A 115343-nucleotide genomic window follows, 5' to 3' on the forward strand; every position below is an offset into this window, starting at 1 on the left:
CGATGGGGAAACTATTGAAGTCGACGCTATTGGCCAACCGGCTATCGATCAGGTCAATAAACCCCTGCGCCTCGGGCCGGTTGAAATGCGCCTGCATCGCCGCTTCCGACTGCCAGCGGGCGCTGACCGTCCAGCGGTGGCTGTCCTCGGGGCAGCGGTCGACCAGGTAAGAATCGCAGCCCGGCGTTGCGCGCAGGGTTTCGACAATTCTCTGCAGTTGCCTGCCCAGTTCCTCCGAGCGGCCGGCGGCAGCCTGCACCTGAACCGTATTGATGACTTCGTTGGACATTGCTCACACTCCTGAATCAGGCCGGACGAATCCTGCTCACTGAGGGATAACGCCTGTGCAGAATAGGCCTGCACCCCCGGAACACCAATAACCAATCGGCGGTTAAATCCTGAGGCCAATGGCTCAGGCGATCTGCTGGAGGAGGTCGCGCAGGCGATCCAGGGCGATATCGATGTCCAGCGTGTCGATGGCGCCGAAACCGAAGTACAAACCGTCTTTCGCCGGCTGCTGATAATAGAAGCCGTTGATCGAGTACAAACCGACCTCGACCTTCTTCGCCAGCTCTATCAGCAGCGGCAAGTCGATGGGCACCTTGCAGAACACCGCCATGTGAAATCCGGCGCTCGCCGGTACGGCCTGCAGCCACGGTGAAAGATCGGTCGCCATCCGCTCGAGAATCCGTTCGCGGCGCTGCGCATAGATCGCGTGACAGCGGCGAATGTGCTTGAGCAGGCAACCCTCTGCGATGAACTTGGCCAGCGCCCACTGCGGCAGGGTCGAGGCGTGCAGATCGGTGAGCTGTTTGGCGCGAATCACCGCTTCAATGATCGCTGGCGGCAGGATGCCATAGCCCAGGCGCAGCTCGGGCAACAAGGTTTTGGAGAAGGTGCCGACGTAGGCGACGATGCCGCGCTGGTCGAGGTTATACAGCGAATCGGTCGGCCGGCCTTCGTAGCGGAATTCGCTGTCGTAATCGTCCTCGATGATGATCGCACCCAGCTCATGAGCGCGGGCCAGTAAGGCTTCGCGGCGAGCGTGGCTCATCGGCATGCCCAGCGGAAACTGGTGCGACGGCGTGACATAGATGAGGCGTGTGCCGTCGGGAATGTGCTCGACCTGAATACCCTCGGCATCCACCGGAATCCCGACCACTTCGGCGCCGTGGGTGCCGAACAACAAGCGTGCCGGCGGATAACCAGGGTCTTCCATCGCCACCAGACTGCCGGGGCGAAGCAGCACGCGGGCGATCAGGTCCAGCGCCTGTTGCGCGCCGTTGCACACGACGATGTCTTCGTCCTGACAGTTGATCCCGCGAGAAAACGCGATGTGCCGGGCTATCGCATTGCGCAGCGCTGGCAGTCCTTCGGCAACGCTGTAGAAGCCTTTCGATTGGGTCATCTGACGCATCGCGTGGGACACGCAGCGCCGCCAGTCATCCTGAGGAAACTGGCCCTTGCTGGTCGCGCCGCCGATAAAGTCGTAGCGCAGCGAGCCTTCCAGCGTCGGGTGACGCAGAAACACCGGCAGATTGCGCCAGCTCTCGATCACCTCGGCACCGGCCAGTTCAGTGTGGCTTTGCTTGCGCTGGATCTGCGCCGGACGCGCGTTGACGTAAGTGCCTTTGCCGATCACCCCGGTGAGGAAGTTTTCGTAGGTCAGTTGTGCGTAGGTATCGGAAATGGTCTTGCGCGAGATCCCCAGTTGCTCGGCGAGCAAACGGCTGGGCGGCAGTTGCGTGCCAGCGGCCAGACGCCCGGTTTCGATGGCCCCGCGCAGTTGTTGATACAACTGACCGGCGAGGTCCTTGCGGCCGTTGATCACGACATGAAGTTCCATACCGACGAGGCTCCCGAGGCTGTTTGGCGTGCCCGCCAGATTACCGCTGTTGGATGATCGGCAATAGTTGCGTGGAATAAATATCCGAAATTGGCGCAAACCCCCTGTGGGAGCTAGCAGGGCTCCACAGGGGGGTTGCGGTGTGATTGAGGCTGTTTTGATCGTTCCCACGCTCCGCGTGGTAACGCCTCCCGTGACGCTCTGCGTCACAGTGGACGCGGAGCGTCCATGGCTGCATTCCCACGCGGAGCGTGGGAACGATCAGTTCGCGGAGTTATTGGTGTGGCGGCTTTTCGTGAAATTGGGGCTGTAATGCGCCGGCGTCGGCGTTTACGGTGAACTCATTATTCCGTCTACCGAGAGCCGCCATGTCCCCGCGTCTGGATTACTACAACGCTTCGCCCAAGGCGATGAAAGCGATGATTGCCATGGAGGCGCTGACCAGCAATTTGAGCATCGAACAGCCGCTGCTGCAGCTGATCCGCATCCGCGCGTCGCAGCTCAACGGCTGCGCGTTTTGCACCGACATGCACTCGGTGGATGCACGGCGGGCCGGGGAGAGTGATCGGCGTTTGTATGCAATCGCGGTGTGGCGCGACAGCAACTTCTTCAATCCCCGCGAACGTGCAGCGTTGGGCTGGGCTGAGGCGGTGACGTTGTTGGCGGAAAGTCATGTGCCCGATGATGTTTATCAGCAGGCGCGTGAGCAATTCAGCGAGGGCGAACTGGTAGACCTGACCATGGCCGTCACCACCATCAACAGCTGGAATCGCCTCGCGGTGAGCTTCCGCCAAACGCCTAGCGATTGAGCCCCCCCATGATCGTTCCCACGCTCTGCGTGGGAATGCCTCAACGGACGCTCTGCGTTCGGCTCTGAAGGGGACGCAGAGCGTCCCGGGCTGCATTCCCACGCGGAGAGTGGGAACGATCGGTGGCGTGTCATTGCGGTGGGCGTTGCGGTTTCACCGAGGTGCCAAAGGTATTGCCCATCCGCGTGCTGGTAGCGGCTGGCGTCGCGAGGCCCACCTGATTCGGCGGTCGTTTGTTCACCGGCACATTCAACGCCTCCTGATTCTTCTCGGCAGCCGCTGCACCATCCGGGTTATTGCCCATCTGCTGACTCAAACAATCGTAATTCGGCGCCTTGTAACCGCCGACCGTCACGTCCACACAACCTAGCGGTTGCTCGGCGTGAGCGCTCGCGAACACGCTCAGCAGCATCGCGCCCCACGTCAATTTCCACAGTGTTTTCATGCAGGCCTCCTGGCCGGCCCGAAGGGGCCGCGCTATGCCATGAGTCTAGTGCAAGCCTCGCGCAATTCCCGTGATGGTTTTTTTGCACCGGCCGTCACACCAGAGTCATAAACAGCCCTCAGGATGACGGTTTTCAGGGGTACGTCAGCCGTGCAGCGAGGCAGTTCCAGGGACGGTCTTCAGCGTTCGACCACGCGTGTGCGCCAGATGTATCTGGGGCTGCTGCTTGGCTGGCTCGCAAGTCACGCGGCAGCGGAGCCGGTGCCGGCGGACTTGCGCATGACGCTGCACATTCCCGCGCAGGATCTGGCCCGGGCGCTGGATCAGTACAGCCGCGCCACGGGCGTTGCGGTGCTGGTCGACAGCCAACTGAGTCGCGGCAGACGCTCGCTCGCGGTAGACGGCGAGTTCACCGCCGCCGATGCCCTGCGCCGGTTGCTCGGTGGCAGCGGCTTGATGGCGCGGTATGCGCGCAATGACGCGTTCACCCTGCAAGTGGCGCAGGTGGAAGACGTGCCGACGCCGACGCCAAAGCAGTCGCCGGAAAGCGCCGCCGTCAGCCGCAGTTACGCCACCGCCGTGCAGGCGGCGATTGAGCAAAACCTGTGCCGCTCGGCGCTGACCCGTCCGGGCAGTTATCGCGCGGTGTTGCAGGTCTGGGTCGGCCGCGACGGCGTGGTGCAGCACAACCGGTTGGTCACTTCGACCGGTGATGTACGGCGTGACACCGCGCTGGTGGAAAGCTTTCGCAACCTCAAAATCGACCGGCCGACGCCCAGCGCCTTGCGTCAGCCGGTCACGCTGCTGTTGTTACCGGAGTCGTCAGGGAAACGCATGGAATGCACGAAATGGGAAGGAGTTTCCGGGGGATGAAAGACACCGGACAAGGCTCGATGAGCCAATTGTTCCTGACGTCCTACGAGGACTTTCGGGTGCGTTTGCGCAGGCGTCTGGGCTCGGAGGATCTGGCCAACGACGTGCTGCACGAAACCTGGCTGCGGGTCGACCGCATGGAGACGCCGCCCAATCTGCTGCGGCCCAACGCCTACCTGTATCGCATCGCCCTCAACATCGCCGCCGACCGGCGTCAGGCCGACGCGCGCCTGCTCACCGGCAGCGAGGTCGAAGAACTGCTGCAAATCAGCGACGAGGCGCAGGATCCGGCGCGAGTAGTCGGCGGGCAAAAGGAAATCCAGTCGTTGCTCAGCGCCCTCTACGAACTGCCCGCACGGCGGCGAAGGATCTTCATTGCTGCGCGCCTGGAAGAGGCGCCGCACCTGGAAATCTCCCAGCGTTTCGGCATCTCCACGCGCATGGTCGAAAAGGAAATCAAAGCCGCATTGAGCTATTGCGCCGCGAAACTGGAAAGAAAAGTGTTTCAGCGGTTCGGTCGCGGGGCCGGAAAACCGTCTTCAGAGTAGTGTCCCGATTAATCCGTTGAGAATCTGCGCGTTTGAACATCTTTCGACTGAGACCTGCCGAGCCATCGGCCAGCGAAAATCTGCACAGCGAAGCCCGCGACTGGCTGATCCTGCTGACGTCGGGCCGCGCCACCGTCGCCGACGCTCGTGCGCTGCGCGAGTGGTGCGCGCAGAGCAACGAACATGCGCAGGCATTCGAAGAAGCCAAGGTTCTGTGGCAGCACCTGAAGCCAGCGGCTGAGGCGTTGCAGGCACCGCGCGGCTTTGGTCGGCGCGCTTTTCTCGGCGGCGCGATTGCCGCGTCGGCAGCGTTCTTTGTGGTGCGCGGCACGATCCCCGGTGGCTTCGAAGGGCTGGGCGCCGATTACATCACCGAAGTCGGCCAGCAGCGGCGCATCGAGCCAGCCGATGGCGTGAGGCTGGAGCTCAACACCCAGACGCGGATCAACCAGCGTGCCGTCGACGACGGCGTGCAAGGCTTCGAACTGGTCAGCGGCGAAGTCGAAGTGCAGACCTCGCGCCTGCCCCTGGCGATGCAGGCGGGAGGAGGGTGGTTGCGCGCCAGTCAGGGGCGTTTCAACCTGCGCAATACCGATCAACAGGTGTGCGTGACCTGCCTTGATGGCGCCGTTGAAGTTGACGTCGAAGGGCGGAGTTTGCGCCTGCAACCGGGGCAGCAAGTGACCTACGACGCGCGACAGGTTGGCGCTATTCAATCTGTCGACACCGCTGCCGTCGTGAGCTGGCGTCAGCAAATCCTGGTGTTCAACGGCGCGACCCTCAGCCAGATGATCGACGAAATCAACCGCTACCGCCCCGGCATGTTGCTGCTGCTCAACCGCGAACTCGGCCAACGCCGAGTCCAGGCCCGCTTCAGCCTCGATCAACTTGCTGGCGTTGCACTGCTGATCCGCGATGCCTACGGCGTCAAGTTCACCGAGCTGCCTGGCGGGGTCGTCGTTCTTAGCTGATTTTACTGTTGGATGTACCGGCCCAATCGCCAGCAGGGCTAGCTCCCACCCTAATCCTGTGTTCACAAGCAATTCCCTGTGGCAGCCAGTCCTGCTAGCGATGACGGCCTGCCACTCAACCCATCCCTAACTGACTCCACCCAATCCAAATGCAGAACCCTTCGCCACAGATCAAACGAATCAAAACCTCACTCCAACAACCCAATCACCTGCCGATACCGCTCCACCCCCTGCGCCGTCTCCCGACTCAACCGAATCTCCAACCCCAACGGATCCTCCCGCCGATTCCCACTCAACTGCCGCCACCCCCGGTCCACCTCCCAAACCCGCACCTGCACATCACTCACCCCATCCAATACCGCCACCCCAGCCGTGGGCGCCGGCAGCGGATACCGACTCCGCGCCTCAGCCACCGCCCGATACAACGTGTCCCCCTTGACCCACCAGCGCACCCGTTGCAACGCCCCCGGCTGATCCGCCGCACTGCGAATCACATCCAGCCGAAACCCCTTGCTGTCACTGCTCCGCACAGTAACCGCCGGCGGCGCCGTCAGCGGCTCATCATCCACGCCAACCTTCTTCGGCTCCGTCAGCTCAATGCCCGCGCGCATCTCCACATCCCGCTGCAACTGATTCAACGCCCGCAATAAACTGTCACTCTGCTCACCACTCGCCTGCAAATGACCATCAGCCCGAGTCACACTGTCCAACCCCCGCCAGGCAATCACACTCACCACCGCCATCAGCAGAATCGCGACCATCACCTCAATCAAAGTAAAACCGTGCTGATTCTTCATTGGATACTGATCCGCCCAGCGCCGTCGCGCACCACGCTCAACCGATTCAACCCATCCGACAACGTCAACTGCAGCGGCGGATTGATCCACTCAGCATTCAGCACCACCCGCTGCTTCGGCTCCACCCGCACATCAATTTTCGGACTCTGCCAAGCACGCGGACGCAACTGCTGATCCTGCGCAAAATGATCAAACCCCTTGCCACCGTCCCCACGCCGACTAAACCGAAACCCCTTGGCATCGCTCAACCAGACAATCACCCGACCATCCGCCCGCGCCTCGGCCTGCGCCACCTGCAGCAACTGCGCCACGCGCTCGGCATCCTTGCGCAGCAACTGCAGCGGATCCGGTTTGATACTCAGACTGATCGCCGCGCTGGCGATCCCAATGATCACCAGCACCACCATCAGCTCAATCAGAGTGAAGCCCTGTTGCTTGCCCACGTTCATCGATTGCGCGCTCCTTTGCGTCAATTTCCAGAGTGCACGGCGAACATGTAAGGCGTGTGAAATAAAACGGAGAGAATTGCCGCGTAGGCTGAGCACAGGGATAAAAAGGAGATTCAGCCCATGACATTCGCCACACGCATTTCCCCACCGCAAATGGTCCAGGCCCTCGCCCTGCTCGCCGCACTGGTCGGCGTCGCGACATGGTCGTCGCTGCTACTGACCACCGCCGAATCCCAAACTCCGGCAGTGGCTCCGCAATTGCTGGCGGCGCGCAGTGATAGCCCGGCGTTGCAGTGGTTTTCCAATCAGATGGCGCCGGTGGATATCAAGGTGAGTGGAGTGATGGCGGGTGGTTCGGCGGCGGTGGCGATATTGAGTTTGAACGATGGACCGCCTAGGAGTTTTTTGCCGGGGGAGAGGGTTGGGCCTGGGGTGAAGTTGGTCGCGGTGGAGGGGGATGCGGTGGTGATTGAGCAGGGTGGGGAGAGGGTGAGGTTGGAGGTGGAGAGGTTGGCGGAGGGGGTGGTGTTGCCTAGGTTGGTGAGGCCGTGATTTTTAGGATTGAATTATTTATGTTTGAAGTTTAGTTGGATGCTAGTGTAATCGCCTTCAAAAAGAGAGAACAAGTCCGGAGTATGTGTCTTCTTTTGGCCAGTTTCGGATCGTCATGTATGTCCGCTACTGGCCAAAAGTAATAACTCGGATATCGCCACGAATGTGTGGTGACTCAATGATCGCCTAAAAGGAATTTAGTAATACCCTTGCGGAATGCATTTACGCGAATGAATGAACCTTCAACGCTGACAGAAGAAATAATCCTGCGGCGCTCTAGCTCTAGCACAAATATCATGTTTTTCTCATTGTTAGGTATCTTCTGGCGTGTGTTGGGCTTTACGAATTGACAATGCGGCTCTGGTGCTGCGTTTAATGCGTCAGCAATTTCTTCATTCGTAAGTATGTGAATGAAGTTGTAAAGTAAGTTTATTGCCACCCTCTGTGAAGAGGCATTCATTAAGCAGTGAAATGCAAGTTCTCGACTATAACCTTCAATGCTCAACCCTTCAGCAGATAAATATAGCGCGATTTTGTTTGTTGCGCCTGAGTTACCTTGTAGTTCCTCCAGTTTTATCCATTTCACAATTTCCGATTTTCTGCTGTCTGGAAACAGCGCAAAAAGCTCTAGTTTTACATCAAGGTCAATGGGGTATGTGTCCATCTGCTTGATGTAACTGGCAAAATTTGTTTTGATCAGTGTTGCTTTAAGTAGCGGTGACTCAGAGGCTTCTGTAAACGAATCTTTGTTTAGAGCGATCTTTCCAATGCGAGCCAAGATCAGCTTTCTGTCCAAGGCCATATCTGAAGGGAATCCGTTATAAAGATAACGAGAGCAAGCGCATAGTCTTTCAAAACTTGAAATCTCTATATCGGTATTATTGATAATGAATCGAGAAATCGCCTTTCCGCTCTCGTCGTCATCATCGGTCAAAGGAATTTGAATTCTCGCCAACTCATCGACCACCTCATTGTCGCTCAAAAAGACATTTAGACGAGTAAGGTCGACATCCACGGACCGGTGATACTCAGTAATGTTTTCCCATTCTATGCTAATCTTTTTATTGAAGAGTAGCTCTCCCCGCATGAAGTTAGGTATGTCGGTAAAGCGATGGAATATGCAGGTTTGCCGTAATACATATTGAGTTGCTAGCTCTTGATTTACCTCGGGGTGATTAATGATTTTTATCAGTGCCTCCCTCGATTCGCTAATGTTTTCTTCTGTTGTTAGTGCCACATCCTCAAGGAAGGTATTTATATTTTTCCAAATATACTCATTGATCGTCTGGTCGGGCGCGAGATTGATAGTTGTGTAGATTGCTTGGCGATAATCAAGTTGTGCGGTGTCGGTTGTAGTGTTGTTGTGAGAAATATTTAATAGCGCAAAATATATATTGTTTTCGGTTATTTTATATAGGGAGTTCTGGCATGCGTAGGCGGCCAATTCTTCCAGTTGGCGTAATTCTTGAAGGCTTTCAAGTTTCACAAACATCAACTTAAGTGATTGGTATCCATTAGCAAAAGAAATATTTTCGGCGAATACTGACGCGCTATTGTTTGATAGGTAATGGTTTAGTGCGTTATTGGTGTTCATTTTCTGTGCTATATAAGAGGGGTCTACATAGGATAAGATTTTAGCAATATGCCTATACGATTGATCGCTCTCTATAGATGCGACGCCATAACCACTCCATTGCGCTGATAGTTCTCTCGTGAACGCATCGACTACCCGCCCGGACAGCCAATACGCTTGGAAAAAGTCTTCTACGCCGGCAAAATTTTTTGCCACAAACTCAATCGCACCGCGGATTTTCGCGGAATTAGCCACACTTGTAGACAAAAGATAATCCATAAGTGCGACGTTTAGTACGTACTCTGCGCCGAAATCTTCATCACGCATCTCTGCGACAACCTCGCGAGGATTGTCGATTTGTGCATTTGGATCTACAGGTCTGAAGTCACGAATCATTTGGATGAAGTTCCAGTCATTTCGTGACATTCGACCTTCATGGAAAATTGAAATGTACAGATGGTAGGTTTCGTCTAAAAAACCGTTTTTGATTAAATATTTTAAAAGTCGCGAATCGCTAATTTCAGAATCTGCGATTGCAGCATCAATCTCTTCGTTCGCATGAATCAGTAATTGCCGTAAAGGCTGTCTGGCGAGCTCTGCTTTTTCTTCTTTGAGATTCGAAATTTCGACATTCAATTGATTGCGGCGCTTTGCGCTCTTGTTCTTGATTGCTTCATTTCTTGCCTCAAACTTTGATCCAGGTGTCGCCTTGTTCTCTATTTCGCGGAAAGAAACTCCAAGCGAGATATTTTGGTTCGGCTGGCCGTAGAAGTAACTATTCGGAACGAACATGCCATTTATGTAGATTGGATTTTCTTTAAATATTTTTTTAAAATTATCCCAGTCAAATAATTCTTCCATAGTCAAAATTTGGGAGTCTGCGTAGATGCCATTAATCTGATGAGCTGAATTGCTTCCACAGAGTTGTCCCCAGAAAATCCGAACGAGGTCCTCCTGCGCTGAGCATAATTCAGTCTCAGATTCTAAAATCGATGCTCTAAGATTATCAATTTTAATATCTGTGTCAGCAGCTGCTTTCGCGATTAATTCGGCTCGCAGACCAACAATGTTGTACAAGGCACCTTTGCCATGATGTAAAGCTTCGAAGTCCTTTGGATAGGTGTTTTTATATACAATGATTGCTAATAACTTATTTGGGTTCGGCACGCCACCAACTTTGTCTTGGTAGACCAAGAATTCGTTGCTGATATTCTTGATTAGTCGGTAGTCATCCAAGTACAAAGAGACTTCGCTCAAAAAACGGTTGTCAATATTGTTGCCCCTGGATGATATGCACTTGGCGAACATCTCTCTCGAGTTTGAATTGTTTATGATCGGAATAATTGGTGTAATGAAGTCGAAAAACTTTGCTCGATCTTTATTGAAGAATACATCGTCCTTAATCGCGTATATGAATTTCAGTGGTTGAGGTTGTCTTAAACGATCTAGCATCCATTTGCGTTTAGGCCGGTCATTGATGATCTTGTTGATTTCTCTTAATTTGATAAATATCTCAGGGCTACCGAATCGATCAAGATCTTCAAAAACTACAACGTCGTAATCATTCTCTTCGAAAAAGTATATGATCTCATCCAGATGCTTATTCAAGATTGAGCTTTCCGGTGTGCCGTCTAGCTCGACCTCACCGTTTTGCAGCGACAGTTTTTTAACCGAAAGTGAGTGTGAAGCTTTCAAAGAAAGGGAAATGAGCTGCGCGAAATACGAAAAAGCATATAAGCATGTAAAAAACCATAGAGGCTTTACATCATCTAATGTGGTGACGGTCAAGATGGTGTCGCGCTCGCGATAGATATATCCACATGCGACGATCCAGAAAGCGAACCCTAGAGCATTAAGACTTAGCCAACTTGGTTTGGTTATCCGCTTAAATCTTGAGTAGGGCAAGGTTCGAGTATCGGCACCATATAGCATCTGCTGCAGAATGCTTCGTTCGACTTTAACGGTGACTTCATCTGAAGTAGGAGCAGAATCCAACTCACTGCTGATATTAGGATCGCTAAAGGTTGCTAATGAGACATTTAGAAAACGAAATGGCGAATTCTTTTCATAAGTCTTGATCACGCTGGTTTTTCCTGACCCGTAAGGGCCTGTCAGCGCAACGTTCCGAATAGAGGGACTCCGCATAGCGAAATCCAGAGCTTTCCGATACAGCCCCTCGATGTCTGCGTTATCAACCGGTGTAAGGTCAAGGAACGTCTGGGGAGTCGCCTCATCACGAGAGAGTAACCACTGGGCGCGTCTGATTTTCTTGGTGTTGAGCACCTTTTCGAATAGCGACTTGAGCAATTTCAATTCAGTCATCCTTGAGAAATAACTGCAAACCTGTCCACCGATGAGAGTAGAAGGACCTCAATTTAAAACTGATGGCATTATGCTCGCGGATCGCACAACTGACTCGCTTTTTTTATGAGAAGAAATCAGCAAAAAATGGGGACTGATTTATTTACTGGCATCCGACCAGCCTCCTTTCAATGCTAGAGCCCTTCATCTCTCCCCGGCGCCAAAGGTATGAAAAAGCTTTCAATCGCAGCGATCCTCGTCGTAGTGACTATGCTCTACATCGGCTACTACGAAGCCCTTGAGGACGGTGACATCGAAACCATTGTCTTCATCAAGAGGCACTCCACGTTTCAGATGAAGTTTTACAACATCCACGCCAATGATGGAGAGATCAGGACGGTAGAACGGCTGACGGCGGAGCAGGGGTGGATTATTGATTACTGTAGGTACCGGTTGGGCATCGATACAGACCTGAGCACTCAGGATGACGTCGATATGTGCTGGAAGAAATAGCGCTGTTTATATGGCCGAGGTTGTCAGTTACGACTGGCAATCTCGGCCATTTTCTTTCGTCTGTTGGGGCAGGGGACGGATCTGTCGTGGGGCCGAGACGGAATGAGGTCTAGATAAACACCAACGTTTAAAAAGACATCTCCGGACACTCTCTCAGGCTACATATCCTTGCGCCTTTGCCTACAGCTACGCCAGAATCCGCCGGCTTGTGCGCCTTGAGGGCGGGTTCTATTGTGGTCCGGTCGCTGACGAATCAGCGATCGGGTTTGGTAGCCCGGTTTAGACTTGGCGCATAGCGTCACCCGATGCAGGCCTTTTTGAGGCTGTGTATTTATGGTGGCCATGCGCAGGGCGTCTTCGGGCGCGCCGGTTCTCCAAGTCACCGGTCTACCAACCTTCGTATGGCCACCACCCCTTCGTTTGGTAGCGAAAGATGATGGCTCCTTTTCTATGATTTGGAGATTCACTCATGATCAAACCAACACCCAACCCGCCTGAAACCGCCTCGGTTTCGCCCTACGAATCCATCGATTCCAAAAAACTCCACGAAGCCGCCGACCGCGCGCTCGACCATTACCTCTGTCCACCCGGTTCCACGCCGCCCCCACGTAAAAACCGTGGGATGTACGCCGTGACGGCGGACAATAAAACCGAAGAACTGCTGGTCGATGCCAGTGCAACACTCGCTTCGGCCAAAACCATCGCCCAGAACGTCTCCAGCCTGTTGCCGGCATCGCAGCGCCATGCGCTGGCGGGGATTGCGCAGCTGATCATGCTCGGGGAGTTGGCGGTGAATCGGGCGTTGGATAATTTGCAATTGCCCGATTGATGCGGGTGTCGTGATCACTTGCTGATTGATCGGGTGTTCATTCTGGCGCCTTCGCGAGCAAGCTCGCTCCCACAGGGTTTTATGTCAGTCACGGACATCGTGTTCGGCGCTGGAACCTGTGGGGGCGAGTTGGCTATAGTCCTGCGCCGTCTTGATTTGGTTATTGAGACGCCTCAGGACACTCACTAATCCATCGCGTCACCGCCATGTTATTGAACTGCTCACCAATCGTATCTACCCGCAGGCAAGCGCCTTTCTTCGAGTAATACAAGATGCAGCGCGAGCTATCGAAAGAGCAGGTATCCAGTTCGATGAACTTGCGTGCAGCCAACTCCCGCTCCACGCCGCTGTATTCATAGCCGTCGGTGGTATGCATCGGCGTTGGCTTCCAGCCTTGTTCGACTAGCTTGGACTTGGCCGCCACCAAACGTTCCCCGACGATAATGCCTGCTGGTCCGGGCTTTTCGTTTGGCGCTTGTGAACCATCAGCAAATGCTGTGCTGATACCCAAGCAGGTAAGTGCGACAAGCACGGAAAATAAATCCGTCCCTATTTTGCTGTTGAGCCTGGTCATGACAAACGAATACCCGAGCGGATCAGCCCCTTTGCCGTCAATTCTCGGAGCTTTTCCTGCCATGATGCGCGATCTGTCTTGGAGGTTACCGGATCGACGACGAGATATTGCCAGTCACACCACGCATCGATTTGGCCGAGCCAATACGTTTGCCCGGCCTGTCCTGTGTCGAGGCGTTCCAAGAAGTAACCGAGTTGTTGCCAAGTCGGGACCAAGCGAAAAATGGCGCTGCGTCGCTTTGACGTAAGCTCGTGCCACTCGCAATCAAGTTTCGCCATCAATCCGTTGCGCAATAGAGGCCACGTGACTTTGTCCAGTTGCGCAATCGCAACCGCAAATACTTTCTCCGATGGATCATCGAGCGCCTCGAACAGTTCAGGCAGTTGATCCTCGCGGAGCAGGCGCGTCGCGTCCTGACGCACGGTGACATACGCCGAGCGCAATGCGGGTGTGTGCCATCGTTCTGGCAACTCGACAGCCAGTTCTGTGGCGAGGCCGATCACGCCTAGCCAGTGTTGTTTAGCCGTGGGCAGAGGCTGACTTAATCGCTCGGTCAGGACGGCGTGCGCATCAACGTCGTTACGAAGCGCAGCCCAGATCGCCAGATTACGGACTCCCGGTGAAGCATCCAACAACGCTTCGCGCAGTACAGGTTTTGGGTCGGCGAGCAGCGGCAGCAGCGCATAAAGTACGCGTACGCGGATCTTGCCACCGTTGTGTGGCAAGGCTTCAAGGAGCAACGGCAGACTCTGGTCCGCCGGCAAGGTCTGACTCACCGTCACCGCCATCAACCGCACGGTTAACTCGCGATGAACCAATGCTCTGAGAAGCAGCGTTTCGGAATTCTCGGGGTTTTCGAGCAACAGCGTAAATAGGTAACGCGCGGCTTTGCCTTGGCGTTTTGAAAACTCGGCGTACACCTCATCCCGGCAATCCACCGATTGCAACATTGCACGAGCTGTCGACAGTGTCTGGCCGTGGTCGACTCTGCTTTGCGCTGCCAATGCCATCAAGGGTTCCAGTGCGAACAACCATGCCTGGGTATGTGCAGACGACAGGTAGTGTTTCAGCCCTTGCGCTGCCAAGTCGCGAACCTGAGGGACCCAATCGTTCAGACGTTCGATCAACACTGCGAGTGCTTCGGGGGACGGCTGGCTGCACAGTTCTCGCACAGCGACTTCCCGGACGAAGCCATTGGAGTGATTGCTCACGTCTGCCCATGTGCCGGTGTTGCCGAAGTGAGCGAGTACCTCCAGCGCTTCGTTGCGCCGGTAGTCTTCATAAGTGGAAGGCTGTCCTTGCTTGCGTGCCAAGCGAGCCAGCCAGTCTTGTGTCGAGTTCATGGGTTGTCCTGTGCGTCCTTGCGGGGGCATTGAGTTTGTGCAAAAGCAGGAGGCTACGCGATTTGCTCTTGCGGGGAAAATGCCGGGGATTGTGCTCGGAGAGTTGGCGGTGAATCGGGCGCTGGATAATTTGCAATTGCCGGAGTGATGCGGGTGTCGGGATCACCCGGTAATAGATCGGGTGTTCTTCTGACGCCTTCGCGAGCAAGCTCGCTCCCACCTTTGCGCGTGTTCCAAGGTGGGAGTGCGCTGGCATTTCAGCCGCGATAAATTTCAAGAAGCTGTTCGCGCCTCGGTTACCCGCGAATGGCGGGTCACTTTCTTTGCATCAATCGACTGCCAGATTATCCCGAGCCCACTGTTCAGCCGTAGTCACCTCAATCGACTGCCGTTCGTTGAACGTCCCCGCTTTAGGCCACGACACGCCTCTGCCTTGGGCAAATACGGCGCGGTATTTTTTGATGTGGTGGGTGGGGTCTTTTTCCAGTTCCTGCATCAGGTACGGAACCGTCCAGACGTTACGCTTGAACGGTCGCCCGAGCACTCGTTCAAGCAGGCTCGCCACCTGCCCATACGTCACCGTGTCGCCAGACAGGTAGACGATCTCGTTGCGAAAGCGCGGTTGGTAGAAAACGATGTCGGCTGTCAGCTTACCGATGTCCTCTGGTGTGGTGAGGGTCACGCTGGTTTCCAGGCTGCCCAAGGCGTTGACGGTGGAGTTCTCAAAATCGACGACCTCAAATATCGGCTCGAACAGAAAACTGGTGAACATGCCGGTCGAGATGATTACCCATTCGGTTTTATCTTGGGCGCGGAGCAACTCGCGCACGTCGAGTTGCGCATCGAACAGATCCTGCGGGCTGCCCCGGCCAATCACTTCGAAATCGACGCCAAACTGCCAAGGGAAATAGCGCCTTACGCCGGACTGGAGCGCGGCTGTCGCCAGTTTCATTGGCGTTTCGCGGCCGGCGACCATGCCTGCGCAGCCTATGACGGTGTCGAATGCTGCGAAGACTGTTGCCAGTTGATCGATGGAGTCGTTAACCAGGTCTGCAGCGACCAGGTGGATGCCCAGACTGCGCAGTTCATCGATTTCCAGTTTTTTCTCAGGGGCTTGCGTGTTGATGGTCGAACCTCTGAGCAGGACGCTGATGGTGTTGCCGGGCGAGCGCTTGGCTACCCGTGCAAGATTGCGCAGCACCGGCAGGCCGAGTTCTCCGGCGCCGAGTACGAGAATGGATTGTGGGGAAGGGTGGGTCGCTTGGGTCATGATGTCTCCTGAGATCCGTCGTCTGTATGATTTGGCGATGCTGGCACGATTGCGCAGCGCTCAGAAGAAGGCACACGCGTGATACCAGGGGGGAAAATGACCGATGAGGAAGCCCTTAGCCAGGCAGAAGCGATCTGCCAGACGCTAAGACGAGACGATGATGGCGTGCGGCGCGAAGTCCTGGCTCACGCCGGTAGCCGCTGGTCACTGGGTATCCTGCATGCCCTCGGTGTTTACGGCACGATGCGTCATGCCGAGATCAAGCGGCAGATGACGGGTGTGACTCAGCGCATGTTGACCAAGACGCTCCGAGCGCTGGAACGCGATGGTCTGCTGATACGGCGCGAGCTCGATCAAGTGCCGCCCCATGTCGAGTACGAGCTGACGCCGTTGGGTATGGAGTTGTTGGTCCGCATGTCGCCGATTTGGACTTGGGTTGTGGAGCACGTCGAGGACTTTCGCGAGGCGCGTCGGGCGTTTGATAGCCAGAGTGGTAAGAAACCCTCATGGCAAATTCCGGTAGTGGGTCTGGGCGATTCGGATGCGTCCGATTGAATAGTTGCTTCGGCGTAAATCATCGCGCAGGACTTCGCCGTCGGATCACTTGCTGATTGATCGGGTGTTCATGCTGGCGCCTTCTCGAGCAGGCTCGCTCCCACAGGGTTTTGTGGTGCTCATAGGTATCGTGTGGAGGCTGGAACTACATTGGGCGGCTTAGTAGCGTTTCTAGTTTGGCCAGTGGCGGGACGTCCTGGTTGCGGTCGAATACCTGGATGGCGATTTTGAGCAGGCGGCCATTTTCGGCTGCGGCAATCACTTGTTCGCAGCGCAACAACAAGCGGCCCTGATCGCAATCGATAGCCTTCATTCCCACCGGCAATTTCCCCTCCAGCCGCAACTCCGCCATCCGACTCTGCGCCGCGATCAGCGCCACCGACCGATCCCGTAAAACCCCGCTGCTCTGCGTCATCAACCCTGCCACACGCACAGCTGCGGACATGGCCACGGCGATAATCGCCAGGGCCACCAGCACTTCAATCAGGGTGAAACCTCGTTCTCGGGAACGCGCTCGCATAAGTGGCCCAACGCCAAAGCACAGCCCTCGACGCTAACCCGCGTCGTTGACGGCTTGACGACGAAAACTCCCGAGGATTTTCAACATCCCTGACATATCTTCTTGCAACACTGCGCGTCGAATCGAATCTAGCCAGGGAATGTCGAGATGGATATCGCACCGTGCACACCGCTTCAACCGTTGCCGCGCAAGCCCCGGGGTCAGCGGGGTTTTACCCTGATCGAGATCATGGTGGTCGTGGTGATTCTGGGGATTCTGGCGGCGATGGTGGTGCCGAAGGTGCTCGACCGGCCGGATCAGGCGCGGGCGACGGCGGCGAAGCAGGACATTGGTGGGTTGATGCAGGCGCTGAAATTGTATCGCCTCGATCACGGCACTTATCCGTCGATGAATCAGGGTTTGAAAGTGCTGGTCGAGCGTCCGGCGGATGCGAAGAACAGCAACTGGCGCTCGTATCTCGAGCGTTTGCCGAACGATCCGTGGGGTCGTCCATATCAGTACCTCAATCCGGGTGCCAACGGCGAGATCGACATCTTCAGTCTCGGTGCTGATGGTCAGCCAGACGGCGACGGCGTGAATGCCGATATCGGTTCCTGGCAGTTGTAAGGCCGGCCATGAACAGCCGTTCGCCGAACCGGGCGAAGGAAGAGGGCATGGCGATTATCAGTGCTTTGCTCATCGCTGCGGTGGTGGCGGTGATTGCGGCGGGCATGCTCACGCGCCAGAGTGTTTCGACGCGCAGTCTTGAGGCCGATCAGCAGCGTGTGCAGGGGCGTTGGGTAGCGTTTGGCGGCTTGGAGATCAGTCGGCAACTATTGTGGGACGCGCGCCAGCGTGATCCGTTGACTCGACTCGATCAGCCGTGGGCCCAGCGCTTGAGCGCGCAGGGTTTTGAAGGGCGGCTGGAGGACGAGCAGGGCAAGTTCAACTTGCGCACGCTGGTGGCCAATGAGCGCGTCGATGAGGCGCAGGTGCAGGCGTTTCAGCGCTTGTGCGAGTTGCTTGGGGTGAACGCCGGATTGGGGCAGCGCATCAGTCAGCGGGTCATCGCGTCTTATCCGCGATTGTTGAATCCGCAGATTGCCGAGGCCAGCAAACCCGGTTTCGACAGCGGCCGCGCGACGTCGCCGACTGCTTCGCACAAGCCGCAAAAGCCAACCTTGCCGATGCTGCGCAGTCTCGAAGATTTGCGCAGCGTTGACGGCGTGAATGACGCGCTCATCAACAAACTGGCGCCGTACCTGACGGTGATTCCGGCGATGACGTGGCTCAACGGCAACACCGCCACCGCGCCGGTGTTAGCGGCGTATGTGCCGGGGCTGTCGCTGGAGCGCGCGCAAGCGTTGATCAATGAGCGCGATGCCGGGCGCTGGTTTATCAATCGTGGCGATTTCGTTAACCGTTTGCGCATGCCGCAATTGGAGCTGACCAGCGTCAAGGTCGGCATCACCAGCGACTGGTTTCGTCTGCGTGGCGAGGCGCGGCGCGATCAGCGCCGGGTCAGTCTTGAGGCGTTGCTGCATCGCAGTGAAGATCGTTTGCCGCAGGTGATCTGGTCGCGGGTGGGCGTATGAGTCAGCTCAGAATTGCCTTGCCGCCCTTGGCCGAACTGGATTTGCACAGCGAACTGAATTGCGCGTGGCTGGATCGTCAGGGCCAGGTCAGCCGTGAAGCGCGGCAAAGTTTGAATCAACTGAGTCAAATACCGAAACAGCCGCCGCTGGTGTGCTTTCTGCACCCCAGCGACAGCCTGTTGGCGAGCCTCGACTTGCCACCGCTGCCCGCCAACAAAACGGCGGCGGCGGTGCAATGTGCGGCGCAGGCGTTGATGCTTGGTGACAGCAATGCGATGCACATCGCTCACAGTCCACGGGACGAAACCGGACAGGTGCAGATCGCCTGGGCGCCGCGCCAGGACTTGCAGCGACTCGGCCAGATGCTCAAGCAAAGCGGTCTGAACCTGCGCGGTTTGTTCCCGGCGGCGTACAGCTTGCCGGTGCTGCCGGGCACGGTAGCGTGCGTGCAGGATGGGCATCTGTTGTTGCGCGACAGTGTGCAAGCGGCGCGGGTGCAGCCGTTGTTCGAGGACGGCGTCGATAGCGTTGTGTGGCAACCCGGGACAACGTTGCACTGGATTGGCGATCAAGCGCCGTCCACCGCCGAATTGCCGATGGCTGACACGCAGCGCTGGACCGGGCCGTTGCCGGGCTGGGGCTTGCATGGCGCTGTTCAGCAGCCGCGCAGCGAGCATCGCGGTTGGGGCCGGGCGGTCGGTTTGTCGGCACTGGCCGTGGCGGTGTGGGTGATCGGTTTGAATCTGTATGCGGCCCGCGAAGCCAGCCAGGGCCAGCGGCTCAAGACACAGATGAACGTGCGGGTAAAACAGGCCTTCCCCGAATTGCCGGTGATCCTCAATCCGCTGCAACAGGCTCGCCAGCAATTGGCTGCGCGGCAGAAAGGCGCGGCGGATGATCCGACGCAAAACTTCAATCGCTTGGTGTTGCAGGCCGGCAGCGGCATGCCGTTTATGGCCGGCAGCGTTGAGCGGCTGTCGTTTGTTGGCGACACCTTGCAGTTGAATCTGCTCAGCGAGGCCCGTCGTACGGGTGGCGACAAGGAATGGCAAAACACTCTGGCCCAGGCCGGCATCAGCGTCACCGCCGAGGACGACGGCTGGACCTTGCGTCCGTCCGGTGAAACCGGCGCCACCGAGAGCGATGACAGCAGCGGAGCAGAAGATGAATAAGGCATCGCTGGCGGTTTATCGGGCCAAATGGCAGCGCTTTAACGCTCAGTTGCAGGCGCGCTGGCAGCCCTTGGCGCTGCGCGAAAAACGCATGGTCGCCGGCATGGCAATCGCGCTTGTGAGCCTGCTGATCTGGGTTGCACTGATCCAGCCACCGCTGAAAAAAATCGCTTACTGGCAGACCGAGACGCCAAAGCTGCGCGCGCAGACCGAAGCGCTGGAAGTGCTGCTGCGTGACGTCAGCGTGCGCCCCGCAGACCAAAGTGTCGGCCAAGCGCTGGAGCAAACCCTGCAGGCCAGTGGCTTGAGCGGGCATTACCAATTACAGGCTGCGGACGCCGGCGCATGGCAGTTGAGTTTCGATGCCGCGCCGGCCGATGCGCTGCTCGACTGGCTGTTGAGTCAGCCGTCGCAACTTTCTCTGCAAGTGGTCGAAGCGCAGTTGCAACGCAGCGAAAACGCTTCGACTGAAGTCACTGCCGGCACTTTGTCGGGCACCGTTCGCATGGATCAGGCGCTGGGCGCTAAGGAAGCTTCATGAAGGGGTCAGGATCCAAACCGGCACGTCTGGCATTGCCGATGTTGCTGATGGCGTTGAGCGCGTGCAGCAACACCAGCACACCACAGAATCAGCCGCCGTTGCTGGTCGACAGCGAGCTCGGTCGGCCACTGGCCAACACCCAGCGCAATGGCGACGCGGTGGCGGATCGCGAACGGGCGCAGGCCCAGGCGCGGCCGGTGCCGAAGCAACTGCACAACATTACGAAAAGTGCACGCAGCGGCGCGGCGGCGCCAAGCACTCCGGCGCTGGGTAATCCGTTGGGCACCCAACCGGTGACGCTGAATTTTGTCGATGCCGATATTCAAGCGGTGGTGCGCTCGTTGTCGCGCTCCAGTGGCCAGCAGTTTCTGGTCGATCCTCGGGTCAAGGGCACGTTGACGTTGGTCTCGGAAGGTCAAATCCCGGCGAACCAAGCCTACGACATGTTGCTGGCGTCGTTGCGCATGCAGGGTTTCAGCGTGGTCGATGTCGGCGGTGTGGCGCACGTGGTGCCGGAGGCTGATGCGAAGTTGCTCGGCGGCCCGCTCTACAGCCCCGGAAAACCGGCCGGCAACGGCATGCTCACGCGTACTTTTCGCCTGCAGTACGAGAACGCGGTGAACCTGATCCCGGTGCTGCGTCCGATCGTTTCGCCGAACAACCCGATCAACGCCTATCCGGGCAACAACACCATCGTTGTCACCGATTACGCCGAGAACCTCAATCGTGTGGCGCAGTTGATTGCCAGCATCGATACCCAGAGCGCAATCGACACCGATGTGGTGCAGATCCAGAACGGCATCGCCGCCGACATCGCGCCGATGGTCGCCGAATTGCTCGACGCGCCGGGCAATGATCCGACGCAGAAAATCGCCGTGATTGGCGACCCGCGTTCCAACACCATCATCATCCGCTCCGGCAGCCCGGAGCGCACTGAGCTGGCGCGCAATCTGATCTACAAACTCGACAACGCGCAGAGCAATCCGAGCAATCTGCACGTGGTTTATCTGCGCAACGCGCAAGCGGCAAAACTGGCCCAGGCGCTGCGTGGGTTGCTCACCGGCGAAAGCGACAGCGGCAGCAGCAGCAGCGACAGTGCGCGCTCGGTGCTCAGCGCGATGGGCAGCAGCACCAATTCCAATGGGCAAAGCGGCCAGAGCGGCAGCCAAACCAGCGGCACGACAACCACGAACAGCAGCGGCAGCACCGGCGGCAGCGACGCGCAGGGCAGCAGCGGTTCGACCGGCAGTGGCAGCGGCAGCACGCAGAACACTGAACAGAACGTCGCGTTCAGCGCGGGCGGCGTGACGATCCAGGCCGATGCGACCACCAACACCTTGCTGATTTCCGCGCCGGAGCCGGTCTATCGCAACCTGCGCGAGGTCATCGACTTGCTCGACCAGCGCCGTGCGCAAGTGGTGATCGAAAGCCTGATCGTCGAGGTTGGCGAGGACGACGCCAGTGAGTTTGGCGTGCAGTGGCAGACCGGCAACCTCGGCGGTAATGGCGTGATCGGTGGCGCCAATCTCGGTGGATCGGGGATCAACCTCAACGGCAAAACCAGCCTCGATGTGTTGCCGCAAGGGCTGAACCTCGGCTACGTCAACGGCACTGTCGATATCCCCGGGATCGGCAAGATTCTTGATCTGAAAGTGTTGGCCCGGGCCTTGAAGAGCAAGGGCGGCACCAACGTGTTGTCGACGCCGAACCTGCTGACCCTCGACAACGAAGCGGCGAGCATTTTCGTCGGGCAGACCATTCCGTTTGTCAGCGGCAGTTACGTGACTGGCGGTGGCGGCACCAGCAACAACCCGTTCCAGACCGTGACCCGCGAAGAGGTCGGTTTGAAGCTCAATGTGCGCCCGCAGATTTCCGAGGGCGGCACGGTGAAGCTGGATATCTATCAGGAAGTCAGCAGCATCGACGAGCGCGCCTCGAACAGTGCGGCGTCGGCGGGCATCGTCACCAATAAACGCGCAATCGACACCAGCATCCTCCTCGACGACGGGCAGATCATGGTGCTCGGCGGTTTGCTCCAGGACGGCTACAGCCAGAGCAACGACGCGGTGCCGTGGCTGGGCAGTCTGCCGGGGATCGGCGCACTGTTTCGCAACGAACGTCGGGCGATCACCAAGACCAACCTGATGGTGTTTCTGCGCCCGTACATCATCCGTGACAGCGAAGCCGGGCGCAGCATCACCCTGAATCGCTACGACTTCATGCGCCGCGCGCAGAGTGGTTTGCAGCCGGAACGCAGCTGGGCGATGCCCGATATGCAGGCGCCGCAGTTGCCGACCGCAGCGCAAGGTGTGCCGGCGGTATTACCGGCCTCTGGCCCGCGCGCAACCATCAAAGCGGTGCCCGTGCAATGAGTTCGCTGCCGTACGCCTGGGCCAAGGCGCAGCGCATTCTGTTGTGCGATGGCGTGTTGACCGTGTGCCCGTCGACGCCGGGTTGGTCGATCAGCGAAGTGCGCCGCCAGTTCGGCGCCACGCAGATTCAACGCGTGCGCGATGACCAACTCGACGGTTTGCTCGCCGCAGCCTACGCCGACACCGGCAGCGCAGCGGCGGTGGTTGGCGCGGCGGAAAACGAAGTCGACCTCGACCGCTTGATGCAGGACATGCCGGAAATCACCGACCTGCTCGACACTCAGGACGGCGCGCCGGTGATCCGCATGATCAACGCGTTGCTCACCCAAGCGGCGCGCGACGAGGCCAGCGACATTCACATCGAACCGTTCGAAACCCACTCGGTGGTGCGCTATCGCGTCGACGGCACCTTGCGAGATGTGGTTTCACCACGCAAGGCACTTCACGGTGCGCTGGTGTCGCGAATCAAGATCATGGCCCAGCTCGACATCGCTGAGAAACGCTTGCCGCAGGACGGTCGTATCGCCCTGCGCGTGGCCGGGCGTCCCATCGACATTCGTGTTTCGACGGTGCCGACCGGACACGGCGAGCGCGTGGTGATGCGTCTGCTCGATAAACAGGCCGGGCGGCTGCAGCTGGAAACCTTGGGCATGGATGCGCAGGTGTTGGCCAAACTCGATCATCTGATTCGCCAGCCCCACGGCATCGTTTTGGTCACCGGACCCACCGGCAGCGGCAAAACCACAAGTCTTTATGCGGCACTGGCGCGCCTGGATGCGAGCACCAGCAACATCCTCACCGTGGAAGATCCGGTGGAGTACGACTTGCCGGGGATCAGCCAGATTCAGGTCAACGCCAAGATCGACATGACTTTTGCCCTGGCGCTGCGGGCGATTCTGCGGCAAGACCCGGACATCATCATGATCGGCGAGATCCGTGATCTGGAAACCGCGCAAATCGCTGTGCAGGCGTCGCTGACCGGTCACCTGGTGTTGGCGACGTTGCACACCAACGATGCGGTGTCGGCGGTCAATCGTCTGATCGACATGGGCGTCGAGCCGTTTCTGCTGGCCTCGTCGATGCTCGGGGTGCTGGCGCAGCGGCTGGTGCGGCGCCTGTGCAATCAGTGCAAACAGGAAGACCCGGCGACGCCCGGCACCTGGCGCCCGGTCGGCTGCGCGGCGTGCAATCAAACCGGTTACAGCGGCCGCACCGGCATCCACGAATTGTTCTGCATCGACGACGACATCCGCACGCTGATTCACCAAGGGGCAGGGGAGCAGGCCTTACGCGCCTCCGCCGCCAAGGCCGGAATGTTCAGCCTGCGCGAGGACGGTGAGCGCTGGATCCGCAGCGGCGCCACCGCCCCTGAAGAAATCCTTCGTGTGACTCGGGACGCCTGATGAATCGCTATCGTTTTGAAGCCGCCGACGCCAGCGGCAAAATCGAATCCGGGCACCTTGAGGCGGACAGCCAAAGTGCCGCATTCAGCACTTTGCGCACACGCGGTTTGACCGCACTGTCGGTGAGCAAAGAAAGCAACGTCGCCAGTCACGGCGGCGGTGGATTGTTCAGCGCCAAACTCTCCGATAACGATCTGGCCTGGGCCACGCGGCAACTGGCGAGCCTGCTCGGCGCCAGTCTGCCGCTGGAGGCCGCGTTGAGTGCCACGGTGGAGCAAGCCGAGAAGAAACACATCGCCCACACCCTCAGCGCCGTGCGTGCCGATGTGCGCAGCGGCATGCGTCTGGCCGAATCGCTGGCGGCGCGGCCTCGGGACTTTCCCGAGATCTATCGCGCCTTGATTGCGGCGGGCGAGGAGTCCGGCGATCTGGCGCAAGTCATGGAACGGCTGGCCGATTACATCGAGGAGCGCAACAACCTGCGCGGCAAGATTCTCACCGCGTTTATCTATCCGGGCGTGGTTGGGCTGGTGTCGATCGGCATTGTGATTTTCCTGCTCAGTTACGTGGTGCCGCAGGTGGTCAGTGCGTTTTCCCAGGCGCGGCAGGATCTTCCGGGGCTGACCTTGGCGATGCTCACCGCCAGTGATTTCATTCGCGCGTGGGGCTGGTTGTGCGCGGCGATCATGGCGGGGGCGTTCTGGAGCTGGCGCTTGTATTTGCGCAATCCGGCGGCGCGCTTGCGTTGGCATCATCGGGTGCTGAAGTTGCCGTTGTTCGGGCGCTTCATCTTGGGTTTGAACACCGCGCGATTTGCCTCGACGCTGGCGATTCTTGGCGGTGCCGGCGTGCCGCTGCTGCGTGCGCTGGAGGCGGCGCGGCAAACGCTGTCCAACGACCGCTTGAGCCTGAGCGTCAACGAGGCCACGGCCAAGGTGCGTGAGGGCGTCAACCTGGCCGCCGCGTTGCGCGTCGAGAACGTGTTTCCGCCGGTGCTGATTCACTTGATCGCCAGCGGCGAGAAAACCGGCTCGCTGCCGCCGATGCTCGAGCGTGCGGCGCAAACCCTGTCGCGGGATATCGAACGCCGGGCGATGGGCATGACCGCGCTGCTGGAACCGCTGATGATTGTGGTGATGGGCGGGGTGGTGCTGGTGATTGTGATGGCGGTGTTGTTGCCGATCATTGAGATCAATCAGTTGGTGCACTAGCTGGTTTTGAGGGTGACTGGGCCGGCCTCTTCGCGAGCAAGCTCGCTCCCACACTTGAAATGCGTTCCCCCTGTGGGAGCGAGCCTGCTCGCGAAGGGGCCAGTCAGAGCAACAAATTACCCAAACTATTTTCAGAGACCTCAGCACCACCCGACCCGCGATTCCGCCATCCTCGGGTTCTCCTTTCTGTCATCTGCAACCACCCGCCAACGCCTCCAGCCCGATTCAGCCAAACCCCCGATCCAGACGCGCCGCCGGCCTGGGCAAACACCCGAGAAAATCCCTCGAAAATCACCGTTCAGCTCCCGAGGTTTTTTCCTTTATCTGTCACCGGAAGCTGCGAATTTCTCAGTGCGACTTCACCACGGCCAGCGCCAGCGAGGGCCGCGTGAGTCTTCCCAGTGTCATGCAAGCAACCCCGAAACCTGTGTTCACAACCCAGTTGAAAAGGAGATTCTTCATGTTCAAGCGCACTCTGATCGCCGCCTCCCTGACCGTTGCCGCTCTGGCTTCCGCGCAAGCCATGGCCGTTACCGGTGGTGGTGCAACCCTGCCAGCCGCTCTGTACAAAGGTTCTGCCGACAGCATTCTGCCAGCCAACTTCTCCTACGCGGCCATCGGTAGCGGTGGTGGCAAGACTGCCTTCCTGACCAACAACCCGGCTGGTCTCAGCACCACTGGCACCGTGCACTTCGCCGGTAGCGACTCGATCCTCAGCACTGCGGAACTCAACACCTACACCACCACTTACGGCGCTTCGTTCGGTCCGCTGATCCAACTGCCTTCGGTAGCCACTTCCGTTGCCATTCCGTACAAGAAAGCCGGCCAGACTGCTCTGAACCTGACCAGCGCTCAGCTGTGCGATGCCTTCTCCGGCGCTAAAACCACTTGGGGCGCTTTGCTGGGCACGGCTGACACCACCCCGATCCGCGTTGTTTATCGCAACGTTTCCAGCGGCACTTCGGAAATCCTCAGCCGTCACTTGAACTCGGTCTGCCCGACCCAGTTCGCCACCAACTCCACCTTCACCAATGCTCGTCTGCCAGCCGGTTCGGCACTGCCGTCGAACTGGGTCGGCGTCGCTAACACTTCCGACGTCGCCACTACCGTGAACGCGGTTGACGGTTCGATCGGTTATGTCGGTCCGGACGGTGTTGACGCTACCAGCAACGCTGTTGTTGCTCGCGTCAACGGTGTTCAGCCTACTTCGCTGAACGTGACTCTGGCACTGTCGTCGGTGTCGGCTCCTTCGACGCCAGCCCAAGCTGCCAACCCTGCCAACTGGTCACCAGTGGTGGCTAACCCGGCATTGGGTTACAAACTCGCTGCCTACACTAACTTCATCTTCGGTCAGTGCTACAAGGACGCAGCCGTGGCCGCTTCCGTGAAGGCCTTCCTGACCACTCACTACAGCATCCCGGGCAACAACACCGCGACGCAGGCGCACAAGTTCGTCGCCGTGCCTGATTCGTGGAAAAACGCTGTAACCGCCAACTTCATCACCAACACGTCGGGCAACAACCTGGACATCAACAACACCACCGTGTGCAACACCATCGGTCGTCCTTTGTAAGCTCGGACTGTCGTAACAAAAATGGCGGCAACCTTCGGGTTGCCGCCATTTTTTTGCCCGACTACTCCTCGAACATGAAGTTTGTGTGACATCCGTTCGGTCGTGGCCCTCGCCAACGGCCTATGTCGTAACAGCAGGTTTTTGCAGGCCTGCGGCAGCTTTGGCCACCAAAGTGTGGCAATCAAAAAAGGATCTCGTAGTGATGCTCGCTCGCCCATCCCGTCGTCGTAGCAACGTTCAGTCCGCCAAACGTGAAGTCGTGGAGCCGACGCTGTGGCTGCTCAAGCCGTTGGCGCACGCGGTGGCGTTGTGTCTGGTGGCGGGCAGTGCGCAGGCGCAGACGGCGTTCAGTTCGAGCTGGTTTGCCGCCAAGGGTGCGGCGCAGCAAGCCGCAGCAGTACGGCCGAGCATGGGCGGTTTGCCGGGCATGACCCCGCCACTGGCTCAGCAGCAGAAGGCCAATCAGCAGTTGCAGCGCTCGATCCAGACCTTGAACAACACCGTCGCCGCGATTGCCGCGCAGCAAGCCGCTCAAGCGGCCGGACGCGCGGCGGTGCTGGGCACGGTGCAGTTTGTGCCGGACGGTCTGGGTGAGGGCGGCTTGAAAGTCGATAACAGCCTCGCCCAGGGTTGGCAGAACGCCAAGGGCCCGCAGCAGACTCAGGCCGATGGCAAGACCACGGTGAAGATCGAGCAGACCGCCGACAAGGCGATCCTCAACTGGGAAACCTTTCACGTCGGGCGCAACACCACCGTTGAATTCGCCCAGCAGGCGAACTGGGCAGTGCTTAACCGGGTCAACGATCCGAGCGCGCGGGCCAGTCAGATTCAGGGTCAGATCAAGGGCGCCGGTACGGTGATGCTGGTCAACCGCAACGGCATCGTCTTCAGCGGCAGCAGTCAGGTCAATGTGCGCAACCTGGTGGCGGCGGCGGCGAATATCACCGATATCCAGTTCCGCGACCGTGGGCTGTACTTCGACAGCACCGGCACTCAGCCGACGTTCACCGATGCCGTTGGCAAGGTACTGGTGGAGCGCGGCGCGTCCATCGAGACGCACAAACCGGCGGTGTCCACCGATGCCGGTGGTTATGCCTTGCTGCTCGGCAACGAAGTGCAGAACGACGGCAGCATCAGCACGGCCAAAGGGCAGACGGTGTTGGCTGCTGGTGATCGCTTTTACATTCGCAAAGGCTCGGGCACCGAGGGCAATGGCTTTTCGACGACGTTCGGCAGCGAGGTTACGCCGGGCTTCAAGGCCGGTGCCGTCGCCGGCAAAGTCACTAACAACGGGCTGATTCAATCCGCCACCGGCGACATCACCCTGGCCGGTCATGAGGTGGTGCAGAACGGTGTTTTGCTCGCCAGCACCTCGGTGTCCACGCGCGGCACGATTCATTTGTCCAACCCGAGCACCGACAGCACCGGCAGCGTCACGCTGGGGCAGGGCAGCGCCACGGCGATCATGCTCGACAGCAGCGACCTCACGGCGCTCGACAGTCAGCGCGACGCTGCCCTGACCGGGGTCAACGCCAACAACCGCATCCGTGGCGATCAATCGCGCATCGAGATCCAGAGCGGCGGCAGCGTTGAGTTCCAGAACGGCTCGATTACCTTGGCCACCGGCGGCCAGGTCGCGGTCAGTGCGCAGCGTCGCAGCATCGTTCGCGACGGCGCGATGATCGATGTGTCCGGGGCGCTGGGCGTCAAGGTCGCGATGGAAAACAACAACATCAAGATCAACGTGCAGGGCAACGAACAGCGCGACGCGTCGATCAACCGCGAGAAGGGCGCGCTCAACAGCAATGACGTCTGGGTCGATGTGCGCGAATTGGTCTACGTGCCGGCCGGCACCAACGGCTATGCCACGGATCGCTGGTACACGGCGGGTGGTTTGCTCGAAGTCGGTGGCTATCTCGGCACCCAGGGCCACAGCGTCGGCGAGTGGATGGCCCAGGGCGGTATGGTGAGTTTCGCCGGTAACGACGTGGTCACCGAGAAGGGGTCGCTGATCAATCTGTCCGGCGGCACGCTGGATGTGCAGAGCGGCCAGATTCGTCAGAGCTGGCTGCGCGGAGCCGACGGTAAACTTTACGAAGTCTCGCGCGCGCCGGGGGATTTGCTCTACACCGGGTTGTACAAAGGCTATGAGGACAGCAGCGAACGCTGGGGCCAGACGAGCTATTTCTACAACCCGTTGATCGCGCCGCGCTCACGTTATGAGTCGGGCTACACCGTCGGTCGCGACGCCGGACAACTGGTGATTGCTACCGCCAACGCTGTGCTCGATGGGCAGATGATCGGCGAGGTCTATCAGGGCGAACGGCAGAATCAGGCACCGAAAGCGGCGCTGGATGGCTATGAACAAAGTCAGACAGCGGTGGCGCGGCGGGCGCAATTGATCGTCGGCAGTTACGACCCGAGCTACGTCGCGGCGGCGAGCGGCTTGTTGTACACGCTCAATCCGACGCTGGATCAGGTGCAGATTGGCGGCGAGCGTCCGCTTGCTGGCAGTGATCCGGACCTGGCCGGTGCGGTGTCCGATGCGCGCAAGGGCAAGTTGTTTCTCGATCACGATCAACTCAATGGTTTGCGCCTCGGTGCGCTCAAAGTGGCGGCAAAGGATCAGGTCGTCGTCGACGGCGCACTGACGGTCGATAACGGTGGCGACATCACCCTGTATGCCCCGGATGTGCAGATCGGCGCTGACCTGACTGCGCGTGGCGGTAGCCTGCGCTTGGGCAACGTGCTCAATCAATTTCTCTCCAGCGATACCGCCGACACTCGGCTCACGGCCAAGGCCGACAAGGCGACGCAGGTCAATGTGGCCGACGGTGTGCGACTCGATACGCGTGGCGTGTGGAGCAATTTGCGCACGAACCCGGACGATGGCGCGAACCTCGCGTACTTGAATGGCGGCCTGGTATCGGTCCGCAGCAGTGGCGATATCGATATCGGCGCGGGCAGTCTGCTCGATGTGTCCTCCGGCGGCGCTGTGCTGGCCAATGGCAAGACCCGTGGTGGCAAGGGCGGCGACTTGACGCTGGAATCCAGCGCGATTTCTGCGCCCGGTGAAACCCACCTCAACCCTGAAGGTGAACTGCGTGGTTACGGTGTCACTGGCGGCGGCACGCTGACGGTGCAGGCCAACAAGATCCTCGTTGGCCAGACCGACCAGGCATTGGCCGACCACACCCTGCAACTGTCCGGTGATCTGTTCAGCAGGGGTTTTTCCGCTTACAACCTGATCGGCCTGAGCGGGCTGGATGTTGCCGAAGGCACCACGATTGACGTCACCCTGCCGGTGTACCGTTTTGGTGATGCCGCGCCGAATCAGGTCAGTGGTGTCGATCCGCAAACGGCGATGGAGCTGTGGACGCCGACGCTGTTCCAGGAAAACCCGACCAAGGGCGTGCTGACCCAACGCGGCGGCGCCAGCCTGACGCTGCAAGGTGGCGCGGCTCTGGTCAGCCTGATTGACCCAGCCAACAGCACGTTGACGCTGGGCCGTGGTTCGCGCATCAGCGTAGACCCGGGGCAGAGCATCAAGCTGCGCGGGGCGGGGCAGATTACGGTCGAAGGTGAACTGAATGCCTGGGGCGGGACGATTGATATTCGTCAGCAACAGTTTGGCGCGATCAACCCGGGCACCTCCAATCAAGTGGCGGATTCGACTGCGCACAACCGTTCGATCTGGATCGGCGAGCAGGCCGTACTGGATGTCGCCGGACGCGCCAATACGGCCATTGATGTTCTGGGGCGCACGTACGGTCAGGTCGGCAAGGGCGGCAGCATCATCATTGGTGGCGAAATTGACACGAAACTGGCGACGGCCACGGCGGCCGATGCCTATGTCATCGTTCGTCAAGGGGCTCGACTCGATGCGTCCGGCACCGAAGCTGTTCTCGATATCGCCGATCAGGGGCCGACCCGCGTGGCAACGGATGGCGGGCGCATCAGCCTGAGCTCCTACAACGGCTTGTTCATGGAGGACAGCTTGCGTGCGGCGGCCGGAGGTGTCGGCGCTGCCGGTGGGCGTCTGGAGCTGGCGCTTGAGGTCCCGTTGTACTTGGATTCGGCAGGCAATGCGGTGCGCGCGCCGAGGGAAATCATTATCGGCCAAGGCTCTGGGGACCAGAAGCTGTCCGCCAACCTGCGGCCGGGCGATGGCGACGATAGTTTGCGCTACGGGCAGACGCGCCTGAGTGCGGATGAGTTGATGGCCGGCGGTTTCGACAACCTGAGTCTGCTGAGCAACGGCTTGCTGTCGTTTGACGGTGACGTCAATTTGCACATGAACCAGAGCCTCAATCTGTATGCCGGGGCGCTCGCGCTGGCAGAAAATTCCACTGATGCGGCACGTATCGATTTGCGCGCGCCGTACCTGCGCCTGTCCGGTGTCGGTACTTACTTTGAAGCGCCCACCATGACGCGGCCACGGGTGATCCTCAACCCGACGAACCGACTGTCGCAGGCAACCTTCAATGCCTCGGCGAACCTGCTGGATGTGGGCAACGGGCTGTCGTTCGGTACCCAGGGTGCGATCTTGCAACAGCAAGGACCTGCCGTTGCCTACAGCCGCCGGGCATTCGGCCTGGTGTCGCTCGACAGCAGCGGTGACCTGCGTTTCCTCGCGCCCAATGACCGTGCCGAAAAAACCCGCCTGTGGACCCCGGGAGACTTGAATCTCGGTGCGGCGCAAATCTACCCCGGCACGGGCGTGCAGGCCGACGTCCGCGCCGGCTATCAGGGCGCCGACCGGGCGAACGAACACACCCTGCGGATCAGCGGTCGCGGCGCGGCACCTGCGGCGGTGCCTTATTCGGTATTCGGCAGTTTGACCCTGACCGCAGGCACCATCGAGCAGGGCGGGGTCATCCGTGCACCGTTGGGCCTGATTACCCTGGGTGACGATGTTCTGACCGCCACACGTGAGGTGCGCCTGTTGCCGGGCAGCATGACGTCGGTCAGCGCCGCCGGGCTGGTCATGCCTTACGGTGGCACCACCGACGGCATCGACTATCGCTACAACGACAAGTCGGTCATCTTGAATGGCATCACTGGCCAAACCAATGGCGTGGTCGTCAACTCGCAATACATCGATGTCCAGAGTGGTGCGACCCTCGATCTGTCCGGTGGCGGTGATCTTCGCGGCGCCGGTTTCGTTTCCGGGCGTGGCGGCTCCACCGATGCCCGTCTCAATCCGTTGGTGCGCAATGCCGCCGACGGCACCTTCAGCTTGCCAGGGCTTGCGAGCAATCCGGTGTACGCCATCGTGCCGGGCAATCAGAGCGTCTATGCGCCGGTGTTGGCAGAGGCCGCTGCAGTGGATCCGCGTGTCGGCCAGCAGATCACCCTTGGCGCGGGCGTGCCCGGTCTGGCAGCCGGCACTTACACCTTGTTGCCCTCCAATTTTTCCCTGTTACCGGGGGCGTTCCGGGTTGAAGTCAACGGTCAGGCGACGCCGAGCGGGACGACGCGTGCGCTGCAACTGCGCAACGGTTCCTGGACCAGCAGCGGGCAGATGTCGATTGCCAATACCGGTTTGCGTGACAGCCTCGCCAGTCAGGTGATCCTGACGTCAGCCGATGTGTTGCGCCGCTACTCGCAATACAACGAAACCAGCTTGACTCAGTTCATTTACAGCGACGCCGCGCGACGGGGCGTACCCCGTGCGCTGGCACCCATGGACGGCAAGACGCTGGACTTGCGTCTGAACGCCGGTGGCGAACAAGACATTGCTTTGCAGTTCAACGGGCAGGCGCTGTTCAAGGCCGCCGAGGGTGGCTTTACCGGCACCGCCGTACTGCGCGGGGGCAATGCCGGCGCGAACTTTGAAATCCTTGGTGCAGGGCATGCGCCAACCGCTGACTTCGATGGCGTCTCGGTCTACGCGGACACGCTCAACAACCTCAATGCCGGACGCCTGAGCATCGGTGCGATGCCGAATGTCGTGTACGGCAACTCGGCCAACATCATCGGATTCCTTGGCACCAGCAAAGACATTGTTCTGCGTGAAGGGGCGATCCTGTCAGCGCCGGAAGTCTTGTTGCGCACCACGTCGACCCTTGGTGGCATCACGGTCGAGGCGGGGGCGGGGATCAATACCCTGGGACGCGGCGATGTGGCCTACGACTCAACGGCCGGCTATTTCTATCAGCCTGACCAATCCAGCCTGTTGCTCGCTTCCAACGGCTGGACCCACGTTCTGGCGCCGAAAGCGGCCCGCGGCATTTCCGGCGGCGGCAGCATCCGCATCGGTGTCTGCACCACGACTGTGTGCAGCAACCCGGCAATCCTTTATTCGGACGGCAGTCTGACGGCCGCCACGGATAATCAGTTCGAGCTCGACGAGGCGGTGCGTTTCGGCACGCGCCACCTGGCGCTTTCGGTCGGCTCGGTCAACGCCGGCAGCGCCGAAGCACTGGCAGCGGCAGGCAGTCGCGTACCGGCGGGGTTGATGCTCAACCAGAGTGTGCTCAATCGACTGTTGCGTGGCGATACGCAGTACGGCGCACCGGCGCTGGAAACCCTGAGCCTGACCACTCGCGATGCTTTCAATTTCTACGGCAGCGTGAGCCTCGACACCCTCGATCCGCAGACCGGCCAAAGCAAATTGCAGAATCTGCTGCTGGTCACCCCGGCGATTTATGGCTGGGGCGATGCCGGTGATGTGGCGAGCATCCGCACCGCCAACCTGATCTGGAACGGCGCCACGCAAAGCCCCGGCGCTGTTATCACCGACGGCGCCGGCACGGGCACTGGCACGCTGGACATTCAGGCGCAGCGTATCGAGTTGGGTTACGACCCGATGCCGCAAGCGAGCGGCCTGGACCAGAACAATCGTCTGGCGCTGGGCTTTGCCAATGTCAACCTGACGGCCAGCGACCGCATCACCGCCAATCACAAGGGCAGCCTGGCGGTGTATCAGGAGCAGGGCGCTTACGACCCGGTCAAGGGTTACAGCTACAGCGGCGGTAACCTGAATCTGCGTACGCCGTTGCTTACCGGCGAAGCGGCGTCGGTGAGTTTACTCAAGGCTGGCAACAATCTGACGCTCAGCGGTGGCGGGGCTGCCGGGGCGGCGGACGCGCTGGGTGCCGAGTTGAACCTTGAGGCACGCAATGTCGTGCTCGATAGCCGTATCGCCCTGGCCAGCGGCAAGCTGACGGTCAAGTCCGAAGGCGATTTGACTCTGGGCAGCGCTGCGGTGCTGGACATGGCCGGGCGTACGTTGCCGTTCAACGATGTGAACAAATACAGCTGGGGCGGCGACGTGTCGCTGTACAGCGCCAATGGCAATATCCGGCAGGCGGCGGGCTCGCGGATTGATCTGTCGGCGAAGAATAATCAGGCCGGCAACCTCACGGCCACCGCGCTGGCCGACGCGGCCGGGACAGTCGATTTGCAGGGTGAAATCCTCGGCAGCAGTAGTGGTTATTACGATGCCGGCGGCACGCTGGTGCCGTACAAGGCCGGGGGCGTGGACATCCGCGCGCAAAACCTCGGCGGGGATGCCACGGCGCAGTTCGCCGCGCTCAATCAACGCCTGAACGCCGGACAGGTGTTCGGCAGCCGCAGTTTGCAGCTCAAGCAAGGCAATCTTGTGATCGGCGATGGCCTCAAGGCTGGTGACATCAATGTCTCGGTGGACAACGGCAGCCTGACGGTGGCCGGTCTGATCGACGCCAGTGGCGAGCGCGTCGGCAACATTCGTCTATCGGCGAAAAACGGTCTGGCGCTGGCCGGCAACAGCGTGCTCGACGCCCATGGCCGCGTGTTGCGCGTCGACAGCTACGGCAAGATCATCGATGCGCCGAACCGCGCCACGGTGGAGCTCAATTCCGGCGAGGGCGTGCTCACGCTGGCGTCCGGCGCGCGGATCGACCTGCGTCACGGCACCGATGCCGTGCCCGGTTTCCTTGCCGGGCAACACGACGGCATGCTGCGCGGTACCCTGGAATTGAACGCGCCGCGTCTGGGCAGCAATGACATTGCCATCGACGCCAGCGGTGCGTTGACCATTCAGGGCGCTCGCTCCATTGGCCTCAACGCTACACGCCGCTACACCGATGCCCGCGATGGCGTCGATCAAGCGGTCAGTGGCCGACCGTATCAAGTCATCGATCAGGCCATGCTTGATAGCATCCATGGCGACAGCAACAGCTTCATCAATGCGGCGCTGGGCAACAACGATCTGCTGAAACGCAAACTCGCCGGTCTGAACAACGCTGCCTACGCCGATGCATTCCATTTGCGTCCGGGCGTGGAAATCGCCAGCAAAACCGCCGACGGCGACCTGGTGGTGGAGGGCGATCTGGACTTGTCCGGTTATCGTTACGCCAGTCTCAACCCGCACACGCGATTGAACCCGACGGTGTATGGCTCTGGTGAGGCCGGTAGCCTGGTCATCCGCGCGGGTGGCAATCTCGATATTTACGGCAGCATCAACGACGGTTTCGCGCCGCCGCCGGAAACTCAGGATGATGCCGGCTGGAAATTGATTGCCGGTGTGCAGCCGTTCGGCGGTGATCTGATCGTGCCGGGCAGCGGTGTTTCGTTGGCTGAAGGGACACAGTTCCCGGTCGGCGCCACGCTCAATTACGACGTGACAATTCAGGGCGCGGTGTTGGCCAGCGGCACGTTGCTGCCGACTCAGGCAGTGTTGGCTGAGGCGTATACCTTTAGCGCCGGCACGGTGTTGGCCGGGGCCATCCATGATGCGAGTGGCAACCTGCTGTACGCGGCGGGGACGTTGCTAAGTGACAGTGTGACGGTGCCGGCGAACAGCCGTTTGGGTGCCGGTATCCGTCTGAACAAGGCGACGAGCCTGCAAGCCATGAACTGGCCCAAAGGCGTGCCGTTGCCGGGGGTTTACAACGCCGACCTGCAAAGCGTTTCCGGGGTCAGGCTGAGTGGTTCGCTGGCATTGCTGCGCGGATCGCTGATTCCTTCCATGACCGACGTGAAACTGGCCGACGGCACGTCTTTGATCGAACTTCGTCCCTTCAATGGCACACAACAGGGTAAAAACTGGGCGGTGGCGAGCATGCTGCCCGCGGGCAGTGCCTCCTGGTCGATGCGCGCGGTGGCCGGCGCCGATCTTGGGGCGGCGGACAGCCGCGCGGTGAAGCCGGTATTGACCGATGGCAATCTGCGCCTGGCCGATGCTCATTACGGTGTGACCGTGACGACGGGTACCGGAACAATGGTCTGGGCGCCAGGCAATCCCTACGATCTGCCGGGGTATAACCCGGTGCCCGATGACCAGTTGTTCATGTGCGATTTGATTCCGGGACTTTGTCAGCCGATGGCGCGTTGGGTCTGGGCGCCAGGCAGCGGGTTGGGGGGTGATTACGAGCCGGTGCCTGAAGAGGCGCTGATCCTCTGTGACATCTACCCTAACCTGTGTATCGGCAATAATCCGGGCACAACCGCCAAAGCTCGTAGCCAGATGTTCAGCGTCCTGCGCACCGGCACGGGAGATCTCGACCTGATCGCCGCCGGCAACCTGAGCATGGACTCGCCGTTCGGCGTGTATACCGCAGGCACTCAGTCAGCCAACGTTGATCCGCTCTATAACCAGAAACGCGGGCATCTCTCGGACAGCGATTCGGTGCTGGGCACAGCGGGTGCTGACTATGAGAAATGGGTCAACGGTGGCGCGGACAGCTTGTATCAAGCCTGGTATCCGCAGATGGGCGGCAACCTGACGATCAACGCCGGGGGCTCGGTTTCCGCCGATTCAGTAGGCAAGAAGGCGCTATCGTCGGGTGGCGGTTTCCGTGAGCAGATTGCCAGCGCGTCAGTGGGTAACTGGCTGTGGCGCCAAGGCACAGGCAATCCGGATGTGCCCACCGCCTGGTGGATCAACTTCGGTAGTTACGCCACTCAGTTGATGACAGCCGACGGCAATACCGAACCGTATCTGATGGGCTTCACCGGTTTCGGCACCTTGGGCGGCGGTAACATCAGCCTGCGTGCCGGAGGTGACGCCGGTATGCTCAAACCGTTGGGCGATGCCATCAATTATCCGCGCAGCCAAGGGCTTATCGTTGCCGTGGGCAGCACAGGTCGTGTCGCCAGCGATGGCAGCGTGCAGATGACCGGCGGCGGCGATATGGATATTCGTATCGGCGGCGCACTCAACCCATCGCTGCAAGCGCGGGCCGGGGATAACGGGACTCGGCCGCCGAGGCACGATCTGCAAGGGACGCTGATCAATTTGCGCGGGGCGGCGCAATTGACGGGCGGGGCACTGGGCGGCATCAATCTGCAATACGGTGCCATTTCACAGTCGCATGATGTCCGTGAAACCCGACCGCTGGATCCTTTCACCTCGACCACCAGCAACGCGTCCGGTGGTCTGGTGCTGATTCCTGGTGACTCGGGCATGAGCCTCAACACCCGGGGTGATCTGGTGCTGGGCGGCGCGGCCGATCCCGGACGGGTGCGTCTGTTCAATGCCACGCCATTGTTCGATAACAGCGGCAATATGGGTGCCGGCGGCATCCTGAGCGGCTTCTCGCTCTGGACCGATCACACCGCCATCGATCTGTTTTCCGCCGGCGGCAATCTCACGCCGAGTACTCAATTGGCAGAGGTCGACAGCAATCTTTTCCCGGTGAGCGGCGCCAATACCTCGCCCACCGATGGGCGCTTTGTCTATCCGTCGATTCTTCGGGCTGTGGCGGCTCAGGGGTCGATTTATGCCGGTCCATCGGCGGCATACGGCGAGGGCAACGCAGCGCCAACTACCGCGTATTCACTGTTGTTGGCACCTTCGACAGCTGGACAACTCGAACTGTTGGCCGGCGATTCCATCTATGCCGGTGGCTATGCGATCAATCAATCCGGCGCTAGCCCACTGGCCATTGCCACGCCTTTCAAACCGGCATTCCAAGCCTTCGCCAGCAGTAGGGTCCAGACGCCCCTCAACAGCAACTACGCCAGCGACGGTGTTAAGCCTGAGGCCAATTCGCGTTATCCGTTGTTCGCTTTTGGCCCCAACAGCTATTCCGGATTGAATGACGTGCAGGGGCCGGCACGGTTCTATGCCTTGACCGGCGATCTGGTGGGGATACGCAGTGGCGAGACGTTGAACTTTGGTGTGTCCAAACGTACCTGGTATGAAGCGGCAGGCCCGGTCTGGATGATCGCCGGGCGCGACATCGTGGCGTCAGGGACCAACTTGGGCCAACCGACAACCGTGCAGCCTAATGAAATGGGCGTAGGTCAGGAGAACATCACCTCAAGCGGCAACCTGTTCGTGCATAACGACCCGCGAGACGTATCGCGAGTGTCCGCAGGCCGAGACATTCTCTACAGCAGCTTCGATATTGCCGGACCGGGCACGCTGGACATCAATGCCGGGCGCAACATCCTCATGGAGAACCGCGCCAGTATCACCAGCCTGGGTTCCTTGGTGGCCGGGGATCAGCGGCCGGGCGCCAGCGTGGTGTTGCAGGCGGGCGTGGGCGCGCAGGGGCCGGATTACTCGCGCTTCATCGCCCGTTACCTGAACCCGCAGAACACTGCCAACCCGAATGCCTCTCTCAATGGCCAGCCGGGCAAAGTGGTCAAAACGTACGTTGATGAATTGCAGAGCTGGCTGACCCTCGGCTATGGCTTCAGTGGTGATGCCGAGCAGGCCCAGGCGTTTTTCTCCGCGCTGCCAACCGCCGAGCAAGCGATCTTCGCCCGTCAGGTGTACTTCGCCGAACTGCGTGCTGGTGGCCTGGAATACAACGATGTCGATGGCCCGCGCAAAGGCAGTTACCTGCGTGGTCGCAACGCCATTGCTTCGCTGTTCCCGACCACTGATGTGGCGGGCAACGCGATCCGTTATGACGGCGATATCACGCTGTACGGCGGCGCCGGGGTCAAGACGCTGTTCGGCGGCGACATCCAGATGCTCACGCCGGGCGGCGGTCAGGTGTTCGGCATCGAAGGTGCGGCGCCGCCATCGACGGCGGGGATCATCACCCAGGGCTCGGGCAACATTCAGCTCTACTCGCAGGGCAGCATTCTGCTGGGTCAGAGCCGGATCATGACCACCTTCGGCGGCTCGATTCTCGGCTGGTCGGCCGAGGGCGATATCAACGCCGGTCGCGGTTCGAAAACCACCGTGGTCTACACCCCGCCGAAACGTGTTTACGACACTTGGGGCAACGTGACCCTGTCGCCGTCAGTGCCGAGCACCGGCGCCGGTATTGCCACGCTCAACCCGATTGCCGAAGTGAAGCCCGGCGACATCGACCTGATCGCGCCGCTGGGCACCATCGATGCCGGCGAAGCGGGGATTCGCGTCTCGGGCAACGTCAACATCGCCGCCCTGACGGTTGTCAACGCTGCGAACATTTCGGTGCAGGGCAAATCGACCGGCGTGCCAGTGGTATCGGCAGTCAACACCGGTGCGATCACCTCGGCCAGCTCCGCTGCATCCTCGGCCACGCAAGCGGCGGAAGACGTCGCGCGTCAGCAGCAAGCGGCCTCACGGCAGAACCAGGCCTCGGTGTTCACCGTGCAAGTGCTGAGCTTCGGCAACGAACAACTCGCCCCATCGCGCGATGGCGCCAGCCGCACCCCGGCCCCGGGTTACAACCCGAACAGCCCGGTGCAGGTGTTGGGGGCAGGGGCGCTGGATGAACAGGCGAAACAGCAGTTGACCGAGGAGGAACGCGGGCAACTGACCTTGTAAACGACTCTCGTGCAGTACGTTTGGGCGGCCACTTGGCCGCCCTTTTTTTATGTTGATGAGGTTCGTGGGTATTGTTGTCGAGTGTGGACTAACGTCAGTATTTTGATCCGCCCGTTCACTCGATAGACCATTACATAGTTTGGATTGACCACCATTTCCCGAGTGCCTGGCGCTCGACCGGGTCTGTAACCATAGGGAATTGATGAAAGCCTTTGCGTTGCTGCACCGACCTTGCGCTGCAAAGCCGCTGAAGCGTTGGAATTGTATTGTTCAACGTAATCGATAATGTCAGCCAGATCGTCCAGAGCCTGATTGCTCCATTCAAGCGGCAGCGCGTCGATTCTTGCGTTTCTCTTCTAATAGTTGGTCGAGCCGTACCATGGCTTCCTCCTGGGGAATGCCCGGGCGAGGATCATCCAGTGCAGCCTGCACCTTGGCACGAAACCATCGATCATAGCTCTCTGCCTCTTCTTCGGATTCGAACTCAGAATAAAACGGGGAAAGCAAAATGCTCATAGTGACCTCCGTGATCAATCTTAAGCAGTCTAAGGGGGGGATGGCCCATTGTCGTCACTGGCAGACGATGCATCCCATGAATTCTCGGGGAATCATGGGGTTGCGGAGCCCAGTATCTGTAAGTACCCCTTTTAAATCTGCCGGACGTTTCTCACAGTTGTCCGGCAAACTCGACCGCCTCTGTAGGCATATTCCACCACCCCGGTTTTCATATTTACAGCCTACAAAACCGGGTGTGTTTTCCTACAAATGCACTCATAAAGCATACGGAATACTGACTTTCGCCCAAAGCATTTCCCCCTCAGGCCGGTTCTCGACATCGAGTTCCTTGGCCCAGCGGATCTCCGCGCTGGCGTATTTGAGGAAGGTGAAGTGCAGCGCCGGGCCGATCGCGAACACCTTGCCGCGCACGCCATCATCGACGTCTTGCCCGGCGAACTGCACGGTGTGGCCGAACTGTTTGTCGTCGGTGGTTTGCTTGAGGTAGTAGCCGTTGATGCCGAGCATCAGGTCGTCGGTGATCTTGTAGCTGGCCGAATAATCGAAGTGGAAGATCTGCCCGGATTTGTAGTCGGTGTCTTTGTTCTTCTCGTTGAAGCTGTAAGTGGTCTTCATCGAGACTTCGGTTTTTTCGGTTGGCAGCCAGGTGAACGAGAACAACGGCTTGTAGGTGTAGAAATTGTTGCTGGTGTTGGCCAGCCGATCGACGCTGTATTCGCCGGTCGGCACGGTGATCTCCAGCGCGGCGCCGAGTGTCAGGTCCTTGCCCATGTCCCACAGAATGATCGGCGCGACGGTGGTATCGCCCATGCCTTCGCGGGTGTCGTCCAGACCGAACACCGAGACTTCCTGTTTCAACCACGGCTGGGCGATGTACCCGGCCAAGCGCCCGCCGAAGACGCGCACCGGGCTCAGGTAGTCGAGGCGCGGGATCACTGCCGTGGATTCGATTTCGACGTTCGGCACCTTGCCGCCGAGCGAGCTGATGTTGAGTTTCCGCGACTTGTAATGGTTGTAGTAGACGTTGAACGCGACCATGTTCTCCGGAAGGCTGTCGACTTCCAGCGGCAGCATGAAGAAACCGTCGGTGCCAGGGCCGATGTTGTCGACCCCGGCTTCGGTGGCCAGCGCCGGTAGGGTCGCGGCGCAGCCCAGCAAAGAAAGGGCCAGGTTCAGGGGCAAAGTCGCGCGGTTCGGGTGCATATCCGTCCTCATTATTATTGTGTTTGGGCGCAACGCCGGCATGCAGGACGTCCGGCACTATAGAAATAAGCGCTTGGCGCCCGGCGGGGCAGGGTTTTCGCGGCCATTGAGGGGGGCTTCTGCGGACAGTCGTCCAAGCCTGTGCTAACTTCTTTCGACATAACCGGTAACAAAAATAACAATCAAGCTTGATCCGGAATGTCATCCCCCATGAACGTAAAAGTCCAAGACCCGACCTTTGAACTGGCGCTGGTCTCGCCATTTCTCCTGCAAACCCTCGCCGATGTCGTGCAGAACAAGGGCATCGACCCCGAAAGCCTGTGCCGTGGCCTGGGTTTTACCCTCGAAGATCTGCAGGATCCGACGCAACGGATTTCCTATCGTCAGGCCGTGGCGATGATCCAGCGCGCGCTCAAAGTGCTGCCCAATCAGGGTCTGGGCCTGTGGGTTGGTGCGCAGAACGTACTCGGCACCCTCGGGCTGCTCGGCCATGTGCTGTCGCTGTGCAAAACCTTGCGCGACGCTTTTGCCTTGGGCATCCGTCATCAGCACACCTCGGGCGGGATTGTGGTGTCGAGCGTCGATGTGGTCGGCGGGCAGGTGCATCTGGACGCTGAATGTCGCTTGCCGTTTGCAGATGTGCAGGTGTTTGCGGTCGAGGAGTTTTTCGCCAGTTTGCTGGTGTATGGCCGCGCGTTGGTCGGGGAGTCATTCAAGGCCATTGCCATGGAGTTCGTGCATGCCGCGCCGGATTACCTGAGCGAATACCATCGCCTGCTGGGGCCGGAGGTGCGTTTCGGTTGCTTGCACAATCGCATGCTGATCGATGCGCAATGGCTGGACGTCAATCTGCCTACCCATCATTCACTGGCATTGCGTCAAGCCGTCGCGTTGCTGGAGTTGGAAGCCGCGCAGGTGCATCAGAAGCTTGATCTGATTCAGGCGGTGGAGCGGGCGATTGCCCGGGATCTGAGTCGCGGCAGCCATATCGAAAAGATTGCCGGTGATCTGAACATGAGCAGCCGCACCTTGCGCCGGCGTCTGACCGAGCATGCGCTGACGTTCGAGGCGCTGTTGGAGCAGGTGCGGCAGGCGCGGACCCTGAGTTTGCTGGCCAATCCGGATATGCCGATCGAGCGGATTACCGAGGAGGTCGGTTACAGCGATGTGCGCAGTTTTCGCCGGGCGTTCAAGCGCTGGACAGGGTTGAGCCCTAGCGCCTGGCGGCAGGAAAGCTCCGCCACTGTTTGAATGCTTCAACCCCACAAATCCTCCGGCCACAGGTAAACTCCGCGCACTTTTTCAAGGAGTTCACATGAGTTACTACCAGCCGGGCATTCTCGCCACCCCCGTTCCTGCGCAAGCACGTCACCTGTTTTTCGTCCTCGAGTCGGTTGAAGCACTGCCGCAGGCGTTCGACAACCTGATCAATCAGGTGGATGGCAAGTCAGCAGTGGTCGGTTTCGGTGAGTCCCTGGTCAAGGCGCTGAACGTTGAGATCGACGGCCTGCGCAGCTTCCCGGCCATGAGCGGCGTCGGTGTGGAAAACCCGTCGACCCAACACGCCTTGTGGGTGTGGCTGCACGGTGTCGACCGTGGGGAACTGCTCAACCGTTGCAACGCCCTCGAAGCCGCACTCGCGCCGGCCCTGCGCCTGGTCGAGATGCAGGAAGCCTTCCGCCACAAGGAAGGCCACGACCTCACCGGCTACGAAGACGGCACCGAAAACCCCCACGACGAAGCCGCCATCGCTGCGGCCCTGCAAAGTGCCGGCCCTGATGGCACGGTCGGTGGCAGCTTCGCCGCGATCCAGCAATGGCAGCACGACCTCAAGGGTTTTCACAAGCTCTCGTCTGACGACAAAGACAACATCATGGGGCGTCGCCTCAGCGACAACGAAGAGATCGACGACGCGCCAATCTCCGCCCACGTCAAACGCACCGCGCAGGAAAGCTTCGCGCCGGAAGCGTTCGTCGTGCGCCGTTCGATGCCGTGGATCGAAGGCGACCGCGCCGGCCTGATGTTTCTCGCGTTCGGCTTCTCGCTGGATGCCTTCGAAGCGCAACTGCGGCGTATGAGCGGTCTCGAAGACGGCATCACCGATGGCTTGTATCGCATGAGCCGGCCGATCACCGGCGGCTACTACTGGTGCCCGCCGCTGCAGGACGGTCACCTCGATCTGCGCGCCTTGCGCATCGGCTAAAGGAACCGACATGGACGTGGTGCGCTGGGGCATGATCGGTTGTGGCAGCGTCGCCGAACGCAAGAGCGGGCCGGCCTTCTACAAGGCACCCGGTTCGGCGCTGATGGCGGTGATGGGCCGACGTCTAGAGGCCGTGAGCGACTACGCCGCGCGCCACGGTATCGCCCGGGTCTACACCGACGTCGATGCGCTGATCAACGATCCCGAGGTGGACGCTGTGTACATCGCCACGCCGCCAGACAGCCACCACGCCTATAGCCTGAAAGTCGCCGCCGCCGGCAAACATTGCTGCGTCGAAAAACCGATGGCGCTGAATGCCGGGCAAAGTCGCGAGATGCAGCAGGTGTTCGCCGAGGCCGGTCTGCACCTGTTCGTTTCCTACTATCGCCGTTCGTTGCCGCGTTTTGCGCAGGTACGGCAATGGTTGGAGGAGGGGCGCATTGGCGAGGTCCGGCACCTCAGCTGGGCGTTGACCAAAGCGCCGTCTGCGGCGGATCTGCAGGGCGGCGAAAACTGGCGCACCGATCCGTCAGTCGCCGGTGGCGGTTACTTCGCCGACCTGGCGAGCCACGGTTTGGACCTGTTCCAGTATCTGCTCGGCGACATTGTCGAAGTGGCTGGATTCACGGCACGTCAGGCCGGTTTGTATGCGGCGGAAGATGCCGTCAGCGCCAGTTGGCGATTCGCCTCCGGGGCGCTGGGTATGGGCTGCTGGAGCTTTGTCGCGGATCGGCGCGAGGATCGCGTCGAGATCATCGGCAGCCTCGGACGGATCAGTTTTTCCGTGTTTGATGAGCATCCTGTGCAACTGCATGCGGATGAAGTCGTCAGCCTGGAAATCCCTCATCACGAACACATTCAGTGGCATCACGTGCTGGGTATGAATGCGCATATTCGGGGTGATTCACAACATCCCGCCGTCGCCGAGCAAGCGCTCAAGACTGACTGGGTCATGGATCAGATCCTCAAACGCCACTGACCTTACCGACCGACACAAACCCCTGTGGGAGCGAGCCTGCTCGCGAAAGCGGTGTGTCTGTTTCAAAAATACTGTCTGACGCACCGCCTTCGCGAGCAGGCTCGCTCCCACATTGGGCAGTGCGTCGTCGCGTCTAAGGTTATGCCCATTCGGTATTTCTCAACCTTGTCATAACAACTCTAAGATCACGTCATAACTCGTTATAACAAGTGATCCCGTGATGACCGATAACGTTCTCTCCCTCAGTAGCGTTCCTCTGCACACCCAATTACGCGACGTCCTCCGTGCGCGCATTCTCGACGGCGAATACCCGCAAGACAGCCAGATGCCGTCCGAAAGCGAGCTCGGTGCACTGTTCAAAGTCAGCCGCATCACCGTGCGCCAGGCCTTGGGCGATCTGCAAAAAGAAGGGCTGATCTTCAAGATCCACGGCAAAGGCACCTTCGTCGCCAAGCCGAAAACCTTTCAAAACGTCAGCAGCCTGCAAGGCCTTGCCGAGTCCATGACCGGGCGTGGCTACGAGGTGATCAACCGCCTGCGCAGCTTCAAGTTCATCCCCGCCGACAAGCGTGTCGCCGAGCGTTTGCAGGTCGCCGAGGGCGAGACCGTCGCGCAGATCAAGCGTGTACGGTTGATCAATCGCGAGCCGATTTCGCTGGAAATCACCTACCTGCCCAAAGCCGTCGGCGAGCGGTTGGAGAAGGCTGATCTGGTCACCCGCGACATCTTCCTGATCCTCGAAAACGACTGCGGCATCGCCCTCGGCCACGCTGATCTGGCCATCGACGCGGTGCTGGCCGACAGCGACCTGACTCAGGCGCTCAACGTCGAGGCTGGCTCGCCGATCATGCGCATCGAACGCCTGACTCATGACGCACAAGGCCAGCCACTGGATTTCGAACACCTTTACTACCGTGGCGATGCGTTCCAGTACCGCCTGCGGATCGACCGGCAAAAAGGGGAGCAGGCATGACCCGCAACGTTCTCGAACAGGAATACGACATCGTCGTCATCGGCGGCGGCACCGCAGGCCCGATGGCCGCGATCAAAGCCAAGGAAAAGAACCGCGACTTGCGCGTGTTGCTGGTCGACAAGGCCAACGTCAAACGCAGCGGCGCGATCAGCATGGGCATGGACGGCCTGAACAACGCGATCATTCCCGGCCACTCGACGCCAGAGCAGTACACCAAGGAAATCACCATCGCCAACGACGGCATCGTCAATCAAGCCGCTGTGTACGCCTATGCGACGCACAGCTTCGAAACCATCGAACAACTCGACCGCTGGGGCGTGAAGTTCGAAAAGGACGAAACCGGCGATTACGCGGTGAAAAAAGTCCACCACATGGGCGCCTACGTGCTGCCGATGCCGGAAGGGCACGACATCAAGAAAGTCCTTTATCGCCAGTTGAAACGTGCGCGGGTGAGCATCACCAATCGCCTGGTTTGCACGCGTCTGCTGACCGACGAGGAGGGCACGGTCAACGGTGTGATGGGCTTCGATTGCCGCACCGCCGACTTCCATGTGATCAAAGCCAAAGCGGTGATCCTCGCCTGCGGCGCTGCCGGACGTCTCGGTCTGCCGTCGTCGGGCTACCTGATGGGCACCTACGAAAACCCGACCAACGCCGGCGACGGCTACGCGATGGCGTATCACGCCGGCGCCGAACTGGCCAACCTCGAATGCTTCCAGATCAACCCGTTGATCAAGGATTACAACGGCCCGGCCTGCGCTTACGTCACCGGCCCGCTGGGCGGTTACACCGCCAACAACAAGGGCGAACGCTTTATCGAGTGCGACTACTGGAGCGGGCAGATGATGTGGGAGTTCCACCAGGAACTCGAAAGCGGTAACGGTCCGGTGTTCCTTAAACTCGATCACCTGGCCGAAGAAACCATCCAGAACATCGAAGAGATTCTGCACAGCAACGAGCGCCCGAGCCGTGGCCAGTTCCACGCCAATCGCGGCACCGATTACCGCACGCAGATGGTCGAAATGCACATCTCCGAAATCGGTTTTTGCAGCGGTCACTCGGCGTCTGGCGTGTGGGTCAACGAACGCGCCGAGACGTCGGTGAAAGGCTTGTACTCGGCGGGCGACATGGCCGCCGTGCCGCATAACTACATGCTTGGCGCGTTTACCTACGGCTGGTTTGCCGGGCACAACGCCGCCGATTTTGTCGCCGGCCGCGAGTTTTCCGCGCTGGATGGCGAGCAGATCGAAAAGGAAAAGGCTCGGGTCTACGCACCGCTGGATCGCGAGCACGGTCTGCCGCCGGCGCAGGTCGAGTACAAGCTGCGACGCTTCGTTAACGACTACCTGCAACCGCCGAAAGTGACCAAGAAAATGCAGATCGGCCTGCAACGCTTCAGCGACATCGAACGCGATCTCGATCAGATGAAGGCCAACAACGCCCATGAACTGATGCGCGCGATGGAAACCAGCGTGATCCGTGACTGCGCCGAAATGGCTGCGCGCGCCTCGTTGTTCCGCGCTGAAAGTCGTTGGGGCCTGTACCACTATCGCGTCGATCATCCGCAACGCAATGACAGCGAGTGGTTCTGCCACTGCCACCTGAAAAAGGGCGATGACGGGCAGATGACCAGTTTCAAGAAAGCCGTCGAGCCTTACATCATCCCGCTCGATGCTGAAGAAATGCAGGCCTACGACCGCTTGCGGGTCGGCGCTTTCGCCGCTTGATGCACTACTAAAAGAGAGTCCGGACCATGGCCTATCAAGCTCAGGAAATCTTCTTCCGCTCCAACGCCCCCGTCACCGTGGACGAGGACAAATGCATCGCCGAAAAGGGCTGCACCGTGTGTGTCGACGTTTGCCCGATGGACTTGCTGGCGATCAACCCGGCGACGCAGAAGGCTTACATGGCGTTCGATGAATGCTGGTACTGCATGCCGTGCGAGAAGGATTGCCCGACGGGCGCCGTCAAAGTCGACATTCCCTATTTATTGCGTTGATTGAAAGGGCTCATCGCTGGCAAGCCAGCTCCCACAGGTTTCTCGGCTGTTTGCACAATTTATGTCCCACCGCAAATCCCTGTGGGAGCTGGCTTGCCAGCGATGAGGCCCGCCTGGACAACATAAGAGCCATCCGGAAACACCCGGACGCTGGATTCACCGAAAACCCCTCGTTTCCCACCGCGCCCTGATCGCGGCGGAGACGAACTCAAATAAATGATTCGAGGGGAAACAACCATGTTGCGTGCAGCAATCGCCGGTCTGGTACTGGCTTCGTTTACGTTGTCGGCCTCGGCCGAAACCATCCGCATCGCCATCGGCACCCAGGACACCACCATCAACTGCGCCGCTGGCGGCCTGTTGATTCGTGAACTTGGCCTGCTCGACAAATACCTGCCCCACGACGGCGCCTACAAAGACGCCAAGTACGACGTGCAGTGGAAGAACTTCACCAGCGGCGCGCCGCTGACCAACGAGATGGTCGCCGGCAAACTCGACTTCGGCGCGATGGCCGATTTCCCCGGTGCGTTCAACGGTGTGGCGTTCGAAACCGCCGGCAAGCACAGCCTGTTTATCAGCGTGTTGTCGGGGAGCATCAAGGGCAGCGGCAACGGCATCGTCGTGCCGAGCGCCTCGGGCGTGCAGTCGCTAGCCGAGCTGAAAGGCAAGACAATTTCCGTGCCGTTCGCTTCCACTGCCCACGGCATGTTGCTGCGTGCCGTGGCGGCGCAGGGCTGGGATCCGCTTAAGGATGTGAACATCATCGCCCAGCCACCGGAGGTTGCCGGCTCCGCGCTGCAGGCCGGCAAGATCGACGCTCACGCCGACTTCGTACCGTTCGCCGAACTGTTCCCGAGCCGTGGTTTTGCTCGCAAGATCTACGACGGTGCCCAAGCCAATGCGCCAACGTTCCACGGTGCGTTGGTGGATCAGGCCTACGCCAAAAAATACCCGGAAATCGTCGTCGCTTACCTGCGCGCCAGCATCGAGGCCAATCAACTGCTGGCAGCTGAGCCGGAGAAGTACAGCGAGCTGATCGCCAAAGTCACCGGTGTTGATGCTGAAGTGAATTATCTGTTCCACGGCCCGCTCGGCGTGCAGACCCGTGACCTGAGCTGGAAGCCTGAATATCGCCAAGCGGTCGGCACTGCCATCGACACGTTGAAGCTGCTGAAGAAGGCTGATCGCGGGCTCGATCTGAATAATTTCATTGACGATCAATACATCCGCGCGGCGTTCAAGGCCTCGAATCTGGATTACACGGCGCAGTTGGCGAATTACGCGCAGACGCCGCTGAAAGCCACGGATGCGGCGACCGGTAAAGCGATCACTGACTTCAGCCACGTTGCCGAAATCTGGGTGCGCGGTGAGGACAAAGTGCGCCAATACGCCTCGGCGGAAGAGGCGTTTAGCGCGCTGGCGGCTTTGAAGCAGGAAGGTAAAAACGTTCGTGCGGTGTATGCGCAGGCCAGTGACAGTGGGATCAAGTTGCTTGCCGAACAAGCCTGGTTTGCCAGTGATGCGAAAGGGCGTCTGAGCGCGTTTTTGCTCAAGGGGCAGGCGCAGCAATATGCCTCGGCACAGGGCGGCAAAGTCCTCGACTTCACCGACGCCACCACCCAGGCCGTCGCCAGTCGTTAACTCAAACGTAGATCGTTCCCATGCTCTGCGTGGGAATGCCTCAATGGACGCTCTGCGTCCGCTTTGGATGTGACGCGGAGCGTCACGGGATGCATTCCCACGCAGAGCGTGGGAACGATCAGAGGTGATATATGTTTTCACGCTGGATCCCCCGAGCCGCATCCTTGCTGCTCTGCCTGCTGTTCTGGCAACTCGCCGCCAGCCATCACTGGAACCTCGGCCTCGTCACCTTCGCCAACGTGCCGACACCCATCGCCGTGATCGAAGCCGCGTTGGGCCTCGGCGACTCGGGCAAGCTCCTGCAACACCTGACCGCCAGCCTCAGCCGCGTCTTCGCCGGTTATCTCGCGGCATTGCTGATCGGCATCGCCCTCGGCCTGGCCATCGGCCGCTCGAAATGGGCCGAAGACCTGCTGCTGCCACCGCTGGAAGTCCTGCGCCCGATCCCCGCTGTCGCGTGGATTCCACTGGCGATCCTGATGTTCCCGTCCTCGGAACTGTCGATGGTCTTCATCACCTTCACCGGCGCACTGTTCCCGATCCTGCTCAACACCGTGCACGGCGTGGAAGGCGTCGACCCACGCCTGATCGCGTCGGCGAAAAGCCTCGGGGCAGGGCGCCGCGCAATCCTGTTGGAGGTGATTTTGCCGGGCGCTGCGCCGAGCATCGTCACCGGTCTGGCGATCGGCATGGGCACGTCGTGGTTCTGTCTGGTCACGGCAGAAATGATCTCCGGCCAGTTCGGCATCGGTTACTACACCTGGGAGTCCTACACCATCCAGAACTACGCCGACATCGTCGTCGGCATGCTGCTGATCGGTGTGCTGGGCATGGGCAGCAGTCTGCTGATCAAACGTCTGGGCGGGCTGTTCACGCCTTGGCATCGACCGCGAGGAAAAGCCTGATGAGCGTGATGCAAACCCCGGAAGGGCGGATCGATATTCGCCAATTGTCCATCGTCCTCGGCCAAGGAAGTGAAGCGTTCGAAGCGGTGCGGGAGCTTGATTGCCAGATCGAACCGGGCCAGTTCGTGTGCATTCTCGGCCCGTCCGGTTGTGGCAAATCGACCTTGCTCGGTGCCTTGGCCGGGCATTTGAGTGCGCACGCCGGCAGCCTCAAAGTCGATGGCGGCGAAGTGTCCGGGCCGTCACCGCAACGCGGCATGGTGTTCCAGCATCACACGCTGTTTCCGTGGCGCACGGTGCGCGACAACGTGGCCTTCGGCCTGAAGATGCGCGGCATCGGCAAGGCTGAACGGCATCGCGCCGCTGACGACATTCTCAAACTGGTCGGTCTCGAAGGCTTTGCCGAACGCTGGCCCGATCAGCTTTCTGGCGGCATGCAGCAACGCGTGGAAATCGCCCGGGTGCTGGTCAATCGCCCGCGCCTGTTGCTGATGGACGAGCCATTCGGCGCGCTGGATGCGCTGACCCGCCTGAACATGCAAGAGCTGTTGCTGGACATCTGGACGCGCATTCGCACCACCGTAGTGTTCGTCACCCACGACATCGACGAGGCGCTGTTTCTCGCTGACCGCTTGCTGGTGATGAGCGCGCGGCCGGGGCGGATCATCGAAGACTTGCGCCTCGATTTCGCCCGGCCACGCACCAGCGAACTGGTGACCAGCCCCGAATTCTCGCGCCTCAAACGCCACTGTCTCAATCTGCTGCGCCATGACGACGACCGACCGCTGCCGCGCCTCAATCCGCTCGGCCTGCCTCCTGAAAACCCTTTGCCGCGATTTGCCCTATGACCTCTATTTTTGCTCTGACCGATAACGATGACATCCTCGCCCTGCAACCGCGCCTGACGGCCGACGATGCCGGCGTGCGACGTATTGCGCTGATTGATCTGGCGGATCTCGAAGAGCCCGATGGTTTGCTCTGGCTGGTTGATCGCTTGGGGCAGGATCCCGCTGAAGAAGTCCGCGCGGAAGCCGCGCGATTGCTCGAGGCCTGGGAAGATGAGGAAGTCGTGCAGGCCTTGTGTGAAGCCTTGACCGACCCGTCGCCCGCCGTGCAATCCGCTGCCGCGCAGAGCCTGAGCCTGCTCAAGACTGAAGCGGCGGGGCGGGTGATTCTGCCGTGGACCGATCACGCCGGCGTCAGCGTGCGCATCGCCGCATTCCGCGCCTTGCGTGAACTGCGCTTCGCCGACGCCGCACCGGCTGCGGTTTCTGCGCTGAACGACGCCGACGCAAGCGTTCGCCGCGAAGCCGTCGGCGTGCTGGGTTGGCTCAAGCAACTCGACGCATTGCCTGCCTTGGCGCGTCTGGCCAGCGATGACCCGGACACCGAAGTCCGCCGCGCTGCCACCGGTGCGCTGGGCCTGGCCTCCAGCGCCGAAGTCCTGCCGGCCCTGCGCCGAGCATTACAAGACAACGCCTGGCAAGTGCGCGAAGAAGCCGCGACGACCTTGGGCAAAGTCGGCCATATTGACGCGGGCTCAGCGTTGGTTGAAGCCTTGAGCGACGACTATTGGCAAGTGCGCCTGCGCGCCACCCGCAGCCTCGGTCGCCTGCGTTTCGCCCCGGCGCTGGACGCCTTGATCGAAACCCTCGGCCATCGCATCAGCAACCTGCGCAAAGAGGCCGCGCTGGCCTTGGGTGAACTGAATGATCGCGGCGCCGTGGCCGCGTTGCAGGCCGCGCAGGATGACGGCGACCCGGAAGTGCGCAAAGCCGTACGCATCGCTTTGAGTCAGTTGTAATGAACCCGCTGTCGGTGGGGAATTCGCAAAGCGAAGGCACCTTGCGCTTGAGTTGGCCGGATGGGCGCGAATCCGTGTTCAAACACGCCGAACTGCGCCGCCAGTGCCCGTGCTCGCAGTGCCGCGCGTTTCGCCTGAAAGGCCTGACGCCGGTGGTGGATGACCGCGTGCGTCTGATCGAACTCAACCCCCAGGGCTACGGCGTTCAACTGATTTTCAGCGACGGCCATCAACGCGGCATTTACCCGTGGCAATACTTGGCAAACCTCAATCCTTAACCCCAACGAATATCCAATGTAGGAGCTAGCCCTGCTAGCGATTGCGGAGTGTCATTCAACAATGATGTTGGCTGGTCCACCGCTATCGCGAGCAGGCTCACTCCTACAGGGGGATTTTCAGGGTGTCAGAAAGATTTGCTGAGGCTGGCGACTAAAGTCGCGGTGCAGACGTCCTTAAACCCCCAGTTACTCAGGCACTGGCTCTGCGAAAGATCGGTGTCGATGTAGCTCAGGCCCAGCACCACACCGGCGAGATTGTGGGTGAGTTTCACCTCCCATTCGCGGTACGACTCTTCAGCGTTACCCGACGCCGAATACAAATGGGGATCCTTGAAATCCATATTGCCGTAACGCAGTTTCAGACCCGAATCGAACGGCAACTCGGTTTCATAGCCGAGGTAGGTGTACAGCGAGTTCTGTTTGCTATCGATCCCCGGCGCGTCGTTGGAGTAATACGCCGCCAGTTTCACCCCATACACCCCGAGAATCCCGTAAACCTCGCTCTGGTTGAACTGGCCTTCCTTGGGGTAGGCGTACTTGATGTAGCCCAGATCAAGGCTGACATCTTCGCTCGCCTGCCACAGCCAACCGGCGTAGTAATCGACTTCCTGGCGGGTTTTCAAGCCGCCGCCGAAATCGACGTTGGAACTCCAGGCGCCGAGGTATAGACCGCTGCTGTGGGCGAGGGTCAGACCGGCCTGCACGGCGGGATCGTTCTGGGTTTGCGAGATGCCACGGGTGCGGTAGTCGCTGGCCAGCGTCAGGTCGACCAACACGGCAAAGTCATCATTCAGGGGAATCGCAAAGCTGCTCAAGGGCAGCATGCTCAAGAAACTCAGGGCGAACAGGGGCAAGGCTTTCATGTGAAGTCCCGATGTTGTGATTATTGTTGGGCAGAAAGAGAGCTGCGGGGGTGAACACCCCCACAGGGGAACAGTGTTGTTATTTTGTGGCGGTGTAGACCTGACGGCCGCCAAACCAGGTCTGCAACACCTGGGTGTCATGCAGGGCCTTGTTGTCGACGCTGAACACATCGCGATCCAGCACGATAAAGTCCGCTTGCTTGCCCGGTGTCAGCGAGCCGATCTGTTTTTCCAGGCCAATCGTCCGCGCCGCATTGACGGTGTAGGCGTAAAACATGGTGTCGCGGTCCAGACGCTCATCGGCATTGAGCACGCCCAACGGACCGACGCGGGTGATCGCCTGGGCCATGGCGTTGAACGGGTTCGGCGACGACACCGGCCAGTCACTCGCGCCGGCAATTGTCGCGCCCTGTTTGAGCAGCGAATGCGCCGGGTACTGATAGCGGAAGGCGAGGGCGCTGACGTAGGGCTTGATCATGTCGGTGGTGTAATCGTCGGCGCTGGCCCACAGCAGTTGCATCGAGGCGATGACGTTGAGCGGTTTGAAACGGGCGAACTCTTTCGGGTTGACCATTTGCAGATGGGTGATCGAGTGGGTCACGCCGCTCTGGCGATCCTTGCGCGCCTGAGCGATGCCGTTCAGCGATTCACGCACCGCGCGGTCGCCGATCGCGTGGATATGCACCAACCAGCCGCGCTGATCGATGGCGCTGACCAGTTCGCCGAAATGTTGCGGATCGATCAACAGTTCGCCCTGTTTGTGCGAGTTGCTGTAGGGGTCGATCATCGCCGCGCTCTGCGCCGGAAATTCGATCACGCCGTCGGCGAAGATTTTGATCCCGGGCAGGGTCAGGTTGGGAATGCCCTGAAATTGCTGGCGCACCTTGTCCAGCGTATCGAGGTCGGCGGGCACACTTTTCGGGTTGGCCACCAGCAGCGCCGCGACGTGCACGCTCATGTCGCCGCTTTCCGACAGCGCTTTATAAGCCGGCAACACGCCGACGGTTTTCTCCGTAGGTTTGAGCGCGAACACCGCTTCGCCCGGTGCGGCGTTGGCGGCCGGGTCCATCCAAGCGGTGATGCCGAGGCTGTTGTTGTAGCGCACCGCGGATTTCGCAGCGTTCAACATGTCGGCGGGGCTTGGCACCGGCATTTTCGAAGCGACCCGGTCCCAACCGGCGTCGACCACAAAGCCATTCGGCTCACCGTTGGCCAGTTTGCCGATGGTGTCTTTTTCCGCGTCGGGCAGGGTTTTCAGCAGCGCCGCATCAATCCCGGCGCGTTTGAGCATCACATTATTGGCCCAAGCCGTGTGGTGGTCGCTGCCGATAAACACCACCGGCACATCGGCCCATTCGCCGCCGTTGAAGGTTTTGCCCAAGGCCTCGGCCTGCGCCCAGTAAACCGAACTCATGCCGGCAATGCTCAACACGTCGCCGTGCTTGGCCTTGCCGTCTGCACGCCAGTCGCGCAGGCGCTTTTGCAGTTCATTGAGGTCGACGACTTCGTCCTCCATGTTCGCCGAGACCATTTCCAGTCCACCGAAAATCGCGTGGGAATGGCTGTCGATCAGACCGGGCATCAGCGCTTTGCCCTTGAGGTCGATCACTTGCGTGCCCGGTTCGATCAACGCTTTGATCTGCGCGTCGCTGCCGACTTTCAGCACTTTGCCGTTCCCCACGGCCAAGGCTTGCACTTTGGGGTGCGCGCGGTCGGCGGTGAAAATCTTGCCGTTGAGCAGCACCAGATCAGTTGCGGCCATGGCTTCCATCGAGGCAAAACTTACAGCGGCTACCAACAGACTCGGGACGAATCTTTTCATTGAAGATTTCCTTGTTATTGCGTCTGATGGCGAGATTAGTGGCTGGCGACGGCTGACAGAACGCCTCCCTCACGAAAAACGTTTTTGCCTGAATGGAAAAAGCATGGACAAGTTGGGTGCTTTAAAAATGTTCGTGGTCACCGCGCAGCTCGGCAGTTTCAGCCGTGCCGCCGAACAGTTGGGCAAGACCCCGTCGGCCCTGACCAAAGCGGTTAATCACCTGGAATCGGAGCTGGGCGCGCGGCTGTTCGAGCGCAGCACGCGGCGGATTCTGCTGACGGAAATCGGCCGGGTGTACCTGGAAACCGCGCGGCTGGTGTTGCAGCGGCTCGACGAGGCCAGCGAGGAAATCGAGCAGTTGCAGCATGGCTTGCGCGGCAGCCTGAAAATCACCGCGCCGCTGGCCTATGGCCGGGCGTTTCTCGATCAGGTGTGTGACGGCTTTTTGCAGCAGTACCCACAGATCAGCCTGCAAGTGGACCTGTGCGATGCGTTCGTCAATTTGCTGGAAAGTGGTTATGACCTGGCGTTGCGCGAGGGCCACGATGATTTGCCGGGATTGATTGCGCGGGTGGTCGGCAGCAATCGCCTGGCCTTGTGCGGCAGCCCGGAGTACCTGGCGCGCAAGGGCTTGCCAGTGAATGCGCAGACGCTTGAGCAGCATGAGTGGCTGCTCTATCAGCACCCGTTGCTCAGCCGCGAATTTTGGTGGGCCGAGCGCGACGGGCAGCGTTTGAGTCTGGCGCAACCGACGGCGCCGCTGTTGCGCAGCGATAATTACGATTTGTTGCTAGCGAGTGCCTTGGCCGGACGCGGTTTGCTGCACACGCCGCTGTGGAGCGCCGCGCCGTACATTGCCGATGGGCGACTGGTGCGGGTGATGGCGGATTACGAGATCGACCCGGATACATTTGGGCCGCATATTCTGGCGGTGTATCCGAGCCATCGGCGGGCGACGGCCAAGGTCGTTGCCTTCATTGATTACATTGCAGCATTTCTCGCCGTGCGCGGCCTCGATTGACTGATCGTTCCCACGCTCTGCGTGGGAACGATCAACATGAGGTGGGCCGACCTGCGGCGCTTGTCAGGAAAAAGCCAAAAGAGTACAAATGTACTCCATGACGAACCTGACTCCCCGCCGTACCGCCATCCTGACCTTTATCCGCGATCGCATCGCCGAACACGGTCAGCCCCCAAGCCTCGCTGAAATCAGCGAGGCTTTTGGTTTTGCCTCGCGCAGCGTAGCGCGCAAGCATGTGCTCGCGCTGACTGAAGCCGGTTTTATCGAGGTCAACCCTAATCAGGCCCGAGGCATTCGTTTGCTCGGGCAACCGTCGCGCCCGGAACTGCTCGACATCCCCATACTCGGCCGCGTCGCTGCCGGTGCGCCGATTGGCGCCGATGCCGACGTTCATAGCCGCTTGCTGCTCGACCCGGCGCTGTTCTCGCGCACACCCGATTACATGTTGCGGGTGCAGGGCGATTCGATGATCGAGGACGGTATTCTCGACGGCGATCTGGTCGGCGTGCGGCGCAATCCCGAAGCGCTCAACGGCCAGATCGTGGTGGCGCGGCTCGACGGTGAAGTCACCATCAAACGTTTCGAACGGCTCGGCGATGAAGTGCGGTTGTTGCCGCGCAACCCGGCGTACCAGCCGATTGTCGTGCGCGACGATCAGGATCTGGCCATCGAAGGGGTGTTCTGTGGTCTGGTGAGGCAAGGCTGATGGGCGCCGTCGTTGCGTTGGATACGCTGTTCAATGGCGGCCAGGTCTGGAAGGGTCGGCCTGCGCCACCCGCTGCCAGTCCGCAACCGACCGGGCACGCCGCGCTGGACGCGGCCCTGCCCAGCGGTGGCTGGCCGGAAGCGGCGCTGAGCGAAATCCTGTTGGCCGGCCCCGGTGTCGGCGAGCTGCAACTGGTCTGGCCAACCCTGGCGCGATTGGCGGCGGCGGGGGAGCGCATTGTGCTGGTGGCGCCGCCGTTCGTGCCATATCCGCAGGCGTGGGAAAACGCCGGGGTCGATCTGCGCCAGTTGTCGGTGATCCAGGCCAGCGAGCGCGATGCCTTGTGGGCGGCCGAACAGTGTTTGCGTTCGGGCAGTTGCGGCGCGGTGCTGTGCTGGCCGCACAAGGCCGATGACCGTGCGCTGCGACGTTTGCAGGTGGCGGCAGAAACCGGTCAGACCTTGGCATTCGCATGGCGCCCGTTGAGCGAAGCGGTCAACCCGTCACCGGCGGCGCTGCGCATTGCCATCGATTCCAAACCTGCCCAATTGCGCGTCCTCAAGTGCCGTGGCGGATTGGCACGTACGGCGCCGATTGCCTTTACCGTGGGGCACTGAGGTCGCCATGCGCTGGGTCTGCATTCTGTTCCCGCAATTGGCCTTGGACGCGGTGCTGCGTCAGCGCGCTGATCCCGATGAGCCGTTGGTGTTGCTCAGCGGCCCGGCCCAGCGTCGGGTGCTGCAAGCAGTGAATCCGGCGGCACGCAAGCTCGGTTTGCGCGCCGGCCAGTCGATGACCGCCGCTCAGGCGATGAGCAAAGGTTTTGCCACCGCCGATTACGAGGCCGCCGAGGTCGAGCACTGGCAGCAGTTTCTCGCCGCCTGGGCCTACGGTTTCAGCGCGCAGGTCAGCGTGCATTATCCGCGCACCGTGGTCTTCGAGATCGAATCGAGTCTGGGCCTGTTCGGTTCGTGGGCACAGCTCGAAGCGCGTTTGCGCAAGGAACTGACCGACCTGGGTTTTCGTCATCGCATCGTCGCCGCGCCGAATCCTGTGGCGGCGCGGGTGCTGGCCAATGCTTACGACGGTTTGGTAGTGCCGGATGGCGAGGCGTTGCAGCATCACCTCGGGCAGTTGCCCGTCGACCGGGTCGGGCTGGAGCCGAATGTGGCGACGGCGCTGTCGCGCATGGGCCTGCGCAATCTCAATCAGGTGCAGAGCCTGCCGCGTCAGGCGCTGGCCCGGCGTTTCGAAGCGCAGATGCTCAAGCACCTCGACACCTTGTTCGGGGCGCGTCCGCTGGCGCTGGAGTTCTACCTGCCGCCGGATCGTTTTGACGTGCGCATCGAACTGAATTTCGACGTGCAATCCCATCAGGCATTGCTGTTCCCGTTACGTCGTTTGACCGGTGATCTGTCGGCATTCCTCTGTGGCCGCGACAGCGGCGTGCAGCGTTTCGATCTGCATCTGGAACATGCCGGGCTGCCGGACACCGTAATCAAAGTCGGCCTGCTCAGCGCCGAACGTGATCCGGCGATGCTTTTCGAACTGGCCCGTGGGCGCCTGGAGCAAGTGCAGGTCGAGGCACCGGTGCGCGGCTTTCGCTTACGCGCCGAGGATCTGCCGAGTTTCGTCCCGCAGTTTCAGGAGCTATTTGATGACCGCCCGCAACAGACCTTGCCGTGGGAGCAATTGCGCGAACGTCTGCGCGCCCGGCTGGGGGATGACGCGGTGCAGGGCCTGCGCTTTCAGGCCGATCATCGCCCCGAGTGCGCATGGCAGCATGGCGTCGATAAACAACGTTGCGCCGTGTTGCCCGGTGTTCATCGTCCGGGCTGGTTGCTCGGCGAGCCGCAAAGCGTGCCGCACGGTTCGGCGCAGATTCTCATGGGGCCGGAACGCATCGAATCGGGTTGGTGGGACGGCGACGACGTGCGCCGCGATTATTACCTGATCCAGAACCGCGCCGGCCAGCAAGGCTGGGCTTATCGTGCGGTGGGTGAGGACGGTCCGTTGTGGCTGCAAGGCTGGTTCGCATGAGCGACGGCTATGCCGAGCTGCACTGCCTGTCGAACTTCAGTTTCCAGCGCGGTGCGTCCAGCGCCCTTGAGCTGTTCCAACGGGCGAAAAACCACGGCTATCAGGCCTTGGCGATCACCGATGAATGCACGCTGGCCGGGATTGTCCGTGCTTGGCAGGCAGCGAAATCCGTTGAACTGCCGCTGATCATCGGCAGTGAAATTCGCATCGAAAACGGCCCGAAACTGGTGCTGCTGGTGGAGAACCTTGCGGGCTATCAGGCGCTGTGCGGTTTGATCACCCGCGCCCGGCGGCGTACGCAGAAAGGCCAGTATCAGGTGCTGCGCGAAGATTTCAGCGAACCGTTGAACGGGCTGCTGGTGTTGTGGGTGCCGGACTCGCTTGATGATCAGGAGGAGGGCCGCTGGCTGCAACAGACGTTCAGCGAGCGTCTGTGGCTGGCAGTGCAGCTGCATCGCGGCCAGGACGATCAGCAACGATTGGCGAGGTTGTTGAGTCTGGCCGGTGAACTGCAGATTCCCGCGGTGGCCAGCGGTGATGTGCACATGCACGCCCGTGGTCGACGCGCGCTGCAGGACACCATGACTGCAATCCGTCATCACGTACCGGTGGCCGAGGCGGGATTGCGCCTGCATCCCAATGGCGAACGGCATTTGCGCAGTGTTGAAGTGCTGCAGAGTTTGTATCCGCAGGCCTTGCTCGACGAGTCGGTAAAGCTGGCGCGGCGTTGCACTTTTGATCTCAGCGAGTTGCGTTATCAGTACCCGAAAGAACTGGTGCCCGAGGGACACAGCGCCAGTTCCTGGCTGCGGCATCTGACTGAAGAAGGCATCGCCTGGCGCTGGCCTAAAGGTCCGCAAGCCAAAGTGCTCAAGCAGATCGACGACGAACTGCAGTTGATTGCCGAACTCGGCTACGAAAGCTACTTCCTCACCGTGCACGACGTGGTGCGCTTCGCTCGCGGGGAGCAGATCCTTTGTCAGGGGCGCGGCTCGGCGGCCAACTCTGCGGTGTGTTTTGCCTTGGGCATCACCGAGATCGACCCGGATCGCACCACGTTGCTGTTCGAGCGTTTCATGTCGAAAGAGCGCAACGAACCGCCGGACATCGACGTTGATTTCGAGCACGAACGGCGCGAAGAAGTCCTGCAATACGTGTTTCGCCGTTACGGCCGCGGTCGCGCGGCGCTGACGGCGGTGGTCAGCACCTACCACGCCGCCGGTGCGGTTCGAGACGTGGCCAAGGCCTTGGGTTTGCCACCGGATCAGGTCAACGCACTGGCCGATTGTTGCGGTCACTGGAGCGATGAAACCCCGCCGCTGGATCGTTTGCTCGAGGGCGGCTTCGACCCGGAAAGCCCGGTGCTGCGCCGGGTGCTGAGTCTGACCGGGCAACTGATCGGCTTCCCCCGGCACCTGTCGCAACACCCCGGCGGCTTCGTGATTTCCGAACAGCCGCTGGACACGCTGGTGCCGGTGGAAAACGCGGCGATGGCCGATCGCACGATCATTCAGTGGGACAAGGACGACCTCGATGCCGTCGGCCTGCTCAAGGTGGATATCCTCGCCCTCGGCATGCTCAGCGCCATTCGCCGTTGCTTCGACTTGCTGCGTCGCCATCGTGATCTCGACCTGAGCCTGGCCACCATTCCGGCCGAAGACAAACCGACCTACGAGATGATCACGCGCGCCGACACCATCGGCGTGTTCCAGATCGAATCCCGCGCACAGATGTCGATGCTGCCACGCCTGAAACCGGCGACGTTCTACGACCTGGTGATTGAAGTGGCCATCGTCCGCCCAGGGCCGATTCAGGGCGGCATGGTCCATCCGTACCTGCGCCGTCGGAACAAGGAAGAAGAGGAAACCTACCCGTCGCCAGAACTCAAGGTCGTTCTGAAAAGAACCCTCGGCATACCGCTTTTTCAGGAACAGGTGATGCAGATCGCCATCGTCGCCGCCGATTACAGCCCCGGCGAGGCCGATCAATTGCGTCGCTCCATGGCTGCGTGGAAGCGCCACGGCGGACTCGAACCGCACAAGGAACGCCTCGCTGCAGGCATGAAGAAAAACGGCTACACGCCGGAATTCGCCGCGCAGATTTTCGAGCAGATCAAAGGCTTCGGCAGCTACGGGTTCCCCGAATCCCACGCCGCCAGTTTCGCCTTGCTGACCTACGCCAGCTGCTGGCTGAAGTGCCACGAACCGGCGGCGTTCGCCTGTGCGTTGATCAACAGTTGGCCGATGGGTTTCTACAGCCCCGATCAGATTCTGCAGGACGCACGCCGACACCAGTTGCAGATCCGCCCGGTGGATGTGCGCGCCAGTGACTGGGATTGCAGCCTGGAAACCACCACCGGCGCGCAACCAGCGATTCGCATGGGCCTGCGCATGATCAAGGGCTTTCGCGAGGACGACGCCCGGCGCATCGAAGCGGCGCGGACGCTTGGGGCGTTTGCCGATGTTGCCGATCTCGGCGAACGGGCCGGGCTCGATAGTCGGGCGCAGGCGCTACTGGCGGATTCCGGAGCGCTGCGCGGATTGGCCGGGCATCGGCATCGGGCGCGCTGGGAAGTCGCCGGGGTGCAGAAACAGCTTGGCCTGTTTGCCGGTTTGCCGAGCCAGGAGGAGGCCGAGGTGGTGCTGCCCAAACCGAGTGTCGGCGAGGAGTTGCATGCGGATTACACGACGATTGGCACGACATTGGGCCCGCATCCGCTGGCGCTGTTGCGTGGTGAGTTGAAAGCGTTGCGCTGTCGCAGTTCGCAGGAGTTGCTTGATGTCGAGCATGGCAGACCGGTGAGCATTGCCGGATTGGTGACCGGGCGCCAACGTCCGGGCACTGCCAGCGGCGTGACATTTGTGACGCTGGAAGATGAATTCGGCAACGTCAACGTGGTGGTCTGGCGCGATCTGGCCGAGCGCCAACGGCAAGTGCTGGTCGGGTCACAATTGCTCAAAGTCGATGGCCGCTGGGAGCGAGAGGGCGACGTGCGCCATTTGATTGCCGGACGCCTGAGCGACCTTAGTCCGCTGCTTAACGGTATTCGCGTGCAGAGCCGCGATTTCCACTGATTGCGCCGCCAGATCTGATCGTTCCCACGCTCCGCGTGGTAACGCCTCCCGTGACGCTCTGCGTCACGGTGGACGCGGAGCGTCCGTGGCTGCATTCCCACGCAGAGCGTGGGAACGATCAAGTCCAGAACAGCCAATTCACTGACGTCAAAAAAACCTGTCTTCAATGATGGCACTTTGTCATAATGCCGGCCCTTTTCAGCCCTCGTACCGAATCACGGTGCCAGGACACCCCCGTTTTTCTAAAGGAATACTCAGTGAGAATGATCTCTCGGATGCTGGTTTCGGGCGTGGCGATTGCCGTGCTTGGCACCCTTGCCACCACACTCTCCGGTTGCGCCACGGAAAGCTCCCGCGCCTTGCCGGTGGCCAAGGTTGAAAGCGCTTCGCAGGTCTGGACCGGCGTTCGCGTGCCAATGGCCGTGGGCAAGTTCGACAACCGCTCCAGTTACATGCGCGGGATCTTCTCCGACGGTGTCGACCGTCTCGGCGGTCAGGCCAAGACCATCCTCATCACCCATTTGCAGCAGACCAACCGCTTCAGCGTGCTGGATCGCGACAACATGGGCGAAATCCAGCAGGAAGCCGCGATCAAGGGCCAGGCCCAGCGTTTAAAAGGCGCTGATTACGTGGTGACCGGTGACGTCACCGAGTTCGGCCGCAAAGAGACTGGCGATCACCAGTTGTTCGGCATTCTTGGCCGTGGCAAGACTCAGGTCGCTTACGCCAAGGTCAACCTGAATATCGTCAACATCAGCACCTCCGAAGTGGTTTATTCAACCCAGGGCGCCGGCGAGTACGCCTTGTCCAACCGCGAAATCATCGGCTTCGGCGGCACCGCTGCCTACGACTCCACCCTCAACGGCAAAGTCCTGGATCTGGCCATGCGCGAGGCGATCAATCGTCTGGTCGATGGCATGAACGCCGGTGCCTGGAAACCGGGCAACTGATCGACGCCCATTGCAAGGAGCAACACCCATGAATCTGACTTTGTCGCGCTCGCTGATGGCGCTGACGCTGGCCGCCAGCGCCTTGCTGGCCGGTTGTGCGCCGGGCCCGCAAACCTTGTACCAGTGGGAAGGCTACGAGCCCCAGGTCTACGAGTATTTCAAAGGCGAAGAACCGAAAGAGGCCCAGGCCGAAGCGCTGGAACGTGATTTGCAAAAGATCCGCTCCACCGGCAAAGCCGTACCGCCGGGTTATCACGCCCACCTCGGTTTGCTCTACTTGAGCATGGGCAAGGACGATCAGATGGTGCAGCAGTTCAACACAGAGAAAAGCCTGTTCCCCGAGTCCGGCACGTACATGGATTTTCTGCTTAAAAACGCCAAGGCCGGGGTCCTGCAATGATCTCGCGTGCCTTGAAACTGCTGGTCGGCGCGCTGGCCCTGACCGTTCTGGGTGGCTGCGTCGCACCGAAGTCCGTGGACTATTCGGCGTACAAACAGGCGCGGCCCAAGACCATTCTGGTACTGCCACCGCTGAACACGTCGCCGGACGTGAAGGCGTCGTACAGCCTGTTGTCGCAAGTGACGTTCCCGCTGGCCGAGGCCGGTTATTACGTGTTGCCGATTGCTTTGGTGGACGAAACATTCCGCCAGAACGGCCTGACTACACCGGATGACATTCATCAGGCTCCGCCGAAAAAGCTCCAGGAAATCTTTGGCGCGGACGCGGCGCTGTACATCACTGTCAGCGAATACGGCACGCGCTACATGGTGATCAGCAGTGAAACCGCCGTGACCGCAACGGCGAAGCTGGTTGATCTGAAAAGCGGCACCACGCTGTGGACCGGCGCGGCGCGGGCGTCGAGCGAAGAGGGTGGCAACAACGGTGGCGGCGGTCTGATCGGCATGCTGATCACGGCGGCGGTGAAGCAGATCATCAACAGCTCCACCGATGCCGGTTACCCGATTGCCGGTGTGGCGAGCAATCGTCTGCTGTCAGCCGGGCATCCGGCGGGGCTGCTGTATGGCCCGCGCTCGCCGAAATACGGCACGGACTGAGCCCGGTAATGAACGTTCCCACGCGCTGCGTGGGAACGATCAGTCATCAACGCTCTGGCCAAAACCGCTCACCACCCCCCGGTGCGTCCGTCCACGCTTGCAACGAGCGGGTCGGCAGGTCGAAGTAATCGCGGGTTCGCGCGTAGCCATGGCCGCCCATCCGGCCAATGGCATCCAGGCCCAATTGATCGATGTACAGCGTCTTCGGATCGATCAGCTCATCGCGCACATGCGCCATCAACACCTCGCCAAAAATGATCTCCCGCGACTGACCGATGTTCAGCGCCATCATCCGTCGGCACTCCAGCGCCACCGGGGCTTCACCGATGCGCGGGCATTTCACCGTGGTGCCCGGAATCGCCGTCAGACCCGCAGCGGTCAACTCATCGAAACCCGGGGCAAACGGCACGGCGCAGACATTCATCGCCTCCACCAGTGCATCGCTGACAATGTTGACGGTGAACTCCTGATTCAACTGGATATTGCGTGTGGTGTCTTTCGGGCTCTGATCGCCGTAGTTTTCCACGCCCAGCGCCAGAATCGGTGGGTCCGCCGACAGGGCATTGAAGAAACTGAACGGCGCGGCATTCACCCGGCCCTCGCCATCGATGGTGGTCACCAGCGCAATTGGCCGAGGCACGACGCTGCCGATGAGGATCTTGTATTTTTCCCGTGGGCTGAGTTGGCTGAAATCAAAACTGTGCATGGCAAAAACCTCTAGGAAAGTGGATCGATTGCGCTCAACGGCGCTTCGGCGCTGTAGGCATCGGCGAACGGAATGGCGGGCTGAAACAGGGTTTTCCAGTCGGGGCGAGCAAAGGCGCGGTCGCTGTGGCTGCGCATGAGTTTTTCGTATTGGCGCTGCGCCTGCCGTTGCAGGGCCGGGTAGTCGACGCCGCAGACCTGAGCGTCGTGCATCACGCAGCGACCGTCGATGTAACTGGCGATGCAGTCATCGCCGCGCCCGGCCAGCAGCAGGTTTTTCAAAGGATCGAACAGCGGCCCCAGATGCAGGCCGCGCAAGCTGAACACGGTGATATCGGCCTTGGCGCCCGGGGCCAGACGGCCGAGGTCATCGCGACCCAACGCCCGCGCACCGCCGAGGGTGGCGGCGTTGTACAGATCGAGGCCGCTGGTCAGTGAGGAACCGCCCTCCATCAACCGTGCGATGTTCAAACCATGGCGCATGTTTTCCAGCAAATCCGCCGGCCAAGTGTCGGTGCCCAGCGCGAAGTTGATGCCTTTGGCGCGGTAACGACCAAACGAATTCAGCGCCTCGCCGTCGCGGGCGAACACCAACGGGCAATGCACCAGACTCGCACCGCCGTCGATCACTCGCTGCAAGTCATCGTCCCCGCTGGTGTAAATGCCGTGGGGCAACAGGCTGCGCGGCGTGAGCAAATCCAATTGCTGCAACCAGGCCAGCGGCGAAGTTCCGCGCAACTGTTCGACCATCGCCACTTCACTGAGCGCCTGACAGCAATGCAACCGCATCGGCGCGTTCAGTTCGCGGCTCAAAGCCGAGGTGCGTTGCAGCAATGCCGGGGTGCAGGTCTGAATGCGATCCGGCAACAGTGCGCCGCGAATCAAGCCGTCGTGAGCGCCGTCGAAATCCTTGAAAAAGCGCTCAGCCGCATCAAGCCCGGCCAGCCCCCGAGCCTCATCCCAGTGATGGGCGAGGCTGCCGTCAGCCTGCCAGTAGCTCATGCCGCTCATATAGCAAGGGCCGAGATAAGTGCGCAGTCCGAGTTCGCCTGCGACGTCTGCGACAGCGGCAAACTCGTCGTAGGTTTCCGCCCACTCGCGGTAGTACATCGAAGTGATGGGCATCGCGGTGGTGATGCCATTGCGGATCAACTGAGTGAAGGCGTAGCGGTATTTGAAAACTTCTTCTTCCGGGTTGTAAGTCTCACGCGGGCCGGCGGCCAGATAGTCGGACGACCACATGCGCCCCATGGCGCGCTCGTCGCCGTTGTCCAGCGTCAGCACGGTGGAGTCGAGATCGCCCAGTGCGTCGAGATCGATGAAACCGGGGCCGATCAACGCATTGCCGTAATCGATCCACTGATCCACCGGCCCCGGGTAACCGCGTCCGACAAACTCGACGCGCGACCCGGCGAACACCACTTCACCGTCGCGCCACAGCACATGTTGCGTGCCGTCGAAGCCGACCACGCAACTGGCGCGCAGACCGATGCGTTTCACAGACGGCTGCTCAGCAAGCGGCCACCTTCGGCGATCAATTCGCCGCCGCGATAGACCTGACGCAATGGCCGTGCGACAACAGCTTCACCCAGCGTTTCCACCGGCATCAACAAGAAGTCTGCACGCCGTCCGAGCGCGAATCCGTAATCCTCAATGCCCAAGGCCCGCGCGCCATTCAGCGTGGCGGCGTCAAACGCCGCCGCCAGTTCATCGTCCTTGGCCAGATCAAACCGAAACGCCAGCAGCATCGCGCGTTCGAGCATGTCGCCATTGCCCATCGGCGACCACGCATCACGAATACCGTCGGAACCCAGGCAGACATTCACGCCGGTTTCGCGCAGCGCGAGGAACGGCGGCACGGCGGTGTCGGCCGGCGCCGAACTCATCAGCGAAATTCCCGACGCCGCCAAACGCTCGGCGACCGGTTTGACCTGACTCCACGGCAGCATGCCGAGGCAGTACGCGTGGCTGATCATCACTCGCTTTTGCAGGCCAAAACGCTCGGTGTAATCGGCGATCAGCGCGATCTGCCACAGACCCAACTCGCCTTTGTCGTGCAGGTGAATGTCCACGCCACGGCCAAATTCAGCTGCCAGTTTGAAGACGAAATTCAGCTGCGCAATCGGGTCGTTGTCGATGCCGCACGGGTCGAGGCCACCAACGTTCTCTACGCCCAGCGCCATGGCTTCGCGCATCAGCTCGGCAGTGCCGGGGCGGCTGATCAAACCGGTTTGCGGGAACACCACCAGTTGCAGATCGATCAGGTCTTTGTAGCGCTCGCGCAGTTGCTGCATGGCTTCGACGTGGCGCAGACCGAATTCCGGGTCGATGTCGACGTGGCAGCGCATGGTCAGCGAGCCGCGGGCGATGCAGTTCTCCAGCAGCGCACCGGCGCGTTCGGCGATGGGCGCGGTGACTTCACGGAGAATGCGGCGCTCGTTGCTGATGTAGTCCATCAGCGTCGGCCCGGCGCTGTTCGGGCGCCAGGGTTGGCCGTAAAGGGTTTTGTCGAGGTGGACGTGGCTTTCGACCAAAGCAGCGGTGAGGAGCTGGTGTTGGCCGTCGATGTCGCTGGCGGCCAGCGGCGTGTTGCTGGCCGGGCGGCGCTGGGCGAATCGACCGTTTTCGATGAGCAGGTCTTCGGCAGCGGCGCCGTAGGGGCGCACGTTGCGGAGCCAGTGTGGCTGGGTCATACAAACCTCATTCAGGTCTCAGAAAGTTGTGGTGGCCGACCGGGCCTCATCGCTAGCCCTGCTAGCGATAGCCGCGCCCCGGTTCCAAGTCAGGCCCTCAGCCCTTGAGCTTCGACCAGATCCGATCCTGCAGCTCTCGCGCCTTGTTGCTGCATTCCTTCTCCGGACGCAGGCGCGAGGCGTATTCGTCGGGCATATTGATCGCGTCCATCACCTTCCACTTCGGATCGAGCAACGAATCGCTCTGAATCCCGTTGGCGTACGCAATGGCGTTGGACACAGCGGCGGCGTTCTCCGGCTTCATCATCCAGTCGATGAAAATCTTTGCGTTACCCGGATGCGGTGCGCTTTTCGGCACGGCGAAGTTGTCCTGGAACATCGCCAGGCCTTCACGCGGATAAACGTACTTGATCGTGCTCTTCTGCAATGTTGCCCGTGCTGTAGAACCGTTCCAGTTCTGCATCATGATCACCTCGCCCGAGGCCATGCGATCGACGGTATTGTCCGAGCTGTACATCTTCAAAAACGGCTTCTGCTTTTGCAGCAGTTCGAGGATGCGCTTGGCGTCCTGCGGGTTTTCGCTGCATTCGTCGACGTTCAGATAATGGCTGGCGGCGTTGATCACGCTGCTCGACGTATCGAGGGCGGCGAGCTGGCCTTGCAGCTCTTTGCGCGGTTCGAAGAATTCTTTCCATGAGTCATCCAGTTTGCCGCCCGGCACTCGCGCACTGTCATAGGAAAACCCGGTGGTGCCCCACAGATACGGCGCCGAGAACTTGCGGCCCGGGTCGAAACTCGGATCGCGGAACGGCCCTTTGACGTACTGGAAATTGCTCAGGCTCGGCGCGTCGATTTCCATCAGCAGATCCTGCTTGATCAGCGTCTGCATGATCGACTGCGACGGCACAATCACGTCATACGCGGCGCCGCCGGCCTGCAGTTTGGCCAGCAGGGTTTCGTTGCTGTCGTAACCGTCCATGGTCACTTTGATGCCGGTTTCCTTTTCGAATTTGGCCAGCAGATCGACGGGGTAGTAGTCGGTCCAGTTGTAGAAAAACAGCTCTTTCGGCTCGGCGGCGTGGGCGCTGAACGCAGTGAAACAACTCAGGGCCAGACCGGATACTGCCAAACGCATGCTTTTGATTTTCATGAGAGCGCTCCAGATTTATTGTTGTTTACCGCGTTGGCCCAGCCAGAAGGCCAGCACCACAAGGACGATGGAAATCAGCAGCATCAGCGTCGAGATCGCATTGATCTCCGGCGTCACGCCAGCCTTGATCGCCGAGAAGATGTACACCGGCAACGTCGTCGAACCGGGTCCGGCGACGAAGAAGGTCATGATGAAATCGTCGAGGCTGACCACAAACGCCAGCACCGCACCGGACAACACCGCCGGCCACAGCAACGGCAAGGTCACGCGGCGGAACACTTGCCACGGATTGGCATAGAGATCGTTCGCCGCTTCCAGCAGGCTTTTGTCCAGATCGTTGAGGCGCGCACGGATCGGCAAGTAAGCGAAGGGAATGCAGAAACCGATGTGCGCGACGATCACCGTGAGCAAACCGAGCTTGATGCCCAGTGCCATGAACAGCAGCAACGTCGCTACGGCGGTGACAATCTCCGGCAGAATCAGTGGCAGGTTGATCCCGCCCTCGACCATTTTCTGCCCGTAGAACGGCCGGTAAGTCGCCAGCGCTGCGAGCAGGGCAATCGCCGTCGCGCAGACCGTGGCGATGGTGGCGACGATGATCGAATTCAGCGCCGCCGTCTGGATCGACGGATTGGCCAGAATCCGCCCGTACCAGGCAAACGAAAACTCCGTCCACACCGTCGCCGAGCGATTGGCGTTGAAGCTGTAAGCGATCAACACGAAGATCGGCAGGTACAGATAGGCGAGGATCAGCAGGCTGATTTCGCGAGTCGCCGGGAGTTTTTTCAGGTGCAGGGAAATCATGCTTTCGCCCCCCGATTGATGGTCTTCGCCGCACGGCGGCTGTACAGCGCGTAAAGCACCAGCGACACCAGCAGAATCGCCAGCAACAGGAACGACAGCGAACTGCCCAGCGGCCAGTTGCGCGCGGTGCCGAACTGTTGCTGGATCAGGTTGCCGATCATCAAGGTTTTGCCGCCGCCAAGGATCGCCGGAGTGATAAACGCACCCAGACTCGGCACGAACACCAGCAACGCGCCGGCAATCACACCGGGCATCGACAGCGGCAGAATGATTCGCCGCAGCGCGTGCCAGCGATTGGCCCCGAGGTCGTAAGCGGCTTCGACCAGACGCCAGTCGAGTTTTTCCAGGGTCGAATAGATCGGCAGAATCATGAACGGCAGGAAGCTGTAGACCAGACCGACACTCACCGCGAAATCGTTGTAGAGCAGGGTGATGCCGCCGGCACTCGGGAACAGCGCGTTGAGGCTTTGCGCGACCCAGCCGTGTTCGCGCAGGATGATCAACCACGCGTAGTTGCGGATCAGCAGGTTGGTCCAGAACGGAATGGTGATGAGCAACACCATCAGGTTGCGCCGGCGCGGGCTCAGGCTCGACATCCACAACGCCACCGGAAAACCGAACAGAAAGCACAGCGCCGTGGTGCCGCCGGCCTGCAATACCGAGCGCAACAGCGCCTGGGCGTAGACCCAGTTCAATTCCAGTTCACCGTCAAAACCTTCCTGGAAAAACAGCTGCACGTAACTTTGCAGTTGCCATGGCGCTTGCCAGTCGACGCCGCCGTACGTGTTGCGTGGCAGCAGGCTGATGTAGCCCATGATCCCCAACGGAATGGCGATCAGGGCGAGCAGGGTCAACACCACCGGGCTGAGCAACAGCGCGCGGTTGAGGGCAGGGGAAGTGCTGCTGACGCTCATCTCAGGCCTCCATCAACAGGCAGGCGTGCGGCGGCAAATGCACGGCAACGCGTTCGCCGACCGCGCGGCTTTGGTTCAGGCCTTCGTTGTTTTCGCGCAGCATGACTTTGATGTCGTTGTTCAACCGGCACTGGTACAGCGTCGCCGTGCCAACGTAGAGCACGGCTTCGATGATCCCGCGCAGGTGATGCGGCTGGCTGGCGTCGACCAGTTGCGAGCGCTCCGGGCGGAATGCCAGTTGCACGCTGCTGCCAGTAAAGCTCTGTTGCTGGCAGGGAATTTCGATCGGCATGCCGTTGGGCACGAAGAGCTTTTCGTTTTGCTCGCCGTGCTTGAGTTGGCCAGGGAGGAAGTTGATGTCGCCGATAAACTGCGCGACGAAACGGTGTTTCGGGTGTTCGTAAATGTCGGTCGGCGTGCCGATCTGCAGAATCTTGCCGGCGGACATCACCGCAATGCGATCGGACAGGGTCAGCGCTTCTTCCTGATCGTGGGTGACGAAGATAAAGGTGATGCCGGCTTCTTTCTGTACGCGCTTGAGTTCGACCTGCATTTCCTTGCGCAGCTTGAGGTCGAGCGCCGACAGCGGTTCATCCAGCAGCAGGACTTTCGGTTTCGGCGCCAAGGCCCGGGCCAGAGCCACGCGCTGCTGTTGGCCGCCGGACAATTCCGCCGGTTTGCGCCCGGCCAGATGCTCCATTTGCACCAGCGCGAGCATTTCATTGACCCGATCTGGTATCAACTTGCGATCAAGACCCTGCATCTCGAGCCCGAAGGCGATATTCTGCGCGACACTCATGTGCGGAAACAGCGCGTAACTCTGGAACACCGTGTTGACCCGGCGCTTGAATGGCGGCAGATCGTTGACCGGTTCGCCCGCCAGACGAATCTCGCCTTCACTGACGTGTTCGAAGCCGGCGATGGTGCGCAGCAGAGTGGTTTTGCCGCAGCCCGAGGGGCCGAGCAGGGTGAAGAATTCGTTGTCGGCGATGTTCACCGAAACGTTGTCGAGGGCTGGCGCAAGGCCAGGATCGTCTGAATACCGCTTAGAGACGTTGCGCACTTCAATTGCTATTGGTTGACCCATAATGGTGCAATCCTCTATTTATTGTATGCAATATCTGAATGCAATTTAGAAATACCCGGATTAATCTGCGTGCGCAACCCCCTTTTTCCATGGCCAGCCATCGCCAGGGGTAGGTTGCCCGACGCTAAAGGAGTGTTCGAATGACCGAGAAGAAACTGGAAACTACGGTCGACCGCGTCTACCAAGGGGTTTACGAGGCGATCAGCAAGCGTTCGTTGCGCCCGGGGATGAAGTTGGGCGAGGCCTCATTGGCCGAATTATTTAATGTCAGCCGCACATCGGTTCGAGCCGCGCTCAAGCAATTGGAGGCTGATGGCCTGGTCACCACCGAGCCCAACAAAGGGGCATCGGTGTCGTTGCCAAGCAATGAAGAGATCCGTTCGCTGTTCGAAACCCGCCGGCTGATAGAGATCGGCATCGTCACCGAGCTGTGTCGCCGCAAGGACACGGCCGCGATGCAGGATTTGCGCGAACACTTGCTGCTGGAAGACGAAGCCCACGCTGCCGGCGACCACGAGCGGCTGATCCATCTGCTCGGCGAGTTCCACATCAAACTGGCGCGCAGCCTGAACAATCCGGTGTTGCTCGACTGGTTCCAGAAGCTGATCTCCCGCGCTTCGCTGTACGCCGCCGCCCTGGACGACGACAGCCATGAAGCCTGCCGCGACGATGAACACCTGCGCCTGATCGAGTACATCGAGGCCGGCAATCAGAGCGCCGCCATCGAACTGACCTGCATGCATTTGAACGGCATCGAAAAAGCCATTCTCGACGTCGCCGCGAAGATGAAAACTGGCTACCATCCGCTCAAGCATTTGATCGGCGTCTGAGCCCGGGCGAGGATGAAATCGGCTATACCTTTTATGAAACCAATACGACTCAAGACGCTCGAAACAGACGGGCGTCGCGTCGTGTTGGCGTCGCGATTTATCGGGCAATAACCACAGGACACTGAGTCAGTCGATGCAGTTTTTATCCGATAGCCACGGTTGTGACGGCTGGAAAGGCGAGATGGCCGGGCGCATTTGCGCCTTTGACTGGAGCCTCACTGAACTTGGCCCACTGGGCACCTGGCCAGCCAGCCTGTGTGCCTCGGTGCAATTGATGCTGGCTTCGCCGTTGCCGATGGTCATGCTCTGGGGTCGTGCCGGTTACATGATCTACAACGATGCCTATTCGATATTTGCCGGTGGTCGCCATCCTTACTTGCTGGGTGTGCCGGTTGAGCTGGGCTGGCCGGAAGTCGCCGAGTTCAACCGGGATGTGGTCGAGACCTGTCTGGCCGGCGGCACGCTATCGTTTCGCAACAAGGAACTGGTACTGCTGCGCGACGGCGTCCCCGAAGACGTCTGGATGGATTTGTATTACAGCCCGGTGGCCAACGATGACGGACAACCAGCGGGCGTCATGGCGATGGTGGTGGAAACCACGGAGTTCATGCGATCCGAGCGCCTGCGCCAGGCTGCCGAAGACGCCTACCGGGCCGACAACGAGCGGGTGCGACTGGCGTTGAATGCCGGGGCCTTGCTCGGTTCGTTCGTCTGGGACGTGAAAAACAACGTGCTGTCGGCTGACGAGCGTTTTGCCCGCACGTTCTCGTATCCGCCGGAGCAGGACCTGAGCAATCTGCCTCAGGACATCGCTGAGTCGCGCATCCACCCCGATGACGTCGCCTGGGTGCAGGAGCGGGTCACGTATTCCATGCAGACCGGCGAGCCTTACAACGCCGAATATCGCGTGCAGCGTAGCGATGGCAATTATATGTGGGTGCTGGCCAGCGGCGCTTGTGAGTTCGACACGAACGGCGAGGCGTTGCGCTTCCCGGGTGTGTTGATCGACATCCACGAGCGCAAGATCGCCGAAGAGTCCCTGCTCAAATTCACCCGCAACCTCGAACAGCGTGTGGCCGCTGAGGTAGAAGCGCGCCTGGCGGCGGAAGAGCAATTGCGCCAATCGCAGAAGCTCGAAGCGATTGGCGGGCTCACCGGAGGCGTGGCCCACGACTTCAATAATCTGCTGCAAGTGATCGCCGGCAACCTGCATTTGCTCTCGCGCCACGAACCCGATAACGCCAATGTGCAGCGCCGGGTCAGCGCCTCGCTGGCGGCGGTCGAGCGCGGCGCCAAGCTGTCTTCGCAATTGCTCGCGTTTGCCCGCCGCCAACCGTTGTCGCCGGCGGTGTGCAACCCGCAGCAGATCTTCGATGGTGTCGGCGAATTGCTGCAACGGGCGCTGGGCGAAACCATTCAGATCGACGTGCAGTTGCCGCAGGAACCGTGGCACATCAACGTCGACCGCAATCAACTGGAAAACGCGATTCTCAATCTGGCGATCAATGCCCGCGATGCCATGAAGGGTGACGGCACCATCGGCCTCAGCGCTGCCAATGTTCGACTCGACCGCGAGTTTTGCAGTGGCAAAGGCATCGTCCCCGGGGATTTTGTCCGGGTTGCGGTCAGCGATACCGGCGCGGGCATCCCGGCGCAGATTCTCGAGCAGGTGTTCGAACCGTTCTTCACTACCAAAGCCGACGGCCAAGGCACCGGGCTCGGTCTGAGTATGGTGTTCGGCTTCGTCAAACAGAGCGGCGGGCACGTCGATATCGCCAGTGAACTGGGTGCAGGCACCCAGGTGCAGTTGTACTTCCCGCGCAGCCTGCGGCCGATTCTGGATGAATCGCCAAATCTGCAGAAACAGCAGAGCGGCGGTCACGAGACGCTTCTGGTGGTCGAGGACAATGATGCGGTGCGCACCTCGGCGGTCGAGTTGCTCCGTGAGGAAGGCTATCGCGTGCTCACCGCCGGTAATGGCGATGTGGCCATGCAAATGCTCCTCGAAGGCGTCGACGTCGATCTGATCTTTACCGACGTGGTCATGCCCGGGCTGATCAAAAGCTCCGATCTGGCCGCCTGGGCCAAGGTGCAGACGCCGCCGGTGCCGGTGCTGTTCACCTCCGGGCATACCCGCGACATCATCTCGCGCAATCATCAACTGAGCCCCGAAACCCATTTGCTCGGCAAACCTTACAGCCCGGAAGCGTTGCTGCAGATGCTGCGCGCGGTGCTGAGTGCCTGAGCCCTCAAGCAAGGCCCGTCCATGACTTCCAAGCGAAACTCGAAAGCGCCGGCCGGCATGGTCCGGGTGCGTGGCGCCCGTGAACACAACCTGAAGAACGTCGACGTCGATATCCCTCGCGACGCGCTGGTGGTGTTCACCGGGGTGTCCGGTTCTGGCAAGTCGTCGCTGGCCTTTTCCACTTTGTATGCTGAGGCCCAGCGGCGTTACTTCGAATCCGTGGCGCCCTACGCGCGACGGCTGATCGATCAGGTCGGCGTGCCCGATGTCGATTCCATTGAAGGCTTGCCGCCGGCCGTGGCCCTGCAACAGCAGCGTGGCACGCCGAGCACGCGCTCGTCGGTGGGCAGCGTCACCACGTTGTCGAGCCTGATCCGCATGCTCTATTCCCGCGCCGGCAGTTATCCGCCGGGGCAGCCGATGCTCTACGCCGAAGACTTCTCGCCGAACACGCCGCAAGGCGCTTGCCCGGATTGTCATGGCCTCGGTCGGGTGTACGAAGTCACCGAGGCGCTGATGGTGCCGGACCCGAACCTGACCATCCGCCAGCGTGCCGTGGCGTCCTGGCCCTTGGCGTGGCAGGGGCAGAATCTGCGCGACATCCTTGTGACCATGGGCATCGACGTTGACATCCCGTGGAAGAAACTGCCGAAAAAGCAGCGCGACTGGATTCTGTTTACCGAAGAAACCCCGACCGTGCCGGTGTACGCCGGGCTGACCCCAGAGGAAACCCGCGTCGCCCTCAAGCGCAAGATGGAGCCGAGTTACCAAGGCACCTTCACCGGTGCGCGGCGCTACATCCTGCACACGTTTACTCATTCGCAAAGTGCGTTGATGAAGAAGCGCGTCTCGCGGTTCATGCTCGGCAGTCCTTGCCCGCTGTGTGATGGCAAGCGCCTCAAGCATGAGGCGTTGTCGGTGACGTTTGCCGGCTACGACATTGGCGAGTTGTCACAGATGCCGTTGCTGCAAGTGGCCGAAGTATTGAGGCCGGTCGCGGCAGCCACTTACCTCGAACACGCCGACGAAACCGGCGAGACCTTGAGCCATGCGCAAACCCGCGAGGCGCGTCAGCAGCGCGTCGCCCACGGCGCCAGTGGCCACGCCAGCGCGCCAGACGTGCGGCACACGCCGAACCTGTCGCTGGAAAAGCGTCTGGCGGCGCAGCGCATTGCCGAGGACCTGCTGGAGCGAGTAAGTACGCTGACTGATCTGGGCCTCGGTTATCTGGCGCTGGAGCGCAGTACGCCGACGCTGTCGTCCGGGGAGTTGCAGCGTTTGCGCCTGGCGACGCAGTTGGGTTCGCAGTTGTTTGGCGTGATCTATGTACTCGATGAGCCGTCCGCCGGGTTGCATCCGGCCGACGGTGAGGCGCTGTTCGAGGCCTTGCAGCGTTTGAAGGCTGACGGCAACACCCTGTTTGTGGTCGAGCATGACGTGGAAACCATGCGCCGTGCCGACTGGTTGATCGATGTCGGCCCGGCGGCGGGCGAGAAGGGCGGGCAGGTGTTGTACAGCGGCCCGCCAGCGGGACTGGCCGAGATTGAGTCCTCGCAGACGCGCGCCTACCTGTTTGATCAGTCCGGGCGTCAGGCGCGAACGGCGCGCAAACCAACCGCGTGGCTGAAACTCGACGGCATCACCCGCAACAACCTGAACAATCTCAGCGCTGAGTTCCCGTTGGGTTGCTTTACGTCGGTGACGGGTGTGTCCGGCTCCGGCAAATCGAGTCTGGTCAGTCAGGCGTTGCTGGAATTGGTCGGCGCGCAGTTGGGGCGTCCGGCGGTGGAGACTGAGCCTGAAGAAATCAGTCTCGAAGACGACGCCCCGCAGGTCAGCACCGGTCAGGTGACCTCAGGGCTGGAATCGATCAAGCGTCTGGTGCAGGTCGATCAGAAACCGATTGGCCGCACACCGCGCTCCAATCTGGCGACTTACACCGGGCTGTTCGATAACGTGCGCAAGCTGTTCGCCGCGACGCACGAAGCACGGGCGGAGGGCTACGACGCCGGGCAGTTTTCCTTCAACGTCGCCAAGGGCCGTTGCGACACCTGCGAGGGTGAGGGCTTTGTCAGCGTTGAGTTGCTGTTCATGCCCAGCGTGTACGCGCCGTGCCCGACCTGTCACGGCGCGCGGTACAACCCGCAGACCTTGGCGATTCTCTGGGAGGGTTTGAGCATCGCCCAGGTGCTGCAATTGACCGTCGATGAAGCGGTGACGGTATTTGCCGAGCAGCCGGGGATTCGTCGTTCGCTGGAAGTCTTGCGCGACATCGGCCTGGGCTATCTGCGCCTCGGCCAACCGGCCACGGAACTGTCCGGCGGCGAAGCGCAACGGATCAAACTGGCCACCGAGCTGCAACGCAATCAACGCGGCGCAACCTTGTATGTGCTGGACGAACCGACCACGGGCCTGCACCCGCGCGATGTCGATCGGTTGCTGGAACAACTCGATACGCTGGTGACGGCGGGGCACACGGTGATCGTCGTCGAACATGAAATGCGCGTGGTGGCGCAAAGTGACTGGGTGATCGACATCGGCCCGGGGGCCGGGGATCAGGGCGGCAGGATTGTCGTAGCGGGTACGCCGCAGAAAGTCGCGGCGAGCAAGAAGAGCAAGACTGCGCCGTTTTTGGCTAGAGCGTTGAGCCGGTAATTGCGCTGTTCTGACCGGCGTCCACAAGTTTTTGTGGTGTGAACTGGATATCAGCACACACAAGCCCCTGTGGGAGCGAGCCTGCTCGCGAAGGCGTCAGATCAGTGACTTCATCTGTGACTGACACTCCGCTTTCGCGAGCAGGCTCGCTCCCACATTGGATCAGGCGCCGTCGAGCGTGCGGCGGACCTTTTCGAGCAGTTCACTGATCTGAAACGGTTTGACCAGCATGTCCATGCCGCTGCCGAGAAACACCTGGCGGTTGATCGCGGTTTCCGCGTAACCGGTCATGAACAGGATCGGCAAACCCTCACGCCAACCCCGCGCAACATCTGCCAGTTCCCGTCCGCTCATGCGCGGCAGGCCGACGTCGGTCAGCAGCAGGTTGATCGAGGGATCATTCTGCAAGCGCTCCAGCGCCGTTTCGATGTCCGCCGCCTGGGTGCAGCGATAGCCGGCATCCTCCAGCACCTCATTGACGAACATGCGCACCGACGGCATGTCTTCGACGATCAACACATGCTCACCCGAGCCTTGCGGATCGACCACCGGTGCGGGGATGTCCGCGCCGGTCGGGTCGCTGGTCGCGGGCAACATGATCGTCACTTCGGTGCCACGTCTGGCCACGCTGCGGATGTGCGCATCGCCGCCGGATTGGCGAGCGAAACCGTAGATCGTCGACAACCCGAGCCCCGTGCCCTGGCCCAACGGTTTGGTGGTGAAAAACGGATCGAACACCTTGTCGATCACGTTGTGTTCGATCCCGGTACCGTCATCACGCACCGAAAGCGCCACATACGCACCATCGGCCAGATTCGGATCGCCATGGGAATACGCGGCGTAAGTGTTGACCCAGACATTGCCACCCGAAGGCAGCGCGTCGCGGGCGTTGATCACCAGGTTGAGTACCGCACTTTCCAGCTGCACCGGATCGACCAAAGCGATCGCCGGTTTGCTGGTCAATTCCAGCTTGAGATTGATCCGTTCACCGATGGTGCGCACGAGCAATTCTTCCAGCGAACGCACTTGCTCGTTGATGTCCACAGGCCGTGTGTCCAGCGGCTGTTGTCGGGCAAAGGCCAGCAAACGATGGGTCAGCGATGCGGCACTCATGGCCGAATTCAGGGCGGCCTCGGAGTAAAACTGCACTTTGTCCAGACGCTGATCGGCGACACGTTTCTGGATCAGTTCCAGACTGGTGATGATCCCGGTCAGCAGGTTGTTGAAGTCGTGGGCAATGCCGCCGGTGAGCTTGCCCAGCGCGTCCATCTTCTGCACTTGCAGCAGCTGCGATTCGGCGCGCACGCGTTCGGCGACTTCCTTGGCCAGTTGCGTGGTGGTGTCGTCCAGTCGCGCCAGGTGTGAGCGTTCGCGGTGGCGATGTTCGGTCACGTCCTCGACGAACACCAGGCTCAATTCCGGCGTGCGATACGGCGAAATCTGCCACTCGGTTTCGCGGATCTCGCCCAGCACGCGCATGTTCAGCGTGCCTTTCCAACGCTCGCCATCGACCAGGCGCAGGCGCAGTTCGTTGAGGATGGCGCTTTGATCGTCGGCGAAGCATTCGCGCAGCGTTTGCGTGTCGGTATTGTCGACAATCAGTTGGGCGAAAGCATGGTTGCACTCGTGCACTTTGAGATGGGCGTCGAGCACCGCAATCGGCGCTGATACGTTGACGAAAATCTCCCGGAAGCGCGCCTCGCTCTCGCGCAGGGCATTTTCGGTGTCGCGCACGCGCAACAGCGTACGCAGGGTCGCCAGCAACACGTCCGGGTCGACCGGGTGAATCAGGTAAGCGTCGGCGCCGGCGTCGAGGCCGGTGATGATGTCGCCGGTCTGGATCGATGCTGCGGAGACGTGAATCACCGGCAGCAATGCGGTACGACTGTCGGCACGCAGAATCCGCACGATGTCGAAACCGCTCATGTCCGGCAGATTGACGTCGAGGATCAGCGCATCAAGCACTTCGCTTTCGATCAGCGCCAGGCCGTCGCTGCCGGTGCCGGCCTCCAGCACCACGTAGTCGTGGCGCTCCAGCCGGCGACGCAAGGCGTAGCGAGTGGCGACGTTGTCGTCGACGATCAACAGGCGGATGTCACGTTTCATCGACGTTCTCCAGAGCGATCGCCAGTGGAATGATCACGAAAAAGGTCGAACCGACCCCCGGCGTGCTTTCCAGCCCGACTTCACCGCCGAGCAGGGCCGCGAAGCGTTTGCACAGTGACAGGCCCAGCCCGGTGCCGCGCAGACGTTTCTGCAACGGCGAGTCGACCTGGGAAAAGTCCTCGAACAATGCACCATGCAGCTCCGGCGCGATACCGATTCCGGTGTCACTGACGGCAAAACGCACTTTGTCTTCGCATTCCAGGCGCGCCGATACCCGCACTTCGCCACGGGTAGTGAACTTCAGCGAATTGGAAATGAAGTTGCGCAGGATCTGCCCGAGTTTCTTGTCATCGGTGTACAGGCGCGGCAAACCGACCGGTTCTTCGAAAATCAGGTCGACCGCGGAGGCGTCGACAATCGGCCGAAACATCCCGCGCAGCGCCGAGAACAGGTCGAACATGTCGAACCACGCCGGGGAAATGCTGATCCGCCCAGCCTCGATTTTTGCCAGGTCGAGCAGATCATCGACCATGTCGCTCAACTCGCGGGCGGCGGTGCTGACGAACGCCACCTGCTTGTGTTGTTCAGGGCTGAGCGGGCCGTCGAGTTCATCGGCGAGCAGGCTGTTGATGCTGAGGATCGAGCCCAGTGGCGTGCGGAACTCATGGCTCATGTACGACAGAAAGCGACTTTTCAGATCCGAGGCCTGGCGCAATTCTTCGGCTTGCTCGTCAAGTTCGGCATACAGCGCCAGCACGCCCTGATTGGTCTCATCGAGCTCTTCGCGCAAAGCCACGGTTTCGCTCTGCAACTGTGCGATAAGCGCAGCCTGTTCAGCGTTGCTCAGATTCGGTGACTCAGCCATAGGCGGCCTCCAGGGCAACGACCAATACTGTTGCATCGTCCCGCCCGCGACTGAAATCGCGGTGCAGGACGGCGGCTATCACGGCGGGGTGGCGATGCACCAGGCCGGGGTAGTCTTGTAAATTCCAACGGGACTGTAAGCCGTCGCTGTACATGATCAATAGATGTCCGTTCACGTGAGCATAGTCAAAAGGCCGGGCTTTTCGGTATTGCACGCCGACGATACCCGGGTGCGAAGCCAGACCGCGGGATTTGTCAGCGGCGATCAGACTGGCGCCAATATTGCCCACGCCAGCGAAGGTCAGGCTGTCGCGCCTGCCGTCAAACTGGGTGAACGCAACCGCGCCACCGCGGGTGCCGATCATGTCGCGGTGCATGTCTTCCATCAGCATCACCGGGTCGGCAAACGGCGTCAGGGCGAAGGCTTGCGCGCCCGCACGACCGGCGCGTTCGGCGTCCTCGCCATGCCCTAGGCCATCGATCACCAATGCGCTGACGCTGGCGCCTTCATACGTCAGGTGCCAGACGTCGCCGCACGCCGGATCGTCATGCAACGAGTGCTGGCTGACGCCATAACGCAGATCCGCATCGCGGTCGGTGCGTGGGTAAAGACGCGCCAACAGCACCGCGCCACGAGCGTCGGCATGGACGTCGAATACTTCGGTCTGCCGCGAAACGGCGCCGAGGCCGATACCCTGCGTGCCCCCGGTGGAAAACCCGTCGGCCATGCAGGCTTCCAGATCAAAGCCCTGCGCACGATCCACCGCAAGCATTTCGATACCGAAACCCGCAGGGCGAGGTAATACCCGCAGATGCAGTTCGCCGTGCGTGGCGTGCTTGAGCACATTACTGGCCAGTTCCGTGGCAACCAGCGCGACACGCCCGGCATCGCGCTCGTCAAAGCCATGCTGCTCGGCCAGTTGCTGCGCGGTGCGCCGGGCGTGGCCAATCTGACTGCTGTCTTCGATCAACAGGACCTGGGTCAGCGACCCGATGATATTCATGTCCATCGGGTAATCGTTATTCGAGTGCCTTTGCCGGGCTCGGTGTCCAGTTCGAACTCTTCGACCAGACGTTTGGCGCCGGTCAGACCCAGCCCCATGCCGCTGCCGGAGGTCCAGCCGTCGGTCATCGCCAGTTTCAGGTCGGGAATCCCCGGCCCTTCATCACGAAATGTCAGGCGCAGACCGACCTTGTGATCCTCATCGAGAATCTGCCAGTCCATGTCGCCGCCGCCACCGTAAACCATGGTGTTGCGAGCCAGCTCGCTCACGGCGGTGACCATTTTGGTCAGGTCGATCAGGCGCATGCCGCACTCTGTCGCCAGCTTGCGGGCGGTCTGGCGGGCGAGCACGACGTCTTGCTCGATATGAATGGGTTGAGTACCGCTGCTGCGTACGGTCATTGCCTGTCTACTCGTTCCTGCAGCAGCTTCATCCCGCGCTCGACGTTCAATGCCGTGCTGACACCGGGCAGCGTCAGGCCGAGTTCGACCAGAGTGATCGCCACTGCCGGTTGCATGCCGACCAGCATGGTTTCAGCGTCCATGATTTTCGACAGCCCGGAGATCGTGCTGATCATCCGGCCAATGAACGAGTCGACCATGTCCAGTGCCGAGATATCGATCAGCACACCACGCGCCGAGGTCTTGCTGATGCGCTCGGACAAATCGTCCTGCAAGGTGAGGGCGAGCTGGTCATGCATGTCGACCTGAATGGTCACGAGCAGGAACTTGCCCATCTGGAGAATCGGGATACGTTCCATATTCAAGCCGTCTTGACGAGGCTGACACCCAGACGGGTCAGGGCCAGTTTCAGTGCGTCAGCCAGATTGGCCTTGGTCACCACGCCTTGCAGGTCGAGGCCCAGATGCACGATGGTTTGTGCGATCTGCGGGCGCACGCCGCTGATGATGCAATCAGCACCCATCAGGCGAATCGCGGTGACGGTTTTCAGCAGGTGCTGGGCGACCAGGGTGTCGACGGTCGGCACGCCGGTGATGTCGATGATGGCGATTTCCGAACCGGTGTCGACGATGCGTTGCAGCAGCGATTCCATCACCACTTGCGTGCGTTGCGAGTCGAGGGTGCCGATCATCGGCAGCGCCAATACGCCGTCCCACAGCTTGACCACCGGGGTCGACAGCTCCAGCAGTTCCTCCTGCTGACGCTTGATCACCGCTTCACGGGATTTCTGGAAGGTGCGGATGGTGTGCAGGCCGAATGCGTCGAGCAGTTCGGAGACTTCCCAGAGTTGCTCGGCGAGCAGCGCCGGTTGTTCTTTGTAATGCGCTTGCAGCAAGTTGAACAGCGGGCCTTTGAGGGCAAAGATGAAGCTCGCGGTCTGTTGCGAGTCCTGACCGAGCAGGGCGCGACTGTGGGAGAGCTTTTCGAGGAACTGGCGGGTGGCTTCCCAGCCCTGCGCGGCGATGTTGGTGCCGTTGTCATTCTCGATACCGCTGACCACCAGTTGCAGGAATTCACTGGTCTGTTGCTGCACGTCGTGGTCTTTCAGATTACGCGTGGCACCGCTGGTTTGCAGGCCATTGATCCATTCGCCCAGCAGTTGGGATTGTTGGTTTTTCATCGCATCGAGTGTGCTGTTCTGCAGTGCTGCCATGTGACTGTTGCTCCGTAGCGAATGGGGGGCCGATTCAGCAATGTGATCGGCGCGAAAACATCGACATTTGCCGTTTGAAATAGTTGTTCGTTCTGGCGTGGATTTTTTTGATTTGGCGCAATGAACGTCCCGGTAACTCTAGTCGGCGTGGCAGGAATGCGACGATGTTTTGAACGTTGGCGCGGTGCAGGCTTCGAATCTTCAAGGGCCGGCGGGATTCTGCCGGGCCGCTTTGACGAACGAGGTGGTCATGAACGAGCAAACGAAACAGCATCAGAACCCATCAGGCGAGCCGATCAACCGCAACGACCCGGCAATTGACCCGCAAGTGCCGGGACAACCGGCGCCGACCCAGCAGCAGGGTGAGAAAGAGCAGGCGCAAAGTGCCGATCCTGAAGTGGATCAGAAGCAAAAACATACCGACAACGACAACGAGTTCAGCCCGGGCTTCGAGCCGCAACCGGATCGCGCGAAACCGGGCGAGGAAACGGATGCAGATATCGACACCGATGGTGGTTGATTCCCGCAGAAACGACAAGGCCGCATCCATGGGATGCGGCCTTTTTTTCGCTTGAACGTTACTTGCTTGGGTGTTTGGCCTGCAATTCTTTGGCCGCGGCCAAATGTTTCTCCAGCGCCGGCAGCATTTTCTGCGCAAACGCTTTCAGTTCAGGCGCGCCTTTGACCTTGTCATCGGTCACGGTATTCGCTTGCTTCTTGAACAGCTCGATGGTTTCTTCGTGCGCTTTCACCTGATTATTGGCGTAAGCAGCGTCGAAGGATTCATCGCGCACTTCGAGGATTTTTTCCTTGGCCTGTTTGACCAGGGTGGTGGTGTCCGGGACTTCAATGTCGTGGGCCTTGGCAATGGTTGCCAGTTCATCATTGGCTTTGCCGTGATCGGTGATCATCATATTGGCGAAAGCTTTGATGTCTGCAGACTGGCTCTTTTCCAGCGCCAAGCGGCTGGTTTCGATTTCGGCAATGCCACCCGCGGCGGCGTTATCGACGAAGTCATTGTCAGTCGCGGCGAAGGCGCTGCCCATGCCAGTGCTCAAAGCGACAGCCAGAAACAGATGACGCAGTTTGAATCCGTCCATTGATGTATCTCCACGCAGTTTTTGTTGGTGTTACTCAATGGAGGCGAGGAGACGATCAAAGGTTTGATCGCATTTGCGACAGGGCGACGAACGGGCACCGCTGGTCTGACAGGGAGTCGACAGAAGCGCTCAACCGAGGCCATTCTGATAACGGGCCCGCGGAATCGGTCGCGTGGGCCTGCCGATCAACTGACGGAGGTGTTCCATGCCGGTGACCCATGATTTGTTACAGGACTTGAAACTGACGAAGGAAGAGATCCAGCAAAAACGCACCGCGGATCCGCATCTGGACGCACTGATCAACAAGTATTCCCAGGCAGACGCCGAGGTAGTCAAGGCCGAGACGGCGACCTCGGATGCCCCCAGCGATGACACGCTGAAAAAACTCAAAGAGAAACGCTTGCAGGTCAAAGACAAGATTGTCCAGCAGTTACAGGCTCGATCCTGACCGCCAGTCGCGCCACCGACCGTCGGTGGTGAATCGACTGGAACGACAGCCACCACCGGCACCTCGAATGTTCAGAGTCTCCTTCTACCGACTCTTTGCGAGGTGCCTTATGAACGACCCCAAATTCCCCAGTGAAGAGCAGGGCGCTTTTGACCCGGTTCCGACCCATCCCGAACCCAACAGCCCGGCGCACACCACCGCCAATCCTGAAGAGCCGGATGAAGATCTGCCTGAAGACGAAGATCCGGACAAGTTCGATAAATCCAGTAACTGACAGACCGCCATCGCCAGCAGGGCTGGCTGCCACAGTGGGTTGTGTCGAGCTCAAATCCTGCGATCAACACAAACCCTGTGGGAGCTAGCCCTGCTAGCGATGCCGTCAGTCAGTCCAATACAGATCCACCAGGATCACTTCAGCGCCGCATCCAACGGCATCCGCGCCATATGCGTGGCCTTTAACGAGCCGAAATACAACCACTGCCCATACTCGCGCACGGTGGTAATCGGCGAATAATTCCCGCTGCTCGCATCCTGCAGATTGGCAATCACCTTGCCCTCCAGATCCAGCCCCAGCACAAACCCGCGCGTGTCCACCGGTGCCGGCACCACTTTCAATGCTCGCACGATCATCTTGCGCAGAAACGGATGCCCGGCGGTGGCGTCCAGCAACTTGTTGCGCGGCGCATACAGCGCGACCCAAAACCGGTTGCTGCCATTGAAGGCAAGGTTGTCCGGCAACCCCGGCAAATTGTCGATGAACAGGTCATGGGTGCCAGCCTTGGGGCCGGTCAGCCAATAGCGGCTGATGCGATAGGCGCCGGTTTCGTTGACCAGCACATAGGCTTCGTCCGGGCCGAGGGTGACGCCGTTGGCGAACTGCAGTTTATCCAGGAGCACCACGGTTTTTCCGGTCTGGAAGTCATAGCGCAGCAATCGCCCATCGCCGCCGTGTTCGATGATCGCCTCGCCGTCATGGCCGTAGCCCCAACGACTGGAGGCGTCGCTGAAGTAAGCGAAATGCCCGGATTTGTCGATCGCCACGTCATCAGTGAAACAGAAGTCGAGGCCATTGGCAGCGGTGGTCAGGGGAATCAATTGCCCTTGCGCGTCGAGGGACAGCAAGCCTTTGACCCCGTCGGCAATCACCAGCAAGCCATTCGGATGGCGGGCCAAGCCCAACGGACGACCGCCGGTGTCGGCCAGCACTTTGCGTTGGCTGCCATCGAGGCTGCTGCGGATCAGGCGCCCGTCATGCAGCCCGGTGATCAGAAAATCCTCTTCCAGCAGCAGCGCTTCCGGGCCTTCGATGTCGCTCGGGCCTATCTTCGCCGCAGCTTTGAGTTTCTGATTCTCGGCGTAGATGCCCTCGACCAACGAGGGCGCTGGTTGGGGCTTCCACGCAACCGGCTCGATGCGGGTTGGCATCAGCAGCAGAAAACCAATGACGATCAGGACCAGCAGCAACAAGACGTTGCGCACCTTCACGCGCTGGCCCTCGCAGAGGTGATGGACTGCGCGGCCATGTCACGCAACGCCAGCAGCGATGCGGCGGACTCGCGATCAATGCGCCGCTTGAGCAGCAACTGATTGGCGATGCGCATGCCCAGCCCCTCGAAACGATAATCCAGGGTGCGCACAAATCGCGTGCCGGGTCCTTGCGCCGCGCACTCGTAGGTCAACAGCAGCGACAAGCCGTGATCGCCTTGGGCCCGAGCGCACCAGCGCCGTCCGGGCAGGTATTCCGTCACTTCCCAGCGCAAATGCCCCTCGCGACCACCGGCATTGATGTCCTCCTCGAAGTGCGCACCGGCATGCAGCGGACCGTGCGCGCCGTCGATCTTCAGTGACGACGGATGCCACTCCGGCCAGCGGCTGACGCTGGCGGCGTAGGCGAGGACGGCGACCGGGTCGCCGGCGATGTCGATCTGGTGCTGCATGCGGGTCATGGGCATTCTCGTATAACTCAACGGGGCGGGTTCCGGCTCCCAGTAAAGGGTGCCGAACAGGTAGTCCATCAACGGCAAGACGATATTGAAGTTGCGCTCCTGCATGCGCTCACGGCGGTGATGCAGTTCGTGCAGACGGCGCATCTGGCGAATCCAAGGCAAGCGCGTCAGCGGATTGCTCGGCGGCAGGTGTTCACAGGCATGAAACACCTCGTAGGTCAGATAACCCAACACCATCGAGCCCGCGAACAAGCCGGCGATGTTGGCGTTGACCTGCGCGATCAGCCACCACAGCGGCAAGGTGATCACCAGCGTATGCAGGACAATCAGCCACGCCGGAAACAGAATCACCCGCCAGTCGCGAGCGCTGTCGTAGGTCATGTGGCCGGGCGCGAAGAAGCTGTGATGGTCGCCGGCATGCCGGGCGTAGAACATTTTTGCGAAGGATTTTTTATGATGGCCCAAATGGCGATGGACCATGTACACGCCGAAGTTGAAGAACAGCAGGGTCAGCGGCACCGTTAGCCATTGCAGGGCAGTGACCTGCTGCACCCTGCTGCAGAACGCGGCGATGGCCAGCACACCGAACGCCAGTACAAATCCACCGTGCAGCCAAGGGTTGTAGCGCGGGTGAATCGCCGCGCGATAACGGCTGCGGAATACCTCAGTGGTCTGCCTCACTGCGTTCACCTGTCGGGTATTGTGGTCATACCCGGCAGATTAGCCGATCCCGCCATTTGTGCAGGCCGGGCGTAGAGGTCAGTTGCGCCATGCTCCGGTGTAAAACGCAGGATTCAGCTCAAAGGATTCCAGCGCTGAGACCAGTCGTCATCGGCCTTGATCACTTCGCGCAGCAGATCGAAGGCTTGCTGGAGGATCAGCGAATCGCGATCACGGGAGTAGACGAGGTAAGTCGGATAGCCGAATTCCGGCGCCTTGGTCACCGCTTCCAGGGCGCCACTTTCCAGATAGGTGCGCACCACGCGTGTACGGAAATAGCCGCTGCCGCCATGCTCGAGGATGTATTGCAGGGCGAGCGGGCCGAGGTTGAAACTCAGCGCGGCTTTGGCTTTTTCCGGCAGGGCGGCATCGTGCTGACGGCGGAAGTCCGGGCCCCAATCGATGTACACGTAGGGATCGGCGCGATCCGGTGTGCGCACCAGAATCAGTTTTTCTTCCAGCACCTGCTCGACCTGTAGGCCGGGCCAGTATTCCGGTTGATAGACCAGCGCGGCGTCGAGTACGCCGAGTTCGAGTTGGCGCAACAGGTTTTCGCCGTCGCGGATCTCCATGCGCAGGGCGTGACTGGGGATTTTCTCGCGCAGCTCGGCGGCCCAACTGAGCATCAACGGGTTGCACAGGCTGACTTCGCCGCCGATGTGCAGCACGTTGTGATAACCCTCGGGTAGCGGCAGATCACGGCGTGCGGCTTCCCAGGTTTGCACCAGTTGATTGGCGTAGACCACGAACGCCTCGCCGTTGGGCGTCAGTTTCGCCCCGGCGCGGTTGCGCACGAACAATGTGCTGCCCAACTGGCTTTCGAGTTTCTGCACACGCGCGGTGATCGCCGTTTGCGTGACGAAGAGTTTCTGCGCCGCCGCGGCGAGACTGCCGTGACGAACGATTTCCAGAAAGGTGCGGGCGAGGTCGATGTCCATGGGGTGGCCGGTGTTTGAGGTGGGCGCATTGTAAAGGCAAAAGCCGTTACCCTCACCCTAACCCTCTCCCATAGGGAGAGGGGACTGACCGAGGTGTCTTGCGTCATACATCGACCTGAAAACCCGAATCGATCATGAATTCACAGCAAGACCCACAGGTCGGTGTGGATCACCAATATCCGCGGCTCGGTTCCCTCTCCCCTGGGAGAGGGCTAGGGTGAGGGGAAAAGCAGTCACCGCAAAATCAACTGGCCAACTCAACCGTACTCACCCGCGCCCAATCCTCAATCAGCCGCGCCGGCGTGCCACAAACCTTGCGCTTGTACACGAAATTGCGACACTTCTCGGCAAACTGACTGCGGTTGTAGAGCATGTCTTCCTGCATTTCCCGCAACTCGGCCTCACGGCATTGTTCGACCCGTACCAGATCGATCCGTGACTTGCGCTCGCGCACGGCGGCGTAGGTCGGATCAGTCAGCACCGCGTCGGCTCGCTGCACCAGCCACAGCGAAAACTCGTCCGGGCAGCGTGGGCCGACTTCCTGGATCATCCCCAGTTGCCAGGCCTGCACCGCGCTTACCGGCAAACAGGCCTCGGTCAATTGCTCGGCCATCGCCGGGCCGACGGCGCGCGGCAGACTGTAGGTCCAGTATTCGGAGCCGTACAGACCCATGCTCTTGTAATGCGGATTGAGCACGATGTCGGCGCGGGCGAAGACGATGTCGGCCGCCAAGGCCAACATCACGCCGCCGGCACCGGCATTGCCGGTCACGCCGCTGACCACCAGTTGCCGTGCGCTCAACAGCTCTGCGCAGACATCGTCGATCGCCTGAATATTGGCCCAGGCTTCAGCACCGGGATCCTGCGCCGCTTGAATCACGTTCAAATGCACGCCGTTGGAAAAACTGCCGCGACCACCCTTGATCAATAGCACGCGCGTATCCCGTGCCTTGGCCCAGCGCAACGCTTCAACCAGACGCTGGCATTGCTCGGTGCTCATGGCGCCGTTGTAGAACTCGAATGTCAGCTCGCCGATATGCCCGGACTCGCAATAGCGGATCGGCTGATAGGTTTCCTCGCTGAACGGCTGCGTGGCGATCGACCAGTCCAGCACCGGCACCTCCGTCAATTGGCCGGCCAGCACATGCCTTGCCGGTTGTTTGAAGGTTTCTTCGCCGGGTTGCGGTTTTCGCCGCAGAGCGCCCAGCCATAGACTTTGATCGCCTGCCGCAACGAGCACGGCATCGTCATGCACCGCGAGGATTGCGCCGGGTGTGCCGCTGCGCGAATCCAGGTGCGCGTCGTAGACGTAATACTGACCGCCGCCCAGACTCGCCAGCACCCCGGGTTGGCCATCTGCCGCATCGATGCAGCGTTTGATGAATCGCGCGCAATCGTGCCAGCTGAAGCTGCGGTCGACCTGTTTCATGTTCGGCTGCAAGCGCCCGCGCACCGAGGAATTGGCGTAATCCAACGGCACCGGCGCGACGCCTTCGACGAATTTTTCTACCACCTCGCGGATGCAGCGAATCGCCGCGTCGCTGACCCGGCCGTTGTACAGCTCGGACTTGCGCAGGCCCTTCGGGACATTGAATTCGCAGGTGGCCCAGACAGGACCGGCGTCCATTTCTTCTACCGCTTGCAGAGCCGTGACGCCCCAGCTGGACAGCTCATGGGTAATCGCCCAGTCCAGTGCGCTGGCGCCACGATCACCGACGATGCCGGGATGAATGATCACCACCGGCCGCTGGGCATTGCTCCACAGCGCCTGGGGCACTCGGTCTTTGAGAAACGGGCAAATCACCAGATCCGCGCCGCTGTGCTCGATTTGCTCGCATACGGAGGTTTCATCGCTAAACAGCACCACGCTGGCCGAATGCCCGGCCTGCCGCAGTTCGAGCCAGGCACGTTGCGTCAGGCCATTGAACGCTGACGACAGCAGAATGATCTTGAGGGGGCGCATGATGGTTCTTCCTTGGATGAGATCAGCCACAGGCTCCGGGTGAGCCTTCCCTGGCTTTCGATGGAGCCGGAAGAGTAAAGAGTGGGGGGCGGCGCCCCTGTGATCGAGGTCAACGTTCTGTCAGCGAATGTTCCTTCGGCGACGAAGTATCTTTCGCACGGCTTGGCCGGCACAGGCTGACGCTAAGTGATCGGGCTTTCCCGGTGGGAGGGGATATTCCTGTGTTTACGTCCTACGGAAACCGGAAGGTTTTGCGCGTATTGGGGGATTTTTCCGACGACATTTTAAGGTTGGTCGTCGGACGTTCGGTCTATAGCATCGAATCTGACATTGAAGTCGCTGAGCGGCGTGATCGCTCGAACCCAGACAAAGGATGGACTATGCGAACGCTTCACATCGAGCATGAAACAGCTATTTATCATCCGCGCTTTTTCTGGCGTGACGACCGCGCCAGATGCCCAACGGAGGGTAGCGCCATGTTCTCGGCAAAGGCGCCCCGGTTCACGGGGCTGATGAAGGTCGAAGGCAACCCTGTGGCAGTGCTGTTGGGTGGCCGGGCATGGGATGAAGAGCCCATGTTCATCATTCGTTACACGCAGGAAGGCTTTGATCTGCAGGACGTCGTCAACATGCTGTCCACGTCGGAGCTGTACCGGGAGAGCGAGCTTGTTCAGCTCATCACAGGGAAGTCCATCAGGACCATAAAGCGCCTGCTGAAAGAACCCAAACCGACGCGCCTCGGTCAGCAGCAAAGCATGGTCGCTTTCCAGTACGCGCACGCGCTGGAATTCGCCAGCGAGGTGTTTCATGGGCAGGCACGCGCCGAGGAGTGGTTGAACAAAGCGACCAAATGGCTCAACGGATACCGGCCCGTGGAGCTCATCGAGAATCCGCTGGGGTATCAGGTGGTGAATACCTACCTGTACCGCATGAAACACGGGGTTTATCAATGAATCCGTTGCCTTGGGATGATCACTGGTATGCGTGGCGCATCGACCCGGAAGTGTACAAGCGCACATGGGACAGTGGCATTGGCTCGGAGCGGGTAGGCGGCCGATGGAACCGGCCTGGCCGGCGCGTCGTTTATGCCTCAGTTGATCCTTCCACGGCGATTCTTGAAGTAGCGGCTCACGGAAGTTTTGACGCGCTGGATAAGGAACCCCACGTTTTGACGTGCTTCGAGGTGACCAATCAGGCACTGGTGAAAATCGTCCAGCCGGAGGAGTTGCCCAATCCGTACTGGATGAGCCCAGCCAAGCCTTCTCACAATCAACAGCAGTTTGCCGATGCGTTATTGGCCGAGCATCCATTTGTGCTGATCCCCTCGGCGGCGACCCAGCATTCATGGAATCTGCTGGTGAGCTGCGCGCTGGCGGAAGGGCAGTTCAAAATGGTTTCCCAAGAGCGCTTTGGACTGGATACCCGACTGTTGAAAGAGCTGATGCTGGTCTGATGAAACCATTGCTGCTTTGTCCAAGCCCGGAAACGACGAATCCCGCCGTATAGGCGGGATTCGTTTGCAACTGACCGGCGTCTTACGACGGGAACAGCTCGGACAGTTTCATCGACAGCATCATGTCGCCTTCAACGCGCAGCTTGCCGCCCATGAATGCCTGCATGCCATCGGTTTCGCCGCTGACGATACCTTTCAGGGTTTCGCTATCCAGCACCAGCGTGCAGTTGGCGTCAGGGTTTTCGCCTTCCTGGATGTCGCAAGTGCCGTCTTTGACGATCAGCGAGTATTGCTTGTCTTCGTCGGTGATGTTGAAACCGAAGACCAGATCCAGACCGGCAGCAGCGGCTGGGTTGAACTTGGCTTGCATTGCTTTTACGGCATCGGCTACGGAGGTCATGGTTCGATCCTTATGGGTTGATTACAGCAAGGTTCACAGTTAACCGGACTCAGCGGAAAGTGATGAGTTCCGGAGCCTTCATCAGCTGCAGGTGTGCATGACTGTTGAAGGAAGCCAGCGCCACCTCGCGACCGCGGAACTTCAGCTGGTTGAGCGAGGTGTTGACGATTTGCCAATTCAATTCAAAGGCCTGTTTCGCAGGCATTTGCGTGATGAGGTGGATCAACGCAGTGATGGTGCCGCCGGATGTAAACACGGCGATCTTCTGATTCTTTTCTGCCTGTTCGAGGATTCGATGCAAACCGCCCTGAACCCGTTCGACGAAGCCCAGCCAGCTTTCCAGCCCTGGCGTGTCGTAAGTGCCGGCCAGCCAACGCTCGATGATCAGGGCGAAAATGCGCTGAAACTCGCCACGGTTTTGCGCGGCATTACGCAGGATGTCGAGGGCTTCCGGTTCCTGCGGCAGCATCGCCGGGAGGAGGGCGCGGATCACCGCGTCGGCATCGAATTCGTTGAAGGCGGAGTCGGTTTCCAGAACGGGGACCGACAGACCTTTGGCGCTGAACTGCTCCAGTGCACTGGTGGCGGTGTGTTGCTGGCGACGCAGGTCACCGGCGAGACAGCGATCGAAGCTGATGCCCAGCTCAGCGAGGTGCTGGCCAAGGATTTCTGCCTGACGCACACCGGTCGGCGACAAGACGTCATAGTCGTCTGCACCAAAGGAGGCCTGGCCATGTCGAATCAGATAGATGCTGCCCACGTCCGCGTCATCCCGGTACGTTGAAGGTTTGGCGAGGTTATGAGGATGACGAAGAGCTGTCAATGAAAAAACATACGCTTGTTTGAAATGCCCGTTACAGGGGTGTTGCCGGAGGTTTCACGGCTGGCCGCCGAGCCGGCGCATGGGTATGCTGGAACCATCCCGCGTGTGTTTCACATTCGCGCAATGTTTTAAGGAGTCGCTGTGGAGTTTTTCACCGAATACGCCAGTTTCCTGGCCAAGACTGTCACGTTGGTGATCGCCATTCTGGTGGTGCTTGCCAGTTTTGCTGCCTTGCGCGCAAAGGGCCGGCGCAAGTCGGCCGGTCAGTTGCAGGTCAGCAAGCTCAATGATTTCTACAAAGGCCTGCGTGAACGCCTGGAGCAGACCCTGCTCGACAAGGATCAGCTCAAGGCTTTGCGCAAGGGCGAGGCCAAATCCGAAAAAAACGCGAAAAAACAGAAGAAACAACCCGAGGCCAAACCTCGCGTATTCGTGCTGGATTTCGATGGCGACATCAAAGCTTCGGCGACTGAGAGCCTGCGCCACGAAATCACCGCACTGCTGACCCTCGCCACCCCGAAAGACGAAGTGGTGCTACGTCTGGAAAGCGGCGGTGGCATGGTCCACAGCTACGGCCTCGCCTCGTCGCAACTGGCGCGAATCCGCGAGGCCGGCGTGCCGTTGACCGTGTGCATCGACAAGGTCGCGGCCAGTGGCGGCTACATGATGGCGTGCATCGGCGAGAAGATCATCAGTGCACCGTTCGCGATCCTCGGTTCGATCGGCGTGGTCGCACAGTTGCCCAACGTCAATCGCTTGCTGAAGAAGCACGACATCGACTTTGAAGTGCTGACGGCTGGCGAATACAAACGCACCCTGACCGTGTTTGGCGAGAATACCGAGAAGGGCCGCGAGAAGTTCCAGGAAGATCTGGACATTACCCATCAGTTGTTCAAGAACTTCGTTGCACGTTACCGCCCGCAACTGGCGATCGATGACGTCGCCACCGGTGAAGTCTGGCTGGGCATCGCCGCACTGGATAAACAACTGGTCGACGAACTCAAGACCAGCGACGAATACCTCGCCGAACGAGCGAAGAAGTCCGAGGTTTATCATCTGCACTACGCCGAGCGCAAAAGCCTGCAAGAGCGCATTGGCATGGCCGCCAGCGGTTCAGTCGACCGCGTGCTGCTGAGCTGGTGGAGCCGTCTGACCCAGCAACGCTTCTGGTAAATCAGCAGGCATAAAAAAACGCCGGTCATATGACCGGCGTTTTTTTGTCCGCGCTAAATCTGAAGGCTTAGCGACGACGGAACAGCGGCAGCGGTTCGTCGGTGGCGGCCTGGTAGGTCACCGAGAAGTCCTTGAGACCTTCGAGGGCTTCATACGGATCTTTGTCCGCACGGATGGCAAAGGCATCGAAACCACAGCGATGCATGTAGAACAGCTGATCGCGCAACACGTCGCCAATCGCGCGCAGTTCGCCTTTGAAACCATAACGGTCGCGCAGCAAGCGGGCGTTGGAGTAGTTGCGGCCGTCGGTGAACGCCGGGAAGTTCAGGGCAATCACTTGGAACTCGGCGACGTCTCCACCGATTTCCTCGGCTTCTTCGTCAGCGTCCAGCCATACACCCAGACCGCCGTCGCGGGCCTTGAGCATGCGGCTGTGTTCGCGCCACAGTTGCAACGGCACGATCAAGTCGTCGCAGTTGCTGATCTCGTCGATATTGAAATCCTTGGGCAGCAAGTGCCAGGTTTCGTCGACGACCTCGTTGTTCTTAATGATTCGCTGCATAGACGCGTTCCTTGAAGAGGTCGATGCCAATACGCTGGTAAGTGTCGATGAAGCGTTCGTCTTCGGTACGTTGTTCAACGTACACGTCGATCAGCTTCGAGATCACGTCAGGCATGGCTTCCTGTGCGAAGGATGGGCCGAGGATCTTGCCCAGGCTCGCGTCACGGCTGGCGCTGCCGCCGAGGGAGACCTGATAGAACTCTTCGCCTTTCTTGTCCACGCCGAGGATGCCGATGTGGCCGACGTGGTGGTGACCACAGGCGTTCATGCAACCGGAGATGTTCAGGTCCAGCTCGCCGATGTCGAACAGGTAATCGAGGTCGTCGAAGCGGCGCTGGATCGATTCGGCGATCGGGATCGACTTGGCGTTGGCCAGCGAGCAGAAATCACCGCCAGGGCAGCAGATGATGTCGGTCAGCAGGCCGATGTTCGGCGTAGCGAAACCGCCTTCACGCAACTCGCCCCAGAGGGTGAACAACTGGCTTTGCTCGACGTCGGCCAGAATGATGTTCTGTTCGTGGGACGTGCGCAGTTGACCGAAGCTGTAGCGGTCGGCCAGATCGGCGACGGCATCAAGCTGCTTGTCGGTGATGTCGCCCGGGGCAACGCCGGTCGGCTTCAGCGACAGGGTCACGGCCACATAACCCGGCTTCTTGTGCGCCAGGGTGTTACGGGTGCGCCAGCGGGCAAAACCGGCGTGCTCTTTGTCGAGATCGGCCAGTTGGGCGGTCTGGTTTTCCAGCGCTTTGTAGTCCGGATCGACGAAGTGCTTGGCCACACGCTGCAGTTCGGCTTCCGTCAATGTGGTCTGGCCACCGCGCAGGTGCTCCATTTCCGCATCGACTTTCTGGGCGAACACTTCCGGCGTGAGGGCTTTGACGAGGATCTTGATCCGCGCCTTGTATTTGTTGTCGCGACGACCGTAGCGGTTGTACACGCGCAGGATGGCGTCGAGGTAGCTCAACAGGTCCTGCCATGGCAGGAACTCGTTGATGAACGCGCCAACCACCGGCGTACGACCGAGGCCACCGCCGACCAACACGCGGAAACCCAGTTCGCCAGCGGCGTTATGCACCGGCTCAAGGCCGATGTCATGCACTTCAATGGCCGCACGGTCAGCGGTCGACCCGTTGACGGCGATCTTGAATTTACGCGGCAGGTAGGCGAATTCCGGGTGGAACGTGGTCCACTGGCGGACGATCTCGCACCATGGGCGCGGGTCGATCACTTCATCGGCGGCAACACCGGCGAACTGATCGGTAGTCACGTTGCGCAGGCAGTTACCGCTGGTCTGGATCGCGTGCATCTGCACGGTGGCCAGTTCAGCCAGAATGTCCGGGATGTCTTCCACCGCCGGCCAGTTGAACTGCACGTTCTGCCGCGTACTGATGTGGGCGTAGCCCTTGTCGTAGTCGCGGGCAATCTTGGCCATCATGCGCATCTGACGCGAAGTCAGCTGGCCATAAGGCACCGCCACACGCAACATCGGCGCAAAACGCTGGATGTAGAGGCCATTTTGCAGGCGCAGGGGGCGGAATTCTTCTTCGCTCAGCTCACCTGCCAGATAGCGTCGGGTCTGATCACGGAACTGCTTGACGCGGTCCTCGATGATCCGCTGATCGTACTCGTCGTATACGTACATATAAGTCCTGTTCTCAGGCTTGGGCCACTCGGAAAACGCTGCGTTTTCGCTTGCTGGAGTCCGAATTGTGCCTCTGCAATTCTGCGCGCACGGCCGCGCACTCCCTAACGGAGCCGGGGCAATATACCCGTTTGCAGTTATGCGCAAAAGTGATGTTTGAGTATATGTAAAGAACTAAATCGCCTAACGAGAATGACTGTCAACTAATCCACATTTGTCGTGCGGACAATCATCGTCTTAACTGTGGTCGAGTCTTTCTGCAATCACCGATAAAACCGATAAGAGGCGATGCAATGAGCAATCCGACCAAGGCAAGAAAAAGCGATAGCAGTGTCGATGCATGGGCCATTCTGTTCCTGATCATTCTGGTCGTTGGAACGGCAGTATTCTGGGTCAGTCATCAGTAACCGCACTAGCCGGGACTACGTCTGACGGGTTATCGGATGTAGTCCCGTTATTTGGGCAATCTGAAGCCCGCTGGTGGCGGAGCCCCGTCATACGCCAGCGAAATGCACCACCAGTTTGACGATGGCAAACAGCGTCAGCGCAAACACAGCGGTGAACAGAATGCCCAGCAGCACGAAATGGCTGGGCTTGCCATGGGTGAAGTCCCTTGCCCGGTTCTTGCCGCTCTGCACCCCGAAAGCTGCGGCCATCACGCTGTGCAGCATTTGCCAGAAGGTCGGCGGTTTGTTGTCGACTGGATCGTCCATAAATCCCTCGTCTGCCGTGTGTGTCAGACAAGCATAGCCAACCCTTTCAAGAGCACCGCAAAAACAAATGTGGGAGCAGGCTCGCTCCCACAGGGATATTGCTTTAGGGCTGGATCAGTTGTCGTAACCCAGGTTCGGCGCCAGCCAACGCTCGGTCACGCTCAACTCCTGACCTTTGCGCGAGGTGTAGCTGGCGATCTGATCCTTGTCGACCTTGCCCACGGCAAAATACTGCGCCTGCGGATGGGCGAAGTACCAGCCGCTGACCGCTGCCGCCGGGAACATTGCATAGTGTTCGGTGAGGAACACGCCGCTACGGCCAGCACGCATTTCTTCAGCCTCCGGGTCGAGCAGGGCAAACAGCGCCGCTTTCTCGGTGTGATCCGGGCACGCCGGGTAGCCCGGAGCAGGGCGGATGCCACTGTATTGCTCTTTGATCAGCGCTTCGTTGTCGAGGACTTCGTCCTTGGCATAACCCCAGTGCTCTTTACGCACTTGCTGGTGCAGCCATTCGGCGCAAGCCTCGGCCAGACGGTCGGCAAGGGCTTTGACCATGATCGAGTTGTAGTCGTCGCCAGCGTCCTGGTAAGCCTTGGCGACTTCTTCGGCGCCGATGCCAGCGGTGGTGATGAAACCACCGACGTAGTCGGTCACTTCGCTGTCCTTCGGCGCAACGAAGTCAGCCAGCGAGAAATTCGGTTTGCCGTCGGTCTTGATGATCTGCTGACGCAGGTGATGCAGCTTGGCCAATGGCTGGCCGTCATCGCCGTACAGCTCGATATCGTCGTCATGCACCTGATTCGCCGGCCAGAAGCCGAACACCGCGCGGGCACTGATCAACTTCTCGTCGATCAGTTTGGCGAGCATTTCCTGCGCGTCTTTGTACAGGGCAGTGGCGGCTTCACCGACCACTTCGTCTTCGAGGATGCGCGGGAACTTGCCGGCCAGATCCCACGAGATGAAGAACGGCGTCCAGTCGATGTATTCGGCCAGCACCTTGAGGTCAATATTGTCGAGAACCTTGCTGCCGGTGAAGGTCGGTTTGACCGGCTCATAGGTCGACCAGTCGAACTGCGGTTTCTTGGCGACGGCTGCCGGGTAGCTCAAACGTTCGGTGCGGGCGCTGCGGTTGGCGGTGCGCTCACGCACGTCGACGTATTCCAGACGGGTCTTCTCGACGAAACCGGCCTTCAATTCTTTCGACAGCAATTGCGTCGCCACACCCACCGCACGGGAGGCGTCGGTCACGTAAACCACTGCGTCGTTGCTGTACTTCGGCTCGATCTTCACCGCGGTGTGCGCTTTGGACGTGGTCGCACCACCGATCATCAGCGGCAGATGGAAATCCTGACGCTGCATCTCACGGGCGACATGGACCATTTCGTCCAGCGACGGGGTGATCAGCCCGGAGAGGCCGATGATGTCGCACTTCTGCTCCTTGGCCACTTGCAGAATCTTCTCTGCCGGCACCATCACGCCGAGGTCGACGATGTCATAGCCGTTGCAACCGAGCACCACGCCGACGATGTTCTTGCCGATGTCGTGCACGTCGCCTTTCACGGTCGCCATGAGGATCTTGCCCTTGGCCTCCGGCTTGTCGCCTTTTTCCAGTTCGATGAACGGAATCAAGTGCGCCACGGCTTGCTTCATCACCCGGGCGGATTTCACCACCTGCGGCAGGAACATTTTGCCGGCGCCGAACAGGTCGCCGACGATGTTCATGCCAGACATCAGCGGGCCTTCGATCACTTCGATCGGGCGGGCGAACGACTGACGGGATTCTTCGGTGTCTTCAACGATGTGGGTGGTGATGCCCTTGACCAGCGCATGCTCCAGACGCTTGTTGACCTCCCAGCTGCGCCACTCTTCGGTCTCGGCTTCCTTGACGCTGCCGTCGCCTTTGTATTTGTCGGCGATGGCGAGGAGGGCGTCGGTGCCATCCGGCGTGCGGTTGAGGATCACGTCTTCAACGGCGTCGCGCAGCTCTTGCGGGATCTGGTCGTAGATCTCCAGCTGACCGGCGTTGACGATGCCCATGGTCAGGCCCGCGCGGATCGCGTACAGCAGAAACACCGAGTGGATCGCCTCGCGCACCGGGTTGTTGCCACGGAACGAGAACGACACGTTGGACACGCCGCCGGAGGTCAGCGCATACGGCAGCTCGTCGCGGATGTAGGCGCAGGCGTTGATGAAGTCGACAGCGTAGTTGTTGTGTTCTTCGATACCGGTAGCCACGGCGAAGATATTCGGGTCGAAGATGATGTCTTCCGGCGGGAAGCCGACTTCGTTGACCAGAATGTCGTAGGAGCGTTTGCAGATTTCTTTTTTGCGCGCTTCGGTGTCGGCTTGGCCGGCTTCGTCGAACGCCATCACCACCACGGCCGCGCCGTAGCGCTTGCACAGTTTGGCGTGGTGGATGAACTGCTCGACGCCTTCTTTCATGCTGATCGAGTTGACGATGCCCTTGCCCTGAATGCACTTCAGGCCGGCTTCGATGACCTCCCATTTCGACGAGTCGATCATGATCGGCACGCGGGAGATGTCCGGTTCACCGGCGATCAGATTGAGGAAGGTCACCATGGCCTTCTTCGAATCGAGCATCCCTTCGTCCATGTTGATGTCGATCACTTGGGCGCCGGCTTCGACCTGCTGCAGGGCGACTTCCAGGGCTTCGGTGTAGTTGTCTTCACGGATCAGACGGGCGAACTTGGCGGAACCGGTGATGTTGGTGCGCTCGCCGACGTTAACGAACAGCGAGCTGCGATCGATGGTGAACGGCTCCAGACCCGAGAGGCGGCAAGCCTTGGGAATGTCCGGAATCTGCCGTGGGGCATAACCGGCCACGGCTTTGGCGATCGCTTCAATGTGCCCCGGCGTGGTGCCGCAGCAGCCGCCGACAATATTGAGGAAGCCGCTCTGGGCGAATTCTTCGATGACCTTGGCGGTTTCCGACGGCAGTTCGTCGTACTCGCCGAATTCGTTCGGCAGGCCGGCGTTCGGGTGCGCGGAAACGTGAGTGCTGGCCTTGTTCGACAGCTCTTCCAGGTACGGACGCAATTCACTGGCGCCGAGCGCGCAGTTGAGGCCGACCGAAATCGGCTTGGCGTGCGCCACGGAGTTCCAGAACGCTTCGGTGGTCTGGCCCGACAAGGTGCGGCCGGAGGCGTCGGTGATGGTGCCGGAAATCATGATCGGCAGTTCGATGTGCAGTTCTTCGAACACGCCTTGCACGGCGAAGATCGCCGCTTTGGCGTTGAGGGTGTCGAAAATGGTTTCGATCAGGATCAGGTCGGCGCCGCCCTCGATCAGACCTTTGGTGGCTTCGGTGTAGTTTTCCACCAGCTCATCAAAGGTGACGTTGCGGTAGCCCGGGTTATTGACGTCCGGCGACAGCGAACAGGTGCGGCTGGTCGGGCCGAGTACGCCGGCGACGAAGCGCGGCTTATCCGGGTTCTCGGCAGTCTTGGCGTCGGCGACCTTGCGTGCCAGCCGCGCGCCTTCTACGTTCAATTCGTAGGCCAGTGCTTCCATGCCGTAATCGGCCATGGAAATGCGGGTGGCGTTGAAGGTGTTGGTTTCGAGGATGTCGGCACCGGCATCCAGATAGGCTTTCTCGATGCCGCCGATCACGTCCGGACGGGTGATGACCAGCAGGTCGTTGTTGCCCTTGACGTCACTCGGCCAGTCCGCGAAGCGTTTGCCACGGTAATCCTGCTCCTCGAGCTTGTAGCTCTGGATCATCGTGCCCATACCGCCATCGAGTATCAGGATGCGCTCTTTGAGAGCTTGCTTGAGAGCTTGAAGGCGAACACTGCGATCGGACATGTGGACTACTCGGAAAGACCATTACGAAGGGGCGGGATCATAACAAACCTGTGCGGTTTCGGAGCATGTACCGCATTTGCATGAATATCGCTCATGTTGGTACGAGCGTCATACTGTAGAATCGCCGCGTTTTTAAAATCAGGATCAGCAATATGTCTTACCGCTTCATTGGTTTTGTGTTGCTGCTTCTCTGTGGGGGCGCCGTTGCGCAGGAACCCTCGATCTCGTACAGCCGTGACATTCAACCGATCTTCACCGAGAAGTGCGTGGCTTGCCATGCGTGCTACGACTCCGCCTGTCAGCTCAATCTGGGCAGTGGCGAAGGCGCGGCCCGAGGCGCGAGCAAAATGCCCGTCTACGATGGCGAACGTACCCAGGCTGCGCCGACCACACGGCTGTTCTACGATGCGTTCGGCAAACGCGCCTGGCAGCAGAAAGACTTCTATTCGGTGCTTGATGCCCAAGGCAGCCAGGCCGCGCTGATGGCGCGCATGCTCGAGCTTGGCCACAAGACGCCACTGACGCCCAACGCCAAACTGCCGCAAGACATCGTTCTGGGCCTGAACCGCGAAAACCTGTGTGCGATGCCCGCCGAGTTTGACGGTTACGCCGGCGCCCATCCGAAAGAGGGCATGCCGCTGGCGGTGACAGGTCTGACCGATCAGCAATATCAGACCTTGCAGCGCTGGCTGGCGTCCGGGGCGCCGATCGATGAACAAGGTCTGGCACCGAGCAGCAAAGAGGCGCTGCAGATCGTGCAGTGGGAAAACCTGCTGAACATGCCGGGTGCCCGTGAAAGTCTGGTCGGGCGCTGGTTGTACGAGCACTGGTTTCTCGCGCACATCTACTTCAAGGATGGCGAGCCCGGGCATTACTTCCAATGGGTGCGCTCGCGCACGCCAACCGGTCAACCGATCGACCTGATCGCCACCCGCCGTCCCAATGACGATCCGGGCACACAGGTGTACTACCGCTTGTGGCCGGTGCAGGGCGTGATCGTGCACAAGACCCACATCACTTATCCGCTGAGCGCGGCGAAGATGGCGCGGGTCAAGAGCCTGTTCTACAGCGGCAACTGGCAGGTCAATGCGCTGCCGGGTTACGGCCCGCAAAGTCGGGCGAATCCGTTTGCCACGTTCGAGGCCATTCCCGCACAGGCGCGGTATCAGTTCATGCTCGATAACGCCGAATATTTCGTCCGCACGTTTATCCGTGGCCCGGTGTGCCGAGGGCAGATCGCGACCGACGTGATCCGCGATAACTTCTGGGCGCTGTTTCAGGCACCGGAGCATGACCTGTATGTCACCGACCCGAACTATCGCGGCCAGGCCACGCCGTTGCTGGCCATGCCGGGGCAGAACGACGATGTCGGCAGCGTCCTGAGCCTGTGGCACAACTACCGCGACAAACGTAACGAGTACGAAGCCCTGCGTCGCGACAGCTACGCCGACGCGCCGGCGCCGAGCTGGTCGACCCTGTGGGCCGGCAACGACAACGCACTGCTGAGCATTTTCCGCCACTTCGACAGTGCTTCAGTGACCAAAGGCCTGATCGGCGAGGTGCCGCAGACGATGTGGCTGTTCGACTATCCATTGCTCGAACGCACCTATTACCAGTTGGCGGTCAACTTCGATGTGTTCGGCAACGTTTCCCACCAAGCGCAAACCCGTCTGTATTTCGACCTGATCCGTAACGGTGCCGAGCAGAACTTCCTGCGCCTGATGCCGGCGGATTCCCGTGAGGACTACCTCGACGATTGGTACCAGAACAGCGGTCAGTTCAAGATGTGGCTCGACTACGAAGCCATCGACGACGACAAACCGACCGCGCTGAAACTCGATGAGAAAGATCCAAAGTACGACTTCGCCATGCAGTTGCTCGCGCGTTACGGTGATCTCAATGCCCGGCCTGACCCGATCAACCGTTGCGACGGCGCTTATTGCTCGCGTCCGAACATCGACCCGGCGCTGCAAAACGCTGAACAGGCACTGAGCCGTCTTACTTCGCGCCCGGCCGCCGGTTTGAAGGTCATCGACCAACTGCCGGAAGCGACCATGCTGCGCATCGAAACCGCGAGCGGCAAACGCGAGGTCTACAGCCTGATGCGCAACCGCGCCCATAGCAACGTGGCGTTTCTGCTCGGCGAATCCCTGCGTTATCAACCGGGGCTCGACACGCTGACAATTTTCCCGGGCGTGCTCAGCAGCTATCCGAATTTCATCTTCAACGTTCCCGCCGCGCAAGTCGCCGAATTTGTCGATGCCATGGAAAGTGCCAAGGATGCCAACCGTTTCGAGAAAATCGTCGAGCGCTGGGGCATCCGGCGCAGTCATCCGCAATTCTGGTTCTACTTCCACGATTTGAGCCAATACCTGCACGAAACCGATCCGGTGGAAGAGGGCGTGCTGGACATGAATCGCTACGAGAACCTCTGACTCGCGGTGTTTGACCGAGGTCTGAGCCATCAGACCTCCATCATTCCCAGTTCATCGATCAATGCTTCGGTCAGTGCGTCGAGGTCGGCGAAGCGTCGTTCGCTCAATGCTCCGAACGGTGCGTGGCTGACATACGCAAGGGTGCCATCGGCCAACACCCGAACCGTCTTCATCTGCTGCTGATTATCCATGTAGCGCAGCACTGACTCGTGGTTGATTGAGGTGGTGGTGAACATTTGCGGGCTGTGCACGCGCTCGGCGATCAAGTGCAGGTTTTCTTCACTGGGCAGACACATCAACATGTCGCATTGGTGCACGAACGCGTGAGATCCGGTCGGTGAACCGATGAGCACACCGGGATCGCGATGGAACCTCGCCAACGGATGCGTAGCGATACGCCGTTCCAGGCGAATACCGATGCTGTTGGTTAGTTCGGCCAGCCCGGGAATGTTCTGCACCGTGTTGCAGTGGCCTTGACCGACCAGTGCCACCCAGCGATGCGGCCCCAGGGTCAAGTGATCCTCAGTGAGTTTTTTGTAGGCGAAGAAATTGAACATCGTCACCCGATCCAACTGATCGGAGAGTGTCGGCATCCCTCTAAAGGGCGAAAGGTCTCCAGGGGCATACACCGAGCTGGCTGTGGTATCCAGCGCCATGATCTTGATCCCTTGCGCGTGGGCATCCTCGACCAGACGCGTGTAGCTGAATTCGTCTGCCTGAAAGGCCCAACGATCACCCATCTCCAGTCTTTCTCGCACAACCGCTGGCATCGGATGAGTGGGCGAGGTGTTGTAGATGTCCAGCCATGCCTGATGCAGATCGGTGTTGAGCAACTCGAAACCAAACGTCTTGACCCCGGCCTTTTTCAGTTCGGCCATGTTCTTGATCAGGAACTGTCGGGTCAGCGACACCGTATGCCGTTCGCCGAAGATCAGGCTGTCACGCTGGGTGAACAGGTGCTGAAACAGCTGCGTGGGTTTTGCCCCGCGCGGCGGCAGGGAAAACAACCGGGGCGGACTGATGTAGGTTCTCAAAAAGCTTCTGGCGTGACGGCGCAGGCGGCTCTGGATGGCGAAGATGTGTAATGCAACGACGGCAGGCGCATTGGTCGTGTACAGCGGATTGAGAAAACCCAGGCCCATTGCGCCCGACGGCACACGGTTGAGCACCGGCAGCGCCGCGACGTCGGTCGGTGGCAGCTCGTAATCGCGATAAGTGGTTTGCAGCGGACCTTTTTCCAGCGGATCCATGCCGCCGCGCAGGCGTGGTAACGGTTCGACCTGCCAGTGCTGCAGGTTTTCATCCAGTGTCAGCGGAAAGCGCAGCGTTCTTCTGGCCACATCCTGCGGATAGATGAAACGCCGCCCCTGTGCGACATCGGTCAGGTAATACTGGTTGTTGATCAAGGCATATTGCTGAATCGACGTCTTGCTCTGGTAAAGATTGCCCTTCAGATGATTAAGCGTCAGTGGATCAACCGCCACTTCCAGTCCGAACAACGTCTTGGTTGTGCGCAGCGTCGGCATCGTGCCGAACTTTGCCGGGATGAAGGGGCGGCCGCGGGCGCCGCTGATCGACCACAGCGCGCGTGCCGCCGCCTTCGATTTGCCTGCGCGTTTGAGCAGAAGGAAGGTTCGGGTGATATTGCGCGAGGCATTGAACGCACGGGTGATCGGCAGAAAGCTGAGCAGATCCATGGCCAGGTCGATGCCGAAGTTGATTTTGTTCCACAGCGACTGGTATTCGACTTCGGCATTGCTGGTGGAGGCGTGATCGGCATTGGCCCTCAGTGTCCCGATCCGCTGCGCATACAGCGCTTCGTAGAGCGGCGTTGTGATGGGCAGCAAACGGATGTTATCGAAGGGATTGTGGATCAGGCTTTGCGGGCTTGTTACCCAGGCTTTGCCGGGGTCCGACAGTTGCTGCAGCACGTAGGTTTTCCATTCGCTGGAGCTTTGCCATTGTTGCTGGAGAAACCGTTCCAGGGCGGGCTGGTCGGCGAACTCCTTGATGTCCAGTCCAGTGGGTGAAGCGGGGGTGAACAGCACGAGGTTGGGCAACGCTTGGGGTTTTTCCACGCTGATCACCAAGGCATCATTGAGAGGGTAGCCATTGGCGGTCGCCGGGGAGTTGGCGATCAGCAGTGCACTGGCGACGATTTTGTGGCCGTCGACGGTTTTGCGATTGGCCGGTAGGTCGGCTTCGAGGATTGCCTTGACCCACTGGTAGCCGCGCTGGTTGCGGTCCTTGAGGAAACACTGATCGTCCAGTCTGGCGGCGAATGCTTGGGTTTTCAGGCTGGCTCGGTAGGCATCGCCCCACGCCTGGCGCAGCAGCGAGCCCTGCTGGAGCAGGCGATTATCGAGCAGTTCGTCATAGCCTTTGCTCACGTCGAGTTTTTCCACCAGCGCACGCAGATACGCGTCATCGAACTGCATGGATGGGCCGGAGGCCGATATCGTGGTGGTTTCACCGGTAAACAGCTTGTACAGGCTGAAATCCCATGGCGGGGTGTTTTGCAGCGCCAGTTCGGTCAATGAGAGGTTGAGGGTCTTTGCCGGTCTGGACCTCGGATCATCGGTGGAGGCCACTTGATCCGGCCCGATACCGCCGCCCAGGCTGGAGGGGTTGAGACTGGTGGTGATTTTCACCGCGACGTGGTCAGGGTCAATGACTTGCTTCGGGTAATCCACCTGCAACTGTTGCATCAGCTTCTGGCGGGCAAAGGCCTTAAGGGTCGGAATGGCGGCTTTGCGAAACTGTTCGGCGAGGCGTTTGTTGGCGCTCAGTTCCGCGTCCGCCAGCTGCTCAAGGGTGTGTCGGGTTTCGTGGTTCGCCTGCCGATACCACGCGGGCAGTGCGCTTTCGAGGTAACGCCTGGCGCGTTCGGTCATTGCGTCACGAATGTCCAGGAACGCACCGATGTTGGCCAGACGGTTGAACAGTTCATGGACTCGCTTGCCATCGGCGCCGTACCGGGACAACAGTCGCCAACCGTGCTGGATGTCTTTTTCTGCAAGGCCAGCAGTGCGTCGATATGGTGTTTGAACAGCTGCGCCTGGATGGGTGTGTAGCGGAACACCGGGTTTTTTTTCAGATAGCGGCGGGCGCGGGGCTGATCTTGCCAGCGGATGTTTTCCAGCAGTGAGTCGCTGGTTTTTCCTGCAGCCATGTTCATCAAGGCTTGATCCAGCGCCTTCAGCGAAGAAAACGCGTCAATGCCTCTGTGGGGAGTGAACAGCGCCACAGCGCCGAGATCCGATGCAGCAGAGAATTCCCCCATCAGGGTTTTGCTGGCGAGCAGGAAAGCTCCCACCAACGGGATGTCGGGCTTGTTATTTCGGCCTTTAAGGCTGACGGCAAGGGCGCAAGGGCGCTGTTGTTCGGGCAGATTCGCGCGGCTCGGGCTGGAAGGCTGGCGGACGAAGTGATCGACCAGCGCTTGGCTGGATGCTTCCAGCGTGCCATCTGTCACGCGCAGGGCGACCTCAGCTTGCAGGACTTTGGCCAAGTGACCGGCCAGCCACTGACGCCGGGTCGTCGGTTGGTCGGGCGCGAAGGGCGCCTGCCAGAAGCGCTCCAGTTGGGTCTGGAAACACTGATCAGGCTGGCGGATCAGCTGATCGATAAATACCTCGAACGCCGGTGTACTGCCCGTCGTGCGGTTGACCTTGCGCACCTTGCTGGGCGCGGCGGGATCAGGTTCGTCGTAGCTGGTTTTGGCGAAGAATCGGTACTGGCGGTTCGGCGCGTCGAGATGCTCACCGCCCCATGGGCTGTCAGTGAACAGGGCGGACAGCGGTCTTGATGGCGTATCGGCGGGTACGAACGTCGCCGTGCCGGGCCGAGTATTGATCTTGAGCATTTCTTCGCAATGCACAGCGTCCAGGTCAATGGGCAGGGGATGACCATGGAATGCCGTTTGGATATTTGTTCGAAGCAGCTCGTCTAGCACCTTGCCGGCTTCAGATTGTTGCTCGAACAGTGCTTTGAGTGCGAGCTGATGATCGAGCAATTGTTTGAGCAAGGCGTGTTGACGGGCTTCGGTCGATGGCGCCGGAGCGGGGGAGGCGGTCATGAATCACACTCGATAACGGATATTCAGATGCCGACGTTATCGAAGGTCAGACGCTGTCATGCGGTATCTATATACCACCTCGCATCGGTCAATCTGTGCCAGACAGCGAGCGCAATTGAGAATGCTTTCCCGACAAAAATACTAGGACTTTGTCCGGCGGCTTGTTTGGCGTAAACTGCGCCCAAGCCTGCGAGGAGTTTCCATGACCGCTATTACCATTACTGACGCCGCCCACGATTACCTGGCCGATCTGCTTTCCAAGCAGAACACCCCGGGCATCGGCATCCGCGTCTTCATCACCCAGCCTGGCACCCAGTACGCCGAAACCTGCATTGCCTACTGCAAGCCGGGCGAAGAAAAACCGGAAGACAAGGCGCTGGGGCTAAAAAGCTTCACCGCTTATATCGACTCGTTCAGCGAAGCGTTTCTGGATGATGCGGTTGTCGACTACGCCACCGACCGCATGGGCGGCCAGCTGACCATCAAGGCGCCGAACGCCAAAGTGCCGATGGTCAACGCCGATAGCCCGGTCAACGAGCGCATCAACTACTACCTGCAAACCGAAATCAACCCGGGGCTGGCCAGCCACGGCGGTCAGGTCAGCCTGATCGATGTGGTTGAAGACGGCATCGCCGTGCTGCAATTCGGTGGCGGTTGCCAGGGCTGCGGCCAAGCCGACGTGACCTTGAAGGAAGGCATCGAGCGCACCCTGCTTGAGCGTATTCCGGAGCTCAAGGGCGTCCGCGACGTCACCGACCACACGCAGAAAGAAAACGCCTACTACTAAGGTGTTCGCTGCGGACATAAAAACGGCGCCCCGTGAGCGCCGTTTTTTTATGGGTAAATTTTGCCTAAGCCTTCGCGAGCAAGCTCGCTCGCGAAAAGGCCTTCATGGCCGATAAATGTGAGCATGCCCGGCGCGATACAACGATGACTCGCTAAACACCTCACTGCCCAACACCCGCCCAACCAGAATCAACGCCGTACGCCGAAACCCTTTGGCCTCGACCTTCCCGGCGATATCAGCCAGCGTCCCTACCACCCAATCCTGATCCGGCCATGTCGCCCGGTGAATCACCGCAATCGGGCAATCCGCGCCGTAATGCGGCACCAGTTCGGCCAGAATCTTATCCAGATGATTGACCCCCAAATGAATCGCCATGGTCGCTCCATGCTGCGCCAGACTGCCGAGTCCTTCACCCGCCGGCATCGCGGTTTTATCGGCATAACGGGTCAGAATCACGCTTTGCGAAACGTCCGGCAACGTCAGTTCGGCGCCCAGCAGCGCTGCACACGCTGCGGTGGCGGTCACACCCGGGACGATTTCAAAGGCAATCCCAAGTTCACGCAAATGACGAATCTGCTCGCCAATCGCGCCATACAGACTCGGATCGCCGGAATGCACCCGTGCCACATCCTGGCCCTTGGCGTGCGCGGTTTTGATCAAATCGATGATTTGCTCCAGATGCAATTCAGCGCTGTTGACCACGGTCTCGGCCTGATGACCTTCGAGTACCGCCGCTGGCACCAATGAGCCTGCATAAATGATCACCGGACAACTGCGGATCAACCGCTGGCCTTTGACAGTGATCAATTCCGGGTCGCCGGGGCCGGCGCCGATGAAGTAGACGGTCATCGTTGAATCCTTTGAAAAAGCGGCTCGGCAATCCCTACAGATGAAGATTGCTCATGATCGATGGCGGGGATTATCGGGATTTTAAGCAGCGCCAGCCAATGCCAGGGTCGCCTGAGCGTATTTTTGCCTGGAAATCAGCAGTTTCGCGGGGGCTTGAATCAGCTGTTCGGCCAGTGCCAGTGCGGCACTTTCGGCGACGCCGTAGCAACCCGTACGCTCAAAAGCGATCTGCGAATGGTGACTGAGCCTGAGCTGATAATTGGCCAGTTCCTCGCTGCTGAAGTATTGCAAGGGCAGGGCCAGTTGCTCGGCGAGCTCTTGCAAACCCGGCTCGTCACGCTTCAGATCGATACTGGCCAGCGCCTTGACTGCCGCCAGTTCGATACGATGGGCCTGCAACGCTTGATCAAGCAACGCGCGCAGCGTGCTGGCCGGGCAGCCGCGCTGGCAGCCTAGGCCGACGACAAAGGTCGGCGCTGCGCGGTCATGGGTCATGCGTGATATTGACCATCGCTTTTGCGGCGGAACAACCAAGCGCTGATCAGGCCGAGAGCCAGCCAGAACGCCACGTTGGTCAGCTGCGAAGCGATTTTGAACTGAGCTTCCAGAGCTTCCGGAGCGAGCATCGAGTGCACTTCCGGTTGCGGTGCGCCGATCACGTGCGGCACGGCAAGAATCGCCACGCCGAGAATCTTCATCAGCCAGTGACGGCTGAACGCGATCAACGACAGTCCGACCGCAGTCGAAGCGGCCGTGCCGATCCACCACATCTGACGCGAGGCCAGATCCGCAGCGGCTGTGCCCGGCAATTCAGGCGGCAGGCCCAGGGTCGGCGCGAGGACGAACGTGGCGTAACCGGCCAGACCCCAGAGCAAACCTTGCGAGGTTTTGGTCGGTGCGCGCAGGGTATAGAGGCCAGCGAGCATCAGGGCGAAACCCACGGCCACCACCAGATTGCCACCGGTGGTCGAGACAACGCGCTGCCAGCCATCTTCCGGCTCCCAGGCTTCGGCATCGTGCGTATGCGCGGCGGTGCCGGCGGCGTGCTCATGAACCTCGGCAACAGGTTCGGCTTTCTCGAAGGTTTCCGCTTGCAGAATCAGCGGCGAGACCCAGAAGCTTTGCAGCAGAGTGAGGAGCAGGGCGGCCAGCAGACCGGTGAAACCTGCGGTTTGCGCGATACGCTTGATCATGTCGGCAGGTCTCAATGGCACGGGAACGCGGCGCTGTGGCGGGTATCGTGGGCGGCGTTGTGCACCGCTTCGATGTGCGAGAAACCGGCGAAATAGACCAGGCTGGCGCCGAGAATCGACGCGAAGATCGCGGCGGTCAGGCGTTGGCTCAATGTGGCCGTGCTGGCGATTTTGTCCGTGTTGCTGCCGGTGCTGCTGATGATCGACATGGCGCTTCCCTCTGGAGTGTCAGCGGGTGATCTAGAGCGCATGAAAACCCCGGCGTGACGAGCACGCAGGGGTTCGAACAGCGCCCGCCCACCGCGGGTTTGTTATGTTCAGCGACGCACGATGCGCACTGTGTGTTGCGGGCCGGTCTCCGGGCTCACGAGGGGGTGGCGTCAGGCCGACCTGCAAGCGTCACCTTCCCATGCCTTACTGGCACAGTGGTTTTGACGCTTCGCTCGCTTACCGTTGCGGGGGCAGCACCGGACTGACATGGGCTTGAGTAAAGCACATGATTCACCGGTTTCCCGTTTCACCCTGTGAAGGGCACCCGTAACAAGGTGTGTAGGAGAGCATGGCTCGGGGATTTTAGTCAATTTTGTGGCTGGATCCGTTGCTGCGGTAAACGGATATGCCCCCAATCCAACATTGACCCATAAGCAAGCCATGCGTAGCCTTGCGCCTTCGAGGTTCTTCGGCCCACGCCGAAGCTAAGAAGGGAACGCGGTCAATGCCGCGGCTGCCCCCGCAACTGTGAACGGTGATGTTCGCTGCCACGCCACTGCCAGCTCAACTGATGAGCCAGCGGGAAGGCGCAGCCAACGCCAGGCCCCACGCCTGAACACCGTCAGCCAGGAGACCTGCCTCGTCACAGATTCTCACTACAACCGGGCGGGGTGATCCGGTGGCGAACGCTTCCGGCGCGCACGCGCGTTGCCGGTTCTCGTCCCGTATGCCCGCCGCTTGCCAAAGGGCATACCGATGAAAACACTGGCCAAACTCCCCGTCACCATCGTTACCGGCTTCCTCGGCTCGGGCAAAACCACCTTGCTGCGCCACATGCTCGACAACGCTCAGGGCCGTCGCATCGCGGTGATCGTCAACGAGTTCGGCGAGTTGGGCATCGACGGTGAAATCCTCAAGCAATGCACCATCGGTTGCACCGAAGAAGAAGCCACTGGCCGTGTTTACGAATTGGCCAACGGCTGCCTGTGCTGCACGGTTCAGGAAGAATTCTTCCCGGTGATGCGCGAATTGGTCGCGCGTCGCGGCGACCTCGACCACATCCTCATCGAAACCTCGGGCCTGGCCCTGCCAAAACCGCTGGTACAAGCTTTCCAGTGGCCGGAAATCCGCAGTGCCTGCACCGTTGACGCAGTGATCACCGTGGTCGACAGCCCGGCCGTGGCGGCCGGCACCTTCGCGGCATTCCCGGATCAGGTCGATGCGCAACGCAAACTCGACCCGAACCTCGACCACGAATCGCCGCTGCACGAGCTGTTCGCCGACCAACTGGCCAGCGCCGACCTGGTCATCCTCAACAAAGCCGACCAGACCAGCCCGGAAGACCTCGCTCGCGTGCGCGCTGAAGTCGCCGAAGAGCTGCCGCCAGCGGTGAAAATCATCGAAGCCAGCAACGGTCGTCTGCCGCTGGACGTGTTGATCGGCCTCGGCGCCGGTTCAGAAGAGCACATCGACAGCCGTCACAGCCATCACGATCACCACCACGGTGAAGGCGATGACGACCACGATGACCACGATCACGACGCTTTCGATTCGATCTCGATCGAACTGCCGCAAGCTGACGAAAGCCTGCTGCTCGACGCGCTGACGCAACTGGTGGTCCAGCACGGCATCCTCCGTGTCAAAGGTTTCGCCGCCATCCCGAACAAGCCAATGCGTCTGCTGATTCAGGGCGTGGGCACGCGTTTCGACAAGCATTTCGACCGTCAGTGGGGCGCCGATGAAGCGCGCGTGACGCGTCTGGTGTTGATCGGTCAGGAACTCGACGCCGCACAACTCGAAGCGCAACTGCGCGCCGCGCTCAGCGTTTAAGCCATGCACCTGCTCAGGACCCAGCCCGGCGGTTTCGTCTCGGATGACAATATTGCCGACCTTGGACAAACCCCCGCCGAGCTGGTGATCCTGTGCAGCGGCGACTCCAGTCTCGCGCTGCTCGCCGAGGCTGCGCAGCAGTTGCCGGAGGATTATCCGAGCCTGCGTCTGGCCAATCCGATGCAGGTGCAGAATCACGCTTCGGTCGATCTGTACGTCGACGAAGTGCTGCGTCACGCCAAGGTAATTCTGATTTCCCTGCACGGCGGCATCGCTTATTGGCGGTATGGCGTCGAGCGTTTGATCGAGTTGGCCGACCGCGGTGTGCAGGTGATTCTGGTGCCGGGCGACGACCGTCCCGATCCGGAGCTCAGCGACTTGAGCACGGTCAATGCCGAGGATCGCGACCGGCTCTGGCAGTTCTTGCGTCAGGGCGGCATGGGCAATGCGCTGGATTTCTTCCGATGCATGGCCAGCCGTTGGCTCGACCGCGATTACCCGTGGGCCGAGCCTCAAGCATTGCCGCGCACGGCGATTTACCACCCGAACAAACCCACCGCCGCACTGAGTGACTGGCAAGCCGAATGGCTGCCTGAGCAACCGGTCGCGGCGGTGCTGTTTTATCGCTCACACCTGCAAGCGGCGAACACGGCGTTTATCGATGTTTTCTGCCAGCGCCTGCAAGCGGCGGGGCTCAATCCGCTGCCGATCGCGGTGGCCAGTCTGAAAGAGCCCAGCTGCCTGTCAGTGGTGGAGGATTGGCTGGACGAAGTCGAGGCGGGGGTAATCCTCAATACCACCGGTTTCGCTCAATCCAGTCCCGAGGCGCCGCATCTGCGCCCGTTTCGTCGCAATATTCCGGTGATTCAGGCGATCTGCGCGCAGGACAACGAGCCCGGCTGGCGCGACAGCGAGCAGGGCCTTGGCCCGCGTGACCTGGCGATGCACATTGCCTTGCCGGAACTCGACGGGCGCATCATCAGCCGGCCGATCAGTTTCAAGGATCTGGCCTGGCGCAGCGAGCGCAGTCAGTCCGATGTGGTCTGCTACCGCGCCCAGCCTGAGCGCATGGATTTTGTCGCTGAACTAGCGCGACGCTGGATTGATCTGGCGCGGGTGCCGAACGGCGAAAAACGCATTGCGCTGATTCTGGCCAACTACCCGACCCGCGACGGACGCATCGGCAACGGTGTCGGTCTCGACACGCCGGCAGCAGCGCTGAATATCCTCCGCGCGTTGCAAACCGAGGGCTATCCGATCAGCGCAGAGTTGCCCAACAGCGGCACCGAGTTGATCCAGCAATTGCTCGGTGGCGTCAGCAACGACCTCGACACCATTGACCTGCGCCCGTGCCAGCAAAGCCTGGCGATGGACGATTATTTAGCGATGTTCAACGCGCTGCCCGAAGCCAATCGTGCGGCGGTGGTCGAACGTTGGGGCGCGCCGCAAAACGATCCGATGTGCCGCGACGGTCGCATGATGATCGCCGGGCTGCGCTTCGGTCTGACCTTCGTCGGCATTCAGCCGGCGCGCGGTTATCAGGTTGATCCGAGTGCGGTCTATCACGACCCGGATCTGGTCCCGCCGCACGCTTATCTGGCGTTCTATTTCTGGTTGCGCAACACCTACGGCGCCCACGGCGTGATCCACGTCGGCAAACACGGCAACCTCGAATGGTTGCCGGGCAAAGGCGTCGGCCTTTCGGAAAACTGCTGGCCGGACGCGCTGCTCGGGCCGCTGCCGAATATTTACCCGTTTATCGTCAACGATCCGGGCGAGGGCGCCCAGGCCAAACGGCGCACGCAAGCGGTGATCATCGACCACTTGATGCCGCCGCTGACCCGCGCTGAAAACTACGGGCCGTTGCGCAATCTGGAACTGTTGGCCGACGAATATTACGAGGCGCAACTGCTCGATCCGCGCCGTGCCCGTGAGTTGCAGCGCGATATTCTGCAACTGGTGCGTGACACACAGATCGATCGGGAACTGCAGCTTGATGCCGCGCTGGACAGCGACGCCGATGCGGCGATCTGGCTACCGCGTCTGGATACCTATTTGTGTGATCTGAAGGAATCGCAGATCCGCGATGGCTTGCACATCTTCGGTGAGTCGCCGAGCGGGCGCTTGCGCATCGATACGTTGCTGGCGCTGCTGCGGATTCCGCGTGGCGACGGCAAAGGCGCGCAGTCGAGTCTGCTGCGGGCGCTGGCCAAGGCGTTTGAACTGGGTTTCGATCCGCTCGACTGCGGGCTGGCCGACCCATGGAACGGCCCGCGCCCGGCAGAGCTGCAAGCGCAAAGCGAGGAAACCTGGCGCACTGCCGGTGATACCCGCGAACGTCTCGAACTCTTCGCTACTCACTTAATCTTCGAATCACTACAAATTCCCTGTGGGAGCGAGCCCGCTCGCGAAACCGGTGTGTCAGGTAAATCAATATCGACTGAAAAAACGCCTTCGCGAGCAGGCTCGCTCCCACAGGGGGCGGGGTGGCTTGATGTTAACGCGATCATCCAGTCACTGCGCGACGTCGTCGCCCCACGTCTCGACGCCTGCGGCCCCGCTGAAATGCGCGGTCTGCTCGACGCCCTCGGTGGTCGCTTTGTTCCCGCCGGCCCCAGCGGCGCGCCCAGCCGTGGCCGCCTCGACGTCTTGCCTACCGGGCGCAACTTCTACTCGGTCGACGTGCGCAATCTGCCGACTACGACGGCGTGGCGCATCGGTTTCCAGTCCGCCACGTTGATCCTCGAACGTCACCTGCAAGACCACGGCGATCACCTGCGCCAGCTCGGATTATCGGTGTGGGGCACCGCCACCATGCGCACCGGCGGTGATGACATCGCTCAGGCCATGGCGTTGATGGGCGTGCGTCCCGTGTGGGCCACCGGCAGTCAGCGCGTGGATGATTTCGAGATTCTGCCGTTGAGCCTGCTCGACCGCCCGCGTGTCGATGTGACGCTGCGGGTTTCCGGGTTCTTCCGCGATGCGTTCGCCAATCTGATTCGCCTGTTCGATGCTGCCGTGCAAGCCGTAGCGGCGCTCGACGAGCCGGACGATCTCAACCCATTGGCCGCCAAAGTTCGCGCCGAGCGCGAGGCGCTGCTGCAATCGGGCCTCGATGAAGACTCCGCGCGACGTCAGGCCGGTTGGCGCATCTTCGGCGCCAAACCTGGCGCTTACGGTGCCGGCGTGCAGGGCGCGATCGATGGGCGTTTGTGGCAAAGCCGTGAGGATCTCGCCGAGGTTTATCTGAACTGGGGCGCTTACGCCTATGGCGGTTCGGATGAAGGCACGGCGGCCCGCGAGCAATTCGTCCAGCGCCTGAGCCAGGTGCAAGCGGTATTGCAGAATCAGGACAACCGCGAGCACGACCTGCTCGATTCCAATGACTATTACCAGTTCCAGGGCGGCATGCTGGCCGCCGTCGAGAGTCTGCGCGGCGAAGCGGCAGCCAGTTATCACGGCGATCACAGCCAGCCGGACCTGCCGAAGATCCGCACCTTGAAAGAAGAGCTGAACCGGGTCATCCGCTCGCGTGCGGCGAATCCGAAATGGATCGACGGGGTCAAACGCCACGGTTATAAAGGCGCCTTCGAAATGGCGGCGACGGTGGATAATTTGTTCGCGTTCGACGCCACAACGCAGTTGATCGACGGTCACCAATACGCGTTGCTTGCTGATGCGTATCTACTCGATCCGGCGACGCGGGATTTTGTTCGCGAACACAATCCGCATGCGCTGCGCGACATGACTGAGCGCATGCTCGAGGCACAGCAACGCGGGATGTGGCAGGAGCCCGGGGCTTATAAAGAAGCGCTGGAAAACCTGCTGCTGGATATAGAAGAAGATATGTAGCCGTTCAAAAGCTACCCTCACCCCAGCTCTCTCCCGGAAGGAGAGGGGGCCGATTTGTGTTGCTGTCAAAACTTGAGCTCGGCTCGATATATCAGGTCGGCGTAACTCGCCAGAACACCTCGGTCAGTCCCCTCTACCTCTGGGAGAGGGCCAGGGTGAGGGCCATCCCAACTGACGCACCACAACGCCAAGAACACCAATGACCACGACAGAGAAAACCCAAATGACCGACACCCCGCATTTCCCCCTCTCCGCCGTGGTCGGCGCCGATGACCTGAAACTCGCCCTGTGCCTGACCGCCATCGACCCGAAAATCGGCGGCGTGCTGATCGAAGGCCCGCGCGGCATGGCAAAATCCACGTTGGCCCGAGGCCTGGCCGATCTG

95 protein-coding genes and 2 riboswitches (1 of these 97 running past the window's edge) are annotated in these 115343 nt (G+C 60.2%); of the genes, 50 read left to right on the top strand and 45 right to left on the bottom strand.

All coding sequences use genetic code 11. The features are described 5' to 3' along the window. Both ACQ4OE_RS02055 and ACQ4OE_RS02060 read right to left on the bottom strand, forming a co-directional pair. Positions 1-289 (bottom strand): putative quinol monooxygenase (locus tag ACQ4OE_RS02055; protein WP_430945491.1); only part of this gene is annotated, 289 nt, incomplete at its 3' end. Between the two features lie 123 nt (positions 290-412). Continuing rightward, positions 413-1846 carry a PLP-dependent aminotransferase family protein gene (locus ACQ4OE_RS02060; RefSeq protein WP_122590667.1) on the bottom strand — a complete coding sequence of 478 codons (1434 nt, stop codon included), beginning with the start codon at positions 1844-1846 and terminating at the stop codon, positions 413-415. 368 nt (positions 1847-2214) lie between these two features. Between ACQ4OE_RS02060 and ACQ4OE_RS02065 the strand changes: the two genes are divergently transcribed. Further along, positions 2215-2655, top strand: a complete 441-nt coding sequence (locus ACQ4OE_RS02065; protein ID WP_430945492.1) for a carboxymuconolactone decarboxylase family protein — start codon at positions 2215-2217, stop codon at positions 2653-2655. Between the two features lie 130 nt (positions 2656-2785). Here the strand turns inward: ACQ4OE_RS02065 and ACQ4OE_RS02070 are convergent, their stop codons facing one another. Next, the gene (locus tag ACQ4OE_RS02070) at positions 2786-3100 is read right to left on the bottom strand and encodes a hypothetical protein (RefSeq protein WP_430945493.1); all 315 of its coding nucleotides are present in this window, start codon (positions 3098-3100) and stop codon (positions 2786-2788) included. 207 nt (positions 3101-3307) lie between these two features. Between ACQ4OE_RS02070 and ACQ4OE_RS02075 the strand changes: the two genes are divergently transcribed. From ACQ4OE_RS02075 to ACQ4OE_RS02085, 3 genes are read left to right on the top strand one after another with little or no spacing between them, the layout of a single operon-like run. Further along, positions 3308-3973: a secretin and TonB N-terminal domain-containing protein gene (locus tag ACQ4OE_RS02075; protein WP_430945753.1), complete on the top strand. Its 666-nt coding sequence runs from the start codon at positions 3308-3310 to the stop codon at positions 3971-3973. Continuing rightward, entirely contained in the window at positions 3970-4521 is a 552-nt protein-coding gene (locus tag ACQ4OE_RS02080; protein WP_122590675.1) for an RNA polymerase sigma factor, read from the top strand. Before ACQ4OE_RS02075 ends, ACQ4OE_RS02080 begins: the two co-directional genes overlap by 4 nt. Before the next feature lie 32 nt (positions 4522-4553). After that, the gene (locus ACQ4OE_RS02085) at positions 4554-5492 is read left to right on the top strand and encodes a FecR family protein (RefSeq protein ID WP_430945494.1); all 939 of its coding nucleotides are present in this window, start codon (positions 4554-4556) and stop codon (positions 5490-5492) included. A 188-nt stretch (positions 5493-5680) separates the two neighbouring features. Here ACQ4OE_RS02085 and ACQ4OE_RS02090 read toward each other — a convergent pair whose 3' ends face one another. Together ACQ4OE_RS02090 and gspH are read right to left on the bottom strand one after the other, a co-directional pair. Continuing rightward, on the bottom strand, positions 5681-6289 hold the full coding sequence (locus ACQ4OE_RS02090) for a prepilin-type N-terminal cleavage/methylation domain-containing protein (RefSeq protein WP_430945495.1): 609 nt from the start codon (positions 6287-6289) through the stop codon (positions 5681-5683). Next, positions 6286-6738: a type II secretion system minor pseudopilin GspH gene (gspH, locus tag ACQ4OE_RS02095; protein WP_430945496.1), complete on the bottom strand. Its 453-nt coding sequence runs from the start codon at positions 6736-6738 to the stop codon at positions 6286-6288. Before gspH ends, ACQ4OE_RS02090 begins: the two co-directional genes overlap by 4 nt. A 120-nt stretch (positions 6739-6858) precedes the next feature. Here gspH and ACQ4OE_RS02100 point away from each other — a divergent pair, with 120 nt between their 5' ends. Continuing rightward, on the top strand, positions 6859-7290 hold the full coding sequence (locus ACQ4OE_RS02100) for a type II secretion system protein N (RefSeq protein ID WP_430945497.1): 432 nt from the start codon (positions 6859-6861) through the stop codon (positions 7288-7290). A gap of 175 nt (positions 7291-7465) precedes the next feature. Here the strand turns inward: ACQ4OE_RS02100 and ACQ4OE_RS02105 are convergent, their stop codons facing one another. Further along, on the bottom strand, positions 7466-11176 hold the full coding sequence (locus ACQ4OE_RS02105) for a hypothetical protein (protein ID WP_430945498.1): 3711 nt from the start codon (positions 11174-11176) through the stop codon (positions 7466-7468). 216 nt (positions 11177-11392) lie between these two features. On the opposite strand from ACQ4OE_RS02105, the gene ACQ4OE_RS02110 reads away from it, so the two are divergent. Both ACQ4OE_RS02110 and ACQ4OE_RS02115 read left to right on the top strand, forming a co-directional pair. Further along, complete coding sequence (locus tag ACQ4OE_RS02110) at positions 11393-11677, top strand: hypothetical protein (protein ID WP_430945499.1); 285 nt, start codon at positions 11393-11395, stop codon at positions 11675-11677. A 469-nt stretch (positions 11678-12146) separates the two neighbouring features. Continuing rightward, a complete protein-coding gene (locus tag ACQ4OE_RS02115; RefSeq protein WP_430945500.1) occupies positions 12147-12506 on the top strand; it encodes a DUF6124 family protein in 360 nt (119 codons plus the stop codon). 160 nt (positions 12507-12666) lie between these two features. On the opposite strand, the gene ACQ4OE_RS02120 is transcribed toward ACQ4OE_RS02115, so the two are convergent. The 3 genes from ACQ4OE_RS02120 to ACQ4OE_RS02130 all read right to left on the bottom strand — a co-directional run bounded on the left by ACQ4OE_RS02120 (position 12667) and on the right by ACQ4OE_RS02130 (position 15693). After that, entirely contained in the window at positions 12667-13080 is a 414-nt protein-coding gene (locus tag ACQ4OE_RS02120; RefSeq protein WP_430945501.1) for a hypothetical protein, read from the bottom strand. Then, the gene (locus tag ACQ4OE_RS02125) at positions 13077-14423 is read right to left on the bottom strand and encodes a HEAT repeat domain-containing protein (RefSeq protein ID WP_430945502.1); all 1347 of its coding nucleotides are present in this window, start codon (positions 14421-14423) and stop codon (positions 13077-13079) included. Before ACQ4OE_RS02125 ends, ACQ4OE_RS02120 begins: the two co-directional genes overlap by 4 nt. Before the next feature lie 328 nt (positions 14424-14751). After that, the gene (locus tag ACQ4OE_RS02130) at positions 14752-15693 is read right to left on the bottom strand and encodes an aromatic alcohol reductase (protein WP_430945503.1); all 942 of its coding nucleotides are present in this window, start codon (positions 15691-15693) and stop codon (positions 14752-14754) included. A 96-nt stretch (positions 15694-15789) separates the two neighbouring features. On the opposite strand from ACQ4OE_RS02130, the gene ACQ4OE_RS02135 reads away from it, so the two are divergent. Next, on the top strand, positions 15790-16248 hold the full coding sequence (locus tag ACQ4OE_RS02135) for a winged helix-turn-helix transcriptional regulator (protein ID WP_430945504.1): 459 nt from the start codon (positions 15790-15792) through the stop codon (positions 16246-16248). A 145-nt stretch (positions 16249-16393) separates the two neighbouring features. Here the strand turns inward: ACQ4OE_RS02135 and gspI are convergent, their stop codons facing one another. Further along, on the bottom strand, positions 16394-16768 hold the full coding sequence (gene gspI / locus ACQ4OE_RS02140) for a type II secretion system minor pseudopilin GspI (RefSeq protein ID WP_430945505.1): 375 nt from the start codon (positions 16766-16768) through the stop codon (positions 16394-16396). A gap of 147 nt (positions 16769-16915) precedes the next feature. Between gspI and gspG the strand changes: the two genes are divergently transcribed. The 9 genes from gspG (at position 16916) to ACQ4OE_RS02185 (ending at position 39314) form a co-directional block, all read left to right on the top strand. Then, positions 16916-17374, top strand: a complete 459-nt coding sequence (gene gspG, locus ACQ4OE_RS02145; protein WP_122590699.1) for a type II secretion system major pseudopilin GspG — start codon at positions 16916-16918, stop codon at positions 17372-17374. An 8-nt stretch (positions 17375-17382) separates the two neighbouring features. Further along, the gene (gene gspK, locus ACQ4OE_RS02150; RefSeq protein WP_430945506.1) at positions 17383-18342 is read left to right on the top strand and encodes a type II secretion system minor pseudopilin GspK; all 960 of its coding nucleotides are present in this window, start codon (positions 17383-17385) and stop codon (positions 18340-18342) included. Further along, positions 18339-19514 carry a type II secretion system protein GspL gene (gene gspL, locus ACQ4OE_RS02155; RefSeq protein WP_430945507.1) on the top strand — a complete coding sequence of 392 codons (1176 nt, stop codon included), beginning with the start codon at positions 18339-18341 and terminating at the stop codon, positions 19512-19514. The genes gspK and gspL overlap by 4 nt, the downstream gene beginning before the upstream one ends. Next, positions 19507-20055: a type II secretion system protein GspM gene (gene gspM / locus ACQ4OE_RS02160; protein WP_430945508.1), complete on the top strand. Its 549-nt coding sequence runs from the start codon at positions 19507-19509 to the stop codon at positions 20053-20055. Before gspL ends, gspM begins: the two co-directional genes overlap by 8 nt. Then, entirely contained in the window at positions 20052-22427 is a 2376-nt protein-coding gene (gene gspD, locus ACQ4OE_RS02165) for a type II secretion system secretin GspD (protein ID WP_430945509.1), read from the top strand. Before gspM ends, gspD begins: the two co-directional genes overlap by 4 nt. Beyond that, the gene (gene gspE / locus ACQ4OE_RS02170; RefSeq protein ID WP_430945510.1) at positions 22424-23830 is read left to right on the top strand and encodes a type II secretion system ATPase GspE; all 1407 of its coding nucleotides are present in this window, start codon (positions 22424-22426) and stop codon (positions 23828-23830) included. The genes gspD and gspE overlap by 4 nt, the downstream gene beginning before the upstream one ends. After that, complete coding sequence (gene gspF / locus ACQ4OE_RS02175; protein WP_430945511.1) at positions 23830-25041, top strand: type II secretion system inner membrane protein GspF; 1212 nt, start codon at positions 23830-23832, stop codon at positions 25039-25041. The genes gspE and gspF overlap by 1 nt, the downstream gene beginning before the upstream one ends. Before the next feature lie 460 nt (positions 25042-25501). Next, the gene (locus tag ACQ4OE_RS02180) at positions 25502-26614 is read left to right on the top strand and encodes a substrate-binding domain-containing protein (protein ID WP_122590711.1); all 1113 of its coding nucleotides are present in this window, start codon (positions 25502-25504) and stop codon (positions 26612-26614) included. A gap of 202 nt (positions 26615-26816) precedes the next feature. After that, a complete protein-coding gene (locus tag ACQ4OE_RS02185; RefSeq protein ID WP_430945512.1) occupies positions 26817-39314 on the top strand; it encodes a filamentous haemagglutinin family protein in 12498 nt (4165 codons plus the stop codon). Between the two features lie 47 nt (positions 39315-39361). On the opposite strand, the gene ACQ4OE_RS02190 is transcribed toward ACQ4OE_RS02185, so the two are convergent. The 3 genes from ACQ4OE_RS02190 to ACQ4OE_RS02200 all read right to left on the bottom strand — a co-directional run bounded on the left by ACQ4OE_RS02190 (position 39362) and on the right by ACQ4OE_RS02200 (position 41033). Further along, the gene (locus ACQ4OE_RS02190; RefSeq protein ID WP_430945754.1) at positions 39362-39655 is read right to left on the bottom strand and encodes a type II toxin-antitoxin system RelE/ParE family toxin; all 294 of its coding nucleotides are present in this window, start codon (positions 39653-39655) and stop codon (positions 39362-39364) included. Next, on the bottom strand, positions 39636-39830 hold the full coding sequence (gene relB / locus ACQ4OE_RS02195; protein WP_430945513.1) for a type II toxin-antitoxin system RelB family antitoxin: 195 nt from the start codon (positions 39828-39830) through the stop codon (positions 39636-39638). The genes ACQ4OE_RS02190 and relB overlap by 20 nt, the downstream gene beginning before the upstream one ends. 255 nt (positions 39831-40085) lie before the next feature. Beyond that, entirely contained in the window at positions 40086-41033 is a 948-nt protein-coding gene (locus ACQ4OE_RS02200) for a SphA family protein (protein WP_430945514.1), read from the bottom strand. A gap of 210 nt (positions 41034-41243) precedes the next feature. Here ACQ4OE_RS02200 and ACQ4OE_RS02205 point away from each other — a divergent pair, with 210 nt between their 5' ends. The 11 genes from ACQ4OE_RS02205 to ACQ4OE_RS02255 all read left to right on the top strand — a co-directional run bounded on the left by ACQ4OE_RS02205 (position 41244) and on the right by ACQ4OE_RS02255 (position 51815). Next, positions 41244-42284, top strand: a complete 1041-nt coding sequence (locus ACQ4OE_RS02205) for an AraC family transcriptional regulator (protein ID WP_430945515.1) — start codon at positions 41244-41246, stop codon at positions 42282-42284. Between the two features lie 64 nt (positions 42285-42348). Further along, positions 42349-43236, top strand: coding sequence for a Dyp-type peroxidase (locus tag ACQ4OE_RS02210; RefSeq protein WP_430945516.1), 888 nt, complete (start codon positions 42349-42351; stop codon positions 43234-43236). 10 nt (positions 43237-43246) lie between these two features. Continuing rightward, positions 43247-44215, top strand: a complete 969-nt coding sequence (locus tag ACQ4OE_RS02215; RefSeq protein WP_430945517.1) for a Gfo/Idh/MocA family protein — start codon at positions 43247-43249, stop codon at positions 44213-44215. Between the two features lie 220 nt (positions 44216-44435). Beyond that, positions 44436-45188 carry a GntR family transcriptional regulator gene (locus ACQ4OE_RS02220; protein WP_038368826.1) on the top strand — a complete coding sequence of 251 codons (753 nt, stop codon included), beginning with the start codon at positions 44436-44438 and terminating at the stop codon, positions 45186-45188. Next, positions 45185-46915: a fumarate reductase/succinate dehydrogenase flavoprotein subunit gene (locus ACQ4OE_RS02225; protein ID WP_430945518.1), complete on the top strand. Its 1731-nt coding sequence runs from the start codon at positions 45185-45187 to the stop codon at positions 46913-46915. Before ACQ4OE_RS02220 ends, ACQ4OE_RS02225 begins: the two co-directional genes overlap by 4 nt. A 26-nt stretch (positions 46916-46941) precedes the next feature. Continuing rightward, entirely contained in the window at positions 46942-47187 is a 246-nt protein-coding gene (locus tag ACQ4OE_RS02230) for a 4Fe-4S dicluster domain-containing protein (protein ID WP_003225615.1), read from the top strand. Between the two features lie 237 nt (positions 47188-47424). Next, positions 47425-48828, top strand: a complete 1404-nt coding sequence (locus ACQ4OE_RS02235) for an ABC transporter substrate-binding protein (protein ID WP_430945519.1) — start codon at positions 47425-47427, stop codon at positions 48826-48828. Positions 48829-48959: 131 nt separating this feature from the next. Then, the gene (locus tag ACQ4OE_RS02240) at positions 48960-49733 is read left to right on the top strand and encodes an ABC transporter permease (protein ID WP_430945520.1); all 774 of its coding nucleotides are present in this window, start codon (positions 48960-48962) and stop codon (positions 49731-49733) included. Continuing rightward, positions 49733-50581, top strand: a complete 849-nt coding sequence (locus ACQ4OE_RS02245; protein WP_430945521.1) for an ABC transporter ATP-binding protein — start codon at positions 49733-49735, stop codon at positions 50579-50581. The genes ACQ4OE_RS02240 and ACQ4OE_RS02245 overlap by 1 nt, the downstream gene beginning before the upstream one ends. Next, positions 50578-51537, top strand: a complete 960-nt coding sequence (locus ACQ4OE_RS02250) for a HEAT repeat domain-containing protein (RefSeq protein WP_430945522.1) — start codon at positions 50578-50580, stop codon at positions 51535-51537. The genes ACQ4OE_RS02245 and ACQ4OE_RS02250 overlap by 4 nt, the downstream gene beginning before the upstream one ends. After that, entirely contained in the window at positions 51537-51815 is a 279-nt protein-coding gene (locus tag ACQ4OE_RS02255; RefSeq protein ID WP_430945523.1) for a DUF971 domain-containing protein, read from the top strand. The genes ACQ4OE_RS02250 and ACQ4OE_RS02255 overlap by 1 nt, the downstream gene beginning before the upstream one ends. A 125-nt stretch (positions 51816-51940) precedes the next feature. Here the strand turns inward: ACQ4OE_RS02255 and ACQ4OE_RS02260 are convergent, their stop codons facing one another. Together ACQ4OE_RS02260 and ACQ4OE_RS02265 are read right to left on the bottom strand one after the other, a co-directional pair. Beyond that, positions 51941-52678 (bottom strand): TorF family putative porin, encoded by a 738-nt coding sequence (locus tag ACQ4OE_RS02260; RefSeq protein WP_430945524.1) that lies wholly within the window; start codon positions 52676-52678, stop codon positions 51941-51943. 79 nt (positions 52679-52757) lie between these two features. Continuing rightward, positions 52758-54500, bottom strand: a complete 1743-nt coding sequence (locus tag ACQ4OE_RS02265) for an amidohydrolase (RefSeq protein ID WP_430945525.1) — start codon at positions 54498-54500, stop codon at positions 52758-52760. A 103-nt stretch (positions 54501-54603) separates the two neighbouring features. Between ACQ4OE_RS02265 and ACQ4OE_RS02270 the strand changes: the two genes are divergently transcribed. From ACQ4OE_RS02270 to ACQ4OE_RS02305, 8 genes are all read left to right on the top strand, one after another. Beyond that, complete coding sequence (locus tag ACQ4OE_RS02270; RefSeq protein ID WP_430945526.1) at positions 54604-55521, top strand: LysR substrate-binding domain-containing protein; 918 nt, start codon at positions 54604-54606, stop codon at positions 55519-55521. A gap of 88 nt (positions 55522-55609) precedes the next feature. Continuing rightward, positions 55610-56227 carry a transcriptional repressor LexA gene (gene lexA, locus ACQ4OE_RS02275; protein WP_430945527.1) on the top strand — a complete coding sequence of 206 codons (618 nt, stop codon included), beginning with the start codon at positions 55610-55612 and terminating at the stop codon, positions 56225-56227. Beyond that, positions 56227-56844 (top strand): translesion DNA synthesis-associated protein ImuA, encoded by a 618-nt coding sequence (gene imuA, locus ACQ4OE_RS02280; protein WP_122590743.1) that lies wholly within the window; start codon positions 56227-56229, stop codon positions 56842-56844. The genes lexA and imuA overlap by 1 nt, the downstream gene beginning before the upstream one ends. A 7-nt stretch (positions 56845-56851) precedes the next feature. After that, positions 56852-58267, top strand: coding sequence for a Y-family DNA polymerase (locus ACQ4OE_RS02285; RefSeq protein ID WP_430945528.1), 1416 nt, complete (start codon positions 56852-56854; stop codon positions 58265-58267). Continuing rightward, on the top strand, positions 58243-61341 hold the full coding sequence (locus ACQ4OE_RS02290) for an error-prone DNA polymerase (RefSeq protein ID WP_430945529.1): 3099 nt from the start codon (positions 58243-58245) through the stop codon (positions 61339-61341). The genes ACQ4OE_RS02285 and ACQ4OE_RS02290 overlap by 25 nt, the downstream gene beginning before the upstream one ends. A 263-nt stretch (positions 61342-61604) precedes the next feature. Beyond that, the gene (locus ACQ4OE_RS02295; protein WP_430945755.1) at positions 61605-62291 is read left to right on the top strand and encodes a CsgG/HfaB family protein; all 687 of its coding nucleotides are present in this window, start codon (positions 61605-61607) and stop codon (positions 62289-62291) included. 28 nt (positions 62292-62319) lie between these two features. Further along, complete coding sequence (locus ACQ4OE_RS02300) at positions 62320-62691, top strand: DUF4810 domain-containing protein (RefSeq protein WP_430945530.1); 372 nt, start codon at positions 62320-62322, stop codon at positions 62689-62691. Beyond that, positions 62688-63347, top strand: a complete 660-nt coding sequence (locus ACQ4OE_RS02305; RefSeq protein ID WP_430945531.1) for a DUF799 domain-containing protein — start codon at positions 62688-62690, stop codon at positions 63345-63347. Before ACQ4OE_RS02300 ends, ACQ4OE_RS02305 begins: the two co-directional genes overlap by 4 nt. 46 nt (positions 63348-63393) lie before the next feature. Here the strand turns inward: ACQ4OE_RS02305 and ACQ4OE_RS02310 are convergent, their stop codons facing one another. The 7 genes from ACQ4OE_RS02310 to ACQ4OE_RS02340 form a co-directional block, all read right to left on the bottom strand. Continuing rightward, a complete protein-coding gene (locus ACQ4OE_RS02310) occupies positions 63394-64053 on the bottom strand; it encodes a flavin reductase family protein (RefSeq protein ID WP_430945532.1) in 660 nt (219 codons plus the stop codon). 11 nt (positions 64054-64064) lie between these two features. Continuing rightward, positions 64065-65552 (bottom strand): amidohydrolase family protein, encoded by a 1488-nt coding sequence (locus ACQ4OE_RS02315; RefSeq protein WP_430945533.1) that lies wholly within the window; start codon positions 65550-65552, stop codon positions 64065-64067. Further along, positions 65549-66745 carry an amidohydrolase family protein gene (locus ACQ4OE_RS02320; protein WP_430945534.1) on the bottom strand — a complete coding sequence of 399 codons (1197 nt, stop codon included), beginning with the start codon at positions 66743-66745 and terminating at the stop codon, positions 65549-65551. The genes ACQ4OE_RS02315 and ACQ4OE_RS02320 overlap by 4 nt, the downstream gene beginning before the upstream one ends. Before the next feature lie 97 nt (positions 66746-66842). Continuing rightward, positions 66843-67895, bottom strand: coding sequence for an extracellular solute-binding protein (locus ACQ4OE_RS02325; RefSeq protein ID WP_430945535.1), 1053 nt, complete (start codon positions 67893-67895; stop codon positions 66843-66845). 15 nt (positions 67896-67910) lie between these two features. Next, positions 67911-68699: an ABC transporter permease gene (locus tag ACQ4OE_RS02330; protein ID WP_038368894.1), complete on the bottom strand. Its 789-nt coding sequence runs from the start codon at positions 68697-68699 to the stop codon at positions 67911-67913. Then, positions 68696-69613: an ABC transporter permease gene (locus tag ACQ4OE_RS02335; RefSeq protein WP_122590763.1), complete on the bottom strand. Its 918-nt coding sequence runs from the start codon at positions 69611-69613 to the stop codon at positions 68696-68698. The genes ACQ4OE_RS02330 and ACQ4OE_RS02335 overlap by 4 nt, the downstream gene beginning before the upstream one ends. Position 69614: 1 nt before the next feature. Beyond that, positions 69615-70700 (bottom strand): ABC transporter ATP-binding protein, encoded by a 1086-nt coding sequence (locus ACQ4OE_RS02340; protein ID WP_430945536.1) that lies wholly within the window; start codon positions 70698-70700, stop codon positions 69615-69617. Between the two features lie 140 nt (positions 70701-70840). Between ACQ4OE_RS02340 and ACQ4OE_RS02345 the strand changes: the two genes are divergently transcribed. From ACQ4OE_RS02345 to ACQ4OE_RS02355, 3 genes are all read left to right on the top strand, one after another. Further along, positions 70841-71530 carry a GntR family transcriptional regulator gene (locus tag ACQ4OE_RS02345; protein ID WP_007969663.1) on the top strand — a complete coding sequence of 230 codons (690 nt, stop codon included), beginning with the start codon at positions 70841-70843 and terminating at the stop codon, positions 71528-71530. 133 nt (positions 71531-71663) lie between these two features. Beyond that, positions 71664-73775 carry an ATP-binding protein gene (locus tag ACQ4OE_RS02350; RefSeq protein WP_430945537.1) on the top strand — a complete coding sequence of 704 codons (2112 nt, stop codon included), beginning with the start codon at positions 71664-71666 and terminating at the stop codon, positions 73773-73775. 21 nt (positions 73776-73796) lie between these two features. Next, complete coding sequence (locus ACQ4OE_RS02355; RefSeq protein WP_430945538.1) at positions 73797-76430, top strand: excinuclease ABC subunit A; 2634 nt, start codon at positions 73797-73799, stop codon at positions 76428-76430. Positions 76431-76592: 162 nt separating this feature from the next. Here the strand turns inward: ACQ4OE_RS02355 and ACQ4OE_RS02360 are convergent, their stop codons facing one another. The 6 genes from ACQ4OE_RS02360 to ACQ4OE_RS02385 are packed head-to-tail and all read right to left on the bottom strand — an operon-like array spanning position 76593 to position 82018. Beyond that, positions 76593-78536: a response regulator gene (locus ACQ4OE_RS02360; RefSeq protein WP_430945539.1), complete on the bottom strand. Its 1944-nt coding sequence runs from the start codon at positions 78534-78536 to the stop codon at positions 76593-76595. Continuing rightward, positions 78526-79401, bottom strand: a complete 876-nt coding sequence (locus ACQ4OE_RS02365; protein ID WP_430945540.1) for a sensor histidine kinase — start codon at positions 79399-79401, stop codon at positions 78526-78528. The genes ACQ4OE_RS02360 and ACQ4OE_RS02365 overlap by 11 nt, the downstream gene beginning before the upstream one ends. Beyond that, positions 79394-80404, bottom strand: a complete 1011-nt coding sequence (locus ACQ4OE_RS02370) for an ATP-binding protein (RefSeq protein WP_430945756.1) — start codon at positions 80402-80404, stop codon at positions 79394-79396. Before ACQ4OE_RS02370 ends, ACQ4OE_RS02365 begins: the two co-directional genes overlap by 8 nt. Then, entirely contained in the window at positions 80401-80805 is a 405-nt protein-coding gene (locus tag ACQ4OE_RS02375) for an anti-sigma regulatory factor (protein ID WP_008084828.1), read from the bottom strand. The genes ACQ4OE_RS02370 and ACQ4OE_RS02375 overlap by 4 nt, the downstream gene beginning before the upstream one ends. After that, positions 80802-81164, bottom strand: coding sequence for an STAS domain-containing protein (locus ACQ4OE_RS02380; RefSeq protein ID WP_007912539.1), 363 nt, complete (start codon positions 81162-81164; stop codon positions 80802-80804). The genes ACQ4OE_RS02375 and ACQ4OE_RS02380 overlap by 4 nt, the downstream gene beginning before the upstream one ends. Before the next feature lie 2 nt (positions 81165-81166). Continuing rightward, positions 81167-82018, bottom strand: a complete 852-nt coding sequence (locus ACQ4OE_RS02385; RefSeq protein ID WP_122590774.1) for an STAS domain-containing protein — start codon at positions 82016-82018, stop codon at positions 81167-81169. A gap of 250 nt (positions 82019-82268) precedes the next feature. On the opposite strand from ACQ4OE_RS02385, the gene ACQ4OE_RS02390 reads away from it, so the two are divergent. Beyond that, entirely contained in the window at positions 82269-82538 is a 270-nt protein-coding gene (locus ACQ4OE_RS02390) for a hypothetical protein (protein ID WP_430945541.1), read from the top strand. Positions 82539-82596: 58 nt separating this feature from the next. Here ACQ4OE_RS02390 and ACQ4OE_RS02395 read toward each other — a convergent pair whose 3' ends face one another. Then, positions 82597-83118: a DUF4142 domain-containing protein gene (locus tag ACQ4OE_RS02395; protein WP_122590777.1), complete on the bottom strand. Its 522-nt coding sequence runs from the start codon at positions 83116-83118 to the stop codon at positions 82597-82599. 205 nt (positions 83119-83323) lie between these two features. Between ACQ4OE_RS02395 and ACQ4OE_RS02400 the strand changes: the two genes are divergently transcribed. Both ACQ4OE_RS02400 and ACQ4OE_RS02405 read left to right on the top strand, forming a co-directional pair. Then, a complete protein-coding gene (locus ACQ4OE_RS02400; RefSeq protein ID WP_430945542.1) occupies positions 83324-83566 on the top strand; it encodes a YdcH family protein in 243 nt (80 codons plus the stop codon). 109 nt (positions 83567-83675) lie between these two features. Further along, entirely contained in the window at positions 83676-83840 is a 165-nt protein-coding gene (locus ACQ4OE_RS02405) for a hypothetical protein (RefSeq protein WP_007912545.1), read from the top strand. A 134-nt stretch (positions 83841-83974) separates the two neighbouring features. Here ACQ4OE_RS02405 and ACQ4OE_RS02410 read toward each other — a convergent pair whose 3' ends face one another. From ACQ4OE_RS02410 to ACQ4OE_RS02425, 4 genes are all read right to left on the bottom strand, one after another. Continuing rightward, positions 83975-84991, bottom strand: a complete 1017-nt coding sequence (locus tag ACQ4OE_RS02410) for an SMP-30/gluconolactonase/LRE family protein (protein WP_430945757.1) — start codon at positions 84989-84991, stop codon at positions 83975-83977. Positions 84992-85047: 56 nt separating this feature from the next. Beyond that, positions 85048-86193 carry a sterol desaturase/SRPBCC family protein gene (locus ACQ4OE_RS02415; protein WP_430945543.1) on the bottom strand — a complete coding sequence of 382 codons (1146 nt, stop codon included), beginning with the start codon at positions 86191-86193 and terminating at the stop codon, positions 85048-85050. Positions 86194-86306: 113 nt separating this feature from the next. Beyond that, positions 86307-87170, bottom strand: coding sequence for a LysR family transcriptional regulator (locus ACQ4OE_RS02420; RefSeq protein ID WP_430945544.1), 864 nt, complete (start codon positions 87168-87170; stop codon positions 86307-86309). A 244-nt stretch (positions 87171-87414) separates the two neighbouring features. Then, positions 87415-89133 (bottom strand): hydrogenase maturation protein, encoded by a 1719-nt coding sequence (locus ACQ4OE_RS02425; protein WP_430945545.1) that lies wholly within the window; start codon positions 89131-89133, stop codon positions 87415-87417. Positions 89134-89354: 221 nt separating this feature from the next. On the opposite strand from ACQ4OE_RS02425, the gene ACQ4OE_RS02430 reads away from it, so the two are divergent. Both ACQ4OE_RS02430 and ACQ4OE_RS02435 read left to right on the top strand, forming a co-directional pair. Beyond that, positions 89355-90086, top strand: coding sequence for an antitoxin Xre/MbcA/ParS toxin-binding domain-containing protein (locus ACQ4OE_RS02430; RefSeq protein ID WP_430945546.1), 732 nt, complete (start codon positions 89355-89357; stop codon positions 90084-90086). Beyond that, complete coding sequence (locus tag ACQ4OE_RS02435) at positions 90083-90586, top strand: type II RES/Xre toxin-antitoxin system toxin (protein ID WP_122590785.1); 504 nt, start codon at positions 90083-90085, stop codon at positions 90584-90586. Before ACQ4OE_RS02430 ends, ACQ4OE_RS02435 begins: the two co-directional genes overlap by 4 nt. A gap of 82 nt (positions 90587-90668) precedes the next feature. Here the strand turns inward: ACQ4OE_RS02435 and ACQ4OE_RS02440 are convergent, their stop codons facing one another. Both ACQ4OE_RS02440 and ACQ4OE_RS02445 read right to left on the bottom strand, forming a co-directional pair. Further along, on the bottom strand, positions 90669-90986 hold the full coding sequence (locus ACQ4OE_RS02440; protein ID WP_007912567.1) for an SCP2 sterol-binding domain-containing protein: 318 nt from the start codon (positions 90984-90986) through the stop codon (positions 90669-90671). Positions 90987-91035: 49 nt separating this feature from the next. Then, positions 91036-91746: a histidine phosphatase family protein gene (locus ACQ4OE_RS02445; RefSeq protein WP_122590787.1), complete on the bottom strand. Its 711-nt coding sequence runs from the start codon at positions 91744-91746 to the stop codon at positions 91036-91038. A gap of 204 nt (positions 91747-91950) precedes the next feature. Here ACQ4OE_RS02445 and sohB point away from each other — a divergent pair, with 204 nt between their 5' ends. After that, positions 91951-92982 carry a protease SohB gene (sohB, locus tag ACQ4OE_RS02450; protein ID WP_430945547.1) on the top strand — a complete coding sequence of 344 codons (1032 nt, stop codon included), beginning with the start codon at positions 91951-91953 and terminating at the stop codon, positions 92980-92982. 67 nt (positions 92983-93049) lie between these two features. Here sohB and ACQ4OE_RS02455 read toward each other — a convergent pair whose 3' ends face one another. The 4 genes from ACQ4OE_RS02455 to metH form a co-directional block, all read right to left on the bottom strand. After that, entirely contained in the window at positions 93050-93544 is a 495-nt protein-coding gene (locus ACQ4OE_RS02455; protein WP_430945548.1) for a DUF934 domain-containing protein, read from the bottom strand. Continuing rightward, the gene (locus tag ACQ4OE_RS02460; RefSeq protein ID WP_122590790.1) at positions 93528-95186 is read right to left on the bottom strand and encodes a nitrite/sulfite reductase; all 1659 of its coding nucleotides are present in this window, start codon (positions 95184-95186) and stop codon (positions 93528-93530) included. The genes ACQ4OE_RS02455 and ACQ4OE_RS02460 overlap by 17 nt, the downstream gene beginning before the upstream one ends. Positions 95187-95680: 494 nt before the next feature. After that, positions 95681-95899 carry a DUF2970 domain-containing protein gene (locus ACQ4OE_RS02465; RefSeq protein ID WP_122590792.1) on the bottom strand — a complete coding sequence of 73 codons (219 nt, stop codon included), beginning with the start codon at positions 95897-95899 and terminating at the stop codon, positions 95681-95683. 114 nt (positions 95900-96013) lie between these two features. After that, positions 96014-99724, bottom strand: a complete 3711-nt coding sequence (gene metH / locus ACQ4OE_RS02470) for a methionine synthase (RefSeq protein WP_430945549.1) — start codon at positions 99722-99724, stop codon at positions 96014-96016. A gap of 152 nt (positions 99725-99876) precedes the next feature. On the opposite strand from metH, the gene ACQ4OE_RS02475 reads away from it, so the two are divergent. Then, positions 99877-102159: a fatty acid cis/trans isomerase gene (locus ACQ4OE_RS02475; RefSeq protein ID WP_430945550.1), complete on the top strand. Its 2283-nt coding sequence runs from the start codon at positions 99877-99879 to the stop codon at positions 102157-102159. Positions 102160-102188: 29 nt separating this feature from the next. Here the strand turns inward: ACQ4OE_RS02475 and ACQ4OE_RS02480 are convergent, their stop codons facing one another. Together ACQ4OE_RS02480 and ACQ4OE_RS02485 are read right to left on the bottom strand one after the other, a co-directional pair. After that, positions 102189-105143 carry a dermonecrotic toxin domain-containing protein gene (locus ACQ4OE_RS02480; RefSeq protein ID WP_430945551.1) on the bottom strand — a complete coding sequence of 985 codons (2955 nt, stop codon included), beginning with the start codon at positions 105141-105143 and terminating at the stop codon, positions 102189-102191. Next, entirely contained in the window at positions 105050-106237 is a 1188-nt protein-coding gene (locus tag ACQ4OE_RS02485) for a hypothetical protein (protein ID WP_430945552.1), read from the bottom strand. Before ACQ4OE_RS02485 ends, ACQ4OE_RS02480 begins: the two co-directional genes overlap by 94 nt. 202 nt (positions 106238-106439) lie before the next feature. Here ACQ4OE_RS02485 and nfuA point away from each other — a divergent pair, with 202 nt between their 5' ends. Further along, a complete protein-coding gene (nfuA, locus tag ACQ4OE_RS02490) occupies positions 106440-107024 on the top strand; it encodes a Fe-S biogenesis protein NfuA (protein ID WP_122590799.1) in 585 nt (194 codons plus the stop codon). A gap of 102 nt (positions 107025-107126) precedes the next feature. Here the strand turns inward: nfuA and cobM are convergent, their stop codons facing one another. The 4 genes from cobM to ACQ4OE_RS02510 form a co-directional block, all read right to left on the bottom strand. Beyond that, positions 107127-107873, bottom strand: coding sequence for a precorrin-4 C(11)-methyltransferase (cobM, locus tag ACQ4OE_RS02495; RefSeq protein WP_430945553.1), 747 nt, complete (start codon positions 107871-107873; stop codon positions 107127-107129). Between the two features lie 81 nt (positions 107874-107954). Continuing rightward, positions 107955-108368: a cobalamin biosynthesis protein gene (locus tag ACQ4OE_RS02500; RefSeq protein ID WP_430945554.1), complete on the bottom strand. Its 414-nt coding sequence runs from the start codon at positions 108366-108368 to the stop codon at positions 107955-107957. After that, positions 108365-109066 carry a CbtA family protein gene (locus ACQ4OE_RS02505; protein ID WP_122590805.1) on the bottom strand — a complete coding sequence of 234 codons (702 nt, stop codon included), beginning with the start codon at positions 109064-109066 and terminating at the stop codon, positions 108365-108367. The genes ACQ4OE_RS02500 and ACQ4OE_RS02505 overlap by 4 nt, the downstream gene beginning before the upstream one ends. 11 nt (positions 109067-109077) lie before the next feature. Beyond that, positions 109078-109275 (bottom strand): CbtB domain-containing protein, encoded by a 198-nt coding sequence (locus tag ACQ4OE_RS02510; RefSeq protein ID WP_236431621.1) that lies wholly within the window; start codon positions 109273-109275, stop codon positions 109078-109080. Between the two features lie 123 nt (positions 109276-109398). Then, a riboswitch (cobalamin riboswitch) is annotated at positions 109399-109620 on the bottom strand. Positions 109621-109721: 101 nt separating this feature from the next. Continuing rightward, positions 109722-109933, top strand: a riboswitch (cobalamin riboswitch). A gap of 99 nt (positions 109934-110032) precedes the next feature. Between ACQ4OE_RS02510 and cobW the strand changes: the two genes are divergently transcribed. From cobW to ACQ4OE_RS02525, 3 genes are all read left to right on the top strand, one after another. Continuing rightward, positions 110033-111106, top strand: a complete 1074-nt coding sequence (gene cobW, locus ACQ4OE_RS02515; protein ID WP_122590808.1) for a cobalamin biosynthesis protein CobW — start codon at positions 110033-110035, stop codon at positions 111104-111106. Positions 111107-111109: 3 nt separating this feature from the next. Further along, entirely contained in the window at positions 111110-114958 is a 3849-nt protein-coding gene (gene cobN, locus ACQ4OE_RS02520; RefSeq protein WP_430945555.1) for a cobaltochelatase subunit CobN, read from the top strand. 223 nt (positions 114959-115181) lie between these two features. Then, positions 115182-115343, top strand: partial view of an ATP-binding protein gene (locus ACQ4OE_RS02525; RefSeq protein ID WP_430945556.1) — the start only. The gene runs 843 nt beyond the window's last position; only the first 162 of its 1005 coding nucleotides appear in the window; its start codon is at positions 115182-115184; its stop codon lies beyond the right edge, outside the window.

The sequence above is a fragment of the Pseudomonas sp. WC2 genome, from assembly GCF_050586545.1.
Lineage (GTDB): Bacteria > Pseudomonadota > Gammaproteobacteria > Pseudomonadales > Pseudomonadaceae > Aquipseudomonas.

Coding starts and splice junctions, on each gene's coding strand:
- ACQ4OE_RS02060 (WP_122590667.1), bottom strand. CDS start 1,846: ATGGAACTTCATGTCGTGATCAACGGCCGCAAGGACCTCGCCGGTCAG.
- ACQ4OE_RS02065 (WP_430945492.1), top strand. CDS start 2,215: ATGTCCCCGCGTCTGGATTACTACAACGCTTCGCCCAAGGCGATGAAA.
- ACQ4OE_RS02070 (WP_430945493.1), bottom strand. CDS start 3,100: ATGAAAACACTGTGGAAATTGACGTGGGGCGCGATGCTGCTGAGCGTG.
- ACQ4OE_RS02075 (WP_430945753.1), top strand. CDS start 3,308: ATGTATCTGGGGCTGCTGCTTGGCTGGCTCGCAAGTCACGCGGCAGCG.
- ACQ4OE_RS02080 (WP_122590675.1), top strand. CDS start 3,970: ATGAAAGACACCGGACAAGGCTCGATGAGCCAATTGTTCCTGACGTCC.
- ACQ4OE_RS02090 (WP_430945495.1), bottom strand. CDS start 6,289: ATGAAGAATCAGCACGGTTTTACTTTGATTGAGGTGATGGTCGCGATT.
- gspH (WP_430945496.1), bottom strand. CDS start 6,738: ATGAACGTGGGCAAGCAACAGGGCTTCACTCTGATTGAGCTGATGGTG.
- ACQ4OE_RS02100 (WP_430945497.1), top strand. CDS start 6,859: ATGACATTCGCCACACGCATTTCCCCACCGCAAATGGTCCAGGCCCTC.
- ACQ4OE_RS02110 (WP_430945499.1), top strand. CDS start 11,393: ATGAAAAAGCTTTCAATCGCAGCGATCCTCGTCGTAGTGACTATGCTC.
- ACQ4OE_RS02115 (WP_430945500.1), top strand. CDS start 12,147: ATGATCAAACCAACACCCAACCCGCCTGAAACCGCCTCGGTTTCGCCC.
- ACQ4OE_RS02120 (WP_430945501.1), bottom strand. CDS start 13,080: ATGACCAGGCTCAACAGCAAAATAGGGACGGATTTATTTTCCGTGCTT.
- ACQ4OE_RS02125 (WP_430945502.1), bottom strand. CDS start 14,423: ATGAACTCGACACAAGACTGGCTGGCTCGCTTGGCACGCAAGCAAGGA.
- ACQ4OE_RS02130 (WP_430945503.1), bottom strand. CDS start 15,693: ATGACCCAAGCGACCCACCCTTCCCCACAATCCATTCTCGTACTCGGC.
- ACQ4OE_RS02135 (WP_430945504.1), top strand. CDS start 15,790: ATGACCGATGAGGAAGCCCTTAGCCAGGCAGAAGCGATCTGCCAGACG.
- gspI (WP_430945505.1), bottom strand. CDS start 16,768: ATGCGAGCGCGTTCCCGAGAACGAGGTTTCACCCTGATTGAAGTGCTG.
- gspG (WP_122590699.1), top strand. CDS start 16,916: ATGGATATCGCACCGTGCACACCGCTTCAACCGTTGCCGCGCAAGCCC.
- gspK (WP_430945506.1), top strand. CDS start 17,383: ATGAACAGCCGTTCGCCGAACCGGGCGAAGGAAGAGGGCATGGCGATT.
- gspL (WP_430945507.1), top strand. CDS start 18,339: ATGAGTCAGCTCAGAATTGCCTTGCCGCCCTTGGCCGAACTGGATTTG.
- gspM (WP_430945508.1), top strand. CDS start 19,507: ATGAATAAGGCATCGCTGGCGGTTTATCGGGCCAAATGGCAGCGCTTT.
- gspD (WP_430945509.1), top strand. CDS start 20,052: ATGAAGGGGTCAGGATCCAAACCGGCACGTCTGGCATTGCCGATGTTG.
- gspE (WP_430945510.1), top strand. CDS start 22,424: ATGAGTTCGCTGCCGTACGCCTGGGCCAAGGCGCAGCGCATTCTGTTG.
- gspF (WP_430945511.1), top strand. CDS start 23,830: ATGAATCGCTATCGTTTTGAAGCCGCCGACGCCAGCGGCAAAATCGAA.
- ACQ4OE_RS02180 (WP_122590711.1), top strand. CDS start 25,502: ATGTTCAAGCGCACTCTGATCGCCGCCTCCCTGACCGTTGCCGCTCTG.
- ACQ4OE_RS02185 (WP_430945512.1), top strand. CDS start 26,817: ATGCTCGCTCGCCCATCCCGTCGTCGTAGCAACGTTCAGTCCGCCAAA.
- relB (WP_430945513.1), bottom strand. CDS start 39,830: ATGAGCATTTTGCTTTCCCCGTTTTATTCTGAGTTCGAATCCGAAGAA.
- ACQ4OE_RS02200 (WP_430945514.1), bottom strand. CDS start 41,033: ATGCACCCGAACCGCGCGACTTTGCCCCTGAACCTGGCCCTTTCTTTG.
- ACQ4OE_RS02205 (WP_430945515.1), top strand. CDS start 41,244: ATGAACGTAAAAGTCCAAGACCCGACCTTTGAACTGGCGCTGGTCTCG.
- ACQ4OE_RS02210 (WP_430945516.1), top strand. CDS start 42,349: ATGAGTTACTACCAGCCGGGCATTCTCGCCACCCCCGTTCCTGCGCAA.
- ACQ4OE_RS02215 (WP_430945517.1), top strand. CDS start 43,247: ATGGACGTGGTGCGCTGGGGCATGATCGGTTGTGGCAGCGTCGCCGAA.
- ACQ4OE_RS02220 (WP_038368826.1), top strand. CDS start 44,436: ATGACCGATAACGTTCTCTCCCTCAGTAGCGTTCCTCTGCACACCCAA.
- ACQ4OE_RS02225 (WP_430945518.1), top strand. CDS start 45,185: ATGACCCGCAACGTTCTCGAACAGGAATACGACATCGTCGTCATCGGC.
- ACQ4OE_RS02230 (WP_003225615.1), top strand. CDS start 46,942: ATGGCCTATCAAGCTCAGGAAATCTTCTTCCGCTCCAACGCCCCCGTC.
- ACQ4OE_RS02235 (WP_430945519.1), top strand. CDS start 47,425: ATGTTGCGTGCAGCAATCGCCGGTCTGGTACTGGCTTCGTTTACGTTG.
- ACQ4OE_RS02240 (WP_430945520.1), top strand. CDS start 48,960: ATGTTTTCACGCTGGATCCCCCGAGCCGCATCCTTGCTGCTCTGCCTG.
- ACQ4OE_RS02245 (WP_430945521.1), top strand. CDS start 49,733: ATGAGCGTGATGCAAACCCCGGAAGGGCGGATCGATATTCGCCAATTG.
- ACQ4OE_RS02250 (WP_430945522.1), top strand. CDS start 50,578: ATGACCTCTATTTTTGCTCTGACCGATAACGATGACATCCTCGCCCTG.
- ACQ4OE_RS02255 (WP_430945523.1), top strand. CDS start 51,537: ATGAACCCGCTGTCGGTGGGGAATTCGCAAAGCGAAGGCACCTTGCGC.
- ACQ4OE_RS02260 (WP_430945524.1), bottom strand. CDS start 52,678: ATGAAAGCCTTGCCCCTGTTCGCCCTGAGTTTCTTGAGCATGCTGCCC.
- ACQ4OE_RS02265 (WP_430945525.1), bottom strand. CDS start 54,500: ATGAAAAGATTCGTCCCGAGTCTGTTGGTAGCCGCTGTAAGTTTTGCC.
- ACQ4OE_RS02270 (WP_430945526.1), top strand. CDS start 54,604: ATGGACAAGTTGGGTGCTTTAAAAATGTTCGTGGTCACCGCGCAGCTC.
- lexA (WP_430945527.1), top strand. CDS start 55,610: ATGTACTCCATGACGAACCTGACTCCCCGCCGTACCGCCATCCTGACC.
- imuA (WP_122590743.1), top strand. CDS start 56,227: ATGGGCGCCGTCGTTGCGTTGGATACGCTGTTCAATGGCGGCCAGGTC.
- ACQ4OE_RS02285 (WP_430945528.1), top strand. CDS start 56,852: ATGCGCTGGGTCTGCATTCTGTTCCCGCAATTGGCCTTGGACGCGGTG.
- ACQ4OE_RS02295 (WP_430945755.1), top strand. CDS start 61,605: ATGATCTCTCGGATGCTGGTTTCGGGCGTGGCGATTGCCGTGCTTGGC.
- ACQ4OE_RS02300 (WP_430945530.1), top strand. CDS start 62,320: ATGAATCTGACTTTGTCGCGCTCGCTGATGGCGCTGACGCTGGCCGCC.
- ACQ4OE_RS02305 (WP_430945531.1), top strand. CDS start 62,688: ATGATCTCGCGTGCCTTGAAACTGCTGGTCGGCGCGCTGGCCCTGACC.
- ACQ4OE_RS02310 (WP_430945532.1), bottom strand. CDS start 64,053: ATGCACAGTTTTGATTTCAGCCAACTCAGCCCACGGGAAAAATACAAG.
- ACQ4OE_RS02320 (WP_430945534.1), bottom strand. CDS start 66,745: ATGACCCAGCCACACTGGCTCCGCAACGTGCGCCCCTACGGCGCCGCT.
- ACQ4OE_RS02325 (WP_430945535.1), bottom strand. CDS start 67,895: ATGAAAATCAAAAGCATGCGTTTGGCAGTATCCGGTCTGGCCCTGAGT.
- ACQ4OE_RS02330 (WP_038368894.1), bottom strand. CDS start 68,699: ATGATTTCCCTGCACCTGAAAAAACTCCCGGCGACTCGCGAAATCAGC.
- ACQ4OE_RS02335 (WP_122590763.1), bottom strand. CDS start 69,613: ATGAGCGTCAGCAGCACTTCCCCTGCCCTCAACCGCGCGCTGTTGCTC.
- ACQ4OE_RS02340 (WP_430945536.1), bottom strand. CDS start 70,700: ATGGGTCAACCAATAGCAATTGAAGTGCGCAACGTCTCTAAGCGGTAT.
- ACQ4OE_RS02345 (WP_007969663.1), top strand. CDS start 70,841: ATGACCGAGAAGAAACTGGAAACTACGGTCGACCGCGTCTACCAAGGG.
- ACQ4OE_RS02350 (WP_430945537.1), top strand. CDS start 71,664: ATGCAGTTTTTATCCGATAGCCACGGTTGTGACGGCTGGAAAGGCGAG.
- ACQ4OE_RS02355 (WP_430945538.1), top strand. CDS start 73,797: ATGACTTCCAAGCGAAACTCGAAAGCGCCGGCCGGCATGGTCCGGGTG.
- ACQ4OE_RS02360 (WP_430945539.1), bottom strand. CDS start 78,536: ATGAAACGTGACATCCGCCTGTTGATCGTCGACGACAACGTCGCCACT.
- ACQ4OE_RS02365 (WP_430945540.1), bottom strand. CDS start 79,401: ATGGCTGAGTCACCGAATCTGAGCAACGCTGAACAGGCTGCGCTTATC.
- ACQ4OE_RS02370 (WP_430945756.1), bottom strand. CDS start 80,404: ATGAATATCATCGGGTCGCTGACCCAGGTCCTGTTGATCGAAGACAGC.
- ACQ4OE_RS02375 (WP_008084828.1), bottom strand. CDS start 80,805: ATGACCGTACGCAGCAGCGGTACTCAACCCATTCATATCGAGCAAGAC.
- ACQ4OE_RS02380 (WP_007912539.1), bottom strand. CDS start 81,164: ATGGAACGTATCCCGATTCTCCAGATGGGCAAGTTCCTGCTCGTGACC.
- ACQ4OE_RS02385 (WP_122590774.1), bottom strand. CDS start 82,018: ATGGCAGCACTGCAGAACAGCACACTCGATGCGATGAAAAACCAACAA.
- ACQ4OE_RS02390 (WP_430945541.1), top strand. CDS start 82,269: ATGAACGAGCAAACGAAACAGCATCAGAACCCATCAGGCGAGCCGATC.
- ACQ4OE_RS02395 (WP_122590777.1), bottom strand. CDS start 83,118: ATGGACGGATTCAAACTGCGTCATCTGTTTCTGGCTGTCGCTTTGAGC.
- ACQ4OE_RS02400 (WP_430945542.1), top strand. CDS start 83,324: ATGCCGGTGACCCATGATTTGTTACAGGACTTGAAACTGACGAAGGAA.
- ACQ4OE_RS02405 (WP_007912545.1), top strand. CDS start 83,676: ATGAACGACCCCAAATTCCCCAGTGAAGAGCAGGGCGCTTTTGACCCG.
- ACQ4OE_RS02410 (WP_430945757.1), bottom strand. CDS start 84,991: ATGCCAACCCGCATCGAGCCGGTTGCGTGGAAGCCCCAACCAGCGCCC.
- ACQ4OE_RS02420 (WP_430945544.1), bottom strand. CDS start 87,170: ATGGACATCGACCTCGCCCGCACCTTTCTGGAAATCGTTCGTCACGGC.
- ACQ4OE_RS02425 (WP_430945545.1), bottom strand. CDS start 89,133: ATGCGCCCCCTCAAGATCATTCTGCTGTCGTCAGCGTTCAATGGCCTG.
- ACQ4OE_RS02435 (WP_122590785.1), top strand. CDS start 90,083: ATGAATCCGTTGCCTTGGGATGATCACTGGTATGCGTGGCGCATCGAC.
- ACQ4OE_RS02440 (WP_007912567.1), bottom strand. CDS start 90,986: ATGACCTCCGTAGCCGATGCCGTAAAAGCAATGCAAGCCAAGTTCAAC.
- ACQ4OE_RS02455 (WP_430945548.1), bottom strand. CDS start 93,544: ATGCAGCGAATCATTAAGAACAACGAGGTCGTCGACGAAACCTGGCAC.
- ACQ4OE_RS02460 (WP_122590790.1), bottom strand. CDS start 95,186: ATGTACGTATACGACGAGTACGATCAGCGGATCATCGAGGACCGCGTC.
- ACQ4OE_RS02465 (WP_122590792.1), bottom strand. CDS start 95,899: ATGGACGATCCAGTCGACAACAAACCGCCGACCTTCTGGCAAATGCTG.
- metH (WP_430945549.1), bottom strand. CDS start 99,724: ATGTCCGATCGCAGTGTTCGCCTTCAAGCTCTCAAGCAAGCTCTCAAA.
- ACQ4OE_RS02475 (WP_430945550.1), top strand. CDS start 99,877: ATGTCTTACCGCTTCATTGGTTTTGTGTTGCTGCTTCTCTGTGGGGGC.
- ACQ4OE_RS02485 (WP_430945552.1), bottom strand. CDS start 106,237: ATGACCGCCTCCCCCGCTCCGGCGCCATCGACCGAAGCCCGTCAACAC.
- nfuA (WP_122590799.1), top strand. CDS start 106,440: ATGACCGCTATTACCATTACTGACGCCGCCCACGATTACCTGGCCGAT.
- cobM (WP_430945553.1), bottom strand. CDS start 107,873: ATGACCGTCTACTTCATCGGCGCCGGCCCCGGCGACCCGGAATTGATC.
- ACQ4OE_RS02500 (WP_430945554.1), bottom strand. CDS start 108,368: ATGACCCATGACCGCGCAGCGCCGACCTTTGTCGTCGGCCTAGGCTGC.
- ACQ4OE_RS02505 (WP_122590805.1), bottom strand. CDS start 109,066: ATGATCAAGCGTATCGCGCAAACCGCAGGTTTCACCGGTCTGCTGGCC.
- ACQ4OE_RS02510 (WP_236431621.1), bottom strand. CDS start 109,275: ATGTCGATCATCAGCAGCACCGGCAGCAACACGGACAAAATCGCCAGC.
- cobW (WP_122590808.1), top strand. CDS start 110,033: ATGAAAACACTGGCCAAACTCCCCGTCACCATCGTTACCGGCTTCCTC.
- cobN (WP_430945555.1), top strand. CDS start 111,110: ATGCACCTGCTCAGGACCCAGCCCGGCGGTTTCGTCTCGGATGACAAT.